This is a genomic window from Marinilabilia salmonicolor JCM 21150, assembly GCF_000259075.1.
Classification (GTDB): Bacteria; Bacteroidota; Bacteroidia; order Bacteroidales; family Marinilabiliaceae; genus Marinilabilia; species Marinilabilia salmonicolor.
Genome location: NZ_AJKI01000002.1, coordinates 1 through 115,343, shown reverse-complemented (window position 1 = coordinate 115,343; position 115,343 = coordinate 1). Strand labels below are relative to the sequence as shown.

Below are 115,343 nucleotides of genomic sequence, written 5' to 3'. Positions count from 1 at the left end.
GGTCGATGTCGCGGTCGATGACAATGGGGCTGGTGGTTTTGCAACAATTAGCGCATTCGAGACAGTCGATGTGATTGAAGGCGTTGTGGTGCAGTTGATGAACAATATTATCCAGATTTTTGGGTTTCCGACGCCGGAGTTTCTCTAGAAAAGCTTTGTTTCCTTTGGAGCGGTTTTGCGACTCTTCCCTGAATTTTTCTAAATCCATGTTTCTTATATAATCAATTTCGTTTGTTGACTTTAATACTCTGTTGGGTATTTACCCTGCCTTGCCATAGAACAGGTAGTGCGTAAACAGGCTGTTGGCCTGAAAGCAATAGACTGGGACAACTACTCAGCGAATTTGTAATATCTATTCCCCCGCCTTTTTTGGTCGCTTCGCAACCCCAAAAGGAGGATAAAGGGAAGAATATAAATTCCCTGGGCGACTGCTCAAAGACTTTCTGTCTTTTAATAAACCTTTTTGTCTTTCAGAATCGGAAGTATGGGCAAGGAATTCTGCGATAATACGATGTTTAAACAGATTTTGTAACCGCAAAGATTGAAAGATTATTTGAAAAGTAAACTGATTCTTTTACCTTACTCTTGATTATTTACCATTCTAACCTGATTTTATGCGAACTTACAGAACTTATTTATTGTCTGCTTTTGCCGGATTGCTTTTTGGTTTAACTTTTTTCATGGTGTTATTGTGGATTTCATATGGTTGGGAGGAAGCAACTGATTCCATCTATAATGTACTTATTGTCATAGCAGTTGTGGGTTTTGTGTTTCCTTTATTTCATTTACGAAGATTAAAATATCCTGATTCAGCAGCCCTGACACCACCCGAATTTAAAGATGTGCGTCACAGAGTGTTCGGGGTTGATACTGATCGTTTTGATTATGGGTACTTCCTGAAACTAATCGAAGAGCAAAATGTAATGACCCGCGAGGGGGAACATTCATTGAAATTGAGAACAAAGTTTTCTTTCCGGAATGCCCTGGCCTGTGCATTTCTGAAATTTGATGAAATCCACGGCAAAATGGATGTTTATTACTATTCGGTTCCCGGCTACACCAGACGTGGAACTAAAGCTGTGACGAAGTTGGATCAGGCATTTGAAGAGATGATCCGACGCTCTTTAAAGGCATAAAATAACACTTAGTCTGCTTTGTTCATAAGTTTTCGTTATGAGATGTTCAAATATCAAGAAATACAAACAACCCCGGCAAGTTTGGTGCAGTAAATAGGGAACTATTTTTAAATCAAATTTGGCGAGGCCGCTGGTATTTTGCCGATAGTTGGACATCGGAATAGATAATTTGTGAATAATGCAGGTTAGGGATTGTGCCGAAAAAACTTTTCGCGTTAAACTTGTCTTTTTGCCCTTTCACTTCCTTGAAAATCCATTAAATAGCTGGCTATTCGCATTATTTTCAAGTCGGTAAAGAACAAAATAACTTCGTTAAATCTGTCAATTTATTTCATTACAACCTCTTAATGTTTCCTGATTTCCCGAATTTACTGTAATTTTGTGAAAGACGGGCCCGATATTTGTCATGAGTAGCTTCGTCTTTTTAAACAGATTCAGGGAATGTTAAAACAGAGTTTACAACAAAAATTGCTGCAAAAGCTTTCACCACTGCAGATTCAGGTGATTAAGCTTTTAGAAATTCCGACGACTCAGCTGGAACAGCGGATTAAAGAGGAGTTGGAGGAGAACCCTGTGCTCGAACTTGAGCGTGATTCCCGTGATCCTGATGAAGAAGATACCAGCACTGAAACGGACAATGAGAAAGATGAGATGTCCATCGATGCCTATATTCAGAATGAAGATATTCCGGCCTATAAATTAAGTTCCAGAAATTTTTCCAAAGACGATAAGCAGGAAGACGTTCCCTTTTCATCAGGAACGACTTTTCATGAGCATCTGGTAAGTCAGATGGGGCTGCGCATCATGGACGAGCGTCAGTCCCTGATTGCCGAATACATTATCGGTAACATTGATGAAGACGGTTATCTGCGTCGTGAGGTTGATGAGGTTATCGATGATTTAGCCTTCGCACAGAATGTGGAAGTTGATGAAAAAGAAGCTTTGGAAGTTCTGAAGATGGTTCAGGATTTTGACCCTCCCGGGGTTGGTGCCCGCGATCTTCGGGAATGTCTGTTGCTGCAGCTCGATCGCAAAGAAAATGAAGATCCTTTGGTGGAGAAAGCTCATCATCTGATAAAGCATCATTTTGATGAGTTCACCCGGAAACATTACGATAAGATTGAGAAACGGATGCACCTCGAAGAGGGGGAGCTGAAGGAGATTCTTGAAGAGATTTTGCATCTCAATCCAAAACCCGGAAGTTCATACAGCAATCCGGTAACCAAAACTGTTCAGCATATTATTCCGGATTTTATTCTGGATATCGAGGACGGCCAGCCACGCCTTTCTTTAAACAATCGTAATGTGCCCGAATTGCGCATTAGTCATACTTATGCTGAAATGTTTGAAGATTATCAGGCCAATAAAAAGAATCAGAGCAAAGATAAGAAGGAGGCCCTGATGTTCGTGAAGCAGAAGCTCGATTCTGCCAAATGGTTTATCGATGCCATCAAACAACGACAAAACACCCTGATGACCGTGATGCAGTCGATTCTGGACTATCAGTACGATTACTTTTTGGAAGGGGATGAGACCAGGTTGCGTCCTATGATTCTTAAGGATATTGCGGAGCGCACTGATTTGGACATTTCCACGGTTTCCCGTGTTTCAAACAGTAAATATATTCAAACGCATTTTGGAATTTTTCCGTTGAAGTATTTCTTTTCTGAAGGTTTACAAACAGATTCGGGGGAGGAGGTTTCAACCCGTGAGATAAAAAGTATTTTGCAGGACTGTATTGAGAACGAAGATAAACGAAAGCCGTTGACTGACGATAGACTGGCCAAAATCCTTCAGGAAAAATCATACAATATTGCACGGCGGACAGTGGCTAAATACCGTGAACAACTCAATATCCCTGTGGCACGGCTGCGGAAAGAGTGGTAAACTCCGAAGGGACGGACAAACTTTTTTATACACTTGTGCATGAAGCTTTTCAGCAAAATTCTCTCCATTGTTTTTCACCCTATGTTGATGCCAACATTTGGGTTGTTCCTTATTTTTAATGCCGGGCTGCATCTTTCATATATGCCTTTTGAGATAAAAAGGTTAGTTTATCTGATTGTTTTCATTTCTTCGTCTCTGCTGCCTGTTTCATTGCTTCCGCTTTTTCTTCAAATGAAGGTCATCAAAAGTTTTAAGATGGAAACAGCGCGGGAACGGATCTATCCGGTATTGGTGACAGGTGTTTTTTATTTTCTGGGGTATTTTCTTTTGCGTCGGTTGAATGTTTCTCCGTTGATTGAGAATTATATGCTTTCCATATTGGTCGCTGTTCTATTGGCGGCAGGGATATCCTTCTTCTGGAAAATAAGTTTGCATGCCATTGCCGTAGGAGGGGTAACCGCTGTTTTGGCAGCAATGATGATTAAATACGGGGTGGATCTGCTTTTACTCGTCTCTTTGATGGTGCTGATTTCAGGACTTGTTGCAATGGCCCGGCTTTGTCTGAATGCTCATTCTTCATCGCAGGTATATGTTGGGTACATCACAGGTTTTGTTATTGTATTCGCAGGAGTGGTTTTGGGCTGATTTTTCTTTTTTCGGATGGTTGCGTTGTATTTGTGAAATGATTAACTTGCAGATAATCACCAACAAACCTGTAATTCTAACCATTCATGAAAAGAAAGCTGTTCCTGGCAGGGCTTTTCTTCCTTGGCGTTTTCTATGTCAGAGCCCAGCAATATGATTTCCCGTCCCCCGTTTCTTATTCTCCCGTCTTGTCGGGTGCTTCCGACACTACTGTCTGGTCATTGTTTGCTAATCCTTCCGGCATTTGTAATGTCAATCACATTGCAGTGGGATGTGGCTATCATAATTCATTTCTCGTTGATGCATTGTCTTCACAAGCTGCTTTTGTTGTGGTTCCCATGTCTTTTTTTCATGGAGGAATAGATTATTCCCGGTTTGGAAATGAACTTTTCAATCATCAGCATTTTTCTTTTTCAATGGCTCGGGAAATCGCTCCTTATTTAAAAATGGGGGTACGGTTTCGTTATTTGATTCGCACTATCCGGGGCGCCGATAATTCAGACACTTTTACTTTTGATGCCGGACTTTCTTTATATGTGTCAGAAAAAACGATGTTTGCAGTTTACGGTCGAAATCCTGCCGGACAATCACTAAAAGATGATTTTTCGGAACAGCCATTGCCATCGTTTCTGGCTTTTGCGTGTAATGTGAAGTTATCTCCGGTATTTGGTGTTGCTGTAGAATATTCTCATCGAAACGATTTGTCTCGTCAGGTTTACGGGGTCATAATGTCAGCGCGTGTTCATTCTCTGGTTGAGTTGCGAAGTGCCATATCAGCAAAACCAATCCGGTTAGGTCTTGGAGTGTCGGTCTGGTGGGAAGGGTTTGAGCTTACATTGGCGGCCAGCCACCATGACCGTTTGGGGTTATCATCCACTGCAGGAATTGTCTGGTATCTTCCCGGTAAGAGGGGAGGTGGAAAGTGATTAAGGGGCATTTGAAAGCACTCTTGTGTATCATGGTGTTTTTGATTGATGCGGAGGGTGCATTTTCACAAATTAATGAAGGGCTGCAGGAATGGGCTGAAGAGGTGGCTTCGGTTTATGCAGAGGAAACAGAGAAAGAAGATCTCTCTTTTTTTATAGAGCAACTGATCAGACTTGCCGGCAATCCCATCAATATTAATATTGCCGGACGTGAAGAATTGGAGCAGATTTTTTTTCTGACCGATATTCAGGTCGAGAATATTCTTTTTAAGAGATATGTGAACGGACCTTTTCTTACCATTTATGAACTTCAGGCTGTGGAAGGATTGCCGGTGGATGTTATTCAGAAGATGGAGCCGTTATTAGTTTTTGGTATTCGGGATACGGAACCGGGAAAATTTAGGATTTGGGGCGATTCCTTTATGAGAACCGGATACCAACCGGAGAAGGCAAAAGGATTTGAGGAAAATAACTCCGGAGATAAGCTGTACCTGGGAGACAGGTTTAGCTTGTATGAAAGAACTCAGTTACAAACCAATCGCTACTTCTCAGCCGGAATGATTCTGGAAAAAGACGTCGGGGAGCCCATGTTTGGACGAGGGATAGAGGGCTTTGACCTAATGTCGGGATATGTTCATTACAAACATGAAAAGGGTATTTTGAGAGAAGTTCTGGCAGGAAGATATTCAGCCAGTGTTGGTCAGGGGCTGGTACTTCAGTCGGGGATGCCGATGCGAAAAAGCAGTCTGACCACCAGTATTCGAAACAGGCGTGCCGACTTCAGACCTTCACTGTCCGCCTCAGAGGCCTTTGGTTTGGAAGGAGGGTACGCTGTGCTGGGGTACAAATCATTTGAGGTTACTCCGTTTTTTTCTTCAAAGTATCGGGATGGACGTGTGGATGAGGCAGGGGATCTCACAAGTCTTCGGGAAGATGGTTTTCATCGTACCGCAACAGAGATCATGCAGCGTCACAATGTGACTGAGCAGATTGCAGGAGGAAAGGTTTCCTGGTCAGGTCGTTGGTTGAATCTGGAGGCAGGCTGGTTAAAATATCGGCTCGACAGGCCTCTGAAGTCTGACATTCTTCCGTATAATAAGTTTTATTTTAGAGGGAAGCAGACAGACAACGGTTGGCTGGGGTATGTAATCAGCAGGAAAAATCTGTTGGTTTTTGGAGAGGTCGCGGTCAATGAAATGGAGAATATCGCACTTTACAACGGACTGGTGTGGGGAGCTGCTCCCGGTTTTTCGCTCTCTTTGAGTCACAGACAGATATCAATGTATTACAAGGCTCCATTGGCTGGGCCAATGGCAGAAAGCTGTAGTTTTCAGGGAGAGAGCGGGTTTTATTGTGGAATCCGGTGGGAGTTGCCATGGCAGTTGGTGTTTGCTTCCTATTTTGATTATTACCGGTTCGGGTGGCTTCGGTTTCGTGTTGATGCTCCTTCTTCCGGTTTTGACTGGCTGGGAAATGTGGAAAAAGATTTTGGACGGGATGGCAGACTTCAGTTAAAATACCGGTACAGGGAAAAACCTGTGAACCGGGATGTGGGGTTATCTGCAAATGGCATTGCACATCAAAAATATAACCATCTGAAAGTTCAATACAGAAAAAAGATAAACCCCGGATGGCAGTTTACCTCTCAGATGCAGTGGCATTTTGTAAATGGTACTGAAGAAAACCAGGAAGGTCAGATGGTTGCTCAAGATCTGAAATGGAGCAATGAGAAACAGACCATAGCCCTGACCGGCAGGTTGGCTTTTTTTTCAACAACAGGTTATGAGGCACGGTTGTATTCTTATGAACCCCATGTTTTGTATATGTTTTCGGTACCTGCTTATTCCGGAAGAGGAAGCCGGTATTTGCTGATGGGAAATTTCAAGGTTATTCCTAATTTGCATCTATGGTTCCGGGTTGCCCGGTGGAAATATAACGACCGGGATGTAATTGGTTCCGGGAACCAACAGGTGGCTTCCAGCCGTAAGACTGATCTGACTTTTCAGGTTCGGATAAAATTTTAGTCTGATTAATTCATGAATATTCGTAATGAGATGTTCAAATAGCAAGAAATACAATCAACCGCAGATAAAATGAATAATGAATTATTTTCAAATCATTTTTATTGAGTACGAGTGCAGTTCGCAGGTAGTTGAGCATCGGAATAGATTATTTGTGAATAAATCAGGTTAATTGCCCACTTCCGAAATAAATTTGATGCGAACCATCCGCACCTCTTCTTCTGAGTATTCATCCTCACCCAGCTCATCAAGGGCAGCCCCAATGTCATCTGTCTCTGCATCTTCCTTGAAATAATAGAAAATGTCATCCCGATGTTCCTCATCCATCACCTGATCGATGTAATAATCGATGTTTACACGGGTTCCGGAATATACAATGGATTCAATTTCCTGAAGAAGTTCAATAAGTTCAATCCCCCTGGAGTTTGCAATGTCTTCCAGGGATACCTGACGGTCGATGTTTTGAATAATGCTGACTTTTGATTTGCTTTTGTTGGCCACGGTTTTGACAACAAGGTCCATGGGGCGTTCTATCTCATTTTCATCCACATGTCGTTGGATAAGATCCACAAAATCTTTTCCGAACCGCCTGGCTTTTCCGGCTCCCACTCCAGGCATATTCTGGAGCTCGTCCAAGGTCACGGGATAATAAGTGGACATGGCCTCCAGTGAGGGATCCTGAAAAATCACAAAGGGAGGAAGGTTCTTCTTCTTCGAAATCTTTTTGCGCAAATCTTTTAGCATGGAAAATAAAACGGTATCCACTGCAGCAGTTCCTCCGCCTGACCGCGTTTCTTCTTCCATTTCATCGTAATCGTGGTCGCGGGCAATCATTATGCTGTAGGGCTTTTCAATATACTGAAGCCCTTTCTCGGTCAACTTCAGAAGTCCGTAGCTTTCAATGTCTTTGGTAATGAGTCCCGCTACCAGTGCCTGGCGGGTAACCGCATGCCAAAACTTCTCATCTTCTTCACCGCCACATCCGAAGATGTCCAGCTCGTGGTGATGGTAGGATTTTATAATGCTGGTAACCTTTCCTATCATTACCTGAATGATGTGTTCTGTTTTAAATCGCTCTTTAAGCTCATTGACAACTTTCAACAGCTTAACGATGTGGTCTTTCCCTTCGAATTGTTCCTTGGGATGGACGCAGTTGTCGCAGGTGCTGCAATTCTCCTCGGTATAGGTCTCTCCAAAATAGTGGAGCAGCATTTTGCGGCGGCATACAGATGATTCAGCGTATGCAACGGTCTCCAACAGTAACTGTTTTCCAATCTCCTGCTCTGCCAGTGGCTTCCCCTGCATAAATTTTTCCAGTTTCTGAATGTCCTTGTAGCTGTAAAAAGCGATGCAACGGCCTTCTCCTCCATCACGACCGGCACGCCCCGTTTCCTGGTAATATCCTTCCAGACTTTTGGGAATGTCGTAGTGAATTACAATGCGTACATCCGGTTTATCAATTCCCATTCCGAAAGCAATGGTGGCCACTATTACGTCAATCTCTTCCATCAGGAATTTATCCTGATTGCCTGAGCGGGTGGCTGCATCCATCCCTGCATGGTAAGGGAGGGCCTTTATGCCGTTTACCACCAGTGTTTCCGCCAGTTCTTCCACCTTTTTCCGGCTCAGACAATAGATAATGGCTGATTTACCGGTATTTTCTTTCAGTATTTTAATGATTTCACGGGTGGCATTGACTTTTGGTCTAACCTCATAGAACAGATTTGCTCTGTTGAAAGAAGATTTATAAACGTGGGCATTTAACATACCCAGGTTTTTCTGTATGTCGTGCTGAACTTTGGGGGTTGCAGTTGCTGTCAGAGCAATTACCGGTGCATCTCCTATTTCGCTGATGATGGGACGTATGCGGCGGTATTCCGGGCGAAAATCATGTCCCCACTCCGAAATACAGTGGGCTTCATCCACTGCGTAGAAGGATATTTTTACCTGCTTCAGAAACTGGATATTGTCCTCTTTGGTCAGAGATTCCGGAGCAACATATAATAGACGTGTTTTTCCGGAAATAACATCATCTTTAACTTGCTGGATGGCTGACTTGGTCAATGATGAGTTCAGAAAATGAGCTATTCCGTCATCTTCGCTGAAATTGCGCATGGCGTCCACCTGATTTTTCATCAGGGCAATCAGGGGAGATATGATGATGGCCGTTCCGTCCAGAATAAGTGCCGGAAGCTGGTAACATAAAGATTTACCACCCCCTGTGGGCATCAGCACAAAAGTGTCGTTCCCGTCCAGAACGTTTTGAATGATCGCTTCCTGGTTTCCTTTAAATGTGTCGAAACCAAAATGGCGTTTTAAATAACTGCTAAGGTCAACTTGCTTAGTCATAACAAATTCGAACTATTCATAATTTTTCAACACAAAATCAGTCTGTTAATGCTCCTTTTTCCTTTTTTGACCCACAAAGCAAACAAATTTAATGGATTATTTAGAAATTCGATAGGTTCAACTGATTTTTATAGTCTTTTTTACTTTTTTATAGGTTAGGTATATTCTCTTTGCCCTTTTCAGAGTTAATTCTTATTGAAGGTATAAAATAACCTCAGTAAAAACAAATTATTTAGAAAGTGTTTTTATCTTCGCAATCAAGTTTAACTGATCAGAGAACAGATAAAAATGGGAAAAACTGACCGGGAAGAAATGTCCTTTTTGGAGCATCTTGAAGAGCTCAGATGGCATTTGGTGCGATCTTTTTTATACATCTTTGTTTTTGCGATTCTGGCGTTTGTTTTCAAGAATATTGTTTTCGATGTTATTTTGCTGGGGCCCGGAAATCCAGATTTTTTCACCAACCAATTGCTTTGCGGACTTGCTGCAGATTTCAACCTTCCGATGCTTTGTATAAATAAGGAGCAACTTTCTTTGCAGAATATCAATATGACAGGGCAGTTTACGACTCACTTATGGATATCCTTTCTTGCAGGAGTTATCGTTGCTTTTCCGTTGATTTTCTGGGAGTTCTGGCGGTTTATTAAGCCGGCTCTGTATAAAGAGGAAGTTCAGCACAGCAGGGGTGCCATTTTCTTTGCCTCTATCCTTTTCAGCATCGGCATTCTTTTTGCTTATTATGTGATTAGCCCTTTGTCTGTTCATTTTTTGGGGAACTATCAGGTAAGCGAGAAGGTGGAAAATATTGTGAATCTGGGGTCGTACATTGGTACCGTTTCTTCTATTATTCTGGCCAGTGGTATTTTGTTTGAACTACCCATGTTTATCTATTTTATGAGCAAGGTTGGGTTGGTAACTGCCGATACATTGAAGAAGTATCGGAGACATTCCATTGTCGTGACTTTGGCGTTGGCAGCGATTATTACTCCGCCTGACGTGATTAGTCAGATACTGGTATGTCTGCCATTGATTTTGCTTTATGAAGCAGGCATAATGATTGCAAGGGGTGTGGAGAAGAAAAAACAAAAAGAACTGGCCCGTCAGGGTTAAAACAGTTATTTTATGGAAGAGCACAAGATGAAATTACATACGGATACGCTCGTTAAGAGGTATCGCAACCGAACAGTGGTTAAAGGGGTGTCGGTAGAGGTGAATCAGGGAGAAATCGTGGGTTTGCTGGGGCCTAATGGAGCCGGTAAAACAACTACCTTCTATATGATCGTGGGGTTGATTACCCCTAACGATGGTAAGATTTTTCTGGACCAGGAGGAAATTACCAATGAACCTGTTTATCGCCGTGCCCAGAAGGGTATTGGCTACCTGGCCCAGGAAGCCAGTGTTTTTCGAAAGCTTAGCGTGGAAGATAATATCAGGGCAGTTCTGGAAATGACCAGTTACTCCAAAGAGTATCAGAAGCAACGTCTGGAAGAGCTAATCAGTGAGTTTGGACTTGGACACATTCGAAAAAGCCTGGGAATCCAGTTGTCCGGAGGTGAACGGAGAAGAACTGAAATCGCAAGGGCCCTTGCCATCAATCCCAGTTTTATTTTACTGGATGAGCCCTTTGCCGGTGTCGACCCCATTGCGGTGCGGGACATTCAGGAAATTGTTGCACGTCTGAAATATAAAAATATCGGAATACTGATAACCGACCACAATGTTCACGAAACGTTGTCAATCACTGATCGTGCCTATTTGCTGTTTGAAGGAGATATTCTTAAAGCTGGTTCAGCAGAGGAACTTGCCGAAGATCCCGATGTAAGAAGAGTTTATCTTGGCGATGACTTTGAGTTAAAACGCCGGAACTTTGATCATGCAAAGAACTCCTGATCCGGATTGCAAGAAAAATGATTTTTTTCTTGGAAATTGAAATAAAATAACCGTACTTTGCAACCGCAAAATCAGGCGGACGTGGCGTAATTGGTAGCCGCGCTAGATTTAGGATCTAGTGCCGAGAGGCGTGTGGGTTCGAGTCCCTCCGTCCGCACAAGTAAGGAAATATAACCGCCTTGGGTGACCGTTGGTCGCAAAAGGCGGTTTTTTTAATGGTATGGTTTCCCGAAAAACAGGTTAAAATAATGAAAAATTGTCCGGTCGGAGTTTTCTGGTTTGGCAACTTGTAAATGCTTCATTATCTTTGCACTCGTTTTTGTCTGACCCGAGAGCTTTTGTGTTCCCGTTTTTTTGACATTACGGCCTTATTAGTAGTTTTTCGAAACCGATCAACTGTAGGTTTTCTTTTTGATAACGGTGGTTGGTTTAATGTTGGCTAAAAATTGAAAATTGTTTTCACATGAACATTGAGAAAGAACAAATTGATGATTTGAATGCCGTTGTGCATATCACCCTTGAGAAGGACGATTATGAACCACGGGTAGAAAATGTCCTGAAAGATTACAGAAAGAAAGTGAATATGCCCGGATTTCGTCCCGGAAAGGTTCCTGCCAGTCTGGTGAAAAAGATGTATGGTAAGGCCGTTTTGGTTGATGAAATCAATAAACTGGTTTCTGAAAATCTTTCCTCTTATATTACAGAGAATAAACTTGACATTCTTGGTGAACCGTTGCCTTCAGAGAAGCAACAAACCATCGACTTTGATAATGATGAGCAGTTTAAGTTTTCATTCGACCTTGGCTTGACTCCCGAGGTGGAGGTGAAACTTACCAAGCGAGAAAAACTGCCTTTCTACAATATTGAGGTGACTGATGATATGCTGGATGGTCAGAAGAAAAATGTGACCAGTCGCTTTGGTACTACAGAGCCACGTGAAGAAGCCGGCGAGAAAAGTATGCTGAAGGGAGACTTTGTGCAGCTCGATCAGAAGGGAGAACCCATGGAAGATGGTATCAAGGCTGAAGATGCTGTGATGTCCACGGCTATTATAAAAACAGAGAAAGAGAAAAAGAAGATTGTTGGTGCCAAAGTGGGTGATGAGATCGTTTTCGAACCAAAGAAGGCGTTCCCCAACGATACAGAAATTTCTTATTTGCTTAAAATTTCCAAAGAAGAAGCTGCAGAGCTTGCCGGAAAATTCAGGTTTACGGTTAAGGAAATTACCGAATATGTTGATCCTGAGTTGAACCAGGAGCTTTTTGATAAGATTTTTGGTCCCGGAAAAGTAACCAATGAAGAGGCGTTTACTGCTCAGGTGAAAGAAGATCTGGAGAATACGCTGAAAATGGAATCTGAGTATAAATTTACGCTCGATGCCAAAGAAAAGTTGATGGGTAAAGTGGATATGAAGCTTCCTGAAGACTTCCTGAAGCGTTGGATTAAGGCAACAAATCAGAATAAAGAAGAGCAGGATTTTACTGATGAGCAAATCGATCAGGAAATGCCTCGTTTCCTCGAGGATCTTAAGTGGCAGATTGTTCGTAATCAGCTAATTAAAGAGAATGAGTTGAAGGTTGAGCAACAGGACGTAATTGATTTTGCCAAGAAATCTGCTAAGCTGCAGTTTATGCAATACGGCCTTAACAATGTTCCCGATGAGCACATCGAAAGCTATGCCATGGATATGCTGAAAAATGAAGATCAGCAACGAAGCATGGCCGAAGGTGCCATCAACGATAAAGTGATGGACTTTGTGAAAGAAGCCGTTAAGGTGGAAGAGAAAGAAGTTTCAAGAGACGAATTCAACAAACTGTTTGAAAAAAGTCAAAAGAAATAGTAATAACAGACTCTCCGTTACTCACCTGAGTATGGCTGAGAGCTGATTGTTTTAACCTGGAAATATTTCTGTCGCCGGAAACTTTTAGTTTTTTCGATGGTTATGTTTTCAGGTTAAAATTTTTTCGGGGGGACAGATGAGGTATTTACGATGTCTCAAAATATTTCGGAACAATCCCCGTAAGGTTTGTTTGAGTGAACCAAATTATTTCTAATTTAGCAAGTTGTTAAACTCAAAACAGAAAATATGATTGATCCAAAAGATTTTCAGAAATATGCTACCAAACATATGGGTATTAATAGTTTGGTGTTGGATAAATACACGGCAATTACCAGTAGCTACATCTCACCTACCATTATTGAGGAGCGCCAGTTAAATGTGGCCAGTATGGATGTGTTTTCACGCTTGATGATGGACCGGATAATCTTTCTGGGTGTACCCATTGACGATTATGTAGCCAATATTATTCAGGCTCAGCTGCTGTATCTCGATTCAGTGGATTCCACCAAAGACATCAGTATTTATTTTAATACTCCCGGAGGTTCGGTGCATTCAGGACTGGGGATTTACGATACCATGCAGTTTATCTCTTCGGATGTACAAACCATTTGTACTGGAATGGCTGCAAGTATGGGTGCTGTGCTTCTGACAGCCGGTGCCAAAGGGAAACGTTCTGCGTTAACTCATTCGCGCATAATGATTCATCAGCCCATGGGAGGAGCTCAGGGACAAGCTTCTGACATTGAGATTACCGCCCGTGAGATTTTAAAGCTGAAGAAAGAGTTGTATGAGATTATTGCCGAGCATTCAGGAAATACAGTGAAGAAGGTTGAGAAAGACTCAGACCGTGACTACTGGATGACTGCTGAAGAGGCTCAGAAGTACGGGATGATTGATGAAGTTCTGAAACGTACCAAAGACAAAAAGTAATTTTTAAATGGCTTAAGCTTGAATCGTCCATGAATTTTTGAATGTTGCATTTGATTTTTTGTGGATAATTCAGGTTGAACCTGTTTTTTCAGGGGCTGTGTAATAAAGGAAGTAGAGGAAATAGTTTTATGGATAAGTGTTCATTTTGCGGGAGAAGCAGGAAAGATACAAATTTGCTGGTAGCCGGAATTTCCGGACATATCTGCGACAGTTGTATAGAACAGGCGCATTCTATCTTGGAAGAGGAAATGAAAAAGAAGAGTTCTTTCGATGTGGGAGAACTTAAGTTGTTAAAGCCGGCTGAAATTAATTCTTTTCTGAATCAATACGTGATTGGTCAGGACGAAGCAAAGAAGTACCTGTCCGTTGCTGTTTACAATCACTATAAACGATTGTTGCAAAAGGACGATGGTGACGAGGTAGAGATTGAGAAATCCAATATTATCCTTGTAGGTGAAACCGGTACCGGAAAGACTTTGTTGGCCCGGACCATTGCCCGGATGTTGCATGTTCCTTTTACCATTGTAGATGCTACAGTTCTTACTGAGGCCGGATATGTGGGAGAGGATATTGAGAGCATTCTCAGCCGTTTGCTTCAGGCTGCCGATTACAATACTCAGGCCGCTGAAAAGGGAATCGTTTTCATTGATGAGATAGACAAAATTGCCCGCAAAAGTGACAACCCCTCCATAACCCGCGATGTGTCGGGCGAGGGTGTTCAGCAGGGTTTGCTGAAGTTGCTGGAAGGATCGGTTGTCAATGTACCACCTCAGGGGGGGCGCAAGCATCCCGACCAGAAAATGATTCCTGTGGATACCAAGAATATCCTCTTTATTTGTGGTGGAGCATTTGACGGGATTGACCGGAAAATTGCCCAGCGACTGAATACTAAAGTGGTTGGTTACTCAGCCAGTCGTGACAAGGAGAATATTGATGAAAGCAACCTGCTGCAATACATTGCTCCCCAGGACTTGAAATCATTTGGATTGATTCCTGAGATAATTGGACGTCTTCCGGTGTTGACTTACCTCAATCCATTGGACAGAGGAACTTTGCGCAGAATTTTGGTTGATCCTAAAAATTCTATCATCAAACAGTACAAAAAACTTTTTGAGATTGACGGAATTGAGCTGGAGTTCGAAGAGGATGTGTTGGATTATATTGTGGACAAAGCTGTTGAGTTTAAACTCGGGGCACGTGGATTGAGATCTATTTGCGAAACCATTATGATCGATCATATGTTTCATACACCATCCAAAAAGACTAAAAAACTTACCATTAAACTCGACTTTGCCATGGAACGCATTGAACGGGTGAATATGGGACGACTGAAAGCCAGTTGAGCGGAATGTTGTTTAACATGGAAAATAAAAAACCGGTGTGAGCAGGCCTCACACCGGTTTTGTTTTCTTCACTCTGATTGTTAATCTTCAATTCGTATCTCAGTGGTTAATTCCATTGCCTTTTTGTAAACTTCCGATACACCGCAGTATTTCTCTTCTGATAAACTTACCGCTTTTTCAATTTTGTCTTTGGGGAGATCTTTCCCTTTGAATGTATAGATTACATGCATTTTGTCGTAATGCTTCGGATGTTCTTCAGTCATGTTGGATTCTACTGTTACATTAAAATCCTCCAATTGTACACGCATTTTTTTCAGAATCGAAACAACATCCATTCCCGTACACCCGGCGAGGGCGAGCAACATTAGCGGTTTAGGACGAATTCCTTTATTTTCGCCTCCTACAGAAGGGTCAGCATCCAATACAACCTTGTGGCCGTTCATTTCTGTTTCGAACGACATATTTCCGGTCCAGTTCAGGTCTAATGATGTCTTCATATTATCTGTTTTTAAGTTTTCAATGGATTGTTTATATTAGTGATAAAGTTGACCAATTTCAAGAAAATCGTATCAGTAAAACAAAGGAAATGTTTTTATGTTTACGTATAAACATATCTACATTTTACGATTTTAGTGCAAATATAATCTTTCTTTTTATATTTGTATTGGGTAATGACAGATGTCACTGTTGACAACGGGATGTGTTCTTTTGGGAAATGGGCTAATTGGTTGTGGTGAACGTGTTTATGTCCTGTTGAGATGCAGACGGATTGCTTGTTGTTATTGTTTGCTTCAGGTATGAAGTGTTTTATGTTTCGGAGTTATCGGAGGTTAGAATTGATATAATATCCCTTATAAACAGCACCACCAAATTGGTTACACAAAAAAATCCACGAGAAATGAAAAGATCCCAGGAACAAGTTAACGTTGAAGAAATTGATCTGAAATCCTTTGGTATATTTAATGGCCTCACAGATGCCGAAATAGAATCACTCAGTCAGAGTCTTGTTTGTACGAGTCACAAGCGAGGATCTATTATATATGATGAGGGCAGCAGGATTAATGGCTCCTATATAGTGGCCGGAGGTGTATTGAAAATTTATAAAACCGGTTTCGATGGAAAAGAACAAATCATTCGTTTTGCCAAAGGTGGGGATTTAATCGGATTTCGCTCCATTGTAAGTGATGAATTGGCCTGCACTACCGCACGAGTGATTCAGGATGCTGTTTTGTGCTATGTTCCCGGTGATACCATTACCAGTTTTATCAAAGGAAATCCTGAATTTGCCATGGCTCTGATGCGGCTGACCTGTCGGGAACTGGGGGAATCGAATAAATTCCTCACCGATATTGCTCAAAAAACCGTTCGTGAGCGCCTGGCTGAAGTGCTTTTACTCCTCATGGATACCTTTGATCTGGATGAAGAGCATACCCTTAAAATTTCACTAACCCGGGAAGAGCTGGCCAATATGGTTGGAACGGCCACTGAGTCTGTCATCAGGCTCTTATCTGAATTTAAAGCCGATAATCTTATTGAGCTGAACGGACGAAAAATTAAATTGTTGAACATCCCCAAACTTATTAAGATTGGCAATGTTTATGTGTAATTTTCCCTGGGGCGTTGCCCCAGGCTATTGCTTCCAGGCCTTTGGCCTGTTGGAATATGGTTTCAGAGTGGACATGTTTTATCCCCCAAAAGGTTTAACAACCATAAGGGAAATGCATTTTTTTACTTCATAAATCTCAGTCCGAGATGAAACGTAGTTTTGTAACGGGGTATGGTATCCGTCTTGAAGTGGCATAAGCACCCTAATCCCAAATATGCTGCTCATCATAGTCAATATTGTAATTTTTCAAGAACTTGCGAAGCTGCCAAAACGGAGTCCCGATTCTTCGGGATGAGTATTTTGGCAGCAGGCGTAACGAAGCATGTGGTACGTTATGGACAGACACTATTCAAACAAAGTAATTTTCAGAGGAGGAATAGGTAGGTCTTTTGTACCTCTGGAAAAACCCTGCCTGGTTGTTTCTGATATTACCGGTAAAGGTTTGATTTCTGTCGCTTCCAAAGCAGATAATACTGCAGCTCCCGTTGGTGTGAAGAGCTCTGTCTCAATAGGCCCCTCCTGAGCCGGTATTTTGTTGTTTTTGATCATTACAGTTGTTGCAGGGGCCGGAACTTTTAGTGTGCCATGCGAAAAACTAATGGACCCGCCACCCCAACTTACCGGAGCTGAGAGTATTGCTTTTACAGGTGCCTGAAGATCCTGTAAGCCCATCACTGCTCCCATTACATCAATTAAAATGTCCTGAGCTTCGTGCAACCAGGCTTCGGGCTCTTCATGGTCATGATGATGGTGATGATCTGAACCGTGTGTGTGGTGGTGCCCGTGATGATGGTCCTCCATATCAAATTCGAAAGTCTCATGCGCCTCTTTTTCTGCTTTAATGAGGTGGTTCAGCATTCGAAATCCAAACTCACGATAGGTCGGAAGAACTCCAAAATCTTCAAAGAGGTGCTCCAGCAGGTGTATGGCCCGGTGACTGGACAGATGCCCGTGGTGATGCTCAACTTCTATAAACAGTCTGCTTGAACCGTCACTGGTTTTCCGATGCCCTACAAAAGCTCTTCCCAGTTTTTCAGCGGCAGCTTGCATCGCTGTGGTTACTTTTTCTGCATCTGCACCTGCATCAATGAGTGCTGCGGCAAACATGTCGCCGGCAATTCCGCCTTCGGGAGATATATAAAGTTGCATAATTTATTTGTTTTTTGCGATTAAACCGGAGACAACAGCAGCTCTGATGCCTCCGTCTATATTTACTACTGTGAGATTTGGAGCACATGATGCCAGCATTGATGTCAGTGCTGCCTCTTTAGCCCTGAAGCCATATCCTACTGATGTGGGCACCCCGATTACCGGCAGCGGAACCAAAGAGGAGACAAACGGAGCAAGAGCTCCTTCCATTCCGGCCACAACTACCACGGCCGAGACATTGTTTTTCATCCCTTCCATGACTGCATCCAATACTCTGGTAGGATGAGCAATGCCTCTGTCTTCAAATACAAGGGGGGTTACACCCAGCGCTTCCAGAGCCAGAGCACATTCGGCAGTCACCGGATGGTCTGCCGCCCCTGCGCTGATAACCAGGATATTGCCGCGCTGATCAGGCAGGTCGCCAATGGCCAAAAGTAATGGGGTTTCCCGAATGTGAAAACGATCTTTGAAGTGCTCAGAGAGGACTTTGTGGTGCGGGCTTCGGGAAATGAGTATCCGGGAATGCTCTGAAAGAAAAGCTTCCGCCATTTCAATGGTTTGTTCTTCCGTTTTGTATTCACCATAGATTATTTCAGGGATGTTAATACGTGCTCCGCGGTTAACATCGGCAATATAATTCCGGGCAGTCTCCATCCACTCCAGTGAAAAATGTTTTCGTGCTTCATCGCGCGACATTTCGCCTTTGGATATCTGATCGTATAATTCGTCAAATGTCATAAACCAAGTTTTTTATCAAATGCATTTTTTCGAGCCCCTTCCAGATCAAGAGTAACAAAGGTTGAAATCTGTTTTCCGGTTTTCACGATTTTTTCCCGGAATTTGGGTTCAATTAGTTGTAAAAATGTTGCCTGATTCCGGCATTCTATGCGTAAGTGTTCTTCATCATCCAGACGACAGCGCAGGTGGTGGTCACCGGTGGTTTTGAGTATGTCCTGTTCTATTTTCCGGAGAACCTCGAGTTTCTCAGCAGTAATTTCTACATGATAGTTAAATCTTGTGGCCAGACAACCCTCCATGTTGGCAATTACCGGATCAGCACCAAGGGTAATGGCCAGTTCCCGGGCTTGTTCTTTAGTGATATGAAGTTCTGCCAGGGGTGATTTTACCCCACCCTTGCGAAGAGCTTTTACTCCCGGACGGTAGTTGTTGCTGTCTGATGCATTGGTTCCATCAAAAACGGGTGCATCTTTGCGGGTAATAACGGGATGGATGATTTGCCCCTTGCAATGGTAACACCGGTCAACCGGATTTTTAAGTATATTTTTATGTGGTTTCATCTGAATAATTTCCAGATTTTGACATCCCAGATTGGCAGCTTGTTGCCTGATATCTTTTTCTGTTACTCTGTTGAATCCATTGTCAATCCATACCGGAACTACATCCAGCCCTGCTTTCATTGCACATCCCAAAATGGCACTGCTGTCAAATCCACCCGAAAACATCAGGTAGAAACGGTTGTTTTTTTTCAGATGGTTGATTAACAGGTCTTTCATGCCATATCTTTTGCATGGTTAGTAATGTGCAATTTAGTAAAAATTATGCACAGCCACAGAGGAGGGGAGAGGAGTATAAAGTGAACAGAATGATGATTCGTATGTTTTTACTTCTGAGTAGGTTAGTGAAATATAAATGTCGGGTTTGGCAGATTTAAAAAAAAGTTGAACTTTTGCTTTTTTGTTTTTACGACATTTTATGGCAGTAAATAGCCAATACAAAATCCTCCCTGTCCCGTAAACAAACTTTCGCCTGATTTTATCAGGCATAACCAAAACAATCAAAAAATGGAACAAAACGGTTACATAGGGTTAGTGAAGTCCGCTTTGGAGAATTACTCTGAATTGCCGGCCTTTAGTGACTTTAAAGGTGATACCATCACCTTCCGTGAAGTTGGGAAGTACCTTTATCGTTGCCACAGAGTTTATAAAGCTCTTGGCATTAAAGAAGGTGATAAAGTAGCCTTGATTGGACGGAATTCCACCAATTGGGCGCTTTCATATCTGGGTGCTGTGACTTATGGAACAGTGGTAGTTCCTATTCTTCCGGATTTTAGTCCTTCGGATATTAACCATATAGTGAATCATTCGGGATCTGTGTTGTTGTTTACCACAGATAATATATTTGAGAAGATTGATGAGACCAAAATGCCCGGTTTAAAGGGTATTGTATCGGTAAATGACTTCTCTGTACTGGTGGATAACCATGGGAAAGTACAAAAAGCGGTGGAAAAAGCCCGTCAGGATGTTAATGATCTTGGTGACAAATTCAATGTGAGTAAAATTAAATTCTTTGAACCAAAATCTGAAGACCTGATGGTTTTGTCATACACTTCAGGAACTTCCGGATTTTCTAAAGGTGTGTTGTTGCCTCACCGGAGCATTTGGTCCAATGTCCAATATGCGCGTGAAACCTTTGATGTGGTTCCCGGAGAGCGGTTTGTTTCTTTTCTGCCACTGGCACATGCCTATGGTTGTTTGTTTGAATTTTTATGGCCATTTACAGAGGGATGTCATATTACCTTTTTATCCCGCACTCCCTCTCCTGCCATTATCACTGAAGCTTTTCGAAAAGTTAAGCCCCATTTGATTCTGTCGGTACCGTTAATTCTTGAGAAGATTTTTAAGAAACAGATTCTTCCCAAATTGGAGAAGGGATCCATGAAAGCTTTGCTGAAGGTGCCGATTTTGAACAAGGTGGTATATGGGAAAATTAAAGAGCGACTAGTGGAGGTGTTTGGTGGTGAATTTCGCGAGATGATTGTTGGTGGGGCTGCCCTAAATAAGGACGTCGAATTGTTCTTAAGAAAAATCGGTTTCCCACTTACCATCGGTTACGGGATGACAGAGTGCGGACCCCTTATTAGTTATGCTCCATGGAATGGTACCAAAGCTCACTCGGCCGGCCGGATTGTTAACCGAATGGAGGTTAAAATTGATTCTGACGACCCTTGCAACAAGGTGGGTGAGATTATGGTCAAAGGGGATAATAATATGGTCGGTTACTATAAAAACAAACAAGCCACCGATGAAATGATTGATGCCGACGGATGGCTTCATACCGGCGACCTTGGCGTGATAGATAATGATAACTTCATTTTTATCAAAGGACGTAGTAAGAACATGATTCTTGGGGCATCGGGTCAGAATATTTATCCTGAAGAGATTGAGGCCGTGATTAATAACAAGGAGTATGTTCAGGAATGTCTTGTGAGGGATGATGATGGTAAAATTGAGGCTTTGGTTTATCCGGATTATGAAGCTGTGGATGCTCAGAATCTTGGAGACGATGACATTGAAAATATTTTGCAGAATATAAAAAAGGAAGTGAATCAGGAGCTTCCTGCCTTTATGAACATCTCAAAAATTGTGCTCTTCCCCGAAGAGTTTGAGAAAACACCCAAAAAGAGTATTAAGCGATATAAATATATGTCGTAATATCGTTCTGAAGGTTACAATCCATTAACCTGGTTTATAGGGTCTGATATAAAAGGGTGGTTTTTACGCATAATCGGTAAAAACCACCCTTTTTGTGTAAAGAGTTTATTGTAGGTGTTGCAGTCAGCTCCCTTCCCGAATGTAAATGTTTCCACTTATGGTTTCGAGTTCGATGTTATCTTTTCCGCCGTTAAGAGAAGCTTCCATATCTATTCCCACAATGGGTGTGTTGGGTTTTTCCTGATTTAGAGGTAAGTCCGTAAACACTTCGCCGGAAATGGATTTGAGGTAAAACTTCAATGATCTTTCAGGGTTGATACTTAGGTCAATAAAACCACTGATTGATCGGATCCTGAGGGCGGCTTCATGTCGGGTGATTTCTACATTTCCGTTTATTGTTTCAAATGTAAGCGGGCATTTGGCAGGTAAACGGAGCACCCCATAAATATCTGCATTGATGTTTTTCTTAATCAGGATTGAGCTTCTTACCTCAATTCGATGTTTGGTTTTACTTATTTCCAGTTCGTACTTGTCATTGTTTTTGTTGTCATCGATGTTGACACTTATTTCGAGGACGATTTCATTTCGGTTCCAAGATTCGATTTTCACTGAATCCAGAATGTTCATGTCAATATGCAGTTCCTGTTCCGGATTCCATTCCATTTTTTCGTTGATTATGCGCTGCCCCTTGCCGGCAATGGATGGAATGATTATGAGAAGAACGAATATTATTTTTAGCATGATAGTTAGGTTTTAAACGATTATTTGTTTCTAAAGTAGATGTTTCCGCTGATACTTTGCAATATTAGAGAGGTACCGCCTCCATTTATTTTTCCGCTGGTTTTCTGTCCGATCCCTGAAATTTGAGCCAACTCTCCCGCTCTGGGATCTTTATTCTTGTTTGGTTTCTCTTTTTCAATTTCGAAACCGGAATAAATCTTTCCGGAAACCGACATTAGCTTTACCTCTGCCTTGGTATTGGAAGGCATTGCTAAATCAATCAGTCCACTGATGCTGATGATGGACGACGGGGCTTCCTGATTCAGATCAGAAAAACTGCCTTCTATGTTACCGCTAATGGAGTGGAAAACAGTGGGGCCGGTAATGTTGGAAAATTTGATGTCCCCTGAGAGCGTTTTTACTTCTAAGGAATTCTTAAGTCCCCGGATTTCCACTAATTGACCGGAAAATGGATTGGTTAGATCAACTGACACTTCTACCTCAGGTGGCAGGAAAATGGTGTAGTTCCCGGTGGCGTCAAATTGGTTTGGGCCTGAAATGGTGACATTGCTACCCGATTGAACTAGTGAAAGTCCCAGTCCGGTATTGTCATAGCTGGAGGTGACAGGTTTCAGCCCACGGGTCCGCTCATCTTCCACTATTTCTGACGGTTCTTTGTCGGTTTCTATTTTGAAAACATTGTTCTGACTCTGTTCGATCAGAAGAGTACCCGGAATTTTCTCTATCAGCACTTTTCTTATATTCGGAATTTTTGTTTCGTACTGATTTTGTGACAGTCCTGTCTGCCAGGCCAGCCAAAAGATGATGATGACCAATATTGTATGTTTCATCCGTTTAAAATTTTGTAATTATCTGATAAAAAACTAATTAAAATTTTGAGAACGAATGGAACCGCTTCGCTCTCGCATAATATTTTTTAAACATATTCTTTGGTGATAATTATGCTTGAAAAATATCATGCTCGTTTCATTGTGTTTAATTTTCAGGTTAATGTTTGAGTCCGGCCGGGAACCCTTGTGTTTGTTGTGCTCTCGAAAAATTTTGCTTTCTTATAGTAAGACTGTAAGAGCTTCTTCAGCTTCTTTTTTAACCATCTCGTGAGTTTTCTCGTCATGCGAAAAGTCTTGAAGTGTAGGTACCATGCTTCGTTCATGGAACTGTACCAGCATTTTTATCAGGACAATTTGCAGCATCGGATCGGATTGTTGTTGGAGAGATTGCGCCAGTTTTGTACGTACCTCCTGGTGTACGGCAAATTGATGTAAGGCATTAGCTGCTGCAAGACGTACGTTCACACTGGGATCGTGATTCAGGGTTTCCAGAAGTATGTTGGTAACTTCAGGGGATGGTCCGGATATCTGTTCGGCATATTGTACTGCTTTCAAACGGTCACTGGGTGAGTCATTTTTTATGAGGGCGGTCATCAGAACCTGCCGCATTTGACTTACCTGATTTTCCAGATGTGCAATTGAGGAAGTGTCCGAATCAGTCTTGCTTTGGAACAACAGTACGGTGGCAGCACCGGCTAAAAAAATGATAATTGCGGCAGCAATTTTTTTCCACGAAAAGTCCACGGTAATTGTAATGGATTGTTTTTGTGGTTTGTGTTGCTTTTCCAACATTTGCCGGAACCTTCTTTCTGCGTCTGTCGGTGGATCTATCAATGGGGTATGTTCTATCTGTAAATGAAGGGTCCTGATTTCCTGGAGTTCGTCAAGGCAATCACTGCAATCATTCAAATGTGCTTCTACCATTTTGCTTTCTTCCGGAGTAAGTGCATTGTCCAGATAGGCAGTGAGAAGCGCGTTTATTTGGGTGTTATTGCATTTCATGGTATCTGTCTTTTGGTAGTCAATGATCCGCTTTTTCAAAGTAGAGATCTCTTAATTTTTTCAGAGCTCTGTGCATCTTTACTTTTATGGCTCCAACTGTCGTTCCTGTGATTTCGGCAATGTCTTCATACTTCATTCCCTGGAAACGGCTGAGACTTATTAGTTCACGATCCTGCGGAGGAATTTTTTCAAGTGCTTTGTAAAGGGCCTTTATCCTCTCTTCCTCTTCAGAATCTATTGTTTGACGCTCACTTATATTTAAAAGGATGGCAGGTAGCTCCTGTTCGGGATGTCGTTTTCTGGTTTCAAAGTGGCGTCGCATAATGTTTCGGGCAATGGTAAACATCCATTTTCGAAAACCTGCTTTTTCTCTGTAACTATCTTTGTACTTTAGGATTCGATAGAACACCTGTTGTGTAAGGTCTTCACTATGGTGATATTCTACCCCCGTCTGCAAAAAGAAGTTGAACAGATGCTTGTGATGCCGTTTAAATAAGAGGCTCAGAGCGTCGATGTTTCCCTGTTTTACTTCCAGCATTATGTCTTCATCGGATAGCCAATCCATCTTTTGATTGTTGGTTTGTGTGTTTAAATATCCTTAAAGGTAGAAAAGGTTACACATGTTTTGATACTTTTATAAATTGCTTTTATTTCTTTAGCCTGTTTACACCTTACTTTTTTTATGGATATGGCACGCTATGGGATGTCATCAATATACTTCTGTATTTAAAATTTTATGTGTTATGGAATCATCAGTAATAGAAATCATTACATTGGTCGAAAATCTTGCTTATCAGCAGGGGACCAAGGGGGAACACGGACTTTCATTTGTTGTGCGAACCGGAGGCAGGCAAATCTTATTTGATACGGGGCAGAGTGATTTGCTGGTGCACAATGCCAGGAGAATGAATGTGGATTTATCGGCCATTGATGCGGTAGTCATCAGTCACGGCCATTATGACCATACGGGAGGCCTCCCTGCTTTTTTTGAATTAAATGATCATGCACCGGTTTGGTTGAAGTCGAAAGCATTTGATGAAAAAATGTCTAAGAGCACCGGTACGCCTCGTTTTATAGGGCTGGATCCTGATGTTGCTGAACGTTACAGAAGTCGTTTTCGGACCGTTGATGAAATCACGGAGGTTGCCCCCGGCTTAAAGATTGTTCCTGATATTGGGAGTTATTATGGATTTGAGCAACCGTCACAATCTATGCTCATAAAGCACGGAAAAACATTAAGTGCCGATCTCTTTGAGGATGAGCTTTTTATGGTTTTTGAGCATTCGGAAAAGCTGGTTGTTTTTGCCGGATGTGCACATCGGGGGATAGGTAATATTTGTCGTTCGGCCATGAATCTAACCGGACGGAATCATATTCAACTGGTTTTGGGCGGGACTCACCTAAAGGGGGCCTCCAGAGGGAGGATCTCAAAAACGGTAGATGCTTTTAAAGACCTGCAGGTGGAACATTTCGGACTTTGTCATTGTACCGGGTTGCCTGCTTTTATGGAGTTTTCCCGTGTTTTTGAGGAGAAAGTGCGTTATGCTCATGTGGCTTCCCGTTTCGAGCCATTTGATTAGTCTTTTTATTTTCTCCGATAATTGATGTATGAATAGTGAAGCCCGTTTTTGGGGTCTTCAAACGGGCCTTCTTTGCTTTCGACACCCCATTTTTCAGAACTGATTTCCGGGAACCAGGTATCTATTTCATCAAACCGGTGGTGAATAAGGGTAAGAATTATCTTGTCGGCAAGGGGAAAGAATATCTGGTAGATTTCACCTCCGCCGATCACAAATACTTTTTCATCCGGACGGACCACTTCTTTTAAATTATGTGGATCGGAAATCACATCACACCCCTGAACTGAAAAGTCAGGATTCCGGGAGATTACGATATTGCGCCTGTTTGGCAATGCTCCTTTTGGAAGTGCTTCAAAGGTTTTTCGCCCCATCACAATGGTATTACCTGTGGTTATTGCTTTAAAGCGTTTTAAATCAGCACTGATAAAAGCCGGTTGATCTCCGTCTATCCCGATCCCGTTGTTCTCGTCAGCCGCTACAATAAGTGATATTTTCATTTTTGGGGTTTCTTTTTACAAAATTCTCGAAAATTATGGGGCAATGATATGAATCACAGACTTCTTCTAATAGAAGCTTTGCGTCATTCCGTTTTTGCGTTTAGGCATTATTTTAACAGAACAATTTTTTGGCCATTAAACTGAAATCTGTCCTTTGATGTGTGGATGCGGATCGTAATCGCTCAGCTGAAAATCATCATATTTGAATCCGTCAATATCTTTTACTTCTGGATTGATGGTCATTGTGGGCAGATGTTTGGGGGAACGCGTAAGCTGCAGTTTTACCTGATCGATGTGGTTGAGGTAAATGTGGGCATCGCCCAATGTATGAACAAAGTCGCCGGGTTCCAGATTGGTGACCTGAGCCATCATCCTTGTGAGTAATGCATACGAGGCAATGTTGAAAGGTACTCCAAGGAATATGTCTGCACTTCGCTGGTATAGCTGGCAGCTCAGTTTCCCGTCAGCCACATAAAACTGAAATAATATATGGCAGGGAGGAAGCTGCATCTCATTCAACTGGCCAACGTTCCATGCGCTTACAATGTGTCTGCGTGAATCCGGATTTTTTTTGATGGAATCAATGACTTGTTCAAGTTGATCAATATGTCCGCCATGAGCATCGGGCCAGGAACGCCACTGATAACCGTAGATGGGACCCAGTTCTCCATCCTCTTTTGCCCATTCATTCCATATCCTGACTCCGTTTTCCTGAAGATATTTCACATTGGTGCTTCCTTGAATAAACCATAAGAGTTCGTGTATTATCGACTTCAGGTGAAGCTTTTTGGTGGTAAGCAGGGGGAATCCTTCCTGCAGATCAAATCGCATCTGATGTCCGAAAACGCTGATAGTGCCCGTTCCTGTGCGGTCCTCTTTTTTAACACCTTCGTCAAGCACCCGTTGCAGTAATTCTTTGTATTGTCTCATGGTTAATCGTTGTTTTTTCAAAATTAAATAAGGGCCCGGCTTTGTCCTGGTAAAACAGGCTTTATGCTTCCTGAGTTCTCAGGAGTCAGGGCTCCCGGGCGGTTTGGTTTTCGGCTTCAAGTTCTATGATCGTTGATATTGGATAATGGTCTGAAAAATCAGTTTTATGTCTTTTAAAGCCATACGAGTTAAACGATGGTGCGTGAAAGATGTAATCAATCCGCAGCGATGGGAGCCTTCCGTTGTAAGTTCCTCCAAAACCTCTCCCCGATTCTCTGAAGGCATCTTTCAGGTTTCCGCGCATAGTACGATAAACATATGAAATGGGGGTGTCATTAAAATCTCCGCAGACAACCACCGGATAAGGGGAATTTTTAATATGTCGGGATAAAATTTCTGCCTGTGAAGATCTCTGAAGAAATGCTCTGGACATTTTATTGACAATTTCTTTTATGCCCTGACGTTGTTCCTCATCCATTTCAAATTTCAGGCTGTCAATGACGTTGAAATCATTCTCTTTAAATCCGATTGATTCCAAATGATTATTGAAAACCCGTATTACTTTCCCATCCATATTGATGTCGGAAAATATGGCCATATTTCTGCTTTCCCCAAAAGGAAGTGAGCCCTTGTTGATGATGGGGAATTTGGAAAATGTGGCAATCCCGTATCCTGTACCACGACCATTGTCAAACCGGTATTCGATGTGGCGGTAGCCCAGCGATCTGAACCGGGCTTTGGTTTGATTGGGGTGAAAGCCTTCTTTTTTATTGGAGGTAAAGTATTCCTGAAAGCATATGATATCAGGGTTCTCTTCACGGATAAAGTCATAAATGCTTTCCGGTGTTTCCTTCATTCCGGACCATTCATAGTAGTCGAACATTCTGGTGTTGAACGACATGACCTTTACAGGAGTGTTTAGGTTTCCGGACGCTTTTTCTCCCGATAAACGAAAAACATTGTTCCATTGGTTCCAGCTCAGTGCCAGGACAAGCAGGGGAATAATTAGCCGGGGGCTTTTCCGGGCAATGTGAACTATAAGAACCAATAAGTTAATAAGCCAAAGGGCCGGGAAGAGAAAACCTAGCAATGCCAGCACATGAATTCTGACAGGACTGATGTAAATAACAGCCATGGAGGTCATTAGGCCAATGGCCAGAATGAGGGTGACAATTAATGATATGGAACGGAATAGACGTTTCAATTTAGTGAAAATTTAATTTTTATCCTGACTGGCATTGAAAAGCATTTGTTTTTCTTCTTTGCTCAGACTGTCGTATCCACTGTTTTTAATTTTTTCCAGAATCCGGTCCAGTTCTTTTTGTCGTCTTTGTTTCATAGCGTTATACTCCATGTCGCTCATCGGACGGCTGTGGGTAACCCGAAGATTTGATTTGCGCTTAAACAGGTTTCCTGATTGGGTTGCCATTTTATCGAAGAAGTTTCCGGTAATTCTGCCTTCCGACAGTTTCCATCCGTAATAAAGTCCGATGAGGGCACCTCCAATATGGGCCAGATGACCTCCTGTATTAGCCATGCCGGGAATACTTATCAGGTCAATCACAAAAGCCCCCAGTGCCAGGTATTTTAACTTAACAGGGCCGATCAGAAAAAGGTAAACACTGAAATTTGGGCGGATACGTGCCACTGCAAACAGAATGGCCATTACCGAAGCTGATGCTCCCAACAGAGAGGACGACCCTCCCTGTGGATGGAAGGCCGGGAGGAAATTGAATGAGATGATATAAAGGGCAGCACCGGAAAGTCCTCCCCATATATATATGGTCAGGAGCTTGCGTACATCCACCAACTGGGCAAATAATCGTCCGAACCACCAGAGGTAGAGTAGGTTGAACAATATATGGAAGAAATCATAATGCAAAAACATATAGGTGAAGAGCGACCAGGGCCTGATAAGCAGCAACAGGGGGTCTGATGGAACAGACAGCCAGTTAATCATAATGCTTGCATAAGCCATGTCCAAACCTGTAAGCAACAATATCAGCTGCAACAGTTTAATGACTACAAATACACCTGTATTGATGTATATCAGTCTGGTCAGCGTGGATCCCTGACGAAAAGATTCTTTTATTTCTGTCCAGATACTCATACTGCAAATTAATAATAAAATCCTTTATTCTTCCAGTATTTTATGAGAATGAAGCCGAAAAGCATTCCCCCAAGGTGGGCCCAGTGGGCAACATTGTCCATGCTGAAGTTCTGTACGCCCATAAAGAGCTCTATGGCTCCGTAAATTATGACAAAATACTTGGCTTTGATGGGGATCGGGGGAAATAATAACATCAGCTGGGTATTGGGAAACAGCATTCCGAAAGCCAGCAATATGCCGAATACCGAACCTGAGGCACCCACAGTAACAAAACTGTTGAGATACAGGTCCCGGTATTTCACCATGTATTCATTTACTATGGCCTGCAGGTTCTCCGGATTTTCGTTGATCAGCCGTGTAAATTCATTGTTTATTGCCGCAGGGAGTGCTTTGTTCAAAAACGATTTGAGCGCCTGAGGAGAGGCATTGTTCATGTCATGTGCAATGGCATCCAGCATAGGTGCCACTTCGATGTATTGTGTAAGAATATGAATCAACGCTGCTCCGACACCTGTTACCATGTAGTAAAGAAGAAAGCGCTTGGGTCCCCAGACCGTTTCCAGCATTCGGCCAAACATAAACAGGGCAAACATATTGAAGAACAGGTGAGCGAAGATGATCCCCGTGGTTGGGGAGTAATAGGCATGTAAAAACATGTAGGTGACAAACTGAGCCGGGTTAAATGCCTCTGCTGTGGGCAGGTGTAATCCCAGATATCGTTCAATTTGTATTCCGAAGGTGCTGAACAAAACCAGACTCGCCACATAAAAAAGGACGTTGATGATGATCAGGTTCTTCACAACGGGGGTTAACCCACCAAATGGGGATGTTCCTATACTCATTTTTCTGTTTTAAAAAGTGTGTAAATGGCTGTTCCAAATTCAATGCAAGTCATAAAAATCTGTCAGCCTGTCGTTTTAGCGAAATCGTTTTTCCATTTCTTCGTTGTCCAGAATTGAAAAAACTGTTTTCCCGCCGGGGGTGAAATTGGGTGCCGAGCAAAGAAATAACTTATTTATCAATTCCGCCATTTCCGGCTGTGTTAAAAATTCTCCCGGTCGCATACAGGCATTTTGAGCCATAATAGTGGCCAGTTGTTCTTTTATTTCGTTCTCAGATTCAACTTCCCCGCTCTTAAAAGCCTCTAAAATAGCATCAATTAGTCGGGGCGCATTCATGTTTTTGATGAAAGAAGGCTGGCCGGTGACTGCAAAGGTACGGTTGCTTTTTTCCTTCAGCTCAAACCCAAAAACTCTCAGATCGGCTTGAATGTCTCTAAGCAGAATGGCGTCTTCTTCATTAAATGAAATTTCTTCGGGGAAAAGGGATTGTTGTGAAACCGATGCTCTTGCCTGAATGTTTTTTAGAAAATCTTCGAACAGTATCCGTTCATGTGCCCGGCGCTGATCAATAATCATAATGCCCGACTTCACAGAGGTTATAATGTATTTGTTCTTTATCTGGAAATAGAGCGCTCCGGTTCCATTCTTTTCTGATGAGGGGTCTGATGGAATTGTCTGTTGCTCCGGATCTTCTTCATTATTTTCTTTTGACGGGAGAATGATTGTTTCCGGTTCCTCATCTCTCCAGTCGTCATCTCCGGAAGTTTCAAAACCTTCGTAGAGTGATTCCCAATTGGATGAGACGGGAGTTGCCCGATGTGTAGAGGCCGATTGTGGCTTCTCCATGTCAAAAGGGTTGTAGTCGGGGTTGATGCTCACCGAAGGTACCGAAACCGGGTCGTCTTTCCGGAAGGTGGGAATGGATATTTCATCGGTCTGATCAAAGTCGATGGATGGCACCATGTTAAACTTTCCCAGCGATTCGCGCACTGCGGCGCTGACTATCTTCCATACCGAACGTTCGTCTTCAAATTTTATTTCTGTTTTGGTAGGATGAATGTTCACATCGATCAGCGACGGGTCGGTCTCAAAAAACAGAAAGTAGGGAGGACAATGTTCTGCCTGGACCAGGTTTTCGTAGGCTACCGTCACTGCTTTATGCAGGTAGGGGCTTTTCATAAACCGGTTGTTGACAAAGAAAAACTGATCGCCCATTGTCTTTCGTGCAATTTGTGGCTTTCCGATAAATCCGTAAATGTTTACCAGTGAGGTTTCGGTTTCCACGGGTATCATTTGAGCGCTGCTTTGCTTTCCCATGACATCGTTGATGCGTTGCAATAATTTTCCGGCAGGAAGCCTGAAGAGCAGCTGTTCGTTGTGCGTCAGGGAAAAAGCAACGTCGGGATTGGCCAGTGCAATGCGCTGAAATTCATTGACAATGTGACGCATTTCGGTGGCCGTTGTTTTCAGAAATCTGCGACGGGCAGGAACATTAAAAAAGAGATTTTTAATCATGAAATTACTCCCGGGACTGCAGGTCACAGGTTCTTGTATCTCCACCTGCGATCCGGAGATGAGGATTCTGGTGCCGAGTTCCTGCTCGTGAGGTCTGGTTTTTAGCTCCACCTGTGCAACAGCGGCGATAGATGCCAGCGCTTCTCCACGAAAGCCCATGGTGCGGATGGCAAACAGGTCATTGGCTTCCCTGATTTTTGAAGTGGCATGTCGCTCAAAAGCCATTCGGGCATCTGTTTCACTCATCCCGCAACCGTTGTCGATAATTTGTACCAGGGTGCGGCCGGCATCTTTTACAATAATCTTGATTTCGCTGCTTCCTGCATCCACCGCATTTTCAACCAGCTCTTTAATGATCGAGGCAGGACGCTGAATTACCTCTCCGGCAGCTATCTGATTGGCTACCGAATCGGGGAGTAATTGAATGATATCTGACATTGGCCTTTCGCTTCTTCTTTCTTGATTCAGTTTTGGTTCAGTGGTTTACATCATAAACTGGCTGTACCATTCCGAGGCTGCATTCAGAAGGTAATAGAATATTATCATGAGTAATACGAGGATAATGATCAGTCGGATGTTGGATTTCTTTCGCTCACTGCGGCCCACTTCAAAATGAGATTTGATGCGTCTGCGCATTCCTCCTCTGATCCTCTCTTTGTAGGCACGCTCATCACTTTGCTCTTCCACCTCTACGCCCATTTCCTGTTTGATCCGTCGCAACCGCTCTTCCCTTTCCTCCTTTTCCGGGTTGTAGTATATGGGATCGTACTGAAACTTCCGGTGTTGCGGTATTTTAAAAAAGGTAATTCTCATAATCCTCCATTTAGATATACAAAAGTAATAAATCCCCCGTTTCTTTCAGCTTTTTTGTCTTATTCTCTTACGGTTCTCTTTTGTAAGCTGTTTAATTCTTCTTTTGTTTTGTAAGGTAAACGCTGTGAGTACTTTACTTGTTTAGATTTTTTGTTTAAATTGGGGTTCTGAACCAAACCCGAAATTATGTTAGTTAAAACTTTTGGTGCCGCCGTTACCGGCATTGATGCCATTACCATTACCATCGAAGTGAATGTCACCCGAGGTATCCGTTTCTTTCTTGTAGGACTTCCCGACAATGCTGTAAAAGAGAGCCAGCAACGTATCGAATCAGTTTTTAAAGAGCTTGGACATAAATGGCCCGGCAAACGAATTGTCGTGAATATGGCTCCGGCTGACACCCGCAAGGAGGGCTCTGCATATGATCTCCCCATTGCGGTTGGAGTACTGGCTGCTGATGAGCAGATTATTGGCAATCGTATTTCCGATTTTATGCTGATGGGCGAATTGTCGCTGGATGGTTCGGTGCATCCCATAAAAGGAGCTTTACCCATTGCTCTTAAAGCCCGGTCGGATGGGTTTAAAGGGTTTATTGTTCCCAAAAAGAATGCCAGAGAGGCTGCCGTTGTGAAGGGATTAGATGTTTACGGAGTGGAATCCTTCAATGAAGTGGTGGATTTTCTTACCGGACGTTTGGACCTAAAGCCAGAAGTGGTGGATACGGAAGCCGAATTTTTGAAGGAACAGTCACGAAGTGAGATTGATTTTGCAGATGTAAAAGGACAGGAAAGTGTAAAAAGAGCTCTTGAAGTCGCTGCTGCGGGCGGGCATAACATAATAATGGTTGGTAGTCCGGGTTCCGGAAAATCTATGCTGGCCAAACGAATACCGACTATTTTGCCTCCTTTATCACTGGATGAAGCTCTTGAAACCACCAAGATTCATTCTGTGGCCGGAAAACTCAGCGGAAATACCTCTTTGCTTACCCGTCGTCCTTTTCGCAGTCCGCATCATTCAATCTCAGATATAGCACTTGTTGGCGGGGGTTCTTACCCTCAGCCGGGTGAGATTTCGTTGTCGCACAACGGGGTTCTTTTTCTGGATGAATTGCCTGAGTTTAAAAGGTCGGTGCTGGAAGTGATGCGTCAGCCACTTGAAGACCGGACCATTTCCATCTCACGGGCCCGTTTTACGGTTGATTATCCCGCCAGTTTTATGATGGTGGCCAGTATGAATCCCTGCCCCTGTGGGTTTTATAATCATCCGGAGAAACAATGTGTTTGTGCCGGAGGAGTGGTGCAGAAGTATCTCAGCCGTATCTCCGGACCTTTGCTCGATCGCATCGATATCCATATAGAGGTAGTACCAGTTCCGTTTGAAAAGCTGGACGGACAAAAACCTGCCGAGAGTAGTGAATTGGTTCGCCAACGGGTAATAAAAGCGCGTAGAATACAGTCTGAGCGTTTTAAGAAATTCCCTGATGTACATTGCAATGCCCAGATGAATACCAAACTCCTGGCACGGTTTGCTGCACCCGATGAGGGAGGGCGGGGTATTTTGAAAAACGCCATGGAAAAACTGGATTTCTCAGCACGTGCTTATGACCGAATTCTTAAAGTGGCGAGGACCATCGCCGATCTGGAAGGAACTGAGAAAGTTGAAGCATATCATGTAGCTGAGGCGGTGCAATATCGTAATCTTGACCGCGCCGGATGGGCCGGTTAATCGGAAATAATGCTTTTCTTTGCAACAAATGAAAAGGATTATTGGTTACTTGTTTAGGAATGAACTAATTTATGACTAAAAAGAAAAAAGATCGCATTATGTCAGCTAACAGCTTAATGGATCCTATCGGAAGGCTTATGGGACTTAGATATAAATCGCACCCCTGGCATGGGATTGACATCGGGGATAAAGCTCCCGATATTTTGAATTGTTTTATTGAGGTGGTTCCTACGGATACCATCAAATACGAAATTGATAAAGTAAGCGGATATCTGCGTATTGACAGGCCGCAGAAATATTCTAATGTTAGTCCTACTTTGTATGGATTTATTCCTCAGACTTATTGTGGAAAAAATGTAGGTAATTTTTGTAGCGAAAAAACCGGGAAGAAGGATATTAACGGGGACGGCGATCCTTTGGATATTTGTGTGCTGACAGAGAAAGATATCACGCACGGAGATATTATTGCCGAAGTGATTCCGATCGGGGGGCTAAGAATGATTGACGGAAATAAGGCGGATGACAAAATTATCTCTGTTTTGAAAGGAGATGTTGTTTATGGAGATTTCACCGATATTTCGGATCTTCCCGAGTTGGTTATCCGGCGACTTAAACACTACTTTCTGACTTACAAGGACATGCCAGGCATGAACCGGGAGTCAGAAATTACCCATATTTACAATGCCGAAGAAGCAAGAAAGATTATTAAGCTGGCCGGCATTGATTATGAAGCACGGTTTGAGAATCTGAGAAATGCTTTGAGTAATTATTAACAACAAAAAAAAGCCGCAAAAAGCGGCTTTTTTTGTTGTTATCAGTTTTGTTTTACTTCTGGTCAATGCTGAAATAACTAATGGCTTTTCGAAGATTTTCAATTTCTTCTGAAAACTCATGAGCCATTCCATTGATGTTTTCGGATGTTTGTGCGTTCATTTGCGAAACCTTATCCAGTTCCATCAGGGCATTATTGATTTGTGTGGCGCCTGCATCCTGCTCTTTAGATGCAGATGCTATTTCGAGCACAAGTTCGTTGGATTTGTTGATTTTAGGTAACAAATCGACAAATATCTGCATGGCATTCCGGGCGTTATCTACACTGTTGGTTGACAACTGATTGATCTTGGAAGCATTTACCCGGCTTCGTTCTGCAAGCTTTCTCACCTCTGCAGCTACCACTGCAAATCCACGTCCCTGCTCTCCTGCTCTGGCTGCTTCAATGGCTGCGTTAAGTGAAAGGATATTTGTCTGACGGGCTACATCTTCGATGAGAACAACGCTTTCGTAAATGTTCTCGATTGCTTTCACGGCTTCCCTGAGGATCTTTTCTCCGTTCTGGGCATCTCCGGCAGCTTCCGAAACCAGTCTTTCCGTTTGTCGTGCATTGTCTGCATTCTGACTGATGTTAGAACTCATCTGTTGCATGGATGCGGATAACTCCTCAGTGGAACTGGCTTGTTCGGTGGCGCTTTCCGAGAGTGAAGCCGCTGAATTGTTCATCTCTTCACTACCCACATGCACAGTCTCTGCTGCATTCATGGCCTGATGAATCATCTTTGATATCTCATCTTTCATGGCACCAAATGCATTGGCCAACTGCCCCAACTCGTCTTTACGTGCTGCAAAGGAGCCTCGGATGGTTCCTGTCAGGTTCCCGTCGGCAAACTGTCTTGCCAGTGAAGAAATCTCCACCAAAGGTGCAGTAATATTTCCGGCAAGCCACAAAACCACAAATATGGTGATGGTAAGAAATATAATACTCAGAATGATGCTGGTGGTTTTAATGGGTTGAATGATGGCCAGCAATTCTGTGGTGGGAGCCACCAATATGGTGGTTAATCCGGTGTTTCCAACCGGCATGGATACCATCTCGTAGGTTTCTCCATTGAATTCATGACCAGTGGACATAACGGACTCCTCTTTTCCAATCAATTGATTTGTCAGTTCAGGTGTCAGGATTGCAGAGATGTTGCTGTTTATCTCCCCTTCATCTCCTGAAATAAGGATTTTCCCGTTTGGATCCACCATCCACATCAGACTGTTTTCGGTGATTTTTTTGCTGTTGAAAACATCTACAATGGCCGTGGGATTAACTCCGACACCTGCAATACCTACCGGATTTTCGGGGTTACCCATCAGAACATTGTAAAAAAACAGAGTCTGATTCAATTCTGCGTTGTAATCGTAACTCAGGGCACTCTTCTGTCCTGATTCCAGAGAATGAAAAAACCAGGAATCGTCCTCATCACCGGGATCAACGGTGTCGATTAATTTGAAGTTTTCTGTGTAATAGTTGCCGGTAAATTTGTTGACAGCAAATGAAGATGGATATCCCATTTTTTCGGCAAACATATCAATTTTGCTTAATGCCAACTGCCCGAGTGTTGTATCTTCTTCAGATGACTGAAACCACTTGATAAGCAGCGGGTCATCGGCCAGAGCCATGGAGGTTTCCATGCCCTTTTCCAGTTGCGTTCTTAGGTCGCTTTGTGCCGCCTGAACAAATGCCGTAAGCTGTTTTTCTCGGACATCTTCCAGCAACGTGCTTTTGACTGTGGAGTAACTGATGACTGATTGGATGATAATGATCGCTGCAATCAGGATTCCGAATGAAACCAATAACTGGTCTCTTAATCGCTTAAAGCGATTGAGTGAAGTAAAATTTAAACCCATAATAACCCATGTTCAAAAAATTGTACAGAAACGCTTACGATATTTCCTTTTTAGGGTTTGATTCTTTTTTCTTTTTTAAGTTTTTGTTGTTTTTTATCACAATAAATCAAAGAGTTGGGTTGTCTGAAGTGCCGATTAAATAAGGGAATTTCCCAGGGATTGGTTATATTTGTTCTTATTGTTAAAAAGTTGATATGTTAGAGAGGTCGGTAATCATAGTAGCTGGAGGTAGAGGCCTTCGTATGGGGCAGGATATTCCAAAACAGTTTATTCCTGTTGGAGGACGGCCGGTGTTGATGCATACGATGGAACAGTTTTACGGCTATAATGAATCAATGGAGATAATTTTAGTCTTGCCCGAAGATCAGTTTTCCTATTGGAAAGCGCTTTGTCGTAAATATGATTTTCAAGTGCGTCATCAACTTATACGCGGAGGCGAAACCCGTTACCACAGTGTAAAGAACGGATTGGATGCTGTTTCCGGACAAATGGTTGCTGTGCATGATGGGGTGCGCCCGTTTGTTACTCCTGAAACTATTGAACGCTGTTTTCATACGGCACAAAAATACGGCGCCGTCATTCCGGTGGTGGAGTTGGTTGATTCTATTCGTAAAGTGGATGGAAACAATAGTGAAATGCGTCCCAGATATGCCTACAGAAGTATTCAGACACCTCAGGTCTTCCGGACCTCTGTTTTGAAGAAAGCATACGAATTGCCTTTTAGCCCTGATTTTACTGATGATGCTTCCGTAGTGGAGGCTGCCGGCTATGAAATTACATTGGTTGAGGGAAACCGGGAGAATGTGAAAATTACCACACCGTTCGATCTGGTGGTGGCTGAAGCATTTCTGAAAGGCAGATAGAGAAGCTCTCTGCCTGCTATTCAGAAATTATAAGCTAATTACAATTTTAACTGTTGACTACTTTCTAAAAACTACTGACTATTTTCTCAGGGCATCTTATACATAAAAGCATTGATGTTCATCCCCGCCCCTACAGAGGTCATTATTACATAGTCTCCTGACTTGAGTGAATGTCCTTCCATCTGGTTTTTTGTTACCAGATCGTAAAGGGTCGGAACCGTGGCGACACTGCTGTTCCCGAGGGTGCGTATTGTCATGGGCATGGTGCTGAAATCAGCCTCCTTTTCGCCGTACAATCTGAAGATGCGTTTAAGAATCGCCTCATCCATCTTTGCATTGGCCTGGTGAATGAGTACTTTGCTGACATCCTTAAGGGTAAGATTGTTTATCTCAAGACATTCCTGTGCAACCAGAGGAACGTATGTCAACCCGTAATTGTAAACTTTCCGTCCCAGCATCTTTACGTATTTTTGATCGTGTCTCAACTCCTGATTGTAGGAATCTCCCATCATTAAAAGATCCAGATGTTCTTCGGTATCTGTACGGGTAACGTGCTTCAGCATCCCGACAGGTTCATCGCTTTCCACAGCTTCCAGTATTACCGCACCGGCACCATCAGCAAAAATCATCGAATCACGGTCATGTGGATCCATGGCACGGCTGAGGGTGTCGGCCCCTATGACAAGAGCGCTTTTTGCATCTCCTGATTTGAGATAATAGTTTGCCTGAATCATTGCCTGTGTCCACCCCGGGCAGCCGAAAGTCATATCGTAGGCTACAGCTTTATGACTTTTTATGCCCAGTTTTTTCTTGACACGTGATGCCAGTGTGGGCATGATGTCGGGGTAGAGACTGCCACTTTTCATATCTCCCAGGTTGTGGGCGATGATGATGTAATCCAGTTTCTCCCGGTCGAAACCGGCATCTTCGAGTGCCTTTTCTGCAGCAATGGCAGCGATATCAGAAGTGGTATATTTTTCTTCTGCAATTCGCCGTTCAGAGATATCGGTGATTTGTTCAAATTTTTCTGCTATTTCCTCACCGGGGGTTTCTATTCTGGTACCGTCTTCATTGTAAAACGATTGAGCCACAAATTTTTTGTTTGGAACAACCACCGGGGGCAGATAGCTTCCCGATCCGGTGATGACCGAATATAGATTTTTGGTATTCATGATGTTTTGTAATTGGTTGATTATCCTTGATAGTATTTCAGTTCCAGCGTTTCACCGTCCCATTGAGCGTACGAAAAGTGGTGCACCCAGTCGCCCAGATAGCATACTCTGCTGTTTTCTGCAATTTTTAGGTTGATGGCCACATGACGGTGACCGAAGATAAAATAGTCGAAGTGATTTTCTTTTAGGATGTTTTTGGCAAATTTTATGAGCCATTCGTTTTCTTCACCCTGAAATTTTGCCGTTTCAGATTCCTGATTGTTTTCTCTGCTTTTGCGACTCCAGAAGTTGGCGATGCCGACACCCAGATCCGGATGCAGCCAACTGAAAAGTTTTTGGGCAATCCGGTTGGTGAACAGTGCTTTTAATCTTTTGTATGCTTTCTCATCCGGAGTGAGACCGTCGCCATGAGCCAGAAAGAATTTCTTCCCGTCAATAAGCGGTAAATAGGGCTCCTTGTGTACGATGACTCCTGTCTCGCGGGGCAGATAATCGAATATCCAAATGTCGTGGTTGCCGGTAAAAAAGTGGACAGGAATCCCGCTGTCTGTCAATTCACACAGCTTTCCCAGGAATCGGGTGTGCCCTTGTGGTACCACGTGTTTGTACTCAAACCAGAAATCAAAGATATCACCCATGAGATAAACCTCGCGGGCATCAGCTTTGATTTGGTCAAGCCATGCCACAAATCGCATTTCATGTTCACGATGATTGCTGATGGTGGGGGCACCCAAATGGGCATCCGAGGCAAAGTATATTTTCTTTTTCTGCTCCAAAACCGGAATTTCCGTTTTTTATTTCAGTGGACAAAGATATCTGTTTTTAATTTGATTCACCAAAAAAATGCTAAGATCCGGTTGCTTGTGGATTAGCGGAATAATTTGGTCGAAAAGGCGAACACTGGAGAAAGCGCTTGAACAGTGATGCTTTTTTTCTCAAATCCGCTTTCCCGGCTTGTTGGACCAACAATTTCCCGATGGCGAAGAATCCCCGATGGTCATAATACCGTCTGAAATTTGCATCAAATGCATTATATGGCTTGGTAAGTAGGGGCCCAATCTGCTTAATTTTTTTATTCGACGTTACTAGCAGAGTTTACACACTTCTTGATAGAAAGTTGAGTTCTGTAACGGGGGTCGTCAGACCATCGGTGTCAGATTTAGGACAAGCCTATTAGAAACAAATTGCAATAAGAACTATAGTGCTTCTTTAATCTTTTCCTCCAGTAAGTGCCCGAATAGATTTTTACCAATGATGTCACCCTCTCTGCTGATGAGGTAGTTGGCGGGCAATTGGTTAATGTTGTAAATACGTGCAGGAAAAGAGTCGGTATAGCGTAAATCACTCACGTTGATCCAGGGCAATTCGTCTTTGACAACAGCGTTTTCCCACAGTATTTTACTTCTGTCAAGGGAAACCTGATAAATCTCAAAACCCTGATCTTTATATTGTTGATATACCTTCTTCATGTGATCGTTGGCACGTCGTGAGGCTTCGTCCCAAGAGGCCCAGAATGACAGAAGAACAACTTTTCCTTTTAGTGAGGATAGAGCAATTTCATCTCCATGTATATTCTTTTCTTTGATTTCAGGAATGGTTTCTTCAGCATTTTCCTGAAGTTCCTGTGTGATTCTTTGTCTCCGTTCCTGAGCTTTGGCACTTAGCACATAATTGTAAAGTTGTTTAACTCTTGGCGACTCGGGATACATGAGATTAAGGCTGGTCGCAATGGTGGCGAAATAGACCTGTTCTTTCTTGTCCATTACATTCAGCACCATGGTATTGTCGCTCAATCTTTGGAAAAGCGCATAATAACTGGCAAATGAGCGGGGATTGTCCATGACAAACGAGCCTATGAAGTTTTTATGCTCATCCAAAGCAATCAGGAGCTGTTGGCCAATTTCATTTTTTCGTTGGGTGCTTCCCTGGTCAGGTAATGAGTCGTAAACTTCAAGAAGACTATCCACATTGCCTCTAAGTGTTTTCAACCTTTCATTGAGTATTTGTACTTTTTTTGATTCAATGGACCCTTCCAACCGGTAGGAATTTTCAAGATTCCTGGCATCGGCTGTAACTGTTACATGTTCTGTGGAATCCAACAGAAGAGTAATAAAATTATTATCTGACAATTTGAGCTTGAAAAAAGTGGGGATAGCCAATTTTTCGCCATGAAAGGAAAAGCTTCCGTCCTCATCCAGGGAAACACTGTCAATGGCCAGATCTCTGTCGAGTTGCATTTTTTCCAGCACCAGAGTTCGGTCATTGCCGTTGGCGATGGTTCCCTTTATTCGGTAGTTGTCGCTGTAACAGCCCGAAAGCGTCAGGATGAAAAAAGCTATTGAAAGAATGTTGATAAAAGGTCTCATTGGCTCTATTGTAAACTTCATTTAAATTAAGGGAATCAAAGATAAAGCTATTTTTTTATTTTGACATAAAAAAACCGGTATCTGTACGACACCGGTTTTTATCATTGCGTTTGGTTTTTGGGCTCTGATTTACATTTTCTTGATGTATTCTGCAATCCAGTCGCCTACGTCTGAAGTGGAAATTGCGTTTTCCTTATCCAGATCTTCGGTAACTTTTCCCTGTTCCAGAGATGCATCTACGGCTTTCCGGATCATCTGGGCTTCTTCCTTCAGGTCAAATGCCGATTCGAGCATCAATGCTCCTGAAAGGATTGTTGCCAGCGGGTTGGCAATGTTTTTGCCTGCTGCCTGCGGGTAGGATCCGTGTATGGGCTCAAATACCGAAGTATGCAATCCGATGGAAGCCGAGGGGAGCAGTCCTAAAGACCCGGTGATAACACTTGCTTCATCAGTGAGGATGTCTCCGAACATATTCTCGGTTACCATTACATCGAAGCGCTTAGGCCACTGAATAAGTTGCATGGCAGCATTGTCCACAAACATGTACTCCACTTCAACTTCCGGGTAATCGGGGGCAATGGCCTGAACGGTTTCGCGCCACAGACGTGAAGTCGCCAATACATTGGCTTTATCTACGACTGTCAGTTTTTTAAGACGTTTCATGGCAAAGTCGAAGGCAAGTCGTGTAATACGATCAATTTCCTCGGTGGTATAAACACTGGTGTCGTAGGCTGTTTTTCCGTCTTCAGAGCGACCTTGCGGACGTCCGAAGTAGATGCCGCCTGTAAGCTCACGTATAGCTACAAAATCTGCTCCTTCGACCAAATCGGCCCGCAATGGGGATTTGTGAAGCAGTGACGGAAACGTGGCTACGGGCCGAATGTTGGCATATAAACCAAGCTTTTTACGCATGGCAAGCAGTCCCTGTTCGGGGCGCACTTTTGCCTTGGGGTCATTGTCGTACTTGGGGTCACCAATGGCGCCAAACAGAACGGCATCTGATTTCATACAAAGTTCATGTGTCTCATCCGGATAAGGGTTTCCGGTTTTATCGATGGCCGTAGCACCAACAAGCCCTTCGGTATATACGGCTTCATGTCCTTTTTTTGTAAATACGGCATTCAGGGCTTTTTTTGCCTGTTCCACAATTTCCGGCCCGATTCCGTCTCCGGGCAATACAGCAATGTTTAACTTCATTTGGTGTGTTGTTATACATTCTCAGCCAAGACTGAGAGGTGTGATTAAAAAGTGAATTTTGTTCTGTCGTAACTTCGGCAGGTTATTTTCCATTGATAACCATTCCGTGTTCTTTATTTTCTATGATGTTGAGCATTCTGAGGGTAGCCTTGATGGCCGCCTCTGTCTGGTCGGCATCCAACCCTCTGGTCTTAAATTCCTGGCTTTTGTATTCCCAGGTAATTACGGTTTCTACCAAAGCATCTGTTTTTCCTCCCGGAGGGATGGAAACTTCATAATCAGAAAGCACAGGGTGTTCTTTGCCAAGTTTTTCATAAATAAGCCACAATGCTTTCATGAATGCGTCGTACTGTCCGTCTCCTACCGAGGTTTCGTTGTAGGTTTCTTTGTTTATCTGGAGACTGACGGTGGCAACCGGTTTCAACCCCTGAACTAAAGACAGATGGTAGTTTTTCAGCTTGATGCGTTTTACCACCTGTTCGGTTTTCAAAACATCGGAAATGATATAGGGTAAATCTTCCGGAGTTACATTTTCTTTTTTGTCACCCAGTTCAATAACACGTTTTGTTACCTTTTTCATGTCTTCAGGACCGAGTTCAATTCCCAAATCTTCCAGATTCTTCTTGATATTGGCTTTTCCCGAAGTCTTCCCCAGCGCATAACGACGCACCCGTCCAAAGCGTTCCGGAAGAAGGTTGTTGAAGTAGAGATTATCTTTATTGTCTCCATCTGCATGAACACCGCTGCATTGAGTGAATACATTCTCGCCGGTAAGCGGTTTGTTGGCAGGAATCCGTACCCCCGAAAACGTCTCCACCATTGAGGATATTTTCGTGAGTTTACTTTCTTCAATTTGAGTTTTTACTTTCAGGTGATCATTCATCACCCCGATAATACTTGCCAGCGGTGCATTCCCAGCTCTTTCTCCCAGACCGTTAACTGTTGTGTGGATGCCCTTTACGCCTGCTTTGATTGCGTAATAGACATTTGCCACAGCCAGATCGTAGTCGTTATGGGAGTGGTAGTCGAAATGAACATCCGGAAATTTGTCGGTCATGGACTTACAAAATGCATAAGTCTGGTCGGGATTAAGAATTCCCAGGGTATCGGGCAACATGATCCGGCCAACACTGGTTCTGGACAAACCATTGACCATATACTCCACATATTCCGGCGAATTCAACATGCCGTTGGACCAGTCCTCGAGATACACATTGACAGTAATTCCCCTTTTTCCAGCTTCAATAATGACTTTTTCAATATCTTCGAGATGCTGTTCTTTGGTTTTTCGAAGTTGCCCGGTCAGGTGCTTTAAGGATCCTTTGGTGAGCAGATTCAACACTTTTCCTCCGGCTTCCTGAATCCAGGCCAGAGAAATATTGTTGTCCACAAAACCCAGTACTTCTATGCGCTCCAGGCAATTGTGCGATTCAGCCCATTTGGTAAGACGTTTGACAGCCTTTAACTCACCGTCGGAAACCCTGGCAGAGGCAACTTCAATGCGGTCAACCTTTACCTCCTCCAGCAACAATCTGGCAATGGCCAGTTTCTCAGCATCGTTGAATGACACCCCCGTTGTTTGCTCCCCATCCCTGAGGGTGGTATCCATCACTTCTATGGTTCTCATCGGCTTTTGTTGGTAACCCCAACCACCGAAAAAAATCAATGGTTGGGGAAGGTTTGTATTCTTACTTTTTAGCTGTTTGCTTTTTCCCAGGTTGCGATTTCATTGCTGATGTTTAGCAGGTAATCAATGTCATCGAAGCCATTGAGCATACATTTCTTTTTATAAGGATTGATTTCAAATGACTCACTGGAGCCGTTTGGCTGAAGGGTAATTTTCTGGTTCTCCAGATCAATTTCCACTTTCGTTGCAGGGTCTTTTTCAATAGCCTGAAACAACTCTTCCAGAAATTCTTTCGAAACCTGAACCGGCAGCAATCCGTTGTTGAGCGAGTTGTTTTTAAAGATGTCGGCAAAAAAGCTTGAAACAACAGCTTTAAAACCATAGCCTGCAATAGCCCATGCAGCGTGTTCGCGACTGGATCCGCTACCAAAGTTCTGGCTGGCCACGAGTATTTTGCCCGAGTAGGTAGGATCGTTCAGTACGAAATCCTCTTTGGGATTACCGGACTTATCATACCGCCAGTCGGCAAACAGATTGTCGCCGAATCCGTCGCGGGTCGTGGCTTTCAGGAATCGGGCAGGTATAATTTGGTCCGTATCCACGTTTTCGATGGGTACAGGAACACAAGTCGATTCCAGTTTTACAAATTTATCTATTGGCATAATTTGTTCTCTTAAAAATGTTATCAATCAATTACATCAGATCTGTTCCAGTGTTTCTTGTAATTACAAAAAATCACGGGGATCGGTTATCTTTCCTGTAATAGCGGTGGCTGCAGCTGTCAGCGGACTGGCAAGCATGGTACGGGCTCCGGGGCCCTGACGACCTTCAAAGTTCCGGTTCGATGTGGAAACAGCGTAGTTTCCTTCCGGAATCTTGTCATCGTTCATGGCCAGACAGGCTGAACAACCGGGCTGACGCATTTCAAATCCGGATTCTTCCAAAATCTGACGGATACCTTCTTCCTCGGCTTGAGCTTCCACCTGGTGACTACCGGGCACAATCCATGCAGTAACATTATCCGCTTTTTTCTTTCCTTTAACGAAAGCTGCAAAAGCACGAAGGTCTTCTATCCGACCATTGGTACAGCTACCGATGAAAACATAGTCCACTTTTTTACCAATCATGGCGTCGCCTGGTTGGAAGTCCATGTATTGCATGGATTTTTTGAAAGTGGCCTGGGTCGATTTTTCAATTTCTTCGAGGGTCGGAATTGACTTACTGATGCCGATGCCCATTCCCGGGTTGGTACCATAAGTAATCATGGGCTCAATATCTGATGCTTTGTACGTAAGTTCCTTGTCGAACTCTGCATCTGTGTCAGAGGGCAGCTGGCGCCACTCTTCAACTGCTTTGTCCCACTCTGCACCTTTGGGGGCAAACTCTCGACCTTTTACATATTCAAAAGTGGTTTCGTCAGGAGCAATCATGCCTCCGCGGGCGCCCATCTCGATACTCATGTTACAGATGGTCATCCTTGCTTCCATGGAGAGGTTGCGGATTGCCGAACCTGCGAATTCCACAAAATATCCAGTGGCACCACCTGTGCCAATCAGAGAGATGATGTAGAGTACAATATCTTTGGATACCACTCCTTTACCCAATTCTCCATCGATGTTTATCCGCATGGTTTTGGGTTTGTTCTGGAGCAAAGTCTGAGTCGCCAGTGTCATCTCAACTTCGCTGGTTCCGATACCGAATGCGATGCTTCCAAAAGCTCCGTGGGTGGAGGTGTGACTGTCTCCGCATACGATGGTCATTTCGGGTTTGGTAATTCCCAATTCGGGTCCTATTACATGGACAATTCCGTTCCATTTGTGGTTCAGCCCGTAAAGAGGCACCCCAAACTCTTCACAGTTCAGCGCCAGTTTATTTACCTGGAATCGGCTGAGCTCATCCTGGATGGGTTGGTCCTGGTTTAACGTAGGAATGTTGTGGTCTGCCGTTGCAACTGTTTTTTCAGGTCTTCTTACCTGTATGCCACGGTCTCTGAGGCCTGCAAAGGCCTGGGGACTGGTCACTTCATGTACAAAATGACGGTCGATGTATAAAACACTGGGGCCACCATCAACTTTGGTTACCACGTGCTTGTCCCATATCTTTTCGAATAATGTTTTTCCTGCCAAGGTATTATTGTTTTAATGGTTACAAAATCATTTAATCTTAGAAACTGTTTAAATTTTGTTTTTGGTAGGTGCTTTTAACGGATTGAGCTCTTTAGACAAGTCAAAATTGACGAGAATAGCAGCGCTATTTAAGGGAATTTTGACGACGTATAAGCGTTCAAGATTCGAAAACATTCCAAAGGATAAAACTTAAACAGTTTCTTAAATCAGGCAATTTTTCCGACGGCATCCAGGAACGCTTCCACCGATGCTGTTATGATGTCGGTATGAGCTGCAAATCCGTAATAGGTTTGACCTTTGTGCTCTACCTGAACGTGTACTTTACCCAAATCGTCGCTTCCGCGGGTAATGGCCTGAATCAGGAACTCTTCCAGGCGAACTCTTCTTTTAATCAGTGCTTTAACCGCGGTAAATGCTGCATCGATAGGTCCGTTTCCGGCTGCCGTTTCTGTAAATACATCACCGTTGAAGTTGATGCGGACGGTGGCTGTGGGGACTGTTGATTTTCCACAAACAACCTGAAGCAGTTCCAGCTGCAACGGCTTGTTGGATTTGTCCTGTTCGCGTCCTGCAAGGATCTGCAGATCTTCATCTGTGATGTCTTTTTTCTTGTCGGCAAGTTCCAGAAACCTCTGATAAACTTCGTCGAGTTCTGTGGGTTCAAAGTCATATCCCAGTACCTGAAGACGATGTTTAAGTGCAGCGCGGCCGCTGCGGGCGGTCAGCACAATGGATGACTCTTTGACGCCCACTTCTGCAGGGTCAATAATTTCATAGTTTTCCCGGTTTTTCAGTACACCATCCTGATGTATTCCGGATGAATGCGCAAAAGCATTGCGGCCTACAATCGCCTTGTTGGGCTGCACAGGCATACGCATGAGGGTGGAAACCAGACGACTGCTTTTGATAATTTCTTTGCTGTTGATGCCCGTCTCCAGATCTAAATCTTTATGACTTTTTATGGCCATGGCCACTTCTTCAAGAGAGGTGTTTCCGGCCCTTTCACCTATTCCGTTAATGGTTACTTCTACCTGACGCGCCCCGTTAAGAATCCCGGACATAGAATTGGCGGTTGCCATTCCCAGGTCGTTGTGGCAATGCGTGGAAAGGATGGCTTTGTCCACATTGGGTACGTTGTTCATCAGAAAGGCAATTTTTTCACCGTATTCATGTGGAAGACAGTATCCGGTTGTATCCGGAATGTTGACCACTGTAGCTCCTGCTGCAATTACAGCTTCCACCACGCGGGCCAGATACTCGTTGTCGGTACGACCGGCATCTTCGGCATAAAACTCCACATCATCAATGAAGTTTCTGGCATATTTAACTGCCTCAACCGCTCGTTTTATAATTTCTTCAGGATTGGATTTTAGTTTGTAGTTGATATGATAAAAAGAGGTTCCAATACCTGTATGGATTCGTCCTTTTTTGGCGAATTTCAGTGCATCGGCAGCCACTTCAATGTCCTTTTTCACTGCGCGGGTCAAAGCACAAATGGTTGGATTGCTGACGGCTTTGGATATTTCTACGACGGAGTTGAAGTCTCCCGGACTGGAGACCGGAAATCCGGCTTCGATAATGTCCACGCCGAGTTTTTCCAGTTGCTTGGCCACTTCGATTTTCTCGATGGTATTCAACTGGCAACCCGGGACCTGTTCGCCATCCCGCAATGTGGTGTCGAAAATATAGACTTTATTGCTCATGGTTGATTGTTTTTTTCAGTCCGGTGATTTCCCGGTTTATGAATGGTTCCGAAAACCGGCTTCTCCGGCTTCCGGAACCATAAATGATTAATGTTGAGTTGGCAGCAATGGTGAATAAACCCGGGATTGGGTTCATTCGTACATTTGTTGCACTATTTTTTCTGATTTTCAGGACGAAGCTGACGAACTGCAGCCCCTGCATTCCACATTTCAGACTCACGCAGCTCTTTAAGTTCTTCCTCAAGTTTTACCCGATAGTCGCTTTGGCTGTTGGCATCGATGGAACGTTGAGCCTCGTTTCCTTTTGCCACCTCGCTGTAAAGTTCTTTGAATACAGGCATGGAAGCATCGCGGAATTTCTTCCACCAATCGAGTGCCCCTCTTTGGGCTGTGGTGGAACAGTTGGCATACATCCAATCCATCCCGTTCTCAGCAACCAGCGGCATCAAACTCTGAGTCAGCTCCTCAACAGTTTCGTTAAAGGCTTCTGAGGGAGAGTGTCCATTAGAACGCAATACTTCGTACTGAGCTGCAAAAATTCCCTGGATGGCTCCCATCAGTGTACCCCGTTCTCCTGTGAGGTCACTGTAAACTTCCTTCTGGAAAGTGGTTTCGAAAAGATATCCACTACCTACGCCAATACCCAGGGCCACCACGCGATCAAATGCTTTGCCTGTGGCGTCCTGGAAGATTGCGTAGCTGGAGTTCAGTCCTCGTCCTTCAAGGAACATACGACGAAGACTGGTGCCTGAACCTTTTGGGGCAACCAGAATCACGTCAACATCTTTGGGAGGTATAATACCTGTACGCTCTTTGTAAGTCACGCCAAATCCGTGTGAGAAATAAAGCGCCTTACCGGGTTTCAGATACTTCTCTACGGTAGGCCATACAGCAATCTGTCCGGCATCAGAAAGAAGATACTGAATGATGGTTCCTTTGTCGAGAGCTTCCTCAATAGGGAACAGCGTTTTTCCTGGCTCCCAGCCATCAGCAACGGCTTTGTCCCATGTTTTTGAGTCTTTGCGCTGGCCAATAATAACGTTAAAGCCATTGTCCTTGAGATTGAGGGCCTGTCCGGGTCCCTGTACGCCATAACCGATAACGGCAATGGTTTCGTCTTTCAATACTTCCTGTGCTTTTGCCAATGGGAACTCTTCGCGGGTTACCACATTTTCTTCGGTTCCTCCAAAGTTAATTTTTGCCATGATTAATCTGTTGTTAACTGTTATTAGTTTAATTGAGTTTGATCTGTTTCCAGTTTCTTAAGATAATTCTCCAAAAGTTCTTTTTTGGTTTTGGTGATTGCGATTCGTCCGGACCGGACAAATTGCGAAACTCCGTAAGGGTCAAGCTTTTCAAACAACTCCTGGGTTTCTTCCTTGTGTCCGGTTTTTTCAATAACGGTATATTCCGGTGTGATTTCCAAAATTCGTGCTCCGTATTGACGAACCAGCTTTTCTATTTCATTGCCACCGAGCAGCGAACTGGTTGATACCTTGTAAAGCGCTATCTCCTGATGGATAATCTCATCCGCTCTGAATACAAACACTTTTAATACGTCAATGCGCTTTTCAATTTGTTTGGCCAGTTTCTCAATGTTATCGGCAGTAGCAAATACCACAATGGTGAATTTGTGGATGCCGGTGATGGCCGACTCGGAAGTGGTTAAGCTTTCGATATTGATATGCCTGCGGGTAAAAACTGTCGTAATCTGATTGAGCAGTCCCACATGGTTTTCGGAATATACAGAGAGTGTAAACTCTTCTTTATCTGGTGTCTTCATTTTCTTGATCTTTTATGTTGGTTTTTCCACAAACAAAAAGGGAACTTCTGATTAGGCTTCCCCAGTGTTCCCTTGTTTTTTTACTCCAGGCGGATGTCAGATACTGATGCACCTGCCGGAACCATCGGGAATACATTTCCTTCTTTTTCAACCAAAACTTCCATCAGGAAAGGGCCCTCTGTTTCGGCCATTTGTTTGATGGCGTCATCCAGATTTTCGCGCTCTGTAACTTTTATGGCGGGCACGTGGTATCCTTTGGCTATGGTCTGAAAATCAGGGTTGATCAACTCGGTGGAAGCATATCTCTTATCGAAAAAGAGTTCCTGCCACTGACGAACCATTCCCAGAAAGTTGTTGTTCAGCAAAACAATCTTCACAGGAATATTTGTTTGAAAAATTGTTCCCAGTTCCTGGATGGTCATCTGAAAACCGCCATCACCAACGAAGACACATACCGGACGCTCGGGAGCCCCCAGTTTGGCTCCCATTGCAGCCGGAAGTCCAAAGCCCATTGTGCCTAATCCTCCGGAGGTAACCACACTTCTGCTTTGTTTAAACCGGAAGTAGCGGGCGCCCATCATTTGATGTTGTCCTACATCTGTAACCATTACAGCATCATCATTGAAAGCTGAAGAAACTTTAGAGATTACCTCGCCCATTCTCAGACCTTTGTCATCGGGAGCTGTTTCCTTTTCGATAATTCGTTTATATTCAATTCTGAAACAGGCTTCAAATTCTGCCACCCAGTCGGTGTGTTCATTTTTGGTGATTTTACCTGTGAGCAGGGGGAGTGTTTTCTTTACATTTCCCAACAGAGGAACATCTGCATGAACGTTTTTGTTGATTTCAGCAGGGTCTATTTCCATGTGAATAACCCTGGCATTGGTGGCATATTTTGTCAGGTCGCCTGTTACACGGTCATCAAAACGCATTCCGATGGCAATAATAAGGTCTGCCTCATTGGTTTTGATGTTGGGGCCATAGTTTCCGTGCATTCCCAGCATCCCCACATTCAGCAGATGGTCAGAAGGCATGGCGGAAAGACCCAGTAGGGTCCATGCAGCCGGAATACCTGATTTTTCAAGGAATTCGAGCAATTCTTTTTCGGCATTTCCCAAGACAACGCCCTGACCGACCAAAGCCAGAGGCTTACGGGAGAGGTTGATCAATTTCGCCGCTTCTTCGATTTGATGAAAGTCGATGGGGCTTTCGGGAGAGTAACTCCGGATGGCTTTTACCGGCTCATATTTGAAGTCCATTTCATTCACCTGGGCATCTTTGGTTATGTCAACCACTACAGGTCCCGGTCGCCCCGACCGGGCAATATAGAATGCTCTGGCAAGTGCTGCCGGAATGTCCTCTGCTTTCCGAACCTGGTAGTTCCATTTGGTTACCGGCTGGGTTACACCTACTACATCGGTTTCCTGAAAAGCATCGGTTCCCAGAAGTGATGAAATTACCTGCCCGGTTATGACTACCAGCGGAGTTGAATCCATCATGGCATCTGCCAGTCCTGTTACTGTGTTGGTTGCTCCGGGTCCGGAGGTTGCAAAGCAAACTCCAACTTTTCCCGTAACACGGGCATATCCCTGAGCCGCATGGACGGCACCCTGTTCATGGCGGGTGAGGACGTGATGAACCTGATCGTGATAATTATAAAGAGCATCATAAATAGGCATGATAGCCCCCCCCGGGTATCCGAAGATCATAGTTGTTCCTTCATTGATCAATGACTGCATTACAGCCTCGGATCCGCTCATCCTTTTTGTCTCCCTGGTTTTTTCTTCTTTCATTAGTAATTGAGATTGTGGTTCCATAACATTCATGGTTGCGTTTGAGAAAAATTAAATTAAAAAAACCTGCTCTCCATATTTTATTGGGGGTACAAGATTATGTCAGAATTTACCGGTTGTCAAGAAATTTAACAAATTCAGGCTACCGACTGACTTTCACGACTCCCTTATATTATTCTGACTGCTCCTTTATCTGCTGATGATACCATTGACGCATAGGCTTTGAGGGCTTTGGAAACCTGTCGCTCTCTGGGGCCGGGCTTGAAAGCCTGTTCTCCTTTGGCCATCTCTTTATGCCTGCGTTTTTCCATTTCTGCTTCTGATATTTCTACATTTATGCTTCTGCCCGGTATGTCGATGACAATTTTGTCGCCAGTTTCTACCAGCGCTATTTCTCCGCCGGCAGCAGCTTCGGGTGATACATGCCCTATTGAAAGGCCTGAGGTACCTCCTGAGAAACGGCCGTCGGTAACCAGAGCACACTCTTTACCCAGGTGGCGCGATTTAATGTAAGAGGTGGGGTAAAGCATCTCCTGCATTCCCGGGCCTCCTTTTGGGCCTTCATATTTTATTAACACCACATCGCCTGATTTTACATCACCCTCGAGGATGGCATCACAGGCACTGTCCTGAGATTCATAGACTTTGGCAGTTCCTTCGAAATGAAGAATGGATTCATCAACTCCTGCTGTCTTTACAATGCACCCTTTGGATGCAATATTGCCAAAAAGCACCGCCAGACCACCATCCTTAGAGTAAGCGTTTTCCACACTCCGGATGCATCCATTTTTGCGGTCCAGATCAAATTCTTCATAAACGGCATTTTGTGACCCCAGTACCAGGTTCCGGAATCCTCCGGGCGCACTCTTGTACTTTTCCCTGGCTTTATCGGTAACTTCTTTACTGAGCAAATCAAAGTCATTGAGTGCATCAGCCAGTGATGGATAATCTATCCGGTGAACCGATGTATCCAAAAGATTGTGACGGGCCAATTCTGCCAGTATCCCTAAAATACCCCCCGCACGGTTCACATCCTGTATATGATAATGACTGTTTGGGGCAACTTTTGAGAGTACCGGTGTATGTCTTGACAGTTGATCTATATCCTGCATGGTAAAATCCACACCTGCCTCATGGGCAATTGCCAGCAGGTGGAGCACTGTATTGGTGGATCCTCCCATGGCAATGTCAAGGGTCATTGCATTCATAAAAGCCTGTTTTGTAGCAATGGATCTGGGTAACACTGAGTCGTCCCCGTCCCGGTAATGGCGATAGGCGAGATCTACAATTTTATTGGCGGCCTCTTCAAATAACTTTTTGCGATTGGCATGTGTGGCTACGATGGTTCCGTTTCCTGGAAGGGCCAGACCAAGAGCCTCATTGAGGCAGTTCATGGAGTTGGCGGTAAACATTCCGCTGCAGGAACCGCAGGTGGGACAGGCATTTTGTTCAACTGCCAGCACATCGCTATCCGAAACATTGTCATCGGCAGCCATTACCATAGCGTCAATAAGGTCAAGGGCCGTTCCATTGTTGTTCCCGGCTTCCATTGGGCCTCCGGAAACAAATATGGTGGGGATGTTCAGTCGCATGGAAGCGATGAGCATACCGGGAGTTATTTTGTCACAGTTGCTGATGCAAATCATGGCATCGGCGCGGTGTGCATTTACCATATATTCTACACTGTCAGCGATGAGGTCGCGTGATGGAAGGGAATACAGCATTCCGTCGTGTCCCATAGCAATACCGTCGTCCACCGCAATGGTGTTGAATTCGGCAGCAAAGCAACCTTGTTTTTCCACAATTTGTTTTATCTCCTGGCCGATATGATGCAAATGAACGTGCCCCGGAACAAATTGAGTGAAGGAGTTGACAATGGCTACCAACGGTTTGCCCATTTGTTCGTCTTTCATTCCGTTTGCACGCCAGAGGCTTCTGGCTCCTGCCATTTTTCGGCCCTGTGTGGTCGTATTACTTCTTAATGGTCGCTTCATAATAATTAAACTGTAATCTTCTGTATAAATTAAAAACCCCTCTCACGCAGAAGTGAGAGGGGTTTAAAAATCGGTTGCTTTATTTAGCTATACACCATTCTCACTTCTGCCTGGTTGTCCCACGAGAATAATAATATTGACGAGAATGAGTGATAGAAAAAGGTTCATATCCAAAGTTCAAATTCATTTGTTCTTTGCAAATGTATATATTTTGACAATACCATCAAGCATTTTGTAACAAAAAAATGAATTTTTCTTGCAATTTAGTGAGAAATTGCCCTGTGAGGCTGATGAAATCGTAGTTTTTGACCATGAAAAATTTGAACATTTTTTGTTTTGTCTTATTGTTGTAATGTTTGTTTTGTTGTAAGTATTTGTTTGTGTTGTGTCTGAGGTGCTTTTTTGTGGGTGTGAAGAAATTGAACAAGGTGGTTTCCTCCTTTTTTGTATTATGATCAATGGATTATTATTCTCCGGAAATAAATAAATATTCAATCTTGGGTGTGTTATATAACACTATAGATGGATGTATTGTTTACTGTTTGGTTTGTTTGTATTCTTCCCAGAGTCTTAAAATCTTATTGCGGATCGTGAGCAGATTGTCTTGTTTTGACATTTTCAATCGTTGATTACAGAAGATTATAAATGGTTCCATTTCCTGGTCTTTAATTTCAATCCAGTCATTAAGCATCCCTGAGGATATCACCTCTTCCCATGCGGATTTTTGATTCATACTGTTGATGACCTTTCGTGTTTTCCTTTGACTTTTGGCTTCTTTGCTGAAAAGGGAGTGTGCCAGGCTCAGGGGGCTCATGACCATGCCTATGGATGGAGACGGAATTGATTTGTCCGGTTCAGCATCCGGGTCCACATTAATTCCAAAGTTTCCCGGTAGGTTGAGGCGCATCTCGCGTTCCTCTGCTCTTACAATTACTTCATTAAGCATATAACTTGCAGGTGACAGGAATATACTGTCGTTTATATTGCTGTTACGAAAGTCGGTTGCTTTAATGGTCCTGGGATCAAAGCCCATTGATACAATTCTTATGGAGTCGTCAGCCGGCAATGAGATTCTAAACTGACCATTGGAGTCGGAAGTGTAGGAGAGGTAGGTGTTGTAACTTACCAATTGTACATATCCGAGAGGTTTCTGGTTTTCTTTGTTATAAAGGGTGCCTGATGCAGTGATTTTATTTTTGTCTTGTGCTTGTAGTGTTTGAGCAAAAAGAAGACAGCATCCGGTAATCATCAGAATGATTATTTTCATAAATCTGGGAGTTTATCTGGCTGGCTGGATTGTTTCAAAAAATGTGCCAGCTGATATTTTGGGGATGAAAATGCAAGGATAAAATAAAAAACCAACAAAAATCAGTAAAATCCAATCAAAATGTAAGTCAAACTCGCCCTTGGATATTAATTTGAAATCCTCACTAACAATTTGTATATTTGTGCTTTGAAATAATATAAATCAAAATTAAACAGTATGAGTAAGATTCAAGTAGCAGTAGTTAGTTACGGAAATATTGGAAAATTTGCAGTAGAGGCAGTAAATGCATCACCTGACATGGAACTTGCCGGTGTGGTACGTCGTTCCACAGGTAATAATCCCCCTGAGTTGGCCGATGTTAAGGTTGTTACCGACATCTCTGAGTTGGGTAAGGTGGACGTTGCCATTCTCTGCTCTCCTACCAGAAGTATTCCCGAGACGGCCAAAGCTATTATGGAGAAAGGCATCTGTACGGTTGATAGTTTTGATATTCACGGAGAAGAGATGTTGAAGTTGCGCAGAATGCTTGATGAAACCGGGAAAAAACATAATTCAAAAGCAATTATTTCTGCCGGTTGGGACCCGGGAAGTGACTCTGTGGTTAGGACGCTTTTGAAAGCTATGGCCCCCAAAGGTCTTACTTACACCAATTTTGGCCCGGGAATGAGTATGGGCCACTCTGTTGCAGCTAAAGGAAAAGATGGTGTTAAAGATGCTCTTTCAATGACCATTCCGGTGGGAACAAGTATTCACAGACGTATGGTATATGTTGAACTTGAAGATGGTGCGAGCATTGAAAAGGTTACCAAAGATATAAAATCGGACAGTTATTTCAGTAAGGACGAAACGCATGTCATTGCAGTTCCCAGTGTGGATGAACTGAAAGATATGGGACATGGTGTTTTACTGGAACACAAAGGTGTTTCCGGACAAACCCAAAATCAGTTGTTTGAGTTTAAGATGAAGATTAACAATCCGGCGCTAACCTCTCAGATTCTTGTTTCATGTGCACGCGCTGTGTTGAAACAGCAGCCCGGGTCTTATACTATGCCTGAGATTGCTCCTATTGATTACCTTTCAGGAGATAAGGAAGATTTGCTAAAACGCCTTGTGTAAATGTGACCACCTGGATTTAAAAAGAATATAGAAGACAAGTGTTTTTATTCTAAAATACTTGTCTTTTTTCCCTTCCTCCCCGTAAATTTAGAAATCAAAACCTCTATTCATAAGACTGAATTTGTATTTGCCTCAGGATTAACTGATGATGGAAGTGTTGTGTCTTATTGTGAAATGTTGAAGATAAGATGAACTTTTTTTGAAGAGAAGTTGAAGTAATTATTAGGCGAATGAAAAAAATGAGGTTATATATGTCTAATTGCTACGCAATTATTTTTTGTCCACAAATTCGTGGATCCCAAAAGACAAGAAATGGCTTAAGCCATTTTTGTCTTTGGTAACATCATAATAGACTTTTGAGGTACGGATTATTATGGTGAAACATAAAAAAGTGCTGCTGACTATTCCAGCAGTATCTATTTGAAATAAGGAAAGACAATATACAATTCAATTAAAACCTTGAATTTATGACTGCAACTTTAAAAGAAATTGTTGAGAAAGCATGGGACGACCGTGCATTGCTTGAAAAAGATGAAACGAAGAATGCAATCCGACAGGTAATTTTAAGCCTGGATGTGGGTGAACTGAGAGTTGCCGAGCCGGTTGGGGATGACTGGCAGGTGAATGACTGGGTGAAAAAAGCAGTGATCTTGTATTTCCCAATGCAGGAAATGGAAACCATTGAACTGGGGCCTTTTGAGTTTCATGATAAGATGGCGTTGAAAAGAAATTATAAGGAGTTGGGTGTCAGGGTGGTTCCGCATGCAGTGGCGCGTTATGGTGCTTTTATCGGACGAGGTGCTGTAATGATGCCTTCGTACCTGAATATCGGGGCTTATGTGGATTCCGGGACTATGATTGATACTTGGGCCACCGTTGGTAGCTGTGCCCAAATTGGGAAAAATGTACATTTGAGTGGCGGTGTTGGTATTGGCGGTGTGCTGGAACCTGTTCAGGCATCCCCGGTAATTATTGAAGACAATGCTTTTATCGGCTCTCGCTGCATCGTGGTGGAAGGTTGCAGAGTAGGAGCAGAAGCTGTGCTTGGAGCAAATGTGGTGCTGACCGCCTCGACCAAAATTATTGATGTGAGTGGCCCGGAGCCCAAAGAATATAAGAGTTATGTGCCACCTCGTTCAGTGGTCATCCCGGGTAGTTATACCAAGAAATTTCCGGCCGGAGAATATCAGGTTCCTGCGGCATTGATTATAGGGCAGCGTAAGGAATCGACTGATAAAAAGACTTCTTTGAATAATGCACTGCGTGACTTTGGGGTGGCGGTGTAATCCGGCGTTCTCAAAAACGTAACGAACATTAAGGAATAATTCTAAAAGCCGGGCACTTTGTCCGGCTTTTTGTTGATCTACCATTGGATAAGGACAGTTGAGATAGTTACCCTTAAAAAAGCATTATATTTGCGGGAGATAAAAAGTTGATATGAAACGAGGATGGCAACTATTGCCCCAAAAGAATAAGTATAAGTTCTTGCATGCGAATTCTGTCCGACCTTAATAGACAAATTTTATGCGGATGAAACGAGCATGATATTTTTTAAGCATTAATATCACATAAGAATATGTTTAAAAAATATTATTTGAGAGTGCAGCGGTTCCCTTCGTTCTTGAATTTTTAATTAGCTTTTTATCAGATAATTATAAAGTTTTAAGCGGATGAATTACCAAAATGATATTAAGGAGGCAGTTGAAGTGCTTCAAAATGGAGGGCTTATTATTTACCCTACGGATACTTTCTGGGGGATAGGGTGTGATCCCACGAATGCGGATGCTGTTAAAAGAGTTTTTGATCTGACGAAACGAAGTAATTCAGACGAGGTGGTTGTTCTTGTGGATTCGGAAGTCCGTTTGAATTCCTATGTTCAGGAGATTCCTGAAATTGCATATGATTTGATAGAGCTGGCAGAGAAGCCTCTTACAATTATATATTCTGGAGGGAAGAACATTGCAGAGAATCTTCTTTCGGCAGATGGGGAAATTGGTATTCGTGTCTCCGGAGAAGATTTTTCACGATCGCTGTGTCAAAGATTTCGGAAGCCGGTTGTTTACATTCCGGCAGCAATGTCAGGGAAACCGTCTCCCCAAAACTTTGGAGATGTGGAAACCGGAATTTTGGAAGAGGTGGATTTTATTGTGAAGTATCGTCAGGAGGAACTGTCAATCCCGGCGGCAGCCGGTATTATTAGGCTTGGTGTAGATGGTCAGGTTGAGGTAATTCGGGAATAAGCGGATCAACAATTCTAACCTCTTTGAAAATTATATGGAAATTAAAGAGAATCAAATGAAGCGGGAAGATTTTAAACATAGTGTCCCTGTGCAGATGCGTTTCAGCGATGTGGATGGCTTCGGACATGTGAACAATGGTGTTTATAACGATTACTACGATATCGGCCGAATGTATTATATGCGCGATGTGTTGGGGTGGCTTCCTGGAGATTCGCAAAGAGACAATCAGCTGGTGGTGGTGAATACAAAAATCGATTTTATTGGACAGATTTTGTTGGGGCAACCTATTGAAGTGCTTACCCGGGTGGTGTCACTGGGAAATAAAAGTTTAAAGATGACTCAGTGGGTTATAGAACAAGGTGCAGAAGAGCCACTCTCTGTTTGTGAGTCTGTAATGGCCGGTTTTCAGCGAAGTACGGGCACCTCTTTTGTGTTACCTGATGAATGGAGAGAGGCAATTAATGGTTTTGAGAAATAAGTTCTCCTTTGGTTTATATCAATACTGCTGCGGGCTCACCAAGTTGGAAGCTATCCTTTCTAATGGGGATATTTGGTTGAGTGGCTACCTCTTTTTTGAAGTTCAAAAACAGCTGAAACGACCTTCCTTCCTGGAATTTCAGTGTATCTCCATTCAATTTTGGCACAATTGACAATTTTAAAATAACTACTTCCTTTCAGGATGTGTTGAGGATTCCAGATCATTAAAGAATTTCCCCTGCTGAAAGAAATTTCTAACAGTTTTGTATTTGGTGGTTTTCCATAACTTAAAGGGTTAGTAATTATTATGGTTTTTTAAAGATAAAAAAATCGAGTAATTCCCAGAATTATTCCTCATTTAAATCCAATAGTCCCTCCGGAATATTTAATTCAATCGTTTTATTCTCCTCATCAACATTAACAATAAATTCTTCCGCGACAGGAATCAATAGCTCTCCTTTTTTGCCATTGATAATAAACAGGGGATTGCCGGAGATATCCTGGATGCTCTCAATTATTCCCAGTTCGCCTTCGTTAATATCGATGGCCTTAAATCCGTTAAAAGCATTAATGTTATTGGTGCCGACAGACGGGCCCGATATTTCGTGCGGTGAAATATAGATGTCATTGTCCATAAGTTTTCTGATATCTTTTTCGGTCTCCAGCAAAGGCAATTTAACCAGTAACACATCTCCTCCCTTGTAGCGAAATTCATTGACGCGAAACGGAACGAGCCCTTTATCAATGTCCACAAAGATAAATGTGGGGTCAAGCTCCGATTCAGCAACTTCGGAAGTCAGTCTGATGGCAGTTTCTCCTGAAACACCATGGGGCTTGGCAAGTTTGCCGATGTATGTGAATTCTGATTTTTCTATCATGAGGTAAATTTACAAATTTTGCCGGGTCTGTGGCCTTTTGAGTTTTTAATAATTTTGAAAAGAACAGTGAAGAAATAAATAAGACCTCCCCAAAATGAATTGAGGAGGCCTTGTTATTTATATAGATCAGAAAAAATTACAGTTTCAGGAAGTTGCAAACAGCTTCGTAAACTGCCTTTCCGGTGAATCCGAACTCTTCATCCAGCACTTTGTAAGGAGCTGAATATCCGAAATGATCCAAGCCGTTGGCCAGTCCGTTGGCTCCTGTCAATCCTTCAATGGTTACAGGCAATCCGGCAGTTAGTCCATAACGGGGAACATCGGCAGGAAGAACTTCCTCTTGGTAATCAGCCGACTGGTTGCGGAAGAGGCCTTCGGAGATGGCAGATACCACCTGAATTTTGAGGCCTTTTTCTTTGCGCAGCATGGCAGCACCTTCCACCATGGTAGAAACTTCAGATCCGTTTCCAACCATGACCAGATCCAGTTTACCCTGATCTTTTTCTACGATATAAGCACCTTTTTTGGCTTTCAAGGCTGTTTCATAAGAACTTCCCGGCAAGTTGGGGATGTTTTGGCGTGATAAAATCAGTGCTGAAGGAGAGTTGGTATTCTCCATTGCCATTTGCCATGCAACAGTTGATTCGTTGGCATCCGCAGGACGCATGACCAACATACTGTTTTGTCCGTGGTGGTTTTTCAGTTTTTCCAACAGTCTGATCTGAGCCTCTTGTTCTACAGGCTGGTGTGTAGGGCCGTCTTCACCAACACGGAATGCGTCATGTGTCCAAACGTATTTAACGGGCAGCTGCATGAGAGCGGCCAACCGAACCGCAGGCTTCATGTAGTCGGAAAATACAAAGAATGTTCCACAAACAGGGATTACTCCACCATGAAGAGCCATGCCATTGGCAAGTGCTCCCATTGTTAACTCAGAAACGCCGGTGTGTACAAATTGACCTGAATAATCACCTTTCACCATTGGTTGGGTCTTTTTCAGGAATCCGTCTGTCTTGTCAGAATTGCTGAGGTCGGCAGACATGACAATCATGTTTTCCACATGATCGGCAAAGTGCGCCAATACTGTTCCTGAAGATCCGCGTGAAGCTGCATCTGCTTTTTGTTCAATAGATGCATAATCCACTTTGGGAGCTTCTTTGGAGAAAAACTGGTGGAATTGCTCAGCCAGCTCGGGATTGGCTTTTTCCCAGGTTTCCTGTTCGGCTTTTTTACGATTGGCCTGAACAGCTTTTTCTTCCATGCATTTTTTGTAGTATTCAGCTACATCGGGGAATATTGAAAATGGCTGTTCCGAATCCCCGCCAAGATTTTCGATGGTTTTACGGAAAGAAGCGCCAGCAGCACCAAGAGGCTGTCCGTGAGTGGATACTTTACGTTCGAAAGATTCACCTTCTTCTGTTAAAGCACCTTTACCCATTACTGTTTTACCAATGATGAGGTAAGGCTGATCGGTGATCTTCTTAGACTCTTCGAGAGCCTCGCGAATCTGTGCATGGTCATGGCCATCAATGGTTTTTACTACCCATCCCCAGGCTTCATATTTTTTAGCTGTGTCCTCAACAGTTACTGCGTTGGTTTCTGTTGACAACTGAATGTCATTGGAGTCATAAAACATTACCAGGTTTCCTAGGCCCAGGTACCCGGCAAGACGACCTGCTCCCTGTGAAATTTCTTCCTGAATTCCTCCGTCAGAGATAAATGTGTAAATGTTATGAGCACTCCAGAGGCCGAATTTTTGTGCCAGAAAACGTTCTGTAATTGCAGCACCGACAGCCATGGTATGACCTTGCCCCAGAGGTCCAGATGTATTCTCTACGCCTCGTTCGAAATCCACTTCAGGGTGTCCGGGAGTAGGACTTCCCCACTGACGGAAATTGGCCAACTCCTCCATGGTATAGGTTCCTGTCAACGCAAGTTGAGAGTAAAGCATGGGAGACATGTGTCCCGGATCCAAAAAGAAACGGTCACGAAGAGCCCATCCTCTGTCTGTGGGATCGAACTCCATATATTCAGAGAAGAGGATGTGGATGTAGTCTGCGCCACCCATGGCTCCACCAGGGTGTCCTGATTTGGCTTTTTCGACCATGGCAGCCGAAAGCACGCGTATGTTGTCTGCGGCTCTTTTTGCGATGTCTGTACTCATAGTATTGTTGATTTTTAGTTTTAAGACTTTATCTGTTCTGGTCTGTTCTTTGCTCGTTCGGGTTGCAAATATATAAAAACAACTTATTTTTTCGAGTTAAAAAACACTTAATCATCATTTTTCAATGACAAAAGTAAGGAAAATTTTTAGCATTGAAGGAATAAGCGTAAGAAATACTTTTAAACATTTGTGCTTTTTTGTATCCATTTGCAAAAGTATGCTGGAGGTTAATGCTAATAAATGCGCTTCTCACTATTTATTATTACTTTGGTATCCGTAAATCAAATTTTGGAAAATTATGCTGATAGTTGCTGATGATAAAATTCCTTTTTTGAAAGGGGTGCTTGAACCTTATGCACGTGTTGTTTACATTCCCGGTATCGAAATTGGGCCGGCGGATGTTAAAGAAGCCGACGGACTTATCATTCGTACCCGCACAAAAGTTGACAGATCATTGCTTGAAGGAAGCAGGGTGAAGGCGGTGGTTTCGTCCACCATAGGAACGGATCATATGGATATTTCCTGGTTGGAAGAAAATGGTATTGCATGGGCCAATGCACCAAGCTGCAACTCGGGTTCTGTCAAGCAATATGTCGCGTCAGTTTTTGCTGCCCTTGAGATGGGTTATTTCCCGTTGAGAGGAAAAACGCTGGGGATTGTTGGTGTTGGAAATGTGGGTAGCAAAGTAGCAAAAGTTGGTGAGGCTTTCGGAATGAAGGTGTTACTGAATGATCCGCCAAGAGCTGCTAAGGAAGCTGATTTTCCTAATGTGGACCTGAATGTACTTTTGCAAATGTCGGATGTGGTCACTTTTCATGTTCCTCTTACCCGGGAGGGTGTTTATGCAACCGAATATCTCCTGAATGACACAACACTCATGATGATGAAGCGGGGAAGTGCGCTGATTAACTCCTCACGAGGTGAAGTGGTGGAACAACGGGTGCTGATGAAAGGTATTAGTTCGGGTTTAATTGATCGGGCTATCCTTGATGTATGGGAGCATGAGCCTGATATTTCTGTTGAATTGCTTGGGCGATTAATGATTGGGACCCCGCATATTGCAGGTTATTCGGTGGATGGTAAAGCCAACGGAACTGCCGCTGCTGTTCAGTTTATGAGCCGGCAGTTTGGCTTTGATCTGGATAACTGGCAGCCTTTAGAATTGCCAATGCTGGATGATATGTCTTTGAGGGTTAGTGATGTTGATGAGCGATTGAACCTTAAGCTGGCCAAAGCCGTTATTTCCACGTACGATGTAAATGAGGATGCAAAAAGGCTGGTCGAAGACCCGGGAAACTTTGAGGCCATCAGGGGCAATTATCCCGTTCGGCGAGAGTTTCCTGCCTGGACCATTAGCGGGGCAGATGTAAATGAGGAGTTGAGAAAGTCATTGATCCTATTGGGGTTTAAATTGCTCTAATGTCGGATTAACCATGAATTTCAAGGTTTATTAGTGAATATGAAAATGTGAAATCTAAATAGAAGAAATAGATGATAAAGAAAGCAGACATCGGACTGATTGGTCTTGCCGTAATGGGGGAGAACCTGGTATTAAATATGGAAAGTCATGGCTATACTGTGGCGGTTTACAATCGCAGTGTAGAGAAAGTTGACAAATTTGTGAATGGCCGGGGAAAAGGGAAGAACTTTATTGGTGCACACTCACTGGAGGAGTTTGTGCAGGATATTGAACGTCCACGGAAAGTAATGATGCTCGTGAAAGCGGGTCAACCTGTGGATGATTTTATTGAAAAGCTGATTCCTCTGCTGGATGAGGGTGATGTGATCATTGATGGAGGAAACAGTCATTTCCCTGATACCATACGTCGAACCAAATATGTGGAAAGCAAAGGTTTATTGTATATCGGAACCGGAGTCTCCGGAGGTGAGGAGGGAGCATTAAAGGGACCTTCCATGATGCCGGGTGGATCTCCTAAAGCATGGCCATTGGTGAAAGATATCTTCCAAAGTATTGCCGCTAAAGTGGACGATGGCACCCCCTGCTGCGATTGGGTTGGCGAAGATGGTGCAGGCCATTTTGTAAAAATGGTTCACAATGGCATCGAGTATGGTGATATGCAACTTATCAGCGAAGCTTATCATCTGATGCGTGATTATCTCAAACTCTCTCATGATGAGATGCACGATATTTTTGACCTCTGGAATCAGGGAGACCTGGACAGCTACCTGATAGAAATAACCCGTGATATTATGGGGTATCGTGATGAAAACGGTGAACCGCTGCTGGAGAAAATCCTGGATGCGGCGGGTCAGAAAGGTACCGGTAAATGGACTGCCATCTCCTCCCTTGAGGTAGGTGTTCCCCTGACGCTCATCGGAGAAGCAGTGTATTCACGAATTCTTTCATCACAAAAAGAGGAACGTTTGAGAGCTGCTGAAATTATTAAGGCTAAGGTGTCTCAACTCGATGAGGAGAAGGAGGAGTTTGTGAATGCCATTCACGATGCTTTGTTTGCTTCCAAGATTGTCTCTTATGCGCAAGGTTATGTCTTGATGCGTGAAGCTGCCAGAGAGAACAACTGGAACCTAAACTATGGTGGAATTGCTCTCATGTGGCGTGGTGGCTGCATCATTCGTTCTGCGTTCCTCGGAAAGATTAAGGATGCCTTCGATCACAATCCCGAACTGGAGAACCTGATTCTTGACAGCTACTTCCATGATAAGTTGCAGGCTGCGCAGGAGGGATGGCGCAAAGTGGTGTCTGTGGCTGCACGCATTGGCATTCCCGTGCCGACATTCTCTTCAGCTTTGGCCTATTTCGACGGATATCGCACGGCCAACTTGCCTGCGAACCTTCTTCAGGCGCAACGTGACTATTTTGGAGCACACACCTACGAACGCGTGGATAAAGATCGTGGTGAGTTTTTCCATACCAACTGGACCGGTCGCGGAGGCGATACGGCTTCTTCCACTTATCAGGTCTAAGTTGGTTATAGTGTCTCTGATTATAAAACATTAGAAATGACTTGACAAATTGTTAATTCAATAATCAAGGTCAACATTAAACGGCTAAAAACCCCGAAAGCACAGGAGAAAGTTGCTTTCGGGGTTTTTGGATTTCAAATTAATTTTTCTACAACTATTGTTTTCCGGGTTTTGGTTTTATATTTTTATGGTCAAAATCTTAACCCATGAGTCAGACTATAAATTCGTTAAACCGAAAATCTTTTTACCGCTCCACCTACTGGCAAAGGAGTATCGCCATAAAAGTACTGGTTGGTTTTTTTGTTTTTTACCTTTCCATTAGCATATTGATAATGGGATTTACCTTGCCCGCAATTCTTCAGGAATATTTTCCAGGACAAAAGGTAATAAGCGCTTTCAACCAGAATTTGTGGTATTATTTTATTTTCAGTGCCATACTTCGGCAACTTTTTCAGGAGATTCCGATTGTGAACAGCATCCCGCTGTTAGTTCTGCCTTTTAAGAAAAAGAAGATCGCGCGGCATTTGGTAAATAAATCTTTCTTCCATATCATTAATTTTCTTCCCCTGCTATTTCTGATACCCTTTACTTTTGATACGGTAATAGAGGAATACGAACTACTAAACACCCTGGGATGGCTGATTAATCTTGTAGGACTTATCTTAGTTGATCACTTGATTGGTATTTGGCTGAAAAGATTCTCCTTCTACAAGGAAAAAATGTCCGCCATAATATTAGGGCTGGGTATTGGACTGTTTTTGTTGTCTTTTTATAGTATCATCCCGGTTTCTGTATGGATTGGTCAATATTTTCATTCTGTGTTAGTATATCCGCCTCTGGCTGTAGCTCCCTTTATTTTTGTTGTACTGTTATACCGTTTTAATATAAATGAGATCGCCAAAGGGATGTATCTGGATAGTCGATTGATACCTGTTGAAAAGGATGTGAATATTCATGCCTTTTCCTGGACGGATAAATTTGGGTCAATCGGTAAATATATTTCTCTTGAGCTAAAGATGATTACGCGTAACAAAAGGACCAGAAGTGCTTTTATGAGTGTTGTCTTTCTGCTTTTATACGGTTTTATTGTTTACGGTAATTCTGGGATGGCGAATTACGACTTTTTTCTGATTTTTATCGGCATACTCATTACAGGTAGTTTCAGTGTTAGTTATGGTCAGTTTACCCCGGCGTGGCATTCAAAATACTATCCTTTTTTGATGACACGGGATTTTGGACTCAAAAATATGCTCAATGCCCAGTATTTTTTGTTTATTGCATCCACGGTTATTGCCTTTGTTTTTTCCACGGTTTACCTGATTTATGGTGCCAAGGTGTTATTCTTTAATTTTTTGAGTGCCATCTTTAATATTGGAATTACCAGCCATATTGTATTGTGGATGGGGTCGTTCAGTTCCAAGCCCATTGATTTATCTCAAAGTTCATTTTTTAATTACCAGGGCACCGGAGCTTCTGTTTGGATTATGGCGTTAGTCATTATTCTCGGGCCAATACTATATTTCGGTCTGCTAAGTCTGCTGCTCGAAGATATCTGGAGTTATCTGATTTTTGGACTGACCGGCATTGGTGGCATAATATTCCACGAATCAATCATGAACAAAATTCTGATTCGATATAAAAAGAATAAACATCGGATGCTTTATAGTTATCGCCAAACCTTTTAACCTTATATGCTATGATCACTTTAGAAAATGTAGTGAAGAAATACAATGGAAATGTTGTATTGGCTATTGATAATCTCACCTTTCAGCAAGGAGACATTGTGGGTGTTGTGGGCAACAACGGTGCTGGAAAAACAACCATGTTTTCAGCCATTCTGGATTTAATTCAACTTTCTGAAGGACACATCGAGAACAATCAGCAACGAGTAAATGAATCCGAAGAATGGAAAAAATTTACCAGCTCTTATCTGGATGAAAAATTTCTGATTGATTACCTTACCCCCGATGAGTATTTTAACCTGGTCGGAAGCTTAAAAGGATATGCTCCAGGGGATATTCAGGAGTTTATCGCCGGCTTTAGTGAATTTTTTAATGGTGAAATAGACAATAAACGAAAGTATATCAGGAGCCTCTCAAAAGGCAATCAGCAAAAGATTGGCATTGTTGCATCGTTGATTGGCAATCCTCAAATTGTTCTGTTAGACGAGCCATTCAGCAACCTGGATCCTACTTCTCAATACCGATTACGCCAGATTATTAAAGATTTTCAGCAACAAAACAACTGCACTTTCCTGATCTCCAGTCACGATTTAAACCATGTAGCTGAGGCGTGTACCCGTATTGTCATTCTTGAAAAAGGAAAAGTCGTGGATGACGTAAAAACAAGTGACGAAACCATGTTGAGACTGGAGAATTATTTTGCTATTTAGTGTTTACCCGAAAAGTCCAATTTCTGCGTTACGTCCTTTCTGAAAACAGTTATTTACGAAAGTAAACGCCTTGATTTTCAAAAAGGACAAGCCTTGAACTTGAGCTTTATAGACAAACACTATTTTATGAATGCACAAAGTAAAAACATTGATTTTTGCTAATGCAGTATTCAAGGGGGACTGTCTAATACTTTTTTAGACAGTCCCGTTGTATTCATTATTTCAGCCACTCTTCCGGCATCCATGATTGAATGAGTTCTTTGTTGTCTTTGTACCAGATTCTGCCAGCGGCATCTACGTCATCTTCCTTTTGCAGGAGAAGCATAAGTCCGGACATTGTCTCTTCTGTAAAATAGAAGTTTCCTAAAAACTCTTTGAATCCTGGGCGTTCGTCAGTAAAACCTTTACGGGTTACAATATAGCTTTTTTCAGAAGGGTAAATTCCCTTTGGGTCTTCCAGATATTTCAAATCATACTTTGCCCACTTATAGTGAGGTTTCCATCCGGTAACGACAATCCATTCCTTTTTTGCGGCGGCATTTTTTATACTTGCAACCATGGCCGGTCCGCTGGAGGTAAGCTGATCAAATTCCAGTCCGTAATCTTTGATGGCTTTTTCCGTATCCCTGTAAACACCTGCTCCGCTGCCAACACCAATTATTTTGCCATTAAATTTTTCCTTATGCTCATTAAGTTGGGTGATAGAATCTATTTCAACATAGCCTGGAACTACAAGGCCTGTAGAGGCATAGTCAAAATTCATTCCGACTCTGTCAATCTTATCTCCAAAACGCTCCCAGTAATCCCGGTGTGTTTGTGGTAACCATGCTTCCAGAAAAAAATCTCCATCTCCTCTTGCCAAAGCAGTGAATACAGGTCCTGGAGATAAAAGCATGGTTTTGACGGGAATGCCCACATCTTCAAGTGCCAATTCGGTGATTTTTGTCATTGCAACGCCTTCAATCCAGTTGGCATAGTAAATCACCACTTCTTCTTTCTTTTTTTTACAGCCTGTAGCCCCTAATAATGCAATTACAAAAAACAGAATGATTGTGTTCCTAAAATTTTTTTTAATCATAACAAGTATTAAATATTTAAGGTATTAATGTTCCCTGGTGATTTGTTTTTAGACAAAGTAGAGCCGGGCTTTTATACAATGTTCTGTCATAAAAGCCAATAATAATATGATGGGTTATCTGATAATTGAATGTTTGTAACGGGATTTTTAGGTTTGCAATGGTTTTAATCAGAGAATAAATCTGATTTAAAATCAACGGATATTCGGAACTTAAATCGGCCGCAAAGGTATTTTTTAAGTATTAACCCCCAAAAACAGACTTCTTAAATTTCTTTAATTTGAATGTTGAAGGTCCTCGTTTTTTAGGTTGATGGTGGTTCTGGCAGTTACTCTATTCGTGCTAAGACCTCTTCTCTCTGAGCCGATGAAATCCAATTGATCAAGTTAACTTTCCTTGTTTTATTTCCTGCAAATGGAAAGATATAAGCTTTGCTTTAGTACTATTTCAGAGGATGATGTTTTTTTGACTCTTTCTGAATACTCTATAAATCATCCTTTTTTGTGTCTTTCTGCCGAGTTAATGAATCAGTATTGTAATCTGTCGTAAAAACAAAAACTCCGAAATCAAAAATAGACTTCGGAGCTTTAAATGAGGTATGAATTATTTTTTAATCCCGGCTTCCCATAAAAATCATTACATAATATGCCAGGGTGGCCAGAGCCGAAAGTGCTGCAACCACATAGGTGTAAGCAGCCCATTTCAGGGCATCGCGTGCCTGGTTGTGGTTTCGTCCGCTGGTGATATTGGCAGAATGCAACCATGCCAGAGCACGCTGGGTGGCGTTGATTTCCACCGGAAGGGTGATGAACGCAAATGCGGTGAAAATTGCATAACAGGCAATGATGATTTGCAATGCCAGATCAAAGGGAACCAGTGACGGTAACAGAAATGCTCCTGCAAACATCATGATGAATACGGCATTCAAAATTTTTGAACTCACATTTTGAATAGGTACCAATGCTGACCGCAACTTTAGGGGAGCATAGCTGCGGGCGTGCTGAACAGCGTGACCACACTCATGTGCAGCGACTGAAGCTGCTGCTACATTGCGTCCGTGATAAACATTTTCACTGAGATTGACGGTTTTATTGGCCGGATTGTAGTGATCTGATAAATGACCGCGTGATGGCAATACTTTTACATCATAAATTCCATTGTCGCGTAGCATCTTTTCAGCCACCTCACGTCCCGATAAATTACTGTCCAACGGGGTTTTTGAATATTTTTTGAAACGGCTCTTTAGCTGAGCGCTGACAATCCAGCTGGCAATCAGAAAGAACAGAAATATTAGTAATAACATAGTTCAATTTTTTATGGTATAAAGATAGAAGATTCTTATCAAAAAGGGTGCCATGGGATTAAGCTGAGAGTTTTAGGTTGAGGTGTGCGGGTTGGTTGTTTCTCATGTCTCAACCTCAATCTCAATCTCAGCTTCCCGCTTCTTTTCCTAAAACCTAAAATAAATAAATGGCACCACCTCGGTTGTTCTGAATTGCAGCAGAAGTACAACTGCCAGTGCTACCAGTGCCACTTTGGCAGTCCAATGCATGGTGATGAACCAACCTCTCAGGTTTTCTTTGAGTGCCGCCGGAAGCCAATGAAATATGAAGCCCAGTGCGATGAGTAAGTAAGACCAGAAGTTGGATTGTATGGCCGGCCATATCAAGTCGGCATGAAAAGCAGAAAATATACGATTGGTCATTTCCCGGGCTATGACGAGGTTGTTGGCGCGGAAAAGGATCCATCCGGCTACCACAAAGTGAAAAGTGATGAAGAATCCTGCCGGTTTTGCCAACCAAAGGGGCAGATTGCGGGTCAAAGGTTTGACGAGTTTGTCGGCGATGAGACCCATGCCATGCCAGATCCCCCATAAAACAAAGCGCCATGACGCGCCATGCCATAAGCCTCCAAGTGTCATGGTGATCATCAGATTGAGATGAGTACGGAATTTGCCTTTTCTTTTTCCGCCCAGAGGGATGTAGAGGTAATCCCGCAGCCAGCTGGAGAGCGAAATATGCCAGCGGTGCCAGAATTCGGAGATGGATAGTGCCTTATACGGACTGTTGAAATTGAGTGGAAGCCTGAATCCCAACAACAGCGCTAAACCGATGGCCACATCGGTGTAGCCGCTAAAGTCACAGTATATTTGCAGGGTATAACCATAGATGGCGCTGAGCACTTCGAACCCCGAATAGAGAAACGGACTTTCAAAGACTCTGTCCACCAGGTTGACAGCGATGTAATCAGAGAAAACAATCTTCTTCAACAGGCCTGAAAGAATAAGAAAGGTGGCATGCCACGCTTGTTTTTCCGTCAGGGAGAACTGGCGGTATAGTTGAGGCACAAAATCCCGTGCCCTTACGATGGGCCCGGCAACCAGCTGCGGGAAAAAAGAGACATAAAAGCCGAAGTCCAGAATGTTGTGCACCGGGGCCAATTGACGACGATAAACGTCCATGGTATAGCTGATGGTTTGGAATGTGAAAAAAGAGATTCCAACCGGAAGCACGATGTCATCGACTTCGAAGGAACTGCCGAACACTGCATTGGAGAAGATTGCCAGCCAGTCTTTTGCTTCCACTGCCTGACCTGTAATGTCTCCCCATATATCAGCAACAAACCAGGCATACTTAAAATACCCCAGCATGCCGAGGTTGATGGCCAGGCTGATGATCAGGAGTAATTTACGTTTCCAGTGACGGGTAAAATGCTCCAACCCCAGTCCGATGAAGAAATCAGTTAATGTGGAAATCACCAGCAGGAAAAAGAAATATCCTCCGGCTTTGTAATAGAAAAACAAACTTGCCAGAAATAAAAAACCGGTACGGGCAATTCGTTGTCTTGATGTTAGCGCATGGCCTAACAGTACTATTCCGAAGAAAACCCAGAACAGAGCGGATGTAAACATGAATGGTTCCCCGGCTTCATATCTCCATATGTGGGCGAATTCACTCATGGAACCATTGGGGTTTGAAGGTGATTTCGGAGGGAGTCCAGTGCCATCCATATCTGGTCGCCAACCACTCTTGCCCCCCGGCTGCTGAAGTGCATCATGTCTGACAGCATCAGAGAGGGGCTTTCCTGGGCCCAATTAATGGCACCTTCTGTTCCCCCCATGGCTTTGTGAAGGTCGAAGAAGGCCATATCGCAAGCCAGGGTTGCTGCCTTTTGTGCTTCGCTAATGAGCCGGGCATGTTCCATTGCAACGAGGGTCCCCTCTTTTGATTCAGCTGCTGCCTGAACTCCGATAACCAGCACAGGCACCTCCGGCAAAAGTTTTTTCAGTAGCTCTAATTCCTTAAGGAAATGGATGCGGTAAAAATTGTAATTGTCTGTTCTTGTGGGTAGAACATTGGTGCCAAATTGCAGGATGATGAATCCTGTGTTAAGCTGTTCTGCCATCATTTGGAGCATTCGGTTGTCGGCAATTCGAATGCCCGGCCATGGCCGGCCTCGCATAGCCAGGTTGTCAACCGCTACACCTCCCGTATTGTCGAGGGTTATACCATGAATTACCGGACTTGCAGCTCCCGAAAAATGAAAGTTGATGTTTCCAGGAAAAGCAGGGGCCTGAAAACTTAACAAGTGAAGGTCTCCTGTATTTCCGGTAAGTGTGTCATATCTGATCTGATTATCTATATCTGACCGGAGAACCAATGAAGTTTTTGCAGCGGAGAGCATCAGCCTGATATTGGGAAACTGTCTTAACCGCTGAGATTTCCATGCAATTGGTTTTATAGAGATATTGGCGATTGAATCGGTGAACCAGCTTGCTTTTCCTGGAAATCCATAGCGGACCGGAATGGGCGCACTCTTTTTTTTGTAACTGTAGGACAAGATCCAGTTGTCCGAATGAGAGACAGATACGTTGGCGTTGATTTGGAGAGGATCGATGGGCATAACAAACCCCGGCCCTGAACCTCCATACAGTTGTTGAAAATGTTTTCTTAAGATGGCTGTTATCCTGTCTGCTTCAATCTGACTGTCTCCCATGTGCAGCACTCTGACCACCTGCTTCAGGCTGTCGGCTGTCCGGGCTTTCAGGCAAAAGGATCTGTAAAGTTTCTGAAACAAAGGGGGGGCCGTCAGAATAGAATCAGAAAAAAGAATTGGTTTTTTAATTTCCGGAAGGGTGTCTTTGCCCGGCAGAGAGTCAGGTAAGGTAATCGTTGTAATGTTTGTGTCTGTTTGCTCAATTTCGGTAATAAGTAATCCCGGGATTGTGTCTGTTTGCTGATTCCCGGGGAACTGGCTGAGGTATCCCGGTACCGAAAAGCTGATGCGTCCCAACCACTGGTCGAAGAGGATGATCAGTAGTGAGATTAGCAGAAAATACAAAAATATCTTTATCGGACGCATCATCCGGAGCCTGGTTAGTTCTAAGGCTTGAGTTTGTTCCCATTAACAGGGGTGTTGCCAACAAAATGGTGCAGGTCTGTTAAGAAACGGCCGGAGCAGGGATTCAAAAATTTCCTGCAGAGATGTTATGGGCATCAAAGACTCAAGACTTAGGCTTTATTTTAAGTCGTTGCCCGGGTTTAATTTTCTGGGCATTGGTAATATTGTTTAAACGGAGAATGTCCGAATCGGTTACACCGGGATATTCACGGGCGATGGACCATACACTATCGCCTCTGCCAACGGTGTGATAGATGTAATCGCCTGCATTTCCGGTATCAGCCAGTTGTGTCCCGGCGGAAGCGGAGGCTGTATAACCGCTTTTTTGTCGGGCAATTCTCTGATAATGTTCCACCTTATCTTTGTCCACATAAATTACCAGTTTTTGGCCTACACGGATGACATTTCTTCTGATATTGTTCCAGTACCTCAGACTTGAAGAATAAACATCAAACCAGTCTGCAATAAGACCTACCACATCGCCCGATTTTACCGTGTAGTAAATCTTTTCTTTTCCCGGAGGGGGCGAGAAGGAGTTTGTAGAAGTGTTTCCCGGCTTTATGACCAGTTGGTTTTCTGGAAAATACTTTTCTCTGTTATAGCCAATCACAGAATCTTCCAGTGAGGCAAACTGAGTAGACAGATTAAATGCCAGTCGAAGCGGATAACTTTCTTTTTGTGCGGGAATAATATCTTTTCTGTATTGCGGATTCAAGTGTCTGATGACATCCATGGGTACTTGAAGGATTTCAGAAACCTGCGAAAAATGGAGCGGTTTCGAGATCATCACCGTATCGGATGCAACAGGCAGATTGGCGGCTACAGGTCTTAGATTATGTTCCCGGTGGTAAGTAAATACATAGGTTGCGGCAATAAATGCCGGGACATAACCTCTGGTTTCCCGGGGCAGCAGATAGAATATTTCCCAGAAATTTCGTTTTCCTCCGCTACGTCGGATAGCTCTGTTAACATTGCCGGGACCACAATTATAGGCGGCAATTACCAACTGCCAGTCGCCATAGATATTGTAAAGATCTTCCAAAAAATCGACTGCCGCTTCCGTTGACTTATACGGATCCCGGCGTTCGTCCACATATGAATCGACCTCCAGACCGTACTGCTTCCCTGTATAATACATAAATTGCCATAATCCGGAGGCTCCGGCACGTGAGAAGGCTCTCGGATTTAGTGCAGACTCAATTATCGGGAGATATTTTAATTCCAGTGGAAGTCCTTTGGCATCAAGGGCAGCTTCAAAAATCGGAAAATAATAATCCGACAAACCCAACATTGTTTCTACCTGTTCGCGACGTTTGTTGGTGTAGAGATTGATGTATGCCTTTACGTGACTGTTGTAGTTGAGTTTGAAGGGTGAAATGATGTTTTCCAGTCGTTTTATGTAAAGGGAGTCAGACAAACTTGCCTGTTCTACCAGGTCGCTGTCGTAAATGGTATCCATCACCAAACCGGGATTGGAATTCATGTACCAGATACCTACCAGACTGTCCAGCGACTCTGCAAATTGTTGGAGGGTTGCTTCGGTGGTAATTGTAATGGTTGTGTCGCTGTCGATGGTTTGAGGTGTGGAAGATTCCGCGCTGGCCGAAATCAAAAGCCCGACAGTTACAGATATCAGTTTGAAGCTGTGAGACAGTTTCTTAATCATATTTTATTCCCTTTTAGATATGTCGTTTATTGCATCGTAGTTTTTTGCAGTATCAGAAATGGCCGGTTCTGTCTGCGAATTATTGTTCCTACGCTATTGGGCTTATTAGGTTTCAGACAGGTGCGTTTTTCAGAATTGTAATGCCAGTTGAATGCCAAAACTGTTTCCCCTAACGGGGTCGTGCTCTAAGATGACCGGTTGAATTTTCATGGATAAGTCATCACTAACATCAAAGTTGTAGAAATGAGCATCTACGGTGGCATCAATCATATTCAAAACATAAATGGCAGCCATGCCGATGTAACTCAGATCGCGGTATCGTTTGTAATAGTCGCGTTTCTTTTCAAGAGCATTTCTGAACCAGGAGGATAGGTTGGGATTGGCTTCTATTTCTTCCATGGTAAGGGTCACAGGGAGGACCTCCAGATACGATGTGTTTCCCGGGTCTTGTATGAGAAAGTCCCGGTAAGCATTTTTATATTTTTTGTAATTGGTGGAGTTGAAATGAATTGCATACCCTAACCCTCCGATGGCTCCGTAAACAATGGGGAGTTTCCAGTATTTTTTGTTGTAAATCTGTCCCAATCCGGGAAAAATGGCCGAATAGAAAGTAGCTTTATGGGGAGAATGGATTTTTTCCTCTTTTGCTTCAGGCATGATATTGCCCATGGACTCCCCCTGCTGAAAGTCCACTGTGTCTATACGGCTAACGGTTGTTTTCGCCGTATCAGTTACCTGCCGGAGCTGAGCTGTTGCTTCGTTCAATATGGGCACGAATAGCAGCACAATAACAATTGTGATCGGGGCTATGGCTTCACGCAACAACTTAAAATCCATCCTCACCTCTTCTGCGTTAATTGGTTTTTGCTTTGTCCAGCTCATTAATGATTTTTTCCAATTCTTCATCCGAGCGGAAAGGAATAACTATCTTCCCTTTTCCGTTGTTGCCACGGGAAAATTGAATATTGGTCTTGAAAAAGTTGGACAACTGTTGACGCAATTGTTCGTACTCAGCGGGAAGTTCTTCTTTTTTCTTCTCTTTTTTCTTTGACTCTTCGCCTTGGGCAAGTTCCCGGACCATCTCCTCAACCTTGCGAACACTCAAATCGTTTTTAACTGTCTGGTTGAAGATTTTGATGCGCGCTTTTTGGTCATCAAGGTTGATGAGGGCCCTGGCATGCCCCATGGTAATTTGCTTTTCGCGCAAACCTAATTGTATCTCTGCAGGGAGTTTCAGCAGTCGCAGGTAATTGGATATTGTAGAGCGTTTTTTCCCTACTCTTTCTGACATGCTTTCCTGTGTAAGGTCACATTCATCCATTAAACGCTGATAACTGATGGCAACTTCAATGGGATCGAGGTCTTCACGCTGAATGTTCTCAACCAATGCCATTTCCAGCATGGTATCGTCTTCAGCCATGCGTACATAGGCAGGAACGGTTTCCAGACCGGATAATTTGGCAGCTCTGAAGCGACGTTCTCCGGCGATCAGCTGAAATTTGTTGCCGGCTTTACGAAGTGTGAGCGGCTGAATGATGCCAATCTCCTTGATGGAGGCTGCCAGTTCGTTGAGTTTTTCTTCGTCGAAGCGGGAACGGGGCTGCCAGGGGTTTCCTTCAATTTTATCCACCGGAATTTCATTGATTGCCGCTTCGGGCTTCGGGGCGCCTTGCCCGTACTCTTCCGAATTGTCAATCAATGCTCCCAGTCCTCGTCCCAATGCGTTTTTTCTTGCCATCTTATTGTATTGTATATGCTCTGTTATTTGGCTGTTTTTTCCTTGCTGTCAATTTTGGTCATGTTGTTCTTTTGCAACAATTCCCGGGCCAGATTCAAATAGTTCATGGCTCCTTTTGAAGATGCATCGTACATAACCACTGCTTTTCCGTAACTGGGGGCCTCGCTCAGCTTGATGTTACGGGTAATGAGGGTTTCAAAAACCATATCCTGGAAATGCTTCTGCACTTCTTCCACAACCTGGTTGGAAAGACGCAGGCGTGAATCGTACATGGTTAACAGGAAACCTTCAATTTCCAAATCGGGGTTTAACCGGTTTTGGATGATTTTAATGGTGTTCAATAGTTTACCCAGTCCTTCCAGTGCAAAATATTCACATTGTACGGGTATTATTATTGAATCGGCTGCTGTCAGGGCATTTACCGTAATGAGACCCAGTGAGGGGGAGCAATCAATCAGTACAAAATCAAACTGATCCTGAATTTTGTTGATCACACCTTTCAGCACTTTTTCACGGTCGGGCATATTGAGCATTTCAATTTCAGCTCCAACCAGGTCTATGTGTGAAGGTAACAGATATAAGTGTTCAATCTCACCTTTTTGAATTGCAGTCTGAGGATCTGCCCCATCCACAATGCATTCATAAATGCTTGTTTCAACTTCACGTAAATCGTACCCCAGACCCGACGTGGCGTTTGCCTGTGGATCAGCATCAATGACGAGTACGTTGTATTCGAGAACTGCAAGACTTGCAGCCAGGTTAATGGCTGTCGTGGTTTTCCCAACACCGCCTTTTTGGTTTGCTAAAGCAATAATTTTAGCCATAAAAATCAAAATTTATCTGTGTACAGAAAGCGGGAATATACCCATTTTTTGGCAACAGCCAAAGTTATACTTTTATTGAAAAAATACCGCCCAAATGGGCATATATTTGATTAATAAACAGGTATTAAGCTAATTGCAAGGGGGTTGCGGGCCGGCAACAAAGTTAAAAAAATCCTTTGATCTTTTGATGGATATATTGAAACCATTCACGAATGTTCGGGACGAGTTGCATCCGTCCAATAACTTAGTCTAATTTTATACGGGTGCACAGAAGGGAAGTTGAGTTTAGTCAATCCATTGGGCTAAAGAGGATCTACATCGGTCTGGATGGTGATATATTTCCATTGCGGCTGGCTGAGTATGGCATTGGTGGCATCATTCATCAGCTGTTTGACATAAGAAGGAGCGTGTCCTTTCTCAAATTTCAGAATTATTCGGGTCAGGTACAAATTTTGCACCCTCGCAACGGGTGGTTCCTGAGGTCCCAGTACCCGTTCTCCGAATATGGCCCGAAGCCTGGCTGCCAGTTCGTCGGCGGCTTTCTCCACAATGCCCTTGTTCTTATGCCTGAGGGTGAGGTTGATAAGCCGGTAATAGGGTGGGTATTTGTAAAGTTGTCGTTCCTCTATTTGTGTCCGGTACATGGTCTGGTAATCATTTTCCACCACATAGCCTATAATTGGGTGGTCGGGCGAAGAGGTTTGCAGGACGACTGTGCCTTGCTTGTTTTTTCTGCCTGCACGCCCGCTTACCTGGGCCATCATCTGAAAGCCACGCTCAAAAGCTCTGAAGTCAGGAATATTGAGCATATTGTCTGCATTCAGTATGCCAACCACGCTTACATTGTCAAAGTCAAGCCCCTTGGTAATCATTTGTGTTCCGATAAGGATGTCCACCTTGCCATCCTCAAAATCGGAGATGATTTTCTGATAAGATTTTTTTGACCTTGTGGTATCCAGGTCCATCCGGGAAACTCTGGCTCCCGGGAACATCAGTTTTATTTCCTCCTCAATTTTTTCGGTCCCAAATCCCTGAGTGGAGAGGGAGGGACTGCCACATGCATTGCAGGTAGAGGGGGTTGTCACTGTGTGTCCGCAGTAATGACAAACCAACTGATTCATTTTTTTGTGGTAGGTCATACTCACATCGCAATAATTGCATTTGGGAACCCATGAGCATACGCTGCACTCCAGAAAGGGAGAAAATCCGCGTCGGTTTTGGAAAAGAATGACCTGTTGTTTGTTGTCCAGACTTTGCTGAATATGTTCCAGCAGCAAGGGCGTGAAGTGCGACTTCATTTGTTTTTTACGCCGCGCTTCACGGGTGTCAGCCACCAGGATTCTCGGAAGCTGAATGTCTTCATGACGGGTTTTGAGCTCAACAAGTGCATATTTCCCTTTTTGGGCATTGTAGTAGCTTTCGATGGCCGGTGTTGCTGTACCCAGGAGTACTTTCGCGTTGTGTTTGATTGCAAGCATAATTCCTGCATCGCGTGCATGGTACCGTGGGGCAGGATCAAACTGTTTGAAGGAGTGTTCGTGTTCTTCATCTACTATTACCAGGCCCAGGTTATGAAATGGCAGGAATATGGAAGATCGCACGCCTAATATCACCTTATAGTTTTGGTTTTCAAGCAGGTCACGATACACCTCTACACGCTCCTCACTGCTGAATTTTGAGTGATAAATGCCCAGTTTGTTACCAAAATGCCGCTTCAGACGGGTCGTGATTTGCGTGGTAAGGGCAATTTCCGGCAGCAGATAAAGTACCTGTTCTCCACGGCTCAGGTGTTCTTCAATGAGGTGAATATAGATTTCTGTTTTTCCGCTGGAGGTGACCCCGTGAAAAAGGACAACAGTTTGATTATTAAAGGATTTTTCGATCTCTTCGTAAGCTTTTTGCTGGGCTGGAGAGAAGGTGTTTTTTTGTTGTATTTCATCTTCTGAACGATCCAGGCGGCCAACCTCTCTGGAAAACTGTTCAAAAATCTCTTTTTTGATGAGTTCGTTCAGTGCGGCAGTGGCACTGCTGTTTTCTTCCAGCAGGTCTTTTCGGGCAATGGACTTTCCTTTAAGAGCATTGCCGGCACCTCCTGTTTTCTGTATCAGCGTCATCAGTAGATTAAGCTGTCGCGGGGCTTTCTCTAATAGATTGAAAGCCTCATGGAGTTTTGTTTCTGTACGAAAAACTTCTGATATTCTGAGGTGATTTTCTGTTTTGGCTTTATAGTTTTCTTTCAGTCGTTCACTTACAAAAACCGCTCCTTCTTCCATTAGCTTGTGCAACAATGGCATACTGCTTTTTTGTCCTAGGAAAGTGTTAATCTCCTGTATCGTGCAGACTTTTTTTTCGGAGAGGAACAGGAGTGTTTTAGTTGTTTTTTCAGGAAGATTATCCAGTTGAATATAATCAGGGTTGTAATAGACCCGGGTTTCACTTTCCAGCTTTAATCCCGATGGTAGCGCCGCCTTGTAAACCTCGCCGAGAGTACATTGGTAATATTCGGCCATCCATTCCCAAAAGTTCAGTTGAGCAGCAGTAACAATGGGGGACGATTCAAGAACCGAAAGAATTGGTTTTGTTTCGTAATCTTTGGGTTTATTTTTATGGACAGAAAAAATGATCCCCGAATATTGTTTCTTTTTACCAAAAGGTACCACCACTCTGATTCCGGGTTCAGGAATGTCAGCCATGTCAGATGGTACACTATAGGTAAACAACCGTGGCAGGGGCACAGGTAATATTACATCAACAAAAGTTTCGGGAACACTCATTTTTTTGTTTTTTGATGGCGTAAAGTTATTAAAAGAGTTCTTGATGCCATAGAAAAATAATTTCCCTTCGTGGTACGTGTTTGTCTATATTTGATTGTCAAAGATATATAAGGGGTTTAAGGGTTTGGTAATGTGCTTTTAATTTTCAGTTAATAACTGCATGATTTATTTGTGGTAGTAGTTATTTCTTGCTAAAACCTATTTTATGAGCGTAGATTTTTCGAAAGAGGGGAGAATACCTGAGCATCTCAATCAGAGTGTTATCAATATGTGGACCCACATACCCATCCATCCTGAGCAGTTTTACCGTACCGGATTTGAAACCATATTTTTTGATACTAACCGAGATTTAGCCCTGAGTTGTGTTTTGTCTTCCGTTATTCCATCCGAAAAGGAAATTGTGATTGCCGGAACCGGCGATTTATCAGCTGTTATGGAAGCTGCATCAAATTTGGATGTTCCTCATATTATCTTTAATTCTCCGGTGGAAGAGTTCCCGCTAATGGAGACACTCATCTCATCTCAGTTCAACCTTTCTCATATTGTACTGGTTATGGATAGCGATAATTCGGATATTGATCAGTATATCAGGCATCTTCGTCCGTTGTTGGATATGAAGAAAATTGAATTGATTCTTTATTGTACCTCTTCGGTAGAAAAAATTCATGACAGGACCAATGGAGCTGTGGATTATTTTGTCGGGGGATGGGATGATTTGCCCGACAATTCGTTTGTTGTAGCCCGTCGAAATCGGTTGGTACAGACGGAAGGGAACTCAAGGTCATCAGGCTTTGATCTTTATGCGTCCTGGCAATGGCGTCTCAAAGAACGGGGAGCAAATATTCTTCCCATGGAAATGTAATACATAGTTGTAATTTATTGAAAGGCGTTTTCGGTATCACTGAGAACGCTTTTTTATTTTAATCTGTTTTATCCGGTATTTAAAGATTTCTGCATTTTCAGGGCAAAGTCACGCAATTTCCATTTTCCGGTTGCTTTATGAAAAAATGATTAATTTTCCCTTTTATTTTAATCTGCTTTATTGACTTCGTCGATCTTCGATTCATGAATTATCGGAATAGATTATTTGTGAATAATGCAGGTTAACATTGCTCTTTATTGGTGGCGTTGCGACCAGTAAAGAGGGGGGCTCCTGCTCCAGGGCTATTGTTCTCAGGCTTTCAGCTTGTTTTTATATTAGCTGTTTTATGTATAAGGTGTTTTAGATTAATAAGTTAAGAATAAACAAATAAATCAAGAATGAGAGTTCACTTTATAGCTATAGGCGGAAGTGCTATGCACAATCTTGCCATTGCTCTTCACAAAAAAGGATTTCATGTCACCGGGTCGGATGATAAAATTTTCGAACCCAGCAAGTCCCGATTGCAAAACCATGGGCTGCTTCCGGCATCGGACGGATGGTCGCCTGACAATATTTCCGAGGATCTGGATGCCGTGATTTTGGGGATGCATGCCAGATCGGATAATCCTGAGTTGCTGAAAGCACAGGAACTGAATCTTAAAGTTTATTCCTATCCTGAATACTTGTATGAGCAAACCAAAAACAAGAGGCGGGTGGTGATTGCAGGAAGCCATGGTAAAACAACCATTACATCCATGCTTTTGCATGTGCTGAAGCAAACGGGGCGAAAGTTTGATTTTATGGTTGGCGCTAACATAAAGGGCTTTGATACGATGGTTGAGCTCTCGGATGAATCTGGTATCGCGGTTTTTGAAGGTGATGAATACCTGTCTTCACCGATTGATCGACGGCCAAAGTTTTTATGGTACAAACCCCAGATAGCATTGGTTACCGGTGTGGCATGGGATCATATCAATGTTTTTCCTGCCGAGGAAGTGTATAATCATCAGTTTGAACTTTTTGCACAGAGTATTGACCCCGGAGGCAGCTTTATTTATTATCAGCAGGATCCGGTGCTTCAGACTATCGCCAAAGAGCATCCGGAACTGAATGTTTTACCATACAATGAGGTGGAGGCCTCTTCAGAAGGAGGAGAGACTCTTGTTGCTTGTGATGGTGAAAAGTTTGCGTTGAAGATCTTTGGGCATCATAATTTTCAAAATTTAGCCGGAGCTTTGCTGGTAGCCAAAGAGCTTGGTGTTTCTGAAAAAGATTTTTTGAAGTCGATGCGATGTTTTGAAGGAGCTGCCCGAAGGCTGCAGATTCTTTCGGAAAAGGAAGATGCTTCTGTTTTCTATGATTTTGCACATGCTCCCTCGAAAGTAAAGGCAACAGTGGCTGCGGTTAAGGATCAGTTTCCGCAAAGGAACTTGCTTGCGGTAGTAGAGTTGCATACTTTCAGCAGTCTTAACCGGGAATTTCTGCCCCAATATAAGGGAGCTATGGCTGCTGCCGATGAAGCTGTGGTTTTCTTTAACCCGGAGGTTGTTGCACATAAAAAACTGGAGGAAATTACCACCACAGATGTGGAACAGGCTTTTGCCCAAAAAGGGTTGAAAGTGTTTACAGATGGTGATAAATTGCATCAGTTTCTTGCTGGTCAAAGATTGAAAAATTCAAATCTGTTGCTGATGACCTCCGGCAATTTTGCAGGGATTGATGTGAATGCTCTTGCAGGAGAAGTTTTAGGTTAGTATTGTAACTATTTCCATGGAGGAGGCGTCACATTGAGGTGTAATCAGTTTTTTACTCATTTAATCTAAACATAAAATTATGAAACACTTCTTGTCTCTTTCAATAATGCTTTTCTTGCTTGCAGGATGCCAGATGGCAGGTGCACAGCAATTGGCCGACCAGATGGATGAACGTTTTTCTGGAGTTCAGTCGATCCAAGTTAAAGGTGTATTTTGTGATGTTTCCGTGAATGCAGGGACTTCGGATGAGGTTCACCTGACCGGAGAAATCAGAGTAACACGCGGTATTGATGATTATGGAATCAAAACATCCCGGGAAGGTAATCTGCTTAAAGTTTGGGTTGAACATCCTAATATGATGAGGGGAATTGCCAGAGGTTTTTTATCATTTGATGCTCCGGAAGGAGTAATGCTTTCCATCGAAAATGTATCAGGTAATGTAGAGGTTCTTAACATAAAGAGTGATGATATGTCGCTTGCTGCTGTATCCGGGGATATAAAGGTTTTAGGTGCCGGTAATGGTTGCCGTCTAAAATCGGTGTCAGGAGAGATTGAGGCGACCCTTATTAATGGTCATTTGAAAGCCAACTCAGTAAGTGGAGATATTCGTGTCGCCGATGTGAAAGGCGATTTTAATGGGAATTGTACTTCCGGAAGTATCTCTGCGAGAATGATTGAAGGTAATGTTTCGCTTGGTTCAACTTCGGGTGACTTAGCTTTGGAAAGTTTGATGAACGGAGCTTTGGCAAAAACCACTTCAGGTAGTATTCAGGTAAACATGCTTAAAGGTAATCTGCATTGCGAAACAGTGTCCGGAAGTATTAAATTAAAAGATGTTACAGGTAGTTTGAAGCTCGCTTCCATCAGTGGAAGTCAGGAGGGAACCGGCATTATGTTTGCCGGAGATAGCAACTTTCGCTCTGTCTCGGGAGACATTGAGATGGATGTTTTAAATGAGATAGAATCATTGAGTTTTAAATTGAGATCAAACTCCGGCAGGTTGATGGCAGGGAATTCTGCCGCCGACGACAGACTCGAAATTGCAGGAGGGGGAATTTTAGTTACCGGTTCCAGTACTTCGGGCAACCAGATTTTTAAATAGGAAAACGTATTTATATAAAAAAGGCCGGTGGCAAATCATGCCACCGGCTTTTTTTATAATGATTCCCATTTGTTATTTGGAAACAAAATGGTAGTGTGAACCGAAACGATCGAAGGCTGCTTTTTCCAGCATCTCGCGATGGTTTGGATGTGCTACAGACGTGATGAGACGGGCTCTTTCCTGTAATGTTTTTCCGTAAAGGTTTACTGCACCATATTCGGTAACCAGCCAGTGCATATTGGCACGGGTTGTAACCACGCCTGATCCTTCCATCAGTACAGGAGCAATTTTGGAAACTCCTTTTCCTGTAACAGAGGGCATAGCAATGATGGGTTTGCCACCTTCGGAATATCCGGCACCACGGATGAAGTCGATCTGACCACCTACTCCGGAGTAATGAGTTGTTCCGATAGAATCGGCACATACCTGACCAGTAATATCCACAGAAAGAGCCGAGTTGATGGCTGTTACTTTCTTTTGTTTGCGGATTACGTCCACGCTGTTGGTGTGTTTTACATCCATCATGGCCACTTGCGGGTTGTCATCCACAAAGTCGTAGAGTTCCTGAGATCCCATGAGGAATGAAGCTACCATCAGCCCTTTATCCAATTGTTTTTTCTTTCCGTTAACCACTCCTTTTTCCACCAGCGGAAGAATTCCGTCTGAGAACATTTCTGTGTGAACACCAAGGTCTTTGTGGTTACCCAGTTCAGCTAAAACGGCATTTGGGATACCGCCAATGCCCATTTGCAGACAAGCGCCATCATCCACCAACTCTGCCACGTTGTGACCAATGGCGCGCTCAATGTCAGACAGAGGCGCATTGTTGTGGATAAACAACGGCTCATCATGCTCAACAAAATAGTTGATGTCGCGCATGTTGATTTGTGCATCACCCCATGTACGTGGTACATGTTTATTGATTTGAGCGATTACAATGTCTGCGCATTCCACCGCAGCCAGGGTGGCGTCAACAGAAGTTCCCAGTGAAACATATCCGTGACGGTCCGGTGTGGATACCTGCACCATGGCTACATTGACTTTAAGATACCCCTCGCGAATGAGTTTTTGAGTTTCGCTCAGGAATACCGGAATGTAATCGGCAAATCCGGCTTGTGTTACCTTGCGTACGTTGCCGCCAACAAAGAAAGATTCAAGTTGAAAAATGCCTTCCAACTCGGGGTCTGCATAGGGAGCAGGTCCTTCGGTGTGGATGTGCTGAATTTTTACATCTTTAAATTCGCCTTTCTTGCCACGCTCAACCATTGCATTAATGAGGGCATGAGGAGTTACAGCCACACTACTCATGTGAATGCGGTCTCCTGATTTGATTACTTGAACTGCCTCTTCGGCGGTTACTGTTTTATACTGCATGTCGAAACAATTTTTATAAAGTGTTGTTTTACTTTATTCCTGAAAATCGCTGCAAAAGTAGTCTTTTTACTTTACTTTTCCTTTTGCCACACAGCTTTGTAACCTGTTTTAGAGCATATTTAAAATCATTTCAAAAAAATAGAGATTTATTTCTTTATTGATTTCAGCGGGTTGAAGCAGGTATTTGGGCGTATGTTATTTTTGCTTAAAAATAATTAACGGAAGTTTGGCGATGTGTATGAGACAAAAAAAAGCCGCCCTTTCAGGGGCAGCTTTTATTTTGTGTTGAATGAAACCTGAAGATTTACTCTTCTTTCTTAGTCTCTTCGTCAGAGGCTTCAGCTTTGGGTTCCTCAGCTTCTTCGGCTTTGGTTTCCTCAGCGGGAGTTTCTTCGGTGGTTTCTTCAGTAGCTTCTTCAGCATCAGCAGCTTCTTCTTCTTTTGTTTCAGCTTCAGCTTCGGCAGCCAACTCGGCATTTCTTTTAGCCAGTTTCTCTGCTCTTTCAGCATTTACTTTGGCTTCCTGCTCGAGACGGGCTTTCCGTTCTTTCTCTGATTCAGAAGAAAGCTGGTCTTTTTTAGCCTGAATTTTAGCCTCTTTGTCTTCCATCCATTTCTGGAATCGACGTTCAGCTTCGGCTTCATCAAAAGCACCTTTTTTAACACCTTCGAGCAAGTGTTTTTTCATGAGTACTCCTTGGTAACTCAGGATTGCACGGGCTGTGTCAGTAGGTTGGGCGCCTTTGCCAAGCCATGTTAAGGCTTTATCGAAATCGAGTTCGATCGTAGCAGGATTTGTGTTGGGATTGTATGATCCAATCCGCTCGATGTATTTACCATCTCGTGGCGCCCTGCTATCTGCTACCACTATGTGGTAGTAAGCATACCTTTTGCGTCCGTGTCTCGTTAATCTGATTTTTACGGGCATGTTTCTAAAAATTACAATTAAACAACCTACTTTTTTTGCGATTGCAAATATAAGGCGATTTATTTATTTACGAAAGATCCTTCAACTTTATTTTTAGAACATTACCGAAATCCCGCATTAAATTATTTGTATCAGGTAAATAGTTCTGTCTGGTTTTGTGTAAAAATAATGCTGTTTAAACTGTAGCCATATATTTCTGGCTTGTTTGTGATTTTCCTTAAAGAAAGACCATTTAAAACAAATACCATTAATCCATCGTTTAATGATTTTCATCAAGCGGTGGGCCGATTAGTTTTTTTCCCGCTGAAATTAGATAAATTTGTAGGTTCATCGAAACAGTTCACAAACACAATATGGATTTGATACCTTTTACGCACTTACACGTTCACTCACAGTACTCTATACTCGACGGAGCTGCCAGTGTAAACGATCTCGTCAGCAAGGCAAAAAATGACGGGATGAAGGCCCTGGCACTTACCGATCATGGAACCATGTTTGGGATTAAGGAGTTTTTTGATTCTTGCAAAAAAAATGATGTCAAACCCATTCTTGGATGTGAAACATATGTTGCTGCACGTACCATTTATGATAAAACGGACAGTAAACTGGACGGTCGTGGCGACCATCTTATTTTGCTGGCAAAAAACCGCCAGGGTTACCGGAATTTGCTTAAATTAATCTCCATTGCCAATGTGGAGGGATTTTATTATAAGCCCCGGATTGACAAAAATCTTCTGGAACAGCATAGTGAAGGACTGATTGTGACTTCAGCCTGTATTGGAGGAGAGGTTCCCCAAAAAATTATGGCTGGAAACCTGGAGGGAGCAAAAGAGAGTATTTTATGGTTTAAGCGGGTATTTGGAGATGATTATTATCTTGAACTTCAACGTCATCCGGCTGAGGATCCCAAATCACGGCACGATGTTTACGACAACCAGGTGTTGGTGAATGAGAAGTTGCTGGAGTTTTCCAAAGAGCTGGGAGTGAAAGTGATTGCTGCCAATGATGTGCATTTTACCAATGCTGCGGATGCAGAAGCTCACGATCTGTTGATCTGCCTGAACACCGGAAAGGATTTTGACGATGAAAACCGGATGCGTTACACCCGGCAGGAGTGGTTCAAAACCACAGATGAAATGAACGAGTTGTTTAAGGATGTGCCTGAAGCGCTGCAAAATACCGCCGAGATTGCCGATAAAGTGGAAGTTTATGAATTGAATTCCGCTCCCATTATGCCTTTCTTTGCTATTCCTACCGGGTTTGGGACTTTTGAAGGCTACAAGGAGCAATTCCCGGAAGAGAAACTGAGGGAAGAGTTTGGCGATCGTTATGATGCACTGGGAGGTGACTATGAGCACCTGATTCGTGTAAAGCTGGAGTCTGATTATCTGACGCACCTGGCTTATGAAGGAGCTAAAGATCCTGTTCGCTACGGAGATCCCATTCCCGACGACGTGAAAGAACGACTCGATTTTGAGTTGAACACTATTAAAACAATGGGTTTCCCCGGATATTTCCTGATTGTTCAGGACTTTATTAATGCTGCCCGGGAAATGGGTGTACTGGTAGGGCCCGGACGTGGGTCTGCTGCCGGAGCTGCGGTTTCTTATTGTGTGGGGATTACCAATATTGATCCCATCAAGCACGATTTGCTGTTTGAACGTTTCCTTAACCCGGATCGTATTTCCATGCCTGATGTGGATATTGACTTTGATGATGACGGACGTCAACTGGTACTCGACTGGGTGACCGAAAAGTATGGCCGCGATAAAGTTGCTCATATCTGTACATTTGGAACCATGGCAGCACGTTTGGCCATTCGTGATGTAGGACGGGTGTTGAAACTACCGCTTCCGGATACTGACAAACTGGCCAAGTTGATTCCTGAAAGACCCGGCACTAAGCTGGCAAATGCATACCAGGAGGTATTGAACCGGGAAAAAGATACCGGAAGCATTGATGGAGCAATTTCAAAAATTGAAACCGATCTCAGGGCAGCGCGCAATGCCGGCAATGGTAAGCTTGAGGGAAAGCTGGAAGTATATAAAATATTTGCAGAACGCATCAGGGAAGCACGTACCCACGGAGAAGAAAGGGTGCTGAAAACCATGGAGCTGGCTTGCCGTTTGGAAGGTTCGGTGCGTCAGACGGGTGTACATGCTTGTGGTGTGTTGATTGGACGGGACCCTCTTGAGCAGCACATTCCGCTCATTCCCACCAAGGAAGAGAATTTGATGACCACCCAGTACGACGGACGTTATGTGGAGGCTATAGGGTTGCTGAAGATGGATTTTCTGGGGCTTAAAACGCTTTCCATCATCAAGGAAACACTTGATAATATCAAACTCTCCAAGGGTGTTGATGTAGATGTGGAAACATTACCCCCCGATGACAAAGAGACGTTTGAATTATTTGCCCGGGGGGATACAACAGCCATTTTCCAGTTTGAGTCGCCCGGAATGAAAAAGCATTTGCGCGCACTGGAGCCCAACCGCTTTGAGGATCTTGTGGCCATGAACGCCTTGTATCGACCGGGTCCGATGGAATACATCCCCGATTACATCGATCGCAAGCATGGACGTAAGGAGATTAATTACGACCATCCGATGATGGAGCCATATCTGAAGGATACCTATGGGATTACCGTTTTTCAGGAGCAGGTGATGCTTTTGTCTCGGGCATTGGGGGGATTCACCCGCGGTGAATCTGATTCACTGCGTAAGGCAATGGGAAAGAAGCTTGCCGATATGATGGCCAAGCTGAAGGATAAATTCCATGATGGCTGCTTGAAGAATGAGGAGTTTGTCGAAGGATGCAAACAGGTGAATAAAAAACCTGAAGAGCTGATTGAAAAGATATGGAAAGACTGGGAGGCTTTTGCCAGTTATGCATTTAACAAATCACACTCTGTTTGTTATGCTTATGTGGCCTACCAGACCGGATATCTGAAAGCACACTATCCGGCCGAGTTTATGTCGGGCGTTTTGAGTCGAAATCTTACCGACATTACCAAGATTACCACCTTTATGGAGGAGTGTCGTCGCATGGGACTGCAGGTACTTGGACCTGATGTGAATGAGAGTTTCCGAAAGTTCACGGTGAATGCGCAGGGGGCTATTCGCTTTGGAATGGCCGGAATAAAAGGTGTAGGAGCCGGTGCCGTGGAAGAAATTATACGCAAACGGGAAGAGGGCGGTCCTTTTAAGGGTGTTTTTGATTTTGTGGAAAGGGTAAATCTTCAAACCGTTAATAAAAAGAACTTTGAAGGTCTTGCTGCTTCCGGGGCTTTTGATAATCTGGATGAATTTAACCGGGCACAATATTTTGCTATTTCTGATGGGGAGGATGGTTCGTTTATCGAACGTCTGCTTCGTTATGGCAACCGCTATCAGGTTGATAAAGCCAGCAACCAGGTGTCGTTGTTTGGGGCGGCCGATATGACGGGAGCGGTGAAAAAGCCTACGCCTCCAAATGTTCCGGAATTTACCAGTATCGAAAAGCTGGGAAGAGAGAAAGAGTTGATTGGAATTTATCTTTCTGCCCACCCGCTGGATCGTTATAAACTGGAGTTGAAACATTACTGCAATATGTCCCTCAGCGACCTGGATGACTTGCCTCTGATTAACGGCAAAAACTTTATTGTAGGAGGAATGGTTACCGGAATTCGAAGAGGTGTGACCAGAATGAAAGAGAATCCCTTTGCCATTATCACTATAGAAGACTATTCCGGTTCGCACGAATTTCCCCTTTTCGGGCGCGATTATACCGATTTCAGTAAATATCATAATGTGCCGGAAGATGGTAGTATATTTTTGTTGATAAAAGGCAAGGTTCAGCCCAAAAAATACAGACCTGAAGAGTTGGAAACAAAAATCAACTCCATATCATTTCTCAATGAAGTGTTGGAAACTCAGGTGCAAAGTTTGTCGCTGAATATTGCATTGGATAAGATTACTGATGACCTGGTCAATGAACTGGCAAATGTGATGCTCGAGAACAGAGGTCATGTTTCATTGCGCTTCAATGTTTTTGACCCGGCCAATGAGCATTATCGGGTCCAGATGTTGTCGAGATCTGCCCGGATTGACTTGTCTCAGAAAGATGTACTGCAGTTCTTTGATGAGCATCCTGAGTTGCAAATTAAGTTGGGATAGTATTGTGGCTGAAGGATGCCGCCCGGGGTAAACCTGTGTCGGGGTTCCCCGCTAAAGGATTTCCAAAAAAGTTTTATCTTTGAACAAGAGCAATAAATGTCTGTTAATAGTTTGTTGCTTTCTGACGGGGGAATCCCCTTTTAGAGTGAGTTTATTTTATTGATATAATTAAAAAAGAATAAGTTATGACTGTTGAAGTAACAGATGCCAATTTTGAAGAAGTGGTATTGAAATCAGACAAGCCTGTGTTGGTGGATTTTTGGGCAGAGTGGTGTGGTCCCTGCCGAATGGTGGCTCCTATTGTTGCCGAGCTGGCCGAAGAGTACAAGGATAAAGCGGTACTGGCAAAGATGGATGTGGATTCAAATCCGGATACTTCCGTGAAGTTTGGAATAAGAAATATTCCAACCATTTTGTTCTTTAAAGGCGGTGAAGTGGTTGATAAACAAGTAGGTGCTGTGCCTAAAGCTGCACTCGCTTCAAAGCTTGACGCAATTCTATAGTATTAAAGGTTTTATTAAACAGAGCGGGTCGGTTCATTTTGTGAACCGACCCGTTTTTTTTGTTTTTGCGGTTATATGGCCGACAAATTTTTTGTTTTCGATTTATCCCAAAATCATTCCCACCACTGTCGCGGAGAGTAACGATGCCAGAGTCCCGGCCAGCAGGGCCCGAACTCCCAGTTGTGAAAGCAGTACCCGCTTGCCCGGTGCCAGCGCTCCGATTCCACCGATCTGAATGCCTATGGAAGCAAAGTTGGCAAAGCCACAAAGTACATAGGTAGCCATGATTACTGATTTTTCGTGCATGAAAGCGCCTGCATCTTTAAGTTCTCCCAAACTTACATATCCGATAAACTCCGTCATGATGAGCTTTTCTCCCAGCACCCACATCAAAGGAGCAAAGATGTATCCCAGAATGAATTCGAGTGACAAACCACTGTATTGTCCGTCGGTCGCAGCGGCAATTACATTGTTAATGGTAGTCCAGTCTCCGATTTTCAATAAAATAAAATTCATCATGGCAATGAGGGCAATGAAGACCAGCAGCATTCCTGCAACATTTACTGCCAGTTTGATGCCTTCGGTGGTTCCGTTAGAGATAGCATCCAAAACGTTTTTACCGATTTTGTCTTTGGGAACTTCTACTTCTTTACTGATCTTTTCGGTTTGGGGAACCAGCATTTTGGATATGATGATCACTCCCGGGGCTGCCATAATGGATGCGGCCAACAGGTGTTTGGCATAAATAAGTTCCTGTACCGGGTCTCCTCCGCCCAGCACCTTGATGTAAACGGCCAGAACTCCGCCTGCCAGCGTTGCCATACCGCCCGACATAACCAACATTATTTCCGAACGATTCATCTTTTCCAGGTAAGCCTTTATCATCAAGGGGCTTTCAGTTTGTCCCAGGAAGATATTGCCTGCAACTGAAAGACTTTCTGCTCCTGAGATTTTAAGTAGTTTGGTCATTCCTTTGGCCAGCCAGAAAACGATTCGCTGAATGATGCCAAAATAGAACAGGATACTGGTGAGACCTGAGAAAAAGATGATGGTTGGCAGAATGGTAATGGCAAAATTGAGTAAGGGTTGTTCTATTTCTCCGCTTACCAGACTTTTGAAAAGGAACTTTGCTCCGGCATCAGAGAAACCAAGAATTTTTACAAATATTTTTCCTAAAACATCGAATATCGATTGCACAAAGGGTACATAAAGAATAGCCAGGGCCAGAATCAGCTGGATGATTAGTCCGGTGCCCACGACACGCCATGATATGGCTTTACGGTTGGTGCTGAATACCCAGGCAATAAACATGATGAATGCCATTCCCAGCATCCCTCTGAAAAGGCTTTCTATGCCAAAGCCTCCTCCGGTGGCTACCACCGGATTATTATTGGCCATTAATACTGCCGGCGAAGCAAAAAGCAGTATAATGACAGGCAAAAACCTCAGAATAGTTTTCTTCATTTCGTTTGGTGTCTTTTTTATTTGGTTATGTATGTGTTGTCCTGGTAACCGGGATTTAGGTTTGGCTTAACGGTCCGGTTGTTTCAGGTAATTGGGGTTTTATCTTAGTAAAACAGGCCGGTTAAGGCCTGTGAATATTTTCTGCTGATTAAAAAAAACTATTTCTCGCGCCGTTGTATTTCATCACGAATCTCGGAGGCCTTTTCATAGTTTTCATGCTCTATGGCTTCGTTTAGCAAGCTGTTGAGTTCTTCTACTGTTTTATCTTTTAGTGGATTGGAGGATTTCTGTCGGGGGGCTTTTTGCTCTTTATCAGATGTGGGGTTTGCTTCTTCCTGATCGCCAAAGTCCAGTACTATTCCTGCTTTTTGCATGATCTCTTCGTAGGTGAAGATGGGGCAGTTAAACCTGAGAGCCAGAGATACGGCATCTGAGGTTCGGGAATCAATGCGTACAATTTCGTCATTGTAGAGACAAACCAGTTCTGAATAGAAAATACCCTCTTCCAGTTTGTAGATGACCACTTCAAGAATGTCAACCTTAAAAGCACGGGCAAAATTTAGAAACAAATCGTGTGTAAGTGGTCGGGGAGGCTCCAGCCCTTCAAGTTTGATAGCAATGGATTGAGCCTCAACAGCTCCTATGATGATGGGAATTCTTCGTTCGCCTTCTTCTTCTGCCAACACCAAAGCGTAGGCTCCTGATTGCGTTTGTGAGTAGGAAAGCCCTAATATGTTTAGTTTGATTTTTGTTTTATCCATAAATATTCTGATTTCATACTTCCCGGTTAATTCATCGTTATATCTCGTTGTTTTGCTGATACATCTTTGAATAAAGCCGGAAAAAGGCTGTTGCTCCTGATACGTCATCCGGATAGTAAACAAATATAGAAAATTGTTTTGAGAATATTAGTCTTTGGAAGGAACGGGCTAAAAAAACCGGACTGTTTCATCAATCCGAATTATGGAATGAAGCCATGTGGATCTTTGCTTTTCAGTTACTCTTCCCTGATGGTCGAAAGATTACTTTCTTTGGCACAGATGGTTTAAATATAATGTCAAAGACAGGTATTAATGAGGGAATGGCAAGGTTGAAGAACCATAAAGTCAGTGAGGACATTACAATACCGGGTTCCGCAATATTGGTGCCCCCCAGAACAATAATCGCCAGTGTGGCGCGAATACTCAGGTCACCTGCTCCCGCTGAGGGGAGAAACGACAGGGCCCCGTAGAAAATAAAAATGGCGTATAATCCGCCACGGATATCTGAAAGACCGAAGAAATGTAATAAAATGAGGAATTGCAGAGAGAAAATGGAATATCTGACTGCAGTAAGAAAAAAGATGTGTCCGATGGTGCTACATCTGGTTTGTTTTAGAATGGTTAATCTTTTTTTCGTTAAACTCAGATACTTCCTGAAAAATCTCGTCTTTCTGATAATCAGCCAAAGCGTTAAGCCCGTGGCGACAATCAGCAGGATTGTTGAAACAGTGGTGGTGTGAGTCGCTGCGGTGATAAAAAGAGAAACCGGGCCGTCGGTATATTGGGTGGTCCATACCAACGCCCAGAGGGTGGCAAGAAGAATAACGAGATTTTGAATAATGCTTCCTAATAGAGACAAAACAACTACTTTGCTTTTTTTGCCCGAAGGGTAAAATATCGCTTTGCCAATGGAATCTCCTGTGCGTGCAGGTGTCATCATGCCCAGCTGAATACCTTTGACTACCTGAAAGAATGCTTCTTTGAGTGTTATGGATTGTACCGGACGAACCAAAATTTGCCATTTACGTGTTTCCAACGCCAGATTCAGAGTCATTAGCAAAAGTTGGATGGATAGAAGGGCGGGAAGGTGATGACGGTTCGTATGCAGGTAATCGAGAAATGCGCTCCACTCGCCGAATGTCCAGAGTTTATAGCCTACCCAGATCAGGGCAACAGCTGATATTAACATCAGTATCCGCTTGATATTTATTTTCCCGGAAATCATGGTTACTCGTTTTTGTTGACCAGGGGGATGGCTACCAGTGATAAAAGTCCGGTTATGATGATCATGCCGTTGAGCGAGCCATGTACCAGTAATGCAAAAGCTGCTGCTTGTGGTGCGCCTACGCCAAAAAAGAGCAATGTGGAGATGACCATGAAATGATAGGGGCCTATGCCTCCCTGCACCGGAGCAACCATCCCGAAACTTCCCAGTACAAAAACGGCCAGCCCTGCGCCGGGGCCCAGATCCCGGGTAAAAGGAAACCCAAAGAAGCAAACGTAAATCATCAGGAAGTAAAGCACAAAAATCAGCAGCGTGTGGATAAAAAAGAGTGGTTTGTTTTTCACATTTTTATAGGAGAAAAGACCCTCTTTGAATTTCAGCCACAATCCTTTCAGCTTAAAATACATCTGGCTGTTGAGGATGTTTTGTCTGAAAACAATGATCGATCCTGCGGCAAAAAGAACAATCAGACCGAACCACCAGGAGGAGAAAAAATTGACGATTCCTGATATATCCATCTTGTTATTTACAAAATCGACAAAAACATTATACTGCACGGAAATCATAAGTGCCAGGGCAAGCAACAGCATGATGAGATCCAGAACACGCTCTGTGACCACGGTGCCAACCAGTCGTGAAAAAGAGACCTTTTCGTATTTGCTGAGAACACCACATCGGGAAATTTCGCCCATTCGGGGGATGGCCAGGTTGGCCAGATATCCGATCATGACAGCCAGAAAAGTGTTGATAACTCCCGGACGTTTGTCCACCGGTTCTATGAGCATTTGCCACCGAATGGTTCGGCTGATGTGACTTAATAAACCCAATATCAGAGAAAGAACAATCCACCCGTACCCCACGTCGTGTTTCATGATTCTAAGTAGTTCATCAGGATTTATATCCCTGTAAAGCCACCAGATAATTATAATTCCTATCGATAAAAACAGAAGGATACGCAGTCCTTTTTGTATGGATTTATTCATCAGTATAAAATTGGTTTAAGTTATTGGCCTGATGGAATTCTCGATTTTTTTTATACATACTCATTTGTGACAATTTTGAGAAATCAAAGCTTCATGCTTGTTTCATCCGTAAGATATTAACTCATTAAAGATGGATGGAACCAGCAATCCGAATATCTTCCACTTTTCCTGATGGCTCAGAATAAGAAGTGACAAGTTTCTTTGTAAACAAAGCGGCATAGCCGAGGGAGTGATTAAAGTTCCATGCTTGTTTTCTCTTTGTCTGGGTGTTACAGAATTGTTCGCCGATGCAAGGCACTGGTTATGAGGGAGAAGGAAAAGTGTAATTGAGGTTGTCAAAATGTAAAAAACAGACTTATCAAAAAAACACTACATAAAATAAATGGTGGTCAATAATCGTCTCCTGCATAAAAATTTTACCTTTGCCACGTAAAACAATTTACAATTTTACAAAATACGGCACTTTTAGCCAAAAGTTTTGTTTTTATCAAAGTTGTTTGTTACCATGGAAGATGAGGAGAGTCAAACCCAAAAAATATTTAGGCCAGCATTTTCTCAACGATCAGCATATTGCCATGCGGATTGTGGAGTCGTTGCCCGTCCCGCCTTTTAAGGTGTTGGAAATCGGGCCCGGAATGGGTGTGCTTACCGAGCATCTTTCAAAAATTCCTGACATAGATCTTTCGTTGGTAGAGCTCGATACTGAATCGGTGGATTATCTGAATGTTCATTATCCCGCTCTTTCTTCAAAAATAATTTCTGCTGATTTTCTGAAAATGGATTTATCGGAATATTTTTCTGGTAAATTTTCGATTATTGGAAACTTTCCTTACAACATTTCCAGTCAGATCTTTTTTAAAGTGCTGGAACATCGCAATCAGGTTAAGTACATAACGGGGATGGTTCAGCGGGAAGTCGGGAAAAGACTTACCTCCGGGCCGGGAAATAAAGATTATGGCATTCTTAGTGTCCTGATGCAGGCCTGGTATCATCCTGAATATCTGTTTACCGTTGATGAACATGTTTTTAATCCGCCACCTAAAGTGAAATCAGCTGTAATTCGTTTTACACGGAATGATGTTACTGATATTGGTTGCGATGAAAAACTGTTTTTAAAAGTGGTGAAAACTGCTTTTAACCAGCGACGAAAGACCCTTCGAAACAGCCTGAAAACTTTTGGTATCGATGCGTCTGAGCCTCATACGCAGGCTTTATTGCAGAAAAGACCTGAGCAGTTGGGCGTTGAAGAATTCGTTGAACTAACGAATATTGTGGCTGCATCGCTGTAGATGTAATGTAGAACTTCAAAAAAATTAAGGGGTATGGCCAATTTTGAACTGACCAGAGAGTTTGTGGATGAACTGAAGTTGCTGATTGAAAATCAGGACAATGAATCGGTGTCCCGCATTCTGGAAGAGTTACACCCCGCCGACATTGCTGAACTCTATGAGGAGCTCAACATTGATGAGGCAAAATATATCTATTTCCTGCTCGACGACGACAAGGCAGCGGATATGATTATTGAACTGGACGAAAATGATCGTCTGAAGTTCCTTAAAGCGTTGCCAAGTGAGGTGATTGCCAGGAGATTCATCGATAAGATGGATTCTGATGATGCCGCCGACGTTATTTCCGAGTTTGATACCGAAAGACAGCAGGAGGTCCTTTCATACATTGAGGACGTCAATGTGGCCGGTGATATCGTTGATCTGCTGAACTATGACGAAGATTCAGCGGGTGGTCTGATGGCCAAAGAGCTTATCAAGGTCAAAGAGAACTGGTCTATTCCCACTTGTTTGCGTAGTATGCGGCAACAGGCTGTGAATGTGGATGAGGTCTATTATGTTTATGTGGTTGACAATAACGGGGTGCTCAAAGGAACGCTCTCTCTTAAGAAAATGCTGCTCAGTCCTGTGGACAAGCATGTGAAAGATATTTACTATTCAGACGTTATCTCTGTTGGGGTAGATGCAACTTCGGAAGAGGTCAGTAACATTATGACCAAATATGACCTGGTGGCGTTGCCGGTAGTCGATCCGGTGGGTCGCCTGGTTGGACGAATCACTGTGGATGATGTGATGGATGTGATGCGTGAAGAAGCTGAGAAGGATTATGCGTTAGCTTCCGGTATTACGGGCGATGTGGAATCATCAGACAGTGTATGGTTGCTTACACGTGCGCGGGTTCCCTGGTTGCTCATTGGTTTGCTTGGAGGATTGTTTGGATCCAGAGTGGTTGGTAGTTTCGAAGGAGTGTTGGATATTTACCCGCAGCTCGCCTTTTTTATGCCTCTTATTGCAGCAATGGGGGGTAACGTAGGTATTCAGTCGTCGGCCATCGTGGTGCAATCCATTGCTGCAGGAACTATGGGTTTAGATTCACCTTTTCGGCGACTCTTTAAAGAATTCAGCGTTGCCTTTTTGAATGCAACTGTGCTTTCTGTTTTAGCATTTGCCTACAACTATCTTATTGGTTCGCCTGATGCGCTTACGCTGACTGTTTCAGGAGCTATGTTCTCGGTAGTTATTTTTGCCTCGGTATTCGGAGCGTTGGTTCCTTTATTGCTGAACAGGATTAAGATTGACCCGGCTGTTGCTACCGGCCCGTTTGTTACGACGCTCAACGATATTATCGGTATGGGGATTTATCTTACCATCGGGACGTTTTTTTATCAAATACTGGTGTAGGAATACAGTAAAGAAGGAGGGGGTTGGTTTTCGAATCTGTTGAAAACCAACCCCCCTCTTTTTTATTGTGTTTTTATTGAGACCTACAGTTACCTGGACTTTTTACCCCAATAGGTAGCGTTCAGGTTTTTTTCTGTTCCCGCATAAACGATCGTTACACGCCTTGGAGTCGCTTCCCAATCTACTTCACGTTCAACACAAACAATGACATTGCCCAGTGTGAGTTGCTTTTTTTCTTCATTATAACTCCAGTTGCCTGTGAGGGTGCCGGACATTGTGCCATCGGCATTAAGGGTGAGTGATGAAGCTGTATTCTGTTGGGCGTATTTGTATTCAAGTTTGAGGTGTTCCCATTTTCCAATCAGCGAATCCCTGGTTATTGTACCGTAGTCGGGTACAGCGGCATAACGCTGTGGTAGTGCTATGGGCCATAAATTGTCAGGTTCACTAATTGAGGCAGGGCACCATACAATTTGGCGGACATGTCCCATCATGAGGGCGTTGGAAGCAGGGATGCCCGGAACATCTTTAGGCAATCTTCCTTGCGACATGTAGAACCATTCATCTGTATCTTCTTTTTGGAAAACAGCGCAGTGTGATATGCCTACCCATCCATTGCTTAGGTTGAATTTGTATGGGTGGGTAACAATGGGGTAGGAATCTCCTTCTCCTTCGGTGAAATTATGTCCTCTGATGTCAAAATAAGGCCCTTCAATGTTTTCACTTCTGACTACCCTTGTGTTGTATGGAACATCAAGACCATCGTAGGCCATAAACAAATAGTAGTAACCATCCTTATAGATAATTTCGGGTGCTTCGCTGGCCTGCCAGCGTGATGAAGCTGTGCGTGTACCAATTCTTTTTCCATATCGGGCTGTCAGTTCACTTGCACTGTCGGCATAGGGTTCTCCGAGAGTGTTGACCGGCTTACCTGTGGTTGCATCTACTTCCAGAAGCGCAAATCCACTGTGCCAGGAGCCATGTATCAGGTAATGTTTCCCTTCGGGGGATACAATGTACGTTGGATCAATAGCGTTGTAGTAAAAATAGGCACTCCAGTCATTTGTGCTGGCGCGACTGTAGTCCAGACCCCGATCTGATGATGAGGTGGTTATATAGCCTTTGTCTTCCCATACTGCTCCGGCCGGGTCGGTCGATTCGCACATTCCGATAAAGGCCCGTTCTGTCCAGCTTCCATCGAAGGCGGATGTTGTGGGATTTCCGGTTTTAATGTAATTATGGATAACTATGCTGTAGTACATTCGCAGTTTTTCCTGACCGCCTACGTTTACCCGGCGCACTACCGGAGCCCAGTAACCATATTGTATGTCCTCTTCGGGAATGGCATCCAGACCCATTCCTGCCCGTATAGAATTGAGCGAATCGGCTATCCAGGAAGGGGGGTCATAGAATGGTCCGCCTACCCATTGCCAGTTTACCAGGTCTTTGGAACGTTTTCCCTGAAAATGTCCATGACCTTCATGTTCATTGCCATATGAGGCATCAGTTCCGTACATGTAATAATATCCATTATAGTAGGCAACAGACGGGTCGTGAACATTGGCCAGATTCCACTCACTCCGGTTCGCCCATGATGCTATCGCTGAATAGTCATCGGAATACGTCGGAATGGACCATTCGGTTTCCGGCTCAGTCCCGTTTTCATCATCTCTGGGGTCAACTTCGTCGTCTTCGCACCCTGCAAATAACAGAGTCGTGATGATGGCAGACAAAAACAGTAAATACTTTAATCTCATGGTAAATTATTTTTTGGAAAAAAACTTCCTTATCAACATTTACTGATAAGTTGATAAGGAAGTTTCTAAATTAAGCAGATTTTTCCTACTCTAACCCAACAACCGGTCGGATGTTGTATTTCTCTTTGAAGGCAGGCGCATTATCTACGCTCTTGTTTGCTGAGTTCCCTTCAAGATTTGGATTGGCATTGAGTATGTTTTGGAAAAGCGGGAAATATTCATGTCCCGGGTTGTAAGACTGGAATGATGAACCACTGGCCGTTTCAGCAGTAACAACATCTGTATTTGCGATGATGTCGCCTGCTTCATTCTTTGGAGCCAGCATGTAATATCCATGTTCAATTAGTTGATTCAGTCTTGATTGATCGTAAAAGAAGCCCCAGCGGATTAAATCAATTCCCCGGCCGTTTTCGCAACCGAATTCTTTCGGTCGTTCAACGTTGGCTATTTGTTCGAACAGATGATCGGCAGATGGGAAATCTGCAAGTTCAAGATCCGGTAAAGCTACGCGGCGACGAACCTGATTAATGTAATCGATTGCTGTTTGTGTGGGGCCGTTGATTTCGTTTTCGCATTCTGCTGCCCGCAACAGAACATCACTGTAACGCATCAGACGCAGGTTGACTCCGCACTGCAACCCGTTGGTAATGTTTGGATAGATGTTGTTCCTTGCATTGGTCCATTTTGCGATTGAGATACCTCCCTGGGCACTGTTGGACAATGGCGTTTTGGTGATCTCTTCCTGATAAACAATATTACTGCGAGGATCTCCGTTGGGATAGGCATCGGTTGCCTGGTCGGTATAATTGCTGTATTCATCTTCGTAAGTAACCAGGGTCCAGTATAATCGGGGATCGAGACGGCCATCGGTAGAGGTTTCTTCTTTAAACAGATTGTACAACCAGGGAGAACCTGCCAGGTCACCCCAGCTTCCCAACTCCTGAGAGGCGTAGTTGCTTTCCACAGCATGGCCCTGAGTTGCTTCTGAACTGATATTTACCGGAGTCCATTCTTCGTCGGTACCACCTGTACCAAAGTCCATAAATTGAACTTCGAAAAGGCTTTCAGCGTTGTTCTCCGTATTCTCCTTGAAGTTGTCACCATAGTTGTTCATCAGCTCATAATGTCCATATACTCCGGCAATGATGTCTTGTAGTATGGGATATGCTTCAGTGAATTTATGACGGAACATCAGGGCACGAGCCATATATCCTGCTGCAGCACCGGATGTGGCACGTCCTTGTGCCCATTCGCCACCTTCATCGCGCGAGGGGAGCATTTCCATTGCCTTACCAAGGTCAGTTTCAATCTGGTCAAAAATCTCATCCTGAGTGCTGTTGGATGCAAACATGGTATTCATGTCAGAATAAGCCTCATAGTCTGTAATCAGTGGCACAGTCTGGTAGTAGGTGGACAAATGATAGTAGGCCAAAGCTCTGAGGAAAAGTGCCTGTCCGGCTATCTGATTATACGAATCTTCAGACATTTCAACATCATCAACCTTTGACAAGATATAGTTTGTACGATTCACTACATGGTACCAGTCGCGATAGGGCCACATGTCACCAATTTCGTTAGTGCCGGGAGAATTCAGCCGGTCGTAGTCGATATACCATTGTTGAGAGGAGTTCCAAACTTCGTCTCCACGCACTGCATCCAGTGTGTAACCGACACGGGCAAATGAGCCTTCAAGACGAATTCGGTTATAGGCAGCGATAACAACTTCCTGCAGTTCTGATTCAGAATCGCCAAAATCGACAGTTGTCTGCTCGTTTGGGTTCGTAACATCGAGCTGGTCATCGCAGGCTGTCAGTCCTCCGATGAGTGCCAATATTAGAATGAATATATTTAAATTTTTCATGTTGATCTTATTTTAGATTGTTTTTAGAAGGACAAGTTAACTCCAAACATAACGGTTCGTGGTGTTGGATAAGAAGCATAGTTGTAACCGGGCGTAAATGTTCCTCCGGCGAAATCAACGTTATATCCTTTGTATTTAGTTATGGTAGCCAGGTTTTGTCCGGTTGCATATACACGGACATTGCTGATATAACCATTAAACCACCTGTCCGGGAAGTTATATCCTAAAGTGACGTTAGCAATTTTCAGGTATGATGCATCCTGGATGAAACGTTCGCTGAACATATCATTGGTGATGGCAGCATCGGCATTGTATGCGACACGGGGCACGTCGGTATTGGTGTTATCCGGCGTCCATGCATTCAACAGGTCAACGCTTTTGTTCAGTGTGCGGTAGGAACCGCGTAACGTCATGTCAACAAAATCCACTGCTTTAAATCCTGCAGCCCCGAATGTTGATATGCTCAAATCGAAACCTTTCCACTCAACACGTGCATCGAGCCCGAAGTTTACGTCTGGTAAACCACTGCCAAGAATCTTACGGTCGGCATCGGTAATTTTTCCGTCGGGAATCGGGTTGCCGTTCTCATCTACGGTGCCATCTTCTGATGCAATATCAGCGTATATGACATCACCAGGTTTGGCGTCTGGCCGATTGACGAGTTGGCCATCTGAATTAGTATAGTTATCTATCTCGGCTTGAGATTGATAGATTCCTTCATAAACGTATCCATAGAATTCACCTACTTCGCGACCAACCTCTGTTCGGGTGTAGCCATCAATTCGGGATTCGCCTGAAACGCCCAGGTTGGTTACTTTGTTTTGAAGGGTTGACGCGTTTGCAGTGATCTCATACTTTACAGCATGTTGACGATTGCGATATGAAACCAGGAATTCAAGTCCTGAGTTTTCCATCGTCGCTGCGTTCATCTTTACAAATTCATTGGTTACACCGGCACTGAATGGAACTCTTACATCATAATGCAGGTCTTCTGAAGTTGATTTATACCAGTCGAAAGTAAATTCCAGTTTATTGTTAAACATGCCCAGGTCAAGACCTACGTCAATGGTTTTCTTCTTTTCCCAGCGCAGCGTCGGATTAACATAGTAGGATACTGCAGAACCGGTAACTTTATTGTTGGCAAAACTATAGGTATAATCCCCTCTTTGCATCGTAGTTGCGTATTCGTAGGGACCTAAGTTTGTGTCATTACCGAGTTCACCATAACTACCGCGAACTTTAAACATGTTGATGATTGATTCATCAACAGGGAAGAAATTTTCACGCTCAATGCGCCATCCGGCAGATGCCGACTTGAAGAACTCCGAACGATCTACCGACAGACGGCTTGATCCATCACGCCGACCTGTTAATGAAACAAGGTATTTTCCGTCGAAATTGTAATTCACACGACCGATGTAGGAAGCCAGTAAGTCTTCTCTTTCGTAAGTTGAAGCCTGGGTGTCAGCAGCGTTTCCTACCTGCAGGAAGTATGGTTCAGGCATATTGTTGCCTATTCCTGTGAGCGTGTGTTCGGTGTTGCGCTCAAAAGTCTGACCAAGAACAGTATTTATCTGATGACGTCCAAAGGAAGCATCGTAATTGATATAGTTTTCGATAAGTGCTGCGCTATAGCTACGATATCCTTGTGTCAGAACTTCATTGCTTTTTGACAGATAGTTTGTAGTACTCTGAATAAATGCAGGTACAAAAGTAAAATCCTTTGCAGTGGTTTTGCTGTACGACACATTGAGGTTGTAGTTAAATTTGTGGTTGTCACTTTGACGGCCCACCATGTCAATCAGGTCAACTTTTGCAGATCCGGAAGCGACGAAACGGTCAACTACCGAGTTCCTCTCCAAAAGACCATTGGTAAGCAGAACGTTGGTAACCCGCAGGTCTCCATGCACATCGTCGTAGTAGGTGCCATAACCAAAAGAGTCGTACTGGTATTGTGAAGCTGCCGATAATTTGTCGTCCAGCACCCAGGTTGATTGATCGTAAGCTTTGATGGTTGGGGGTGTAATCAGCGCTGAGGCCATCACAGGAAATTGTTGACCATAGAGGCCTTCTACGTACTCATTGGCGTTACTCAGGGCCATATTGTCCTGGTTACTGTGACTATAAACTAAACTGGTCTTGATTTCGAGGAATTTAACGCTCATAGTATTGTTGGCGCGGGCAGTGTAACGCTCGAAGTTAGGTCCTGCTCCTTCAATGGTTCCTTCCTGACTGTAGTAATCAAGGGCTATGTTGTAGGTGTTGTTAGCGCCACCTCCCGAGAAGTTAACGTTGTGGTTCTGCCGAATTCCTGTTTTAAAGGCCTCATCCTGCCAATCGGTGTTAACTACGTTCGGGTCAATGTACTTGGAGCTATTGGGATTATACCCTGCCGGAACATCCATTTTGCTGTTCCCATAAGCCATGGAAACGTATTCTCCATATTGTTTAGAATCCATAACTTCATAGACTCCGTCTTCCACCTGGTCGATACCATAGTAGCCGCTGTAGTCTATTCTCAGTGGTTGCTCTTTTTTACCTTGCTTGGTGGTGATGATGATTACACCGTTGGCCGCACGTGAACCGTAAATAGCAGCTGCAGAGGCATCTTTTAAAACCTGAAGGCTTTCGATGTCATTTGGTGAGAAGTCGCGGATGGTAGTTCCCATGGGTACTCCATCAACAACATAAAGCGGATTGGAATTACCAAAGGTGCCGATACCACGAACACGTACTGAGGGATCTGCACCCGGCTGTCCGTCAGATGTAATACGAACACCGGCAACTTTTCCCTGCAGCATGGTGGAGATGTTTGATTTTGATACTTTTTTCATCTCTTCGGTATCCACAACGGCTACAGAACCAGTGAGGTCAGCCTTGCGTTGAGTACCGTAACCTACTACCACAACCTGGTCGAGTTGCTTTACATCTGAAACCAATGTGATGGTCCCCAGGTTTGTAGTTCCGTCAACGCTGATCTCAGTACTTAGGAATCCAATAAAGGAAATCTTTAGTGTTGCATCAGCAGGAACAGAAAGTGAAAAGTTACCATCAATATCGGTAATCGTACCATTGGTGGTACCTGTTTGTTGTACGGTGGCACCGGTGAGGGGTTCGCCCTGCTCATCAATGACTTTACCCGTTACAGTTACATTGTCTGCCTGCAGCATTGCAGCCTGCTCGCTATTGCCGTTCCTTTCTGCGAATGTGGCTGTTGAGAAGGCCAGCAATCCTAAAAGGATTATAAATATATATTTCATCAGTTTATAATTTTATTTATGTTTTGATTTTCTTAGCGTAATGATTATTCAACTGATGCTATATCGACATAACATCCATCAATTGTGATTGCACAATTCAAATTTGAACTGTCAACAGTAATTCCCTCGTACAATTGAAAATGTGTATCGCCATTAGCATAAGTAACATCGTAACGAACATTTGCGGTTCCGTCTCCTGCATTGGTCACTGTAACCTGAATGTAAGAACCATCCAGATTTTCTGCAATTACATCGAAATTCCAGTCGTTTGTCGCCGTTGCTGTACTGTAACCATCGCCCCATCCAAAATTGTCCATCCGAACAACCGCATACTCTGTCAGGTCGGCTTTGCGGAGAACTATTATTGGAGAATTCCAGCTATTAGCTTCCGTTGAGTATAGGTCCATTTTGAATGTCTTGGATGAACCTGAAGCAACATTATACTCATTAGAAAAGGCTGACCAGAATGCAGACGATAAGTCAGTCGCCCCTACTTGATTTGTTCCTCCCATTACATTGGTGATTGGAACTGTTGTTGTTACTGTGCTTGCTGCACCCACATAAGAAATAACTGCCTCTTGTTCACCGTCAGCTCCCGGAATTTCAAACTGAAGATTCTTATTTGTTATTATTCCTGTTGTTTCGTCAGAATAGGTTGCTGTTACAACCATGCCTGTTGGATTAAATACCGGTACTGATGGCCCCGGGAATGTGTAGGTAGTTACATCCGGCATAGTTGTAACCTCAATACTTGCCACAGCATTGATGACCTCCAGGTTATAATAAGTTGATACCGCTTTAGTATATTCGCCTTGTTTTGTTTTGTTATACGCTAAAATGACCGTTTTTTCCCCAAGAGTGGTCATGTCAGGAATTACGCTGAATGAAATATCTGCAGTATCAACCTGTTCAGAAGAACCGTCAGCGAAAGTGACTGTGGCTATTCCGTTACCCCAGAAGTCTTCATTTCCTATTTCCACAAAGTCAGGAGTTTCTTCAACAGCAATAGAGGTCGGTTCCACATCTTCTACAACAGTTATTTCAGATGGTAAAAGGTATGCCTGTTTTATCTCCATATAGCTGGCGTCGGAAATTAAGAAAGCTACAATATCTCCAGTTGCAGGAACCGGATGTTGATAAGTCATTACTAATTCTGTACCATTGGTTCCAACTGCCGTAGCTGTTATAAATGCATTTCCTGTTATTGAATGGTCAATTTCAAGTGTGACATAAGCACCATCCATTGTGGCACGAAAGTCGTTCCAGATATCTTCATCTCCATCGGTATCAGGATAGTTATGCGATACCAGTCCGAGGTCAAAATCATCGTTGCCCCATCCATAAGCATCTGAGCGAAGCACAAAGTATTCTGCGTAATCTTCTGCATCGCGGTCTGCTACATTGGCAATGGCAAGGTTCCAGTTGTTCCAGTTGTTTTCACTTCCTCCATTGTGGTTTACAAACTCCAGCACCAATCGTTTGTTGGCTGGAATGGTGAAGTAATCAGAAAATGCAGTCCACCAGGCAGAGCTGTAGTCTTCAGCACCAACACTTGCTGTTGCTATGTCGATGTATGTAGTATCACCTGTGTCCACCGCTGCTTTAGCTGCAGCTATAGAATCTATTTCACTCTGCAGGTCAGAGGGGGCACTAATCGAATAGGTATCCAGCTCTTCGCACCCTGTTAAGGCAACAATAGCCAAAACTGCTGCGAATAAAGCTCCTCTAATCAGTTTTTTAGTTTTCATAAATTTAGATTTAATTGTAATTGAATTCGTTTTTCATTTTCTATCCATTTGGTCATAGAATTGACGAGATTTCCTACTGCTAAATTACTTCTGTCCTTTTTTTAAAAGGTGGATTAATGGTTTTAAGAGGTGGATGCAGGAGTAAAATGTGAAATTAAATTAAAAATAGCAATAAAATCAGAACCCACAGATGGCCAATGGGTTAGAGAGTGGTTGTTTGTGATAAAAACATTTGTCCTCATGCAGGGAATCATGCATCCCCTTAATTTGATGGCAATTATTGTAAAAAAGTGTTAGTGATTTGATGAGATGACTCCCGGTTTCCCGGAACAAGTTTTACCTTCCCAATAGCTTTGATAATATTTAAACGAATAAAATTTCGGGATAAAAGGTAGATTTTATGGCTTCACTTAAAGGATTGATATTCTGCTTTGGGTTCCATGGCATTTACCGTGAACATTACTAACCAGGTTTGAGTGGAGTCCAATTAACTTTCTCTTTCTTGAAGATCTTGAGTTATTTTTATATGTCTGTAGGGCTGTAGTGGAAAGAAGCAGATTGTTCTCAGGAATAAATTAGCTTCGCTGCTGCAGAAAAAATGAAACGAGCATGATATTTTTTAAGCATAAATACCAAAAGAGAAAATGTTTAAAAAAAATTATGCGAGAGCGAAGCGGTTCCATTCGTTCTGAAATTTTTAATAAGTTTTTTATCAGGCAATTACAGGGGTATAAGCGGATGAAATCATTTTCCTTATGGCACCGGATGATTTTTTATCTGTCAACGACAATTATTGCTAAGAGCTACGGAACTAAGAGCTACGAGCTAACCCCTGTGACAGGCATTGTAATCTTTTACCATTGTCTGCAGATATTCAATGTCTGATTGCTGGGCCATAGTGTTGGTCTTTTTTTCTATCGCTTCCCGGGTGTTGGTCAACAATTGTACGTAGGTGTCCGGCCGGTCATTGCTTGTGGTGGTATGGATAACTTCCTGAATGAGTTGTACATCTTGATCTGAGAGAACTTCCGCTTCCGGAAACCGTGGTTCATAATTGTCTTCCACCTCGGTCCATAAGGTTTGCTGAAAAGTGTGCTTGCGGGAGGTTTTAAGAATAGTGGTACCGGCGGCAATGTCACCCAGACGCTGACCTTTACCATTGACAATGATAAAAATGGTGGCTAGCGCCCCGGAGGTGGCTGTGATGTCAAATAACCGAAAGATCCAACGGACAAAACAACTTCCCGGGGTCAGTTGGGATCCGTCAGCTTTAAAAACTTTTATTTTCATCATCTTTTTCCCCGGACTCTGTCCCTGAAAAAGCAGTTCAAAGAGGAAATGATAAAAAGGGAGCGGGAGCAAAAATAAAAAGAGCATGATGTCAGGGTCCATCTGCAGCCATACCACGAAAGTCAGTACAATTGCCAATGCGTAAACACTCATGATTATTAAATCCAGTGCATAGGCAAGAATACGATCGGCTACACTGGCAACAGGAAATTCCAGTGACACATTTTGGGTGGTGTTTAATTGAATTGTTTCCATACGGAAAAAGGGCAAAGTTGGTTCAACAAGTAAGCAAATATAATAATTTTCCCGGCTCGATACTTTTTCTTACGATAATCACTTGTTTTGCTGGTTAAAAACCACTTCCTCTCCGAATTTTTGCAAAGTTCTTTTCATTGTAAACGTAGTAAAGCAATCTCTTTTAAGCTTTATTTAAAGGACCATTGTTTGGATTATTTCCGTCTCTCTGTCAAAAACCCCAAAGAAATGACTGTTTACTTGTAAATTTTTAATTATTTTGGTCACAAAAATAACAAAAACCCTGTGTGAGAGAAGTAACCTTTATAAACCGAAACCGAAACCGCTGGCAGGATTTTGAGAAACGAATTTCTGATCCGCGACGTATGCAACCCGATGAACTGGCTGACCATTACATTCAGCTCACGGATGATCTTTCATATGCACGCACTTTTTACTCACATTCATCGGTCGTTCAGTATCTCAATTCACTTAGCAGCAAGGCTTATCATTTGATCTATCAAAACAAACGGGAAAAATCAACACGTTTGGCCACTTTTTGGACCCGTGAGCTCCCATTGGCACTGTATGATGCACGCTCCAGTTTTTTGTTGTCTCTGATTATTTTTGTGGTTTCCATGTTGATCGGTATGGCTTCGGCCCTGGAAAGCAATGATTTTGCCCGGTTAGTGATGGGGGATGAATACATTAACCGGACACTGGATAATATTGAACGGGGTGATCCGCTGGCTATTTATGGTTCGATGGATGAGGTTCCTATGTTTCTGATGATAACCGGAAACAATATCTATGTTTCTTTTGTGGTTTTCCTTTTTGGGTTGCTTACCCCTTTGGGCACTGCTTTTCATTTATTTCGGAATGGACTGATGGTGGGTGTCTTTCAGACTTTCTTTTTTCAGCATTCGTTGCTTTCTGTTTCTTCGTTGGGTATTTACCTCCACGGAACCCTTGAGCTGTCGGCTATTGTTCTTGCCGGAGGTGCCGGTATTGTGTTGGGCAAAAGTCTGCTTTTCCCCGGAACACTTCAACGAAAGACCGCGTTCATGAACGGAGTAAAAAAAGGCACAAAAATCATGCTTGGCCTGGTGCCGTTTTTTATAATAGCCGGCTTTATTGAGAGTTTTGTGACGCGGTACTATAATCAAATGTCGCTGACAGTTAATTTACTTATTATTATTTTGTCACTGGCCTTGATTTTAGGATACTTTGTCTATTATCCTTTTTATATTCATAAACAATTAACCCAAAAAGAATTGAACGATGAACAAGCAGGAAATTGAATTGGTGAAATATCGTGATTTCAGTGATGTCTTTAATGGCTCCTTTGCTTTTATGTCTCAGGAATTGAGACAATTAATCCGTGTTTTTGGCTTGTATGCCGGAGTGCCTGTTATCATTTCAGTTATCTTAAGTGCACTTTATATGCAAGACGCTTTTGCTACGATTTTTGAGACGATTAACAATGGTGTGCAATCCGGCCCCAACCCAGTGTTGATACTTCTTACCATCATCGTAAGTTTTGTTGCACAAGTTTTTATAATGGGCCTTGTGCCAGCTTATCTGGGTGAATACGAAGATAAAGGCCGCAACGGTTTTACAGCGGCTGATGTTTGGAATCGTTTTGCGCGCCATTTCGGTGCCATCATCGGGTATAGCATTATTACAGGATTGCTAATGTTTGTAGGGTTTATATTCCTGATTATTCCGGGTATTTACCTAATGGTACCATTTACCTTTGTGCTTTATGTGAAAGTTATTGAAGATAAGGATTTGGGAGATACACTCAGTCGTTGTTTTCAATTGGTAAAAAACAGGTGGTGGGCTACTTTTGGAATTATTATTCTTGCCTATCTGATTATCAGTGTTGTTGGTTGGTTGTTTTCCATTCCTACTTTGATTGTTGCAGGTATTCAGGGTTTTACGGCTGTATCGGGAGGAGAAGCAGTGGATGGGAGCTCTTTGGGCATCATTCTGAGTACTGTTTTTGCAGGTCTGGGGCAATACATTCTGTATCCCGTTCTTTATGTCATCATTGCATTTCAGTATTACACACTACGAGAGCAAAAGGACAGATCAAGCTTGATGGATCGTATCTCATCCATAACAGAAGAGGAGTAATGTATAGATTTCTACTGCTTTTATTTATTTGTTTGTTGGGTGTTTCAGATTTGGATGCCCTGGCACAAACGGTACCTGATTCTTTGGCTGTTAGTCGGGTGGCAGTTTGGGACGAGGGGCCGGTGAATTATCGGACTCCTCCCTACGAGCAGATTGAGCAGTGGAAAGCAGATCCTGATTATCTCTATGACCGGGGGGAAGGCCCAAATATCTTGAATTATCTGATTACCCGTATTTTCTACTGGTTGGGCTCGTTTGTTGGAAATCGTCCCTGGTTTTTTTATGTTATCCTGGTTTTGGCAGGGTTGCTGGTGCTTTACCTGTTGTTACGCATACTCGATGTTCCTGTGGCAGGCCTTTTTGTGGTTTCACGACAGGGAACACAGTCAAATCTCAGGTTTTCTGATGATGCCCATGACTATACTACCCCCAAACTCATGGAGATGCTACGGATGTTTCGAAATAATAAGGCATGGAGGGAAGCTGTGAGAATGATGTTTCTGCTTTATCTCAGAGAACTTGATGACAAAGGTGAAATCACCATAAAACCATTTAAAACCAATCAGGAATATTATCGGGAGATTTCGGATTCAAAGATTAAAGAAGAATACCGAAAACGCAAAAGGCTGTTTGATGTGGTTTGGTATGGCCACGTGGACCTGGATTCCGGGCAGTTTGAGCAGGTGGAACGTCTTTTCACCAAAAATGCAGGTAAGGAGGTTTCGGCATGAGTAAATCATCAAAAAAACATTCCATCCTTACTTGGATTATCGGGTTGCTCCTGTTGCTTCTGGTTATTGCTGCCATCGTTGCTCCGCGACCAATCGACTGGAGTTACAGTTTTTCCAAAAACGATGAAATACCTTTTGGTACCCGCCTGGTGCATGAGTCTTTGCCTGCCCTTTTCCCCGGGCAGGAGATGGTAACTGCCTGGTTGAATCCAACGTCGTTCTTTGACAATAAAATACCGGTAAATACAAACTTCATTTATATTAACGGACGGATAAAAATGGAGGATGCGGATGCGCGGGAGCTGATAAAAGTTGCCTCAGAAGGAAATCACGTTTTTATTGCCGCTGAGCATGTTTACGGAGTGTTGGCAGATACCTTTCAGCTCGATTTCAAACCTGAAATTGTTCCCGGGATGGACTTTTTTAACCGTGATTCTGTGGGTTTCCATTTTGCCAATCCCAAATTAAAAAAGCAGTTTGGTTACTGGTATCCACGGTGGATGACCCGTTTTTATATTACCGATTATGACTCCACCCGCACTACGGTGCTTGGCCATGATCATCAGGGGAAAACCAATTTTATTAAGGTAAAGTTGGGTAAAGGTTTCTTTTATTTTAACAGCAATCCTTTGGCTTTTACCAATTATCATTTGCTTTCGCGTGACAATAGTGAATATATTTTCAAGGCACTTTCATATCTTCCGGAACAGGCCACCGTATGGGATGAACATTACAAACCCGGTTCTATTCATCAGGAGGGACTGTTTGATTTTGTGCTCAGCAACAGGTCGTTGCGAATTGCCTGGTACCTTTTGTTTTTTGGTGTTTTGGTGATCTTCGTATTTGGTGCCCGAAGAAAACAACGGGCCATTCCGGTTCTTAAAAGGCCTGAAAACACCACCCTTAGCTTTGTTGCTACGGTAGCGAGGCTCTATTTCAGCCGACGTGATCATCTGGATATTGCTCGTAAACGATATACCTATTTTCAGGAATTTTTGAGAAATCGTTACTATCTGGATACTGCCGGAGATGAAAGCAAGGTGATTGCTGAAGTGTCACGAAAATCAGGAGTATCTGAGCGTTCGGTCGCTGCCTTGTTTAAAATGGGCAACCGGCTGGAGCATTTGCGACAAATATCCCAGGAAGACCTGGAACAGTTTAACAGACAAATAGAATTTTTTTACAATAACTGCCGATAAGTATGGAGTTAAACAATCAAACCAATGACGACGGTAAATCTCTGTTTGAGAATCGTCTCAACGTAGAGGAACTGAACCATGCAGCGTTTAAGATCCGCAACGAAATAGGAAAAGTAATTGTAGGTCAGGAACGTGTACTTGATTATCTGCTCACAGCTCTGCTGGCTAACGGGCATGTTTTGCTTGAAGGGGTTCCCGGTATTGCCAAGACAATGATTGCCAAATTGCTTTCCAAATGTGTGGATACCGGTTTTTCGCGGATTCAGTTTACCCCCGACCTGATGCCCTCAGATGTGTTGGGAACCATGGTGTTTCATTCGGCCCGCTCTGATTTTGAATTCAATAAAGGTCCCGTTTTTTCCAATTTTGTATTGATTGATGAAGTCAACCGGGCCCCTGCCAAGACCCAGGCAGCGTTGTTTGAGGTGATGGAGGAACGTCAGGTAACCATTGACGGACAAACACATCCCATGGAACGACCTTTTATTGTGCTGGCAACCCAGAATCCCGTGGAGCATGAAGGAACTTATCGTCTGCCCGAAGCTCAGCTGGATCGTTTCCTTTTTAAGATTAAGATCGACTACCCGTCGGTGGATCAGGAGGTGACTATTCTTCAAAATACTCAGGACCGGGGAGGTGTTTTGGAAATGGACCAGGTTTCGCCGGTTATTTCAGCCGAAGAGATTGTAGATTTTCAGCAACTGGTGACACAGGTAAAAGTGGAACACGATATCCTGAGTTACATTGCCAACATCGTGGAAAAAACCCGGAATAACAGCAGTCTTTTTCTGGGGGCGAGTCCACGGGCTTCCATTGCAATTCTAAAATCGGCCAAGGCTTTTGCTGCATTGGAAGGTCGCGATTTTGTTACCCCCGAAGATGTGAAAGAGATGGTGGTTCCCGTGTTGAACCACAGGGTTATTCTTACCCCTGAGAAAGAGATGGAAGGATTGAAACCCGAAAATGTGATTAAACGGATTGTGGATTCAGTGGATGTGCCCCGATAAATAAGTCTGTGGATGACCTTTAAAGCTATATATCTTCGAAACCGTTTCTATTACGGTCTTGCATTGCTGATTGTTTTGTTTTTGCTGGGACATTTCTGGCACCTTTTTTTTGTGCTTGGATGGGTGGGGTTTGCTGTGTTCCTGTCATTGGTTGTCATAGACCTGATGATGTTGTTTCCCCGCCGCAAAAGAATTCTTACGGGAAGTCGAAAGCTTCCTGAAAGATTTAGCAATGGTGATGTCAATCAGGTTTCGGTGGATATTGAAAACTTCTATCCTTTCAAATGCGGACTTGAGGTGATTGAAGAGTTGCCTGATCAGTTTCAAATTCGGGATTTTTATCGGCATAAACAGCTAAATCCCGGTGAGGCATGGTCTTTTACTTACGCGCTGACTCCCGTTGAACGTGGCGAATATCACTTTGGTCATCTCAATGCCTTTATCCATACTCGTCAGGGTTTTCTTGGTCGCCGGATTCGCCTTGCACACCCTGCCAAAGTGAAGGTTTATCCTTCATTTATTCAAATGCGTAAGTTTGAAATAATGGCCATTTCGGACCGGTTGAGTGAGGTGGGCATAAAAAAAGTCCGAAAGTTTGGTCATCAAATGGAGTTTGATCAGATAAGGGAATATATTAAAGGAGACGACATTCGTACCATCAACTGGAAAGCTACAGCACGGCGGGATCAGTTAATGGTGAATCAGTATCAGGATGAAAAATCGCAACAGATTTTTTCCTTAATCGACATGGGTCGCACCATGCAAATGCCCTTTAACGGTCTTACATTGCTCGATTATGCCATTAATACTTCATTGGTGCTTTCCAATATCGCCATGCTTAAGCACGATAAGGCCGGGCTCGTTACCTTCAATGAAAAGATAAAATGTATGTTGCCGGCCCGGCGCGAACCCAATCATCTCCAGTTGATTATGGAGATGCTGTATAATCAGCAAACCGGCTTTTTGGAGCACAACATGGAGGCACTCTATGCCATTGTGAGGAAGAAAATTCCTCAACGCAGCTTGCTGATCCTATACACTAATTTCGAAAGTCTGAAATCGGCCCGTCGCGAATTGCCATTCCTGCGCCGCCTTGCTGCCAGTCATTTGTTGCTGGTGGTGTTTTTTGAGAATTTGGAAGTTGGAAAATTGATTTTGAATGAAGCAAACGACCTGGAAGATATCTATCGTCAGACGATTGCTGAAAAGTTTATGTTCGATAAGAAGATAATCGTTAAAGAACTCGAACGAAATGGTATTCATGCCATCCTCAGTTCCCCCGGGAAATTGACTGTTGCTACCATGAATAAATATCTGGAATTTAAGGCACGGGGACTTATTTAGGGAGTTTTGGGTTGAGGGTTTTGTGTTTTGAGTTACTGGGTTTTGTGGCGAGGTTTCGGCCTCCCCCTCGTTTCCGCACGAGGGGTCTATTTCCCGTCGTCTCTCACCACAAATTAACTTCTGCACCACCGCTACATACCTGGAAAAGCTTCCCTATGCTATGATTTGTTGTGTTGTTCAGAAAAGCCAGCTTGAAGCCGGCTGCAGAAGGCCCTCAAGTTCACACATAATCACCCGGCTAAACCCGGGTGCTATTCTCATGGGAATTATCCTTCTCCGCTGCCGTCCCAGCAATGGGTACACAACTGCTTTTTCGGTAACCCGATGGCTTCCACCAAATCATCCAGCTTCTGAAATTTCAGGGTAGTTAAGCCCAGATCTTTTCTGATTTGATCCACCATTTTTTGGTAATCTTCACTTTCCGGGTCTGTGTATTTTGAAAAATCGGTCTCTTCCGTTCCTTCCAGTTTAAAGATGGCTTTACGGGTAGCCAGTTCCAGTTTGGTTCTCGACTGGCTGAAGTTCAGGTATTCACAGGGATAAATGAGCGGCGGACAGGCTATGCGCATGTGAATCTCTTTGATGCCTTCATTGTGCAGGTCTTTTACGTTGTCGGTCAGCTGAGTGCCGCGAACAATGGAGTCGTCAAGAAATATCCCCGATTTGTCTTTGAGCAGTGCCGTGTTGGGTATCAATTTCATTTTTGCCACCAGTTCACGCATATTTTGGTTTTGGGGCATAAAACTGCGCGGCCAGGTAGGCGTATATTTAGCATAAGGGCGCATAAGCGGAATGCCTGCCTGGTTGCTGTATCCCATGGCATGACCAATGCCGGAGTCGGGAATCCCGGCCACAAAGTCGGCCTTTTGATTATCGTCTTCGGCCAGTTTCTTTCCGCATCGGTAGCGGCATTCATCCACATTGATACCTTCGTAAAACGATGGCGGATAACCGTAATAAACCCACAAGAATGAACATATCTGCAATTTCTCTGAGGGTTTGCGCAATACCGAATGCCCATCTGCAGTAATTTCCACTATCTCACCAGGCCCAAGATATTTGTCAATCTGATATCCCAGATTCTGGAACGAGCTGGTTTCACTTACAGCACAGAAGGCGTTATCTCTTTTCCCGATTACGATGGGCGTACGCCCCATTTTGTCGCGGGCAGCAATGATACGGTCTTCATGCAAAATCAGCATGGAGCAGGAACCTTTGATCGTTGCATACACATGCTCTATACCTTCTTCAAAACTCGATTTCTCGCATATCAGCATGGCCACCAATTCAGTGGGGTTAAACCCTCCCTGACTGGTTTCCGAAAACATTTTATGCTGCGAAAGAAACCGGTCGGCCAGTTCCTCGAGGTTGTTAATTTTGGATACCGTACACAATCCAAAGCGTCCCAGATGGGAAAATGTGACCAGCGGCTGCGCCTCAAAATCGCTGATGATGCCAATGCCCGATTTTCCTGCAAAATTGACAATGTCGCCCTCAAATTTATTTCGGAAATAACCATCTTCCAGACTGTGAATGGCCCGTTGGTAGCCATCGGCGTGATTGTAAAAAGCCATTCCGGCACGCTTGGTACCAAGATGCGAATGATAATCTGTGCCATAGAATACATCTGCTACACAGTCAACCTTTGATGTTGTTCCAAAAAAACCGCTCATTGTAAATTGCTCTAATGATTTTCAATTATTGATTTCGGGAAGCCACAAAAATAGAAATATTGTTCGGTTCTAAAGGAAGTTTTTCAGGTTTAATTGTGAGAATATGGTGGAATGAGATTATCGTTTCATTACAATTAATTCCAAATGTCGGTTGGAGAGTTACAATTTGAAGTTTTTTATGAGATCTCCCTCCCCCTCGTTTCCGCACGAGGGGGTTATTACCCGTCGTCTCTGACGACCAACCATACTCTGCCCATATTCTAACCTCGGTGGCAGATCTACCCCCCCCCC

The 115,343-nt window shown here is 43.4% G+C and carries 92 protein-coding genes and 1 tRNA gene (1 of these 93 running past the window's edge); 38 read left to right on the top strand and 55 right to left on the bottom strand.

What is annotated here, in order from left to right; genetic code table 11:
* Window positions 1-208 carry the start of a YkgJ family cysteine cluster protein gene (locus W7W_RS0101095; protein ID WP_010662030.1) on the bottom strand. Its footprint begins 275 nt before the window's first position, so only the first 208 of its 483 coding nucleotides appear in the window; it begins with the start codon at window positions 206-208; the stop codon falls past the left edge of the window.
* Between the two features lie 406 nt (window positions 209-614).
* Between W7W_RS0101095 and W7W_RS0101090 the strand changes: the two genes are divergently transcribed.
* The 5 genes from W7W_RS0101090 (at window position 615) to W7W_RS0101070 (ending at window position 6,618) form a co-directional block, all read left to right on the top strand.
* Window positions 615-1,136 (top strand): hypothetical protein, encoded by a 522-nt coding sequence (locus tag W7W_RS0101090; RefSeq protein ID WP_010662029.1) that lies wholly within the window; start codon window positions 615-617, stop codon window positions 1,134-1,136.
* A 441-nt stretch (window positions 1,137-1,577) separates the two neighbouring features.
* Entirely contained in the window at window positions 1,578-3,023 is a 1,446-nt protein-coding gene (rpoN, locus tag W7W_RS0101085) for an RNA polymerase factor sigma-54 (protein ID WP_010662028.1), read from the top strand.
* A gap of 39 nt (window positions 3,024-3,062) precedes the next feature.
* Window positions 3,063-3,668 (top strand): hypothetical protein, encoded by a 606-nt coding sequence (locus W7W_RS0101080; protein WP_010662027.1) that lies wholly within the window; start codon window positions 3,063-3,065, stop codon window positions 3,666-3,668.
* A gap of 86 nt (window positions 3,669-3,754) precedes the next feature.
* Window positions 3,755-4,594, top strand: coding sequence for a hypothetical protein (locus W7W_RS0101075; protein ID WP_010662026.1), 840 nt, complete (start codon window positions 3,755-3,757; stop codon window positions 4,592-4,594).
* A gap of 32 nt (window positions 4,595-4,626) precedes the next feature.
* On the top strand, window positions 4,627-6,618 hold the full coding sequence (locus W7W_RS0101070) for a ComEA family DNA-binding protein (RefSeq protein ID WP_010662025.1): 1,992 nt from the start codon (window positions 4,627-4,629) through the stop codon (window positions 6,616-6,618).
* Window positions 6,619-6,783: 165 nt separating this feature from the next.
* Here the strand turns inward: W7W_RS0101070 and recQ are convergent, their stop codons facing one another.
* Window positions 6,784-8,964, bottom strand: coding sequence for a DNA helicase RecQ (gene recQ, locus W7W_RS0101060; protein ID WP_010662024.1), 2,181 nt, complete (start codon window positions 8,962-8,964; stop codon window positions 6,784-6,786).
* Window positions 8,965-9,252: 288 nt separating this feature from the next.
* On the opposite strand from recQ, the gene tatC reads away from it, so the two are divergent.
* The 6 genes from tatC (at window position 9,253) to clpX (ending at window position 14,967) form a co-directional block, all read left to right on the top strand.
* Window positions 9,253-10,074 carry a twin-arginine translocase subunit TatC gene (gene tatC / locus W7W_RS0101055; protein WP_010662023.1) on the top strand — a complete coding sequence of 274 codons (822 nt, stop codon included), beginning with the start codon at window positions 9,253-9,255 and terminating at the stop codon, window positions 10,072-10,074.
* A gap of 12 nt (window positions 10,075-10,086) precedes the next feature.
* Window positions 10,087-10,854: an LPS export ABC transporter ATP-binding protein gene (gene lptB, locus W7W_RS0101050; RefSeq protein ID WP_010662022.1), complete on the top strand. Its 768-nt coding sequence runs from the start codon at window positions 10,087-10,089 to the stop codon at window positions 10,852-10,854.
* A 75-nt stretch (window positions 10,855-10,929) separates the two neighbouring features.
* A tRNA-Leu gene (locus tag W7W_RS0101045) sits at window positions 10,930-11,011 on the top strand.
* A gap of 306 nt (window positions 11,012-11,317) precedes the next feature.
* On the top strand, window positions 11,318-12,694 hold the full coding sequence (gene tig / locus W7W_RS0101040) for a trigger factor (RefSeq protein ID WP_010662021.1): 1,377 nt from the start codon (window positions 11,318-11,320) through the stop codon (window positions 12,692-12,694).
* A gap of 246 nt (window positions 12,695-12,940) precedes the next feature.
* Window positions 12,941-13,624, top strand: a complete 684-nt coding sequence (gene clpP, locus W7W_RS0101035) for an ATP-dependent Clp endopeptidase proteolytic subunit ClpP (RefSeq protein ID WP_010662020.1) — start codon at window positions 12,941-12,943, stop codon at window positions 13,622-13,624.
* Window positions 13,625-13,752: 128 nt separating this feature from the next.
* Window positions 13,753-14,967, top strand: coding sequence for an ATP-dependent Clp protease ATP-binding subunit ClpX (gene clpX / locus W7W_RS0101030; RefSeq protein ID WP_010662019.1), 1,215 nt, complete (start codon window positions 13,753-13,755; stop codon window positions 14,965-14,967).
* 80 nt (window positions 14,968-15,047) lie between these two features.
* Here clpX and W7W_RS0101025 read toward each other — a convergent pair whose 3' ends face one another.
* On the bottom strand, window positions 15,048-15,464 hold the full coding sequence (locus tag W7W_RS0101025; RefSeq protein WP_010662018.1) for an OsmC family protein: 417 nt from the start codon (window positions 15,462-15,464) through the stop codon (window positions 15,048-15,050).
* A 401-nt stretch (window positions 15,465-15,865) separates the two neighbouring features.
* Between W7W_RS0101025 and W7W_RS0101020 the strand changes: the two genes are divergently transcribed.
* On the top strand, window positions 15,866-16,573 hold the full coding sequence (locus W7W_RS0101020) for a Crp/Fnr family transcriptional regulator (RefSeq protein ID WP_010662017.1): 708 nt from the start codon (window positions 15,866-15,868) through the stop codon (window positions 16,571-16,573).
* Window positions 16,574-16,918: 345 nt separating this feature from the next.
* Here W7W_RS0101020 and larC read toward each other — a convergent pair whose 3' ends face one another.
* Genes larC through W7W_RS0101005 form a run of 3 tightly spaced genes read right to left on the bottom strand, consistent with a single transcriptional unit; the run spans window position 16,919 to window position 19,236 of the window.
* Window positions 16,919-17,722, bottom strand: coding sequence for a nickel insertion protein (gene larC / locus W7W_RS0101015; RefSeq protein WP_010662016.1), 804 nt, complete (start codon window positions 17,720-17,722; stop codon window positions 16,919-16,921).
* Window positions 17,723-17,725: 3 nt separating this feature from the next.
* Window positions 17,726-18,460 carry a nickel pincer cofactor biosynthesis protein LarB gene (larB, locus tag W7W_RS0101010; protein WP_010662015.1) on the bottom strand — a complete coding sequence of 245 codons (735 nt, stop codon included), beginning with the start codon at window positions 18,458-18,460 and terminating at the stop codon, window positions 17,726-17,728.
* The gene (locus W7W_RS0101005; RefSeq protein WP_010662014.1) at window positions 18,457-19,236 is read right to left on the bottom strand and encodes an adenine nucleotide alpha-hydrolase family protein; all 780 of its coding nucleotides are present in this window, start codon (window positions 19,234-19,236) and stop codon (window positions 18,457-18,459) included. Before W7W_RS0101005 ends, larB begins: the two co-directional genes overlap by 4 nt.
* A gap of 288 nt (window positions 19,237-19,524) precedes the next feature.
* Between W7W_RS0101005 and W7W_RS0100995 the strand changes: the two genes are divergently transcribed.
* Window positions 19,525-21,174, top strand: a complete 1,650-nt coding sequence (locus W7W_RS0100995) for an AMP-binding protein (protein ID WP_010662012.1) — start codon at window positions 19,525-19,527, stop codon at window positions 21,172-21,174.
* Window positions 21,175-21,297: 123 nt separating this feature from the next.
* Here the strand turns inward: W7W_RS0100995 and W7W_RS22700 are convergent, their stop codons facing one another.
* The 4 genes from W7W_RS22700 to W7W_RS0100975 all read right to left on the bottom strand — a co-directional run bounded on the left by W7W_RS22700 (window position 21,298) and on the right by W7W_RS0100975 (window position 24,312).
* On the bottom strand, window positions 21,298-21,915 hold the full coding sequence (locus tag W7W_RS22700) for a DUF4097 family beta strand repeat-containing protein (RefSeq protein ID WP_010662011.1): 618 nt from the start codon (window positions 21,913-21,915) through the stop codon (window positions 21,298-21,300).
* Window positions 21,916-21,935: 20 nt separating this feature from the next.
* A complete protein-coding gene (locus tag W7W_RS0100985) occupies window positions 21,936-22,745 on the bottom strand; it encodes a DUF4097 family beta strand repeat-containing protein (protein WP_010662010.1) in 810 nt (269 codons plus the stop codon).
* A gap of 219 nt (window positions 22,746-22,964) precedes the next feature.
* Window positions 22,965-23,747, bottom strand: a complete 783-nt coding sequence (locus W7W_RS0100980; RefSeq protein ID WP_157202431.1) for a HEAT repeat domain-containing protein — start codon at window positions 23,745-23,747, stop codon at window positions 22,965-22,967.
* A 19-nt stretch (window positions 23,748-23,766) separates the two neighbouring features.
* Window positions 23,767-24,312: an RNA polymerase sigma factor gene (locus W7W_RS0100975; protein WP_010662008.1), complete on the bottom strand. Its 546-nt coding sequence runs from the start codon at window positions 24,310-24,312 to the stop codon at window positions 23,767-23,769.
* Window positions 24,313-24,490: 178 nt separating this feature from the next.
* Here W7W_RS0100975 and W7W_RS0100970 point away from each other — a divergent pair, with 178 nt between their 5' ends.
* A complete protein-coding gene (locus tag W7W_RS0100970; protein ID WP_010662007.1) occupies window positions 24,491-25,327 on the top strand; it encodes an MBL fold metallo-hydrolase in 837 nt (278 codons plus the stop codon).
* 5 nt (window positions 25,328-25,332) lie between these two features.
* Here the strand turns inward: W7W_RS0100970 and W7W_RS0100965 are convergent, their stop codons facing one another.
* From W7W_RS0100965 to W7W_RS0100935, 7 genes are all read right to left on the bottom strand, one after another.
* Window positions 25,333-25,824: a dihydrofolate reductase gene (locus W7W_RS0100965; RefSeq protein WP_010662006.1), complete on the bottom strand. Its 492-nt coding sequence runs from the start codon at window positions 25,822-25,824 to the stop codon at window positions 25,333-25,335.
* A 135-nt stretch (window positions 25,825-25,959) separates the two neighbouring features.
* Window positions 25,960-26,754, bottom strand: coding sequence for a thymidylate synthase (locus W7W_RS0100960; protein ID WP_010662005.1), 795 nt, complete (start codon window positions 26,752-26,754; stop codon window positions 25,960-25,962).
* A gap of 85 nt (window positions 26,755-26,839) precedes the next feature.
* Window positions 26,840-27,958 carry an endonuclease/exonuclease/phosphatase family protein gene (locus W7W_RS0100955; RefSeq protein WP_010662004.1) on the bottom strand — a complete coding sequence of 373 codons (1,119 nt, stop codon included), beginning with the start codon at window positions 27,956-27,958 and terminating at the stop codon, window positions 26,840-26,842.
* Between the two features lie 12 nt (window positions 27,959-27,970).
* Complete coding sequence (locus tag W7W_RS0100950; RefSeq protein ID WP_010662003.1) at window positions 27,971-28,864, bottom strand: rhomboid family intramembrane serine protease; 894 nt, start codon at window positions 28,862-28,864, stop codon at window positions 27,971-27,973.
* A gap of 8 nt (window positions 28,865-28,872) precedes the next feature.
* Window positions 28,873-29,706 (bottom strand): rhomboid family intramembrane serine protease, encoded by an 834-nt coding sequence (locus tag W7W_RS0100945; RefSeq protein ID WP_010662002.1) that lies wholly within the window; start codon window positions 29,704-29,706, stop codon window positions 28,873-28,875.
* A 75-nt stretch (window positions 29,707-29,781) separates the two neighbouring features.
* Window positions 29,782-31,659 carry a DNA mismatch repair endonuclease MutL gene (gene mutL, locus W7W_RS0100940; protein WP_010662001.1) on the bottom strand — a complete coding sequence of 626 codons (1,878 nt, stop codon included), beginning with the start codon at window positions 31,657-31,659 and terminating at the stop codon, window positions 29,782-29,784.
* Between the two features lie 45 nt (window positions 31,660-31,704).
* Window positions 31,705-32,034: a hypothetical protein gene (locus tag W7W_RS0100935; RefSeq protein WP_010662000.1), complete on the bottom strand. Its 330-nt coding sequence runs from the start codon at window positions 32,032-32,034 to the stop codon at window positions 31,705-31,707.
* A 186-nt stretch (window positions 32,035-32,220) separates the two neighbouring features.
* Between W7W_RS0100935 and W7W_RS0100930 the strand changes: the two genes are divergently transcribed.
* Entirely contained in the window at window positions 32,221-33,759 is a 1,539-nt protein-coding gene (locus W7W_RS0100930; protein WP_010661999.1) for a YifB family Mg chelatase-like AAA ATPase, read from the top strand.
* A 98-nt stretch (window positions 33,760-33,857) separates the two neighbouring features.
* Entirely contained in the window at window positions 33,858-34,532 is a 675-nt protein-coding gene (locus W7W_RS0100925) for an inorganic pyrophosphatase (protein ID WP_010661998.1), read from the top strand.
* A gap of 52 nt (window positions 34,533-34,584) precedes the next feature.
* Here the strand turns inward: W7W_RS0100925 and W7W_RS22695 are convergent, their stop codons facing one another.
* Window positions 34,585-36,429: a methyl-accepting chemotaxis protein gene (locus W7W_RS22695; RefSeq protein ID WP_010661997.1), complete on the bottom strand. Its 1,845-nt coding sequence runs from the start codon at window positions 36,427-36,429 to the stop codon at window positions 34,585-34,587.
* Window positions 36,430-36,623: 194 nt separating this feature from the next.
* On the opposite strand from W7W_RS22695, the gene W7W_RS0100910 reads away from it, so the two are divergent.
* Window positions 36,624-37,292 (top strand): 2-C-methyl-D-erythritol 4-phosphate cytidylyltransferase, encoded by a 669-nt coding sequence (locus tag W7W_RS0100910; RefSeq protein WP_010661996.1) that lies wholly within the window; start codon window positions 36,624-36,626, stop codon window positions 37,290-37,292.
* Window positions 37,293-37,378: 86 nt separating this feature from the next.
* On the opposite strand, the gene W7W_RS0100905 is transcribed toward W7W_RS0100910, so the two are convergent.
* From W7W_RS0100905 to W7W_RS0100835, 14 genes are all read right to left on the bottom strand, one after another.
* Window positions 37,379-38,464, bottom strand: coding sequence for a 3-oxoacyl-ACP synthase III family protein (locus W7W_RS0100905; protein ID WP_010661995.1), 1,086 nt, complete (start codon window positions 38,462-38,464; stop codon window positions 37,379-37,381).
* 20 nt (window positions 38,465-38,484) lie between these two features.
* The gene (locus tag W7W_RS0100900) at window positions 38,485-39,240 is read right to left on the bottom strand and encodes a UDP-2,3-diacylglucosamine diphosphatase (RefSeq protein ID WP_010661994.1); all 756 of its coding nucleotides are present in this window, start codon (window positions 39,238-39,240) and stop codon (window positions 38,485-38,487) included.
* A gap of 420 nt (window positions 39,241-39,660) precedes the next feature.
* Complete coding sequence (locus tag W7W_RS0100895; RefSeq protein ID WP_010661993.1) at window positions 39,661-40,830, bottom strand: AhpC/TSA family protein; 1,170 nt, start codon at window positions 40,828-40,830, stop codon at window positions 39,661-39,663.
* A 129-nt stretch (window positions 40,831-40,959) separates the two neighbouring features.
* Entirely contained in the window at window positions 40,960-42,027 is a 1,068-nt protein-coding gene (gene leuB / locus W7W_RS0100890; RefSeq protein ID WP_010661992.1) for a 3-isopropylmalate dehydrogenase, read from the bottom strand.
* Between the two features lie 82 nt (window positions 42,028-42,109).
* A complete protein-coding gene (locus W7W_RS0100885; RefSeq protein ID WP_010661991.1) occupies window positions 42,110-43,654 on the bottom strand; it encodes an alpha-isopropylmalate synthase regulatory domain-containing protein in 1,545 nt (514 codons plus the stop codon).
* Window positions 43,655-43,722: 68 nt separating this feature from the next.
* Entirely contained in the window at window positions 43,723-44,316 is a 594-nt protein-coding gene (gene leuD, locus W7W_RS0100880) for a 3-isopropylmalate dehydratase small subunit (protein WP_010661990.1), read from the bottom strand.
* Between the two features lie 63 nt (window positions 44,317-44,379).
* A complete protein-coding gene (leuC, locus tag W7W_RS0100875) occupies window positions 44,380-45,780 on the bottom strand; it encodes a 3-isopropylmalate dehydratase large subunit (protein WP_010661989.1) in 1,401 nt (466 codons plus the stop codon).
* 206 nt (window positions 45,781-45,986) lie between these two features.
* A complete protein-coding gene (locus tag W7W_RS0100870; protein WP_010661988.1) occupies window positions 45,987-47,483 on the bottom strand; it encodes a 2-isopropylmalate synthase in 1,497 nt (498 codons plus the stop codon).
* The gene (locus W7W_RS23390; RefSeq protein ID WP_157202423.1) at window positions 47,473-47,619 is read right to left on the bottom strand and encodes a hypothetical protein; all 147 of its coding nucleotides are present in this window, start codon (window positions 47,617-47,619) and stop codon (window positions 47,473-47,475) included. Before W7W_RS23390 ends, W7W_RS0100870 begins: the two co-directional genes overlap by 11 nt.
* 16 nt (window positions 47,620-47,635) lie before the next feature.
* Window positions 47,636-48,688, bottom strand: coding sequence for a ketol-acid reductoisomerase (gene ilvC / locus W7W_RS0100860; protein ID WP_010661987.1), 1,053 nt, complete (start codon window positions 48,686-48,688; stop codon window positions 47,636-47,638).
* 23 nt (window positions 48,689-48,711) lie between these two features.
* Window positions 48,712-49,266, bottom strand: a complete 555-nt coding sequence (gene ilvN, locus W7W_RS0100855) for an acetolactate synthase small subunit (protein WP_010661986.1) — start codon at window positions 49,264-49,266, stop codon at window positions 48,712-48,714.
* Window positions 49,267-49,346: 80 nt separating this feature from the next.
* Entirely contained in the window at window positions 49,347-51,083 is a 1,737-nt protein-coding gene (gene ilvB, locus W7W_RS0100850; RefSeq protein WP_029510211.1) for a biosynthetic-type acetolactate synthase large subunit, read from the bottom strand.
* 143 nt (window positions 51,084-51,226) lie between these two features.
* Complete coding sequence (gene ilvD, locus W7W_RS0100845; protein WP_010661984.1) at window positions 51,227-53,053, bottom strand: dihydroxy-acid dehydratase; 1,827 nt, start codon at window positions 53,051-53,053, stop codon at window positions 51,227-51,229.
* Between the two features lie 535 nt (window positions 53,054-53,588).
* A complete protein-coding gene (locus W7W_RS0100835) occupies window positions 53,589-54,320 on the bottom strand; it encodes a carboxypeptidase-like regulatory domain-containing protein (protein ID WP_010661983.1) in 732 nt (243 codons plus the stop codon).
* Between the two features lie 216 nt (window positions 54,321-54,536).
* Here W7W_RS0100835 and W7W_RS0100825 point away from each other — a divergent pair, with 216 nt between their 5' ends.
* The 4 genes from W7W_RS0100825 to W7W_RS0100810 all read left to right on the top strand — a co-directional run bounded on the left by W7W_RS0100825 (window position 54,537) and on the right by W7W_RS0100810 (window position 58,154).
* Window positions 54,537-55,436, top strand: coding sequence for a diaminopimelate dehydrogenase (locus tag W7W_RS0100825; protein WP_010661982.1), 900 nt, complete (start codon window positions 54,537-54,539; stop codon window positions 55,434-55,436).
* Window positions 55,437-55,903: 467 nt separating this feature from the next.
* Window positions 55,904-56,722, top strand: a complete 819-nt coding sequence (locus W7W_RS0100820; protein ID WP_010661981.1) for a 2,3,4,5-tetrahydropyridine-2,6-dicarboxylate N-succinyltransferase — start codon at window positions 55,904-55,906, stop codon at window positions 56,720-56,722.
* Between the two features lie 384 nt (window positions 56,723-57,106).
* A complete protein-coding gene (locus tag W7W_RS0100815; RefSeq protein WP_010661980.1) occupies window positions 57,107-57,676 on the top strand; it encodes an L-threonylcarbamoyladenylate synthase in 570 nt (189 codons plus the stop codon).
* A 55-nt stretch (window positions 57,677-57,731) separates the two neighbouring features.
* Window positions 57,732-58,154, top strand: coding sequence for an acyl-CoA thioesterase (locus W7W_RS0100810; RefSeq protein ID WP_029510209.1), 423 nt, complete (start codon window positions 57,732-57,734; stop codon window positions 58,152-58,154).
* A 346-nt stretch (window positions 58,155-58,500) separates the two neighbouring features.
* On the opposite strand, the gene rimM is transcribed toward W7W_RS0100810, so the two are convergent.
* Entirely contained in the window at window positions 58,501-59,031 is a 531-nt protein-coding gene (rimM, locus tag W7W_RS0100800) for a ribosome maturation factor RimM (protein WP_010661978.1), read from the bottom strand.
* Window positions 59,032-59,167: 136 nt separating this feature from the next.
* A complete protein-coding gene (locus tag W7W_RS0100795; protein WP_010661977.1) occupies window positions 59,168-61,195 on the bottom strand; it encodes a transketolase family protein in 2,028 nt (675 codons plus the stop codon).
* Between the two features lie 298 nt (window positions 61,196-61,493).
* Between W7W_RS0100795 and W7W_RS0100790 the strand changes: the two genes are divergently transcribed.
* From W7W_RS0100790 to W7W_RS0100775, 4 genes are all read left to right on the top strand, one after another.
* Window positions 61,494-62,615 carry a 4-phosphoerythronate dehydrogenase gene (locus W7W_RS0100790; protein WP_010661976.1) on the top strand — a complete coding sequence of 374 codons (1,122 nt, stop codon included), beginning with the start codon at window positions 61,494-61,496 and terminating at the stop codon, window positions 62,613-62,615.
* Window positions 62,616-62,686: 71 nt separating this feature from the next.
* A complete protein-coding gene (gnd, locus tag W7W_RS0100785; protein WP_010661975.1) occupies window positions 62,687-64,141 on the top strand; it encodes a decarboxylating NADP(+)-dependent phosphogluconate dehydrogenase in 1,455 nt (484 codons plus the stop codon).
* A gap of 206 nt (window positions 64,142-64,347) precedes the next feature.
* A complete protein-coding gene (locus W7W_RS0100780) occupies window positions 64,348-65,826 on the top strand; it encodes a DUF5687 family protein (protein WP_010661974.1) in 1,479 nt (492 codons plus the stop codon).
* An 11-nt stretch (window positions 65,827-65,837) separates the two neighbouring features.
* The gene (locus W7W_RS0100775) at window positions 65,838-66,533 is read left to right on the top strand and encodes an ABC transporter ATP-binding protein (RefSeq protein WP_010661973.1); all 696 of its coding nucleotides are present in this window, start codon (window positions 65,838-65,840) and stop codon (window positions 66,531-66,533) included.
* 217 nt (window positions 66,534-66,750) lie between these two features.
* Here the strand turns inward: W7W_RS0100775 and W7W_RS0100770 are convergent, their stop codons facing one another.
* From W7W_RS0100770 to priA, 9 genes are all read right to left on the bottom strand, one after another.
* Window positions 66,751-67,611 (bottom strand): glycine betaine ABC transporter substrate-binding protein, encoded by an 861-nt coding sequence (locus tag W7W_RS0100770; protein WP_010661972.1) that lies wholly within the window; start codon window positions 67,609-67,611, stop codon window positions 66,751-66,753.
* Between the two features lie 608 nt (window positions 67,612-68,219).
* Window positions 68,220-68,912, bottom strand: coding sequence for a zinc metallopeptidase (locus W7W_RS0100765; protein ID WP_010661971.1), 693 nt, complete (start codon window positions 68,910-68,912; stop codon window positions 68,220-68,222).
* Between the two features lie 147 nt (window positions 68,913-69,059).
* Window positions 69,060-70,568 (bottom strand): MBOAT family O-acyltransferase, encoded by a 1,509-nt coding sequence (locus W7W_RS0100760; protein WP_010661970.1) that lies wholly within the window; start codon window positions 70,566-70,568, stop codon window positions 69,060-69,062.
* A complete protein-coding gene (locus tag W7W_RS0100755; RefSeq protein ID WP_010661969.1) occupies window positions 70,565-71,974 on the bottom strand; it encodes an SGNH/GDSL hydrolase family protein in 1,410 nt (469 codons plus the stop codon). Before W7W_RS0100755 ends, W7W_RS0100760 begins: the two co-directional genes overlap by 4 nt.
* Window positions 71,975-72,113: 139 nt before the next feature.
* Complete coding sequence (locus W7W_RS0100750) at window positions 72,114-73,676, bottom strand: lytic transglycosylase domain-containing protein (RefSeq protein WP_010661968.1); 1,563 nt, start codon at window positions 73,674-73,676, stop codon at window positions 72,114-72,116.
* Window positions 73,677-73,805: 129 nt separating this feature from the next.
* Window positions 73,806-74,558: a DUF5683 domain-containing protein gene (locus tag W7W_RS0100745; RefSeq protein WP_010661967.1), complete on the bottom strand. Its 753-nt coding sequence runs from the start codon at window positions 74,556-74,558 to the stop codon at window positions 73,806-73,808.
* Window positions 74,530-75,414, bottom strand: coding sequence for a ParB/RepB/Spo0J family partition protein (locus W7W_RS0100740; RefSeq protein WP_010661966.1), 885 nt, complete (start codon window positions 75,412-75,414; stop codon window positions 74,530-74,532). Before W7W_RS0100740 ends, W7W_RS0100745 begins: the two co-directional genes overlap by 29 nt.
* Before the next feature lie 23 nt (window positions 75,415-75,437).
* Window positions 75,438-76,238 (bottom strand): ParA family protein, encoded by an 801-nt coding sequence (locus tag W7W_RS0100735; RefSeq protein WP_010661965.1) that lies wholly within the window; start codon window positions 76,236-76,238, stop codon window positions 75,438-75,440.
* A 302-nt stretch (window positions 76,239-76,540) separates the two neighbouring features.
* On the bottom strand, window positions 76,541-79,012 hold the full coding sequence (gene priA / locus W7W_RS0100730) for a replication restart helicase PriA (RefSeq protein WP_010661964.1): 2,472 nt from the start codon (window positions 79,010-79,012) through the stop codon (window positions 76,541-76,543).
* Window positions 79,013-79,217: 205 nt separating this feature from the next.
* Here priA and W7W_RS0100725 point away from each other — a divergent pair, with 205 nt between their 5' ends.
* The 3 genes from W7W_RS0100725 (at window position 79,218) to W7W_RS0100715 (ending at window position 82,730) form a co-directional block, all read left to right on the top strand.
* The gene (locus W7W_RS0100725; RefSeq protein WP_010661963.1) at window positions 79,218-79,874 is read left to right on the top strand and encodes a hypothetical protein; all 657 of its coding nucleotides are present in this window, start codon (window positions 79,218-79,220) and stop codon (window positions 79,872-79,874) included.
* A 398-nt stretch (window positions 79,875-80,272) separates the two neighbouring features.
* The gene (locus W7W_RS0100720) at window positions 80,273-81,628 is read left to right on the top strand and encodes a UDP-N-acetylmuramate--L-alanine ligase (RefSeq protein ID WP_010661962.1); all 1,356 of its coding nucleotides are present in this window, start codon (window positions 80,273-80,275) and stop codon (window positions 81,626-81,628) included.
* A 79-nt stretch (window positions 81,629-81,707) separates the two neighbouring features.
* Entirely contained in the window at window positions 81,708-82,730 is a 1,023-nt protein-coding gene (locus W7W_RS0100715; RefSeq protein ID WP_025006707.1) for a DUF4097 family beta strand repeat-containing protein, read from the top strand.
* A gap of 72 nt (window positions 82,731-82,802) precedes the next feature.
* Here W7W_RS0100715 and W7W_RS0100710 read toward each other — a convergent pair whose 3' ends face one another.
* Both W7W_RS0100710 and W7W_RS0100705 read right to left on the bottom strand, forming a co-directional pair.
* Window positions 82,803-84,104, bottom strand: a complete 1,302-nt coding sequence (locus W7W_RS0100710) for an acetyl-CoA hydrolase/transferase family protein (protein WP_010661960.1) — start codon at window positions 84,102-84,104, stop codon at window positions 82,803-82,805.
* 304 nt (window positions 84,105-84,408) lie between these two features.
* The gene (locus W7W_RS0100705) at window positions 84,409-85,032 is read right to left on the bottom strand and encodes a 30S ribosomal protein S16 (RefSeq protein ID WP_010661959.1); all 624 of its coding nucleotides are present in this window, start codon (window positions 85,030-85,032) and stop codon (window positions 84,409-84,411) included.
* 353 nt (window positions 85,033-85,385) lie between these two features.
* On the opposite strand from W7W_RS0100705, the gene dnaE reads away from it, so the two are divergent.
* Entirely contained in the window at window positions 85,386-89,186 is a 3,801-nt protein-coding gene (gene dnaE, locus W7W_RS0100695) for a DNA polymerase III subunit alpha (RefSeq protein WP_029510205.1), read from the top strand.
* 185 nt (window positions 89,187-89,371) lie between these two features.
* Window positions 89,372-89,689: a thioredoxin gene (gene trxA / locus W7W_RS0100690; RefSeq protein WP_010661957.1), complete on the top strand. Its 318-nt coding sequence runs from the start codon at window positions 89,372-89,374 to the stop codon at window positions 89,687-89,689.
* A gap of 102 nt (window positions 89,690-89,791) precedes the next feature.
* Here the strand turns inward: trxA and W7W_RS0100685 are convergent, their stop codons facing one another.
* The 4 genes from W7W_RS0100685 to W7W_RS0100670 form a co-directional block, all read right to left on the bottom strand.
* Window positions 89,792-91,153: a NupC/NupG family nucleoside CNT transporter gene (locus W7W_RS0100685; protein ID WP_010661956.1), complete on the bottom strand. Its 1,362-nt coding sequence runs from the start codon at window positions 91,151-91,153 to the stop codon at window positions 89,792-89,794.
* Between the two features lie 158 nt (window positions 91,154-91,311).
* The gene (locus tag W7W_RS0100680) at window positions 91,312-91,914 is read right to left on the bottom strand and encodes a bifunctional nuclease family protein (RefSeq protein ID WP_025006709.1); all 603 of its coding nucleotides are present in this window, start codon (window positions 91,912-91,914) and stop codon (window positions 91,312-91,314) included.
* Window positions 91,915-92,146: 232 nt separating this feature from the next.
* Entirely contained in the window at window positions 92,147-93,139 is a 993-nt protein-coding gene (locus W7W_RS0100675) for a hypothetical protein (protein ID WP_010661954.1), read from the bottom strand.
* A 2-nt stretch (window positions 93,140-93,141) separates the two neighbouring features.
* Window positions 93,142-94,122 carry a lysylphosphatidylglycerol synthase transmembrane domain-containing protein gene (locus W7W_RS0100670; RefSeq protein ID WP_010661953.1) on the bottom strand — a complete coding sequence of 327 codons (981 nt, stop codon included), beginning with the start codon at window positions 94,120-94,122 and terminating at the stop codon, window positions 93,142-93,144.
* A 512-nt stretch (window positions 94,123-94,634) separates the two neighbouring features.
* Here W7W_RS0100670 and rsmA point away from each other — a divergent pair.
* Both rsmA and mgtE read left to right on the top strand, forming a co-directional pair.
* On the top strand, window positions 94,635-95,411 hold the full coding sequence (gene rsmA, locus W7W_RS0100665; RefSeq protein ID WP_010661952.1) for a 16S rRNA (adenine(1518)-N(6)/adenine(1519)-N(6))-dimethyltransferase RsmA: 777 nt from the start codon (window positions 94,635-94,637) through the stop codon (window positions 95,409-95,411).
* A gap of 33 nt (window positions 95,412-95,444) precedes the next feature.
* Complete coding sequence (gene mgtE, locus W7W_RS0100660; protein ID WP_010661951.1) at window positions 95,445-96,809, top strand: magnesium transporter; 1,365 nt, start codon at window positions 95,445-95,447, stop codon at window positions 96,807-96,809.
* Between the two features lie 89 nt (window positions 96,810-96,898).
* On the opposite strand, the gene W7W_RS0100655 is transcribed toward mgtE, so the two are convergent.
* From W7W_RS0100655 to W7W_RS0100630, 5 genes are all read right to left on the bottom strand, one after another.
* Window positions 96,899-98,566 carry an arabinan endo-1,5-alpha-L-arabinosidase gene (locus tag W7W_RS0100655; RefSeq protein ID WP_010661950.1) on the bottom strand — a complete coding sequence of 556 codons (1,668 nt, stop codon included), beginning with the start codon at window positions 98,564-98,566 and terminating at the stop codon, window positions 96,899-96,901.
* 85 nt (window positions 98,567-98,651) lie between these two features.
* Window positions 98,652-100,427 (bottom strand): RagB/SusD family nutrient uptake outer membrane protein, encoded by a 1,776-nt coding sequence (locus W7W_RS0100650; protein ID WP_010661949.1) that lies wholly within the window; start codon window positions 100,425-100,427, stop codon window positions 98,652-98,654.
* A gap of 23 nt (window positions 100,428-100,450) precedes the next feature.
* Entirely contained in the window at window positions 100,451-103,687 is a 3,237-nt protein-coding gene (locus tag W7W_RS0100645; protein ID WP_010661948.1) for a SusC/RagA family TonB-linked outer membrane protein, read from the bottom strand.
* Between the two features lie 44 nt (window positions 103,688-103,731).
* Complete coding sequence (locus W7W_RS0100640) at window positions 103,732-105,435, bottom strand: hypothetical protein (RefSeq protein ID WP_010661947.1); 1,704 nt, start codon at window positions 105,433-105,435, stop codon at window positions 103,732-103,734.
* Window positions 105,436-106,260: 825 nt separating this feature from the next.
* Window positions 106,261-106,980 (bottom strand): RDD family protein, encoded by a 720-nt coding sequence (locus tag W7W_RS0100630; protein WP_010661946.1) that lies wholly within the window; start codon window positions 106,978-106,980, stop codon window positions 106,261-106,263.
* Window positions 106,981-107,267: 287 nt separating this feature from the next.
* Between W7W_RS0100630 and W7W_RS0100625 the strand changes: the two genes are divergently transcribed.
* From W7W_RS0100625 to W7W_RS0100600, 6 genes are read left to right on the top strand one after another with little or no spacing between them, the layout of a single operon-like run.
* Entirely contained in the window at window positions 107,268-108,260 is a 993-nt protein-coding gene (locus tag W7W_RS0100625) for a stage II sporulation protein M (RefSeq protein WP_010661945.1), read from the top strand.
* On the top strand, window positions 108,241-109,098 hold the full coding sequence (locus tag W7W_RS0100620; protein ID WP_010661944.1) for a hypothetical protein: 858 nt from the start codon (window positions 108,241-108,243) through the stop codon (window positions 109,096-109,098). Before W7W_RS0100625 ends, W7W_RS0100620 begins: the two co-directional genes overlap by 20 nt.
* Window positions 109,098-109,829, top strand: a complete 732-nt coding sequence (locus tag W7W_RS0100615) for a DUF4129 domain-containing protein (RefSeq protein WP_010661943.1) — start codon at window positions 109,098-109,100, stop codon at window positions 109,827-109,829. The genes W7W_RS0100620 and W7W_RS0100615 overlap by 1 nt, the downstream gene beginning before the upstream one ends.
* The gene (locus tag W7W_RS0100610) at window positions 109,826-111,028 is read left to right on the top strand and encodes a DUF4350 domain-containing protein (RefSeq protein ID WP_010661942.1); all 1,203 of its coding nucleotides are present in this window, start codon (window positions 109,826-109,828) and stop codon (window positions 111,026-111,028) included. Before W7W_RS0100615 ends, W7W_RS0100610 begins: the two co-directional genes overlap by 4 nt.
* A 2-nt stretch (window positions 111,029-111,030) precedes the next feature.
* Window positions 111,031-112,035: an AAA family ATPase gene (locus tag W7W_RS0100605; RefSeq protein ID WP_010661941.1), complete on the top strand. Its 1,005-nt coding sequence runs from the start codon at window positions 111,031-111,033 to the stop codon at window positions 112,033-112,035.
* A 12-nt stretch (window positions 112,036-112,047) separates the two neighbouring features.
* A complete protein-coding gene (locus W7W_RS0100600) occupies window positions 112,048-113,379 on the top strand; it encodes a DUF58 domain-containing protein (RefSeq protein WP_010661940.1) in 1,332 nt (443 codons plus the stop codon).
* 266 nt (window positions 113,380-113,645) lie between these two features.
* Here W7W_RS0100600 and W7W_RS0100595 read toward each other — a convergent pair whose 3' ends face one another.
* A complete protein-coding gene (locus tag W7W_RS0100595; protein ID WP_010661939.1) occupies window positions 113,646-115,052 on the bottom strand; it encodes an amidophosphoribosyltransferase in 1,407 nt (468 codons plus the stop codon).
* Window positions 115,053-115,343 lie beyond the last annotated feature (291 nt).

Coding starts and splice junctions, on each gene's coding strand:
- W7W_RS0101090 (WP_010662029.1), top strand. CDS start 615: ATGCGAACTTACAGAACTTATTTATTGTCTGCTTTTGCCGGATTGCTT.
- rpoN (WP_010662028.1), top strand. CDS start 1,578: ATGTTAAAACAGAGTTTACAACAAAAATTGCTGCAAAAGCTTTCACCA.
- W7W_RS0101080 (WP_010662027.1), top strand. CDS start 3,063: ATGAAGCTTTTCAGCAAAATTCTCTCCATTGTTTTTCACCCTATGTTG.
- W7W_RS0101075 (WP_010662026.1), top strand. CDS start 3,755: ATGAAAAGAAAGCTGTTCCTGGCAGGGCTTTTCTTCCTTGGCGTTTTC.
- W7W_RS0101070 (WP_010662025.1), top strand. CDS start 4,627: ATGGTGTTTTTGATTGATGCGGAGGGTGCATTTTCACAAATTAATGAA.
- recQ (WP_010662024.1), bottom strand. CDS start 8,964: ATGACTAAGCAAGTTGACCTTAGCAGTTATTTAAAACGCCATTTTGGT.
- tatC (WP_010662023.1), top strand. CDS start 9,253: ATGGGAAAAACTGACCGGGAAGAAATGTCCTTTTTGGAGCATCTTGAA.
- lptB (WP_010662022.1), top strand. CDS start 10,087: ATGGAAGAGCACAAGATGAAATTACATACGGATACGCTCGTTAAGAGG.
- tig (WP_010662021.1), top strand. CDS start 11,318: ATGAACATTGAGAAAGAACAAATTGATGATTTGAATGCCGTTGTGCAT.
- clpP (WP_010662020.1), top strand. CDS start 12,941: ATGATTGATCCAAAAGATTTTCAGAAATATGCTACCAAACATATGGGT.
- clpX (WP_010662019.1), top strand. CDS start 13,753: ATGGATAAGTGTTCATTTTGCGGGAGAAGCAGGAAAGATACAAATTTG.
- W7W_RS0101025 (WP_010662018.1), bottom strand. CDS start 15,464: ATGAAGACATCATTAGACCTGAACTGGACCGGAAATATGTCGTTCGAA.
- W7W_RS0101020 (WP_010662017.1), top strand. CDS start 15,866: ATGAAAAGATCCCAGGAACAAGTTAACGTTGAAGAAATTGATCTGAAA.
- larC (WP_010662016.1), bottom strand. CDS start 17,722: ATGCAACTTTATATATCTCCCGAAGGCGGAATTGCCGGCGACATGTTT.
- larB (WP_010662015.1), bottom strand. CDS start 18,460: ATGACATTTGACGAATTATACGATCAGATATCCAAAGGCGAAATGTCG.
- W7W_RS0101005 (WP_010662014.1), bottom strand. CDS start 19,236: ATGAAAGACCTGTTAATCAACCATCTGAAAAAAAACAACCGTTTCTAC.
- W7W_RS0100995 (WP_010662012.1), top strand. CDS start 19,525: ATGGAACAAAACGGTTACATAGGGTTAGTGAAGTCCGCTTTGGAGAAT.
- W7W_RS22700 (WP_010662011.1), bottom strand. CDS start 21,915: ATGCTAAAAATAATATTCGTTCTTCTCATAATCATTCCATCCATTGCC.
- W7W_RS0100985 (WP_010662010.1), bottom strand. CDS start 22,745: ATGAAACATACAATATTGGTCATCATCATCTTTTGGCTGGCCTGGCAG.
- W7W_RS0100980 (WP_157202431.1), bottom strand. CDS start 23,747: ATGAAATGCAATAACACCCAAATAAACGCGCTTCTCACTGCCTATCTG.
- W7W_RS0100975 (WP_010662008.1), bottom strand. CDS start 24,312: ATGGATTGGCTATCCGATGAAGACATAATGCTGGAAGTAAAACAGGGA.
- W7W_RS0100970 (WP_010662007.1), top strand. CDS start 24,491: ATGGAATCATCAGTAATAGAAATCATTACATTGGTCGAAAATCTTGCT.
- W7W_RS0100965 (WP_010662006.1), bottom strand. CDS start 25,824: ATGAAAATATCACTTATTGTAGCGGCTGACGAGAACAACGGGATCGGG.
- W7W_RS0100960 (WP_010662005.1), bottom strand. CDS start 26,754: ATGAGACAATACAAAGAATTACTGCAACGGGTGCTTGACGAAGGTGTT.
- W7W_RS0100950 (WP_010662003.1), bottom strand. CDS start 28,864: ATGAGTATCTGGACAGAAATAAAAGAATCTTTTCGTCAGGGATCCACG.
- W7W_RS0100945 (WP_010662002.1), bottom strand. CDS start 29,706: ATGAGTATAGGAACATCCCCATTTGGTGGGTTAACCCCCGTTGTGAAG.
- mutL (WP_010662001.1), bottom strand. CDS start 31,659: ATGTCAGATATCATTCAATTACTCCCCGATTCGGTAGCCAATCAGATA.
- W7W_RS0100935 (WP_010662000.1), bottom strand. CDS start 32,034: ATGAGAATTACCTTTTTTAAAATACCGCAACACCGGAAGTTTCAGTAC.
- W7W_RS0100930 (WP_010661999.1), top strand. CDS start 32,221: ATGTTAGTTAAAACTTTTGGTGCCGCCGTTACCGGCATTGATGCCATT.
- W7W_RS0100925 (WP_010661998.1), top strand. CDS start 33,858: ATGTCAGCTAACAGCTTAATGGATCCTATCGGAAGGCTTATGGGACTT.
- W7W_RS22695 (WP_010661997.1), bottom strand. CDS start 36,429: ATGGGTTTAAATTTTACTTCACTCAATCGCTTTAAGCGATTAAGAGAC.
- W7W_RS0100910 (WP_010661996.1), top strand. CDS start 36,624: ATGTTAGAGAGGTCGGTAATCATAGTAGCTGGAGGTAGAGGCCTTCGT.
- W7W_RS0100905 (WP_010661995.1), bottom strand. CDS start 38,464: ATGAATACCAAAAATCTATATTCGGTCATCACCGGATCGGGAAGCTAT.
- W7W_RS0100895 (WP_010661993.1), bottom strand. CDS start 40,830: ATGAGACCTTTTATCAACATTCTTTCAATAGCTTTTTTCATCCTGACG.
- leuB (WP_010661992.1), bottom strand. CDS start 42,027: ATGAAGTTAAACATTGCTGTATTGCCCGGAGACGGAATCGGGCCGGAA.
- W7W_RS0100885 (WP_010661991.1), bottom strand. CDS start 43,654: ATGAGAACCATAGAAGTGATGGATACCACCCTCAGGGATGGGGAGCAA.
- leuD (WP_010661990.1), bottom strand. CDS start 44,316: ATGCCAATAGATAAATTTGTAAAACTGGAATCGACTTGTGTTCCTGTA.
- W7W_RS0100870 (WP_010661988.1), bottom strand. CDS start 47,483: ATGAGCAATAAAGTCTATATTTTCGACACCACATTGCGGGATGGCGAA.
- W7W_RS23390 (WP_157202423.1), bottom strand. CDS start 47,619: ATGAACCCAATCCCGGGTTTATTCACCATTGCTGCCAACTCAACATTA.
- ilvC (WP_010661987.1), bottom strand. CDS start 48,688: ATGGCAAAAATTAACTTTGGAGGAACCGAAGAAAATGTGGTAACCCGC.
- ilvN (WP_010661986.1), bottom strand. CDS start 49,266: ATGAAGACACCAGATAAAGAAGAGTTTACACTCTCTGTATATTCCGAA.
- ilvB (WP_029510211.1), bottom strand. CDS start 51,083: ATGGAACCACAATCTCAATTACTAATGAAAGAAGAAAAAACCAGGGAG.
- ilvD (WP_010661984.1), bottom strand. CDS start 53,053: ATGAAGCGACCATTAAGAAGTAATACGACCACACAGGGCCGAAAAATG.
- W7W_RS0100835 (WP_010661983.1), bottom strand. CDS start 54,320: ATGAAAATAATCATTCTGATGATTACCGGATGCTGTCTTCTTTTTGCT.
- W7W_RS0100825 (WP_010661982.1), top strand. CDS start 54,537: ATGAGTAAGATTCAAGTAGCAGTAGTTAGTTACGGAAATATTGGAAAA.
- W7W_RS0100820 (WP_010661981.1), top strand. CDS start 55,904: ATGACTGCAACTTTAAAAGAAATTGTTGAGAAAGCATGGGACGACCGT.
- W7W_RS0100815 (WP_010661980.1), top strand. CDS start 57,107: ATGAATTACCAAAATGATATTAAGGAGGCAGTTGAAGTGCTTCAAAAT.
- W7W_RS0100810 (WP_029510209.1), top strand. CDS start 57,732: ATGAAGCGGGAAGATTTTAAACATAGTGTCCCTGTGCAGATGCGTTTC.
- rimM (WP_010661978.1), bottom strand. CDS start 59,031: ATGATAGAAAAATCAGAATTCACATACATCGGCAAACTTGCCAAGCCC.
- W7W_RS0100795 (WP_010661977.1), bottom strand. CDS start 61,195: ATGAGTACAGACATCGCAAAAAGAGCCGCAGACAACATACGCGTGCTT.
- W7W_RS0100790 (WP_010661976.1), top strand. CDS start 61,494: ATGCTGATAGTTGCTGATGATAAAATTCCTTTTTTGAAAGGGGTGCTT.
- gnd (WP_010661975.1), top strand. CDS start 62,687: ATGATAAAGAAAGCAGACATCGGACTGATTGGTCTTGCCGTAATGGGG.
- W7W_RS0100780 (WP_010661974.1), top strand. CDS start 64,348: ATGAGTCAGACTATAAATTCGTTAAACCGAAAATCTTTTTACCGCTCC.
- W7W_RS0100775 (WP_010661973.1), top strand. CDS start 65,838: ATGATCACTTTAGAAAATGTAGTGAAGAAATACAATGGAAATGTTGTA.
- W7W_RS0100770 (WP_010661972.1), bottom strand. CDS start 67,611: ATGATTAAAAAAAATTTTAGGAACACAATCATTCTGTTTTTTGTAATT.
- W7W_RS0100765 (WP_010661971.1), bottom strand. CDS start 68,912: ATGTTATTACTAATATTTCTGTTCTTTCTGATTGCCAGCTGGATTGTC.
- W7W_RS0100760 (WP_010661970.1), bottom strand. CDS start 70,568: ATGAGTGAATTCGCCCACATATGGAGATATGAAGCCGGGGAACCATTC.
- W7W_RS0100755 (WP_010661969.1), bottom strand. CDS start 71,974: ATGATGCGTCCGATAAAGATATTTTTGTATTTTCTGCTAATCTCACTA.
- W7W_RS0100750 (WP_010661968.1), bottom strand. CDS start 73,676: ATGATTAAGAAACTGTCTCACAGCTTCAAACTGATATCTGTAACTGTC.
- W7W_RS0100745 (WP_010661967.1), bottom strand. CDS start 74,558: ATGAGCTGGACAAAGCAAAAACCAATTAACGCAGAAGAGGTGAGGATG.
- W7W_RS0100740 (WP_010661966.1), bottom strand. CDS start 75,414: ATGGCAAGAAAAAACGCATTGGGACGAGGACTGGGAGCATTGATTGAC.
- W7W_RS0100735 (WP_010661965.1), bottom strand. CDS start 76,238: ATGGCTAAAATTATTGCTTTAGCAAACCAAAAAGGCGGTGTTGGGAAA.
- priA (WP_010661964.1), bottom strand. CDS start 79,012: ATGAGTGTTCCCGAAACTTTTGTTGATGTAATATTACCTGTGCCCCTG.
- W7W_RS0100725 (WP_010661963.1), top strand. CDS start 79,218: ATGAGCGTAGATTTTTCGAAAGAGGGGAGAATACCTGAGCATCTCAAT.
- W7W_RS0100720 (WP_010661962.1), top strand. CDS start 80,273: ATGAGAGTTCACTTTATAGCTATAGGCGGAAGTGCTATGCACAATCTT.
- W7W_RS0100715 (WP_025006707.1), top strand. CDS start 81,708: ATGAAACACTTCTTGTCTCTTTCAATAATGCTTTTCTTGCTTGCAGGA.
- W7W_RS0100710 (WP_010661960.1), bottom strand. CDS start 84,104: ATGCAGTATAAAACAGTAACCGCCGAAGAGGCAGTTCAAGTAATCAAA.
- W7W_RS0100705 (WP_010661959.1), bottom strand. CDS start 85,032: ATGCCCGTAAAAATCAGATTAACGAGACACGGACGCAAAAGGTATGCT.
- dnaE (WP_029510205.1), top strand. CDS start 85,386: ATGGATTTGATACCTTTTACGCACTTACACGTTCACTCACAGTACTCT.
- trxA (WP_010661957.1), top strand. CDS start 89,372: ATGACTGTTGAAGTAACAGATGCCAATTTTGAAGAAGTGGTATTGAAA.
- W7W_RS0100685 (WP_010661956.1), bottom strand. CDS start 91,153: ATGAAGAAAACTATTCTGAGGTTTTTGCCTGTCATTATACTGCTTTTT.
- W7W_RS0100680 (WP_025006709.1), bottom strand. CDS start 91,914: ATGGATAAAACAAAAATCAAACTAAACATATTAGGGCTTTCCTACTCA.
- W7W_RS0100675 (WP_010661954.1), bottom strand. CDS start 93,139: ATGATTTCCGGGAAAATAAATATCAAGCGGATACTGATGTTAATATCA.
- W7W_RS0100670 (WP_010661953.1), bottom strand. CDS start 94,122: ATGAATAAATCCATACAAAAAGGACTGCGTATCCTTCTGTTTTTATCG.
- rsmA (WP_010661952.1), top strand. CDS start 94,635: ATGAGGAGAGTCAAACCCAAAAAATATTTAGGCCAGCATTTTCTCAAC.
- mgtE (WP_010661951.1), top strand. CDS start 95,445: ATGGCCAATTTTGAACTGACCAGAGAGTTTGTGGATGAACTGAAGTTG.
- W7W_RS0100655 (WP_010661950.1), bottom strand. CDS start 98,566: ATGAGATTAAAGTATTTACTGTTTTTGTCTGCCATCATCACGACTCTG.
- W7W_RS0100650 (WP_010661949.1), bottom strand. CDS start 100,427: ATGAAAAATTTAAATATATTCATTCTAATATTGGCACTCATCGGAGGA.
- W7W_RS0100645 (WP_010661948.1), bottom strand. CDS start 103,687: ATGAAATATATATTTATAATCCTTTTAGGATTGCTGGCCTTCTCAACA.
- W7W_RS0100640 (WP_010661947.1), bottom strand. CDS start 105,435: ATGAAAACTAAAAAACTGATTAGAGGAGCTTTATTCGCAGCAGTTTTG.
- W7W_RS0100630 (WP_010661946.1), bottom strand. CDS start 106,980: ATGGAAACAATTCAATTAAACACCACCCAAAATGTGTCACTGGAATTT.
- W7W_RS0100620 (WP_010661944.1), top strand. CDS start 108,241: ATGAACAAGCAGGAAATTGAATTGGTGAAATATCGTGATTTCAGTGAT.
- W7W_RS0100615 (WP_010661943.1), top strand. CDS start 109,098: ATGTATAGATTTCTACTGCTTTTATTTATTTGTTTGTTGGGTGTTTCA.
- W7W_RS0100610 (WP_010661942.1), top strand. CDS start 109,826: ATGAGTAAATCATCAAAAAAACATTCCATCCTTACTTGGATTATCGGG.
- W7W_RS0100605 (WP_010661941.1), top strand. CDS start 111,031: ATGGAGTTAAACAATCAAACCAATGACGACGGTAAATCTCTGTTTGAG.
- W7W_RS0100600 (WP_010661940.1), top strand. CDS start 112,048: ATGACCTTTAAAGCTATATATCTTCGAAACCGTTTCTATTACGGTCTT.
- W7W_RS0100595 (WP_010661939.1), bottom strand. CDS start 115,052: ATGAGCGGTTTTTTTGGAACAACATCAAAGGTTGACTGTGTAGCAGAT.